Raw genomic sequence first — 112,613 nt, 5'->3', positions numbered from 1 at the left:
CGGGTGCCCGCGGCCCGCCCGCAGTCGAGGTCGAAGCGGTAGTCACCGACCATCACCATTTCACCGGGGCTCACACCCCAAGCCTGGGCGATCTGCAACAACCCGTCCGGGCTGGGCTTGGGGGCCGCTTCGTCGCGACCGAGGATATGTGCAACCGGGAAGCAGTCAGCCAGGCCGATGGCCTCGAGGGTCACGTGGGCAAGCTCGCGGGCATTGCGCGTGAGAATGGCCAGCCGGCAGTCGCGTCGGGCCAGTTCGCGCACCAGCTCCACGGCGCCGTCGGCGGCCTGGGAGGCGATCGCCAGGTCGCGCTCATGCTCCAGCAGCCAGGCATGCTTGGCTGCCGCCTCCGCTGCCGGCAAGGCTGCCAGGTGGGTGAGTATGTCGTGCTCGGACGGGATATCGAGCGCTTCGCGGATGGCCGCGAAGTCATGCACGGCAACCGTCAGGGTGCCGTCCATGTCGAACACCCAGTGGCGAATGTCGCCCAGGCTCATGCCCAGTCCTTGCGATGGCGGATCAGGCCTTCCTGGGTCGAAGAGGCCACCAGTTGCCCGGCGCGGTTGAAGATGCTGCCCCGGCAGAAGCCACGGGCATTGCCGGCCCAGGGGCTGTCGGTGGCGTACAGCAGCCAGTCATCGGCACGCAGGTCACGGTGGAACCACAGCGAATGGTCGAGGCTGGCGATCTGCATGTCCTTCTGCCACACCGACTTGCCATGGGGCAGCAAGGATGTGGTGAGCAGGCCGAAGTCCGAGGCGTACGCCAGCAGGTACTTGTGCAGCGCCGGAATATCCGGGAGGTTGCCATCGGCACGGAACCAGGCGTACTTGACCGGGTCGCCGGGCTTGGGATTGAACGGGTCGCGCTCGGTGACCGGACGGATCTCGATGGGCTTGGCGCACAGCACCTTCTCGCGGATGCGCTCGGGCAGCTTGTCAGCCATGGCGCTGGCCAGCTCGACCTCGCTAGGCAGGTTCTCCGGGCCGACCACGTCGGGCATCGACGCCTGGTGCTCGAAGCCTTCTTCGTCGTACTGGAACGAGGCGCTGCAGGTGAAGATCGGCTGGCCCTTCTGGATCGCCGTGACCCGCCGGGTGCTGAAACTGCCGCCGTCACGCACGCGGTCCACCGAGTACACCACCGGCATGCTGGCATCACCCGGGCGCAGGAAGTAGCCATGCAGCGAATGCACATGGCGGGCGTCCTCGACCGTCTGGCTGGCCGCCGACAACGACTGGCCAAGCACCTGGCCACCGTACAGCTGGCGGAAGCCCAGGTCCTGGCTGCGTCCGCGGAACAGGTTCTCCTCGATGGACTCGAGGCTCAGCAAGTCGACCAGATCGTCGAGTACGTGGCTCATGGGGTTCTCCTGGCAAGGCAATACGGCGCGTTTATGCCGGCGAATGATACAGGGTTTTGCCGTTCGTCCCGTCGTACGAATGGCGAGCTATTCAGCCGCGCAGATTCTGTTGCCAGCGGGCGCGGTCGATGCGGTACAGCACATGAGGGCGCAGCGGATCGTTCGGCGGCAGGCGCGGGTGCTCGAAGCTGCCCTCGAGGTCCTGAACCATGCCGATGGCCTGCATCACCTTCTGCGACGGCAAATTGCCTTCGGTGGTGAACGACACCACCTCGTCCAGATGCAACTGGGCGAAGGCACAGCGCAGGCAAGCCCAGGCCGCCTCGCTGGCGAAACCCAGCCCCCAGTGCCGGCGGGCCAGGCGCCAGCCGATCTCTACCGCCGGGGCGAAGGGCGCGTCGAAGTTGACGTTGAGCAGCCCGGTCATGCCGATGAAGGCACCGCTGTCCTTGCGCTCCAATGCCCACAGGCCGAAGCCGTACTCGTTGAAATGACCGCGCACCCGGCCGATCAGCGCGGCCGCCTCGACCCGGGTCATCGGTGCGGGGAAGTAACGCATCACCTGTGGGTCGGCGCACAAGGCGGCGAACTCGCGCAGGTCGTCGTCCTGCCATTGGCGCAGCACCAGGCGCGGGCTTTCCAGTTCGAGGATGGGGGTCATCGGCGCGGCTCCAGAATCTTGGTCTGGCAGTTTACAGCGTAGGCCGCGTCCATCGTCCAGCCGATGCATTTTTCACATCGGCTTCACCGCTCCCCGACAGGCGCCTTCGCACAATGCCGGCACCCACCGCGGCCTTGGTCGACGCCGCACTGCCATCGGAGTGACGCATGCCCCCCAGCAACACCCTGCACAACCCGGCCATGCTGGCCCGCCCCGAACGCCGCCGCTCACGTACCGCGCTCGGCGCCGCCATCGGCCTGCTCCTGGTACTGGCTGGGACCAGCACCTGGCTAGCGACGAGGACGCACATCGTGAACCTTGGCAACGAGCAACAACTGAGTGACAGCGGCCTGCTGCAGGACTGGAAGGAAGGCGCGGTGATCGTGATGATCCGCCATGCCGAGCGCTGTGACAGCGCCCCAGGCCCCTGCCTGGACGATGCGACCGGCATAACCGTGGCCGGCAGCCAGGCGGCGCAGCGGGTCGGCCACGGCTTGCGGCAGCTGGGGCTGACCGGAGCCGATGTGCTCAGCAGCCCGAAGCTGCGTACCCGCCAGACCGCGCATTTCATCCTTGGCCAGGCCGTATCCAGCGAAGACTGGGTGGAGCGCTGCGACCGTCCGTTCCCCGCCGAGGCCATGGCCCACAAGCGGCCCGGGCACAACCTGGTACTGGTGACCCACAATGGCTGCATCGATCACTTCGCCCGCCAGCAGCATGTGCCGGGCGGCGAGCGTGAGAGCGGCTACGCCAGTGCGCTGTTCGTGTCGGTGGATGGCAATGGCAAGGCGCGGATTCTGGGGCGGATGAACGAGCCAGACTGGCAAAGGGTGCTGGCATCGGCAGGCCAATGAGCGCCACAAGATCACCGCAGCTCCGTGGGCTTGCCCCGCGATTGCGTTGGCGCCAGCGCCACCAATACTGGCAAGATCGGTGTTCGCCCCCAACGCGCCGACACCATGCCCCTGCCGCTGATCTACCACGACGACTACAGCCCCGAATTCCCGCCGGACCATCGCTTCCCGATGGACAAGTTCCGCCTGCTGCGCGATCACTTGGTAGACAGCGGCCTGACCACCGACGCCGCCCTGCTGCGCCCTGAAATCTGCCCCAACGACATCCTCGCCCTGGCCCATGACCGTGCCTATATCGAGCGCTACATGAACGGCGAACTGTCCCGCGAGGACCAGCGCCGCCTGGGCCTGCCCTGGAGCGAAGCCTTGGCCAGGCGCACCGTGCGCGCCGTGGGCGGTTCGCTGTTGGCCGCCGAGCAAGCGCTGCAACATGGCATCGCCTGCCACTTGGCCGGCGGCACCCATCACGCCCACTACGACCACCCGGCCGGCTTCTGCATCTTCAACGACCTGGCGGTGATCAGCCGCTACCTGCTGGAGGCCGGACGCGTACACCGGGTGCTGATATTCGACTGCGATGTGCACCAGGGCGACGGCACCGCGCGCATTCTCCACGACACGCCTGAGGCGATCACCGTGTCGCTGCACTGCGAGCAGAACTTCCCGGCGCGCAAGGCCCAGAGCGACTGGGACATCCCCCTGCCCCGCGGCATGCATGACAGCGCCTACCTCAAGGTGGTCGAGGATGCGCTGAACTACCTGCTGCCGTTGTACCAGCCAGACCTTGTGCTGTACGACGCTGGCGTCGATGTGCACAAGGACGACGCCCTGGGCTACCTGCAACTGACCGACGCAGGCCTCGCTGCCCGCGACGAGCATGTGCTGCGCCAGTGCCTGGGCCGCGACATCCCGGTGGTAGGGGTGATCGGTGGCGGCTACAGCAAGGACCGCCAAGCCCTGGCACGGCGCCATGGCATCCTCCACCACAGCGCGGCGCGGGTGCTCGGTTGTTCACAATGACTGTGGAACCGCCTGTGGATAACCTGCGAGAAAGGTGCTCCAGCCCTTTAACCGCCTGAGCTGCAAAGAGCTGATCATTTTTTGAGCAGTGTCGTGACAAGTCCGCTGAGGTAGAATATGCGGCCTTTTCCACAGCCCGTCGCCCGCCATGAACGATCCTCGCCCTGCCTCTCGCCCCCTTGTCGCCGTGATCGGTGGCGGCCCCGCCGGCCTGATGGCCGCCGAGACCCTGGCACGACGCGGGATGGCGGTGGAAGTCTTCGACGCGATGCCTTCGGTGGGGCGCAAGTTCCTGTTGGCCGGTGTCGGCGGCATGAACATCACCCATTCCGAGCCCTACCCGGCCTTCGTCGGCCGCTACGGTGAACGCCACGGCGAGATCGACACGCTACTGCGCGACTTCGACGCCGATGCCCTGCGTCAGTGGATTCACGGCCTGGGCATCGAAACCTTCGTCGGCACCTCGGGCCGCGTATTTCCCCGCGACATGAAGGCCGCGCCGCTGCTGCGGGCCTGGCTCAAGCGCCTGCGCGAGGCCGGGGTGGTTATCCACACCCGCCACCGTTGGCTGGGCTGGACCGACGCTGGTGCCTTGCGGATCAGTTATTCACAGGGCGAACGACAAGTGCAGGCAGACGCCGTGGTACTGGCGCTGGGTGGCGGTAGTTGGGCGCGCCTGGGTTCGGACGGCGCCTGGATGTCGCTGCTGGCTGAACGGGGTGTGGATATCTCAGCGCTGCAACCGAGCAACTGCGGCTTCGAAGTCGAAGGCTGGAGCACGCTGCTCAAGGACAAGTTCGCCGGTGCCCCGCTGAAGAACATTGCCTTGAGCGTCCCCGGCGCCGCGCCGCGCAAGGGCGAGTTCATCCTCACCGCTCAGGGAGTGGAAGGCAGCCTGGTGTATGCCTGGTCGGCGGCGCTGCGCGAGGCGATCAACCGCGACGGTCGGGCGACCCTGCTGCTGGACCTGCTGCCGGACCGGCCTGTGGACAAGATTGCCCAGGCCCTGGCCAGGCCGCGTGGATCGCGCTCGATGGCCAAGCATCTGCACGGTCAGCTGGGCATCGACGGGGTGAAAGCGGCGTTGCTGCGCGAACTGACCGACCAGGCGACCTTTGCCGACCCTGCGTGCCTGGCAGCGGCGATCAAGGCGCTGCCGATCGTGCTGGTGCGGACCCGGCCGCTGGACGAGGCGATCAGCAGTGCCGGCGGGGTGCAGTTCGAAGGGTTGGACGACGGACTGATGGTGCGCAACCTGCCCGGGGTGTTCTGCGCGGGGGAGATGCTGGATTGGGAAGCGCCGACGGGTGGGTACCTGCTAACGGCGTGCTTCGCTAGTGGGTTGCGGGCGGGAAATGCGGCAGCTGATTGGCTGACGCGCCTGACCTGAGGAATGCCGGGGCTGCTAGGCAGCCCCGAGGATCTCAAGGCTTGGGCTTGCGCGGCTTGCCACCGAACGCCGGTACCTTGCGCACCGCCTTGACCGCCGGCGCAGCAGCCCCCGCTCCCTCGCTGTCCATCCAGCGCCCCAGGCCTCGCTTGGCGCTGTTCTCCTTCGGCTTCTTGGGCTTCTTCGGTTTCTTCAGCACCTGGCCACTGGCATCGGTCACCGGCACCCGGTGATCGGGGATGAAATCCGGCTCCTCGTGCCGTGGCAACACCTGGCGGATCAGGGTCTCGATCGCGGCCAGCAATTGCACCTCGTCGGCACACACCAGCGAAATCGCCTCGCCCTTGTTCCCTGCGCGGCCGGTACGGCCGATGCGGTGCACGTAGTCTTCGGCGACGATTGGCAGGTCGAGGTTGACCACCAGCGGCAAGTCGTCGATGTCCAGGCCGCGAGCGGCCACATCGGTGGCCACCAATACCTGGATCTCACGGGCCTTGAAGCTGTCCAGGGCGCGCTGGCGAGTGGCCTGCGGACGGTCGCCGTGGATGCCGTCGGCATTCACCCCCTCGGCCAACAGGCGCTCGACCAGTTGATCGACACCGTTGCGAGTCTTGGCGAATACCAGCACCTGCTTCCAGCGCTGCTTGCGCATCAGGTGGATGAACAGGTCGGCCTTGCGCTTTTTATCCACAGGCACCAGCCACTGCTTGACCGTGCTCGCGGCGGCGTTGCGCGGGCTCACTTCGATGCTCAGCGGATCGTTCAGCGCCAGGCCCGCGAGCAGACGGATCTGCTCGGAGAAGGTGGCGGAGAACAGCAGCGTCTGGCGCTTGCGCGGCAACGCCGCGTACACCGACTGCAGTTCTTCGGCAAAACCCAGGTCGAGCATGCGGTCGGCTTCGTCGAGCACCAGGGTCTGCACCTGGTTGAACTTCACCGCGTTTTGGCGAAAGAGGTCGAGCAAGCGGCCTGGGGTCGCCACCAACAGGTCGACACCACGACGCAGGCGCATCATCTGCGGGTTGATGCTGACCCCGCCATACACCGCGTAGGTGCTCAGCGGCAGATTCTCGGCGTACTCGCGCACGTTGTTGTGCACCTGCTCGGCCAGCTCGCGGGTCGGCACCAGCACCAGCGCACGGATCGAGTTGCTGGCGACCTTCTCCCCTTCCAGGGCCAGGCGCTGCAGCACCGGCAGGGCGAAGCCGGCGGTCTTGCCGGTGCCGGTCTGGGCGGCGGCCATCAGGTCGCGACCGGCGAGCACGGCGGGGATGGCCTTGGCCTGGACCGGGGTGGGCGTGGTGTAGTCCAGCGTCTGCAAGGTGCGCAGCAGCGGTTCGATCAGGCCGAGTTGGGCGAAATTCATGGCAATACCGTCAGGGGGTTCAGCGAAGGCGGCAAGTTTACCGCAACGCCCTGCCCTACTTGCACATTTCGCCTTTCAGCGGCACCGGCTGCTGCGGCGCCTTGCGCCATTGCGGCAGGCCGATCAGCACCACCGCGCCAATGATCACCGCCATGGCCACGCACTCCTCGGCGCCGATCTGCTCGCCGGCGAAAACGATACCCAACAGCACCGCCACCGCCGGGTTGACGTAGGCGTAGCTGGTGGCCGCTGCCGGGCGCACGTGCTTGAGCAGGTACATGTAGGAACTGAACGCTAGGATCGAGCCGAAGAACACCAGATAGGCCAGCGCCCCCCAACCGGCGGCCGTGGGCATCTGGGTCAGCCGCTCGCCGCTCACGGCGCTGCCGATCAGCAAGGCGGCGCCGCCCACGAGCATTTCCGCGGCGCTGGCCATGGCGCCCTGGGGCAGCGGCAGGCTCTTGCTCCACACCGAACCGAAGGCCCAGGCCGCTGCGGCGAAAAGGATCAGCGCCGCGCCCATGGGGCTGGCCTGCAGGTTCGAGCCCAGGTTGAGCATGCCGATGCCGACGAGTCCAAGGGCGATCCCCGCCCATTCCAGGCGCGAGTTGCGATGGCCGAAGAACAGCCCGAACACCAGGGTGAACAGCGGCACCGTGGCTACCGCCAGCGCCGCCACGCCCGAGGCGACCCCGGCATGCTCGGCCAGGGTCACACCACCGTTGCCGCAACTGAGCAGGAGAAAGCCGATGGCGCCGGCCGCGCGCCACTGCGGCCAGGTCGGCGCTGGCGCGCCGCGCCAGCGCAGGAAGCCATACAGCAGGCTGCCGGCAATCACGAAACGCACGCCGGCCATCAGCATCGGCGGCCAGGACTCCACGCCGATTCGAATGAACAGGTAGGTCGAGCCCCACACCAGGTACAAGGCAAGGAAGGCTCCGATGAGCAACAGCGGGAAGCGGCGGGCGGTGGACATGGCAGGGCTCGAAATCCGTTTACGGGTGGATTAGTTTAGAAAGGCCCTCGCGCAAACTTAAGTTACAAAACACGTTTAAAATACCGAAACACTTTGCAATGCACGGTTATGCAGACGCTTCACCGTCGATTGCAAGGTCACCTGGAATCGCCATGGACAAGTACGATCGCATGCTTCTCGCCGCGCTGCTGGAAAACGGCCGGGCCACCTACGCGCAGCTGGCGCGCCAGGTCAATCTCTCCGCCCCGGCGGTGGCCGAGCGGGTGGCCAAGCTGGAGGCCAGCGGTGTTATCAGCGGCTACACGGCCAAGGTCGACCTGGAAAAGATCGGCCTGCCGATCCAGTGCGTGATGGAACTGCGCCTGGCCAGCCATGGCAACCAGCAGGCCTACGAGGCCTTGGAGAAGATCCCTGAGCTTACCGAGTGCCACCGGGTGACCGGTGACCCGTGCGTGATCATGCAAGCGGCCGTCACGTCCATGGGCGAGTTGGAGGCGCTGATCAACCGCGTGTCGCAGCTAGGCTTCACCAAGACCTCGATCATCCTGTCCAGCGCGGTGGCGCGAAGGGTGCCGCTGGGGCATCTGGGGGGCAATGGCAAAAAAACCTGAGCGCGGGTTCAGTGACGCAGCAACAGCCTGCCCTCGATCGGCACGTAGCGGCTTGCGGCGCGGATTACCGACAACGCCGTCAACCCCGGCACGCCGTACACGACGGTTTCCACGCCATGGCGTTGCATCGCCCGCTCCAGCAGCAGGTCGAAATCACCGTCGCCGGAGGCCAGCACTACCTGGTCAACTCGTGCCGCCGCCTCGATCACATCGAGGGTGATGCCCACGTCCCAGTCACCCTTGGCCGAACCGTCGGCACGTTGGATGAACGGCTTTAGGCGCACCTCGAAACCGAGGTTGCGCAGGATCTGCTGGAACTGTTGCTGCTTGCTGTCACCGCGGTCGATGGCATAGGCCACCGCCTCGACGATCTGCCCCTCGCGGCTGACCTCGGCCCACAGCGCGGCGTAGTTGAAATGGCAGCCATGGCCTTGGCGAACCGTGTAGTAGAGGTTCTGTACATCGGCGAACAGCGCGATTTTCTTCACCGGGAGCCTCTCTCTGGCAGTGGCAGGCAATCGCGGGGCATTCCCGCTCCCACGCTTCGACAGGAGCGGGATTGCCCCGCGATCAGACGCTGCAGTATGCCAGAGCCCTCAGACGTAGTCGTCGTCCGAGAAGAAGCCGCCATCATCGCCGCCGCTGTAGTCGGTATCGGCGAACCCGCCCTGGTCATTGCCCCAGCCACCGTTGTCGGCCACCTGGCGCTGACTGTCCTGATCGTTCCAGCCGCCAGCGTCGCTGGCCGGCGCCGGCTCTTCCTTGATCACCTCGACGATTTCTTCAGGCTGCGAGTTGTGGTTGAACAGGCTGCTGATACCTTGAGCCAGCAGCACACCACCAGCCACCCCCGCAGCAGTCTGCATTGCCCCGCCGAGGAAGCTGCTGGCACCGCTGCGCGCCGGAGTAGGCGCCGCACCGAAACCCTGTTGTGGTGGTGGCGGGGTATAAGCCTGCGGCGCCGGCTCACGCCAGCCCCCTGTGGAAGTCGAAGCCGGAGCAACCGGCCGCTGCGGCTCCGGGTTGCGCGCTCCCGCACCGAAGATGCTGGAAAGAAAACCGCCGCCGCTGCCACTGGGGCGGCTTGCCTCCAGTTGCGCCCGCGCTTGCTTGAGCTCGGCCTCGAGCTGCTTGTTCTGCTCGTCCAGGCGCTTGATCGCCGCTTCCTGCACCAGGATCGCCTGGGCCATGTAGTAAGGCGCCGCCGGCTGCTGGCGCAGGTGCTCCTCGATGCGCGCCTGGGCCTGGGCATCGCGCGGCTGGGCCGGGTCTTCGGCTTGCTTGAGACGGCCGAACAGGCCATCGATCAGGGTTTGTTCTTCAGTGTTCATCGGGGCAACCTCGTGCGCTGAACAGGGCATCGGACAGCGTCAAAGATGGGGGGCCGGGCGCGGCGATTCAATTGCGCTGGCCATGAAACTTTTTTCAGCAAGCGGGCGGTCTGGGCTAAAGTTACGCCCTGCTTTTTCCGCCATGCGATGTTGACCGATGAATCCGTTGAGCGTTCTGCGCGACTCCCTGTACTTCTTCCGCCGTCACCTGACGGGCATCCTCCAGCTGTGCCTGCCGTTGGTGGTACTCGAGGCCCTCGGCACCCAGCTGCTCTACAACCAGCTGGGCGAACAGGCCTCGCCGGCCTACGGCATGCTGGTCAGCCTGCTGTTCTATCCGCTGTACAGCGCCGCGCTGATCCTCTACCTCGACACCCGCAGCAATGGCCAGGCCATCGCCAAGCGCGACCTGTTCGCCCGCGCCCTGCAGCTGTGGCCGATGTTGGCCCTGCTGATCGTGATCAGCTCGCTGCTGATCATGGCGGGCCTGGCGCTGTTCATCTTCCCCGGCGTGTGGATCATGGTGAACCTGGTGTTCGCCGAGTACCTGCTGGTGCTGCGCGGCCTGCCGGTGATCGAGGCGATGCGCACCAGCGCGCGCATGACCACCGGGCACTTCCTGCGCATCATGGTGTGCATGCTCTCGGTACTGGCGCCGCTGTGGCTGATCGACGGCCTGCTGCTGCAGCTGTTCCCCGAGCCACAGGCCGGCGTGCAACTGGCATTGGACAGCCTCAGCGGCTTCCTGCAGCTGTTCAGCACCGTGGTGCTGTACAGGTTGTTCATGCTACTGGAGAGTGAGGCGGGCGCAGCCACCTGATCGCGCGCGCTCAGGCTTTCCTCGGCTTGGCCCGCGCCGTAGCCTCGGCCACCAGCGGGTCTTCCGGCCAGTAGTGCTTGGGATAGCGCCCTTTCAGGTCCTTCTTCACCTCGGCATAGGTGGTGCGCCAGAAGTTGGCCAGGTCCTGGGTCACTTGCACAGGCCGACGTGCTGGCGACAACAGGTGCAGCTTGACCTGCTGCCGCCCATTGGCGATGCGTGGAGTGTCGGCCAGGCCAAACAGCTCCTGCAGGCGCACGGCCAGGATCGGTGGTTGCTCGCTGTAGTCCAGGCGGATGCTTGAGCCCGAAGGCACGGCCAGGTGCGACGGTGCGAGCTCGTCCAGGCGCTGGGGCAGCGGCCAGGGCAGCAGGTTGCGCAGGATCGAGGCCAGATCCAGGTTGGAAAAATGGCTCAGCCGCGACACCTTGCCGAGGTAGGGTTGCAACCAGTCTTCCAGGCTGGCCAGCAAGGCATCGTCACCCAGGTCTGGCCATTCGCTCTGGTTGTCCTTTTCCAGGTCGAGCTGGCGCAGCAGCGCGACACGGGCCTGCCACTGGCGCAGTTCCGGGGTCCAGGTCAGCAGGTTCAAGCCTTTGCGCCGTACCAGGCCGAGCAACGCCTTGGCCCGCGCCTCGTCGTCCAGCCCAGGCAACGGTTCACGGCTGAGCACCAGCTCGCCGACCTTGCGCTGGCGCTCGGCGCGCAACACCTGCTCGCGTTCGTCCCAGTCGAGCAGGTCGAGCTGCTCCACCTGCTCGGCCAACACTCCGTCGAACAGCGACGGGTCGAACTCGGCAGCCAGGTAGATGCGCTCCTCGCGTTGCCCCTGACGGCTGCCCAGGTCGGCGATCACCAGCCACGGGCTTTTCATCAGCACATCGGCTTCGGCGAACAATGCCGCGCGGCCATTGGCCAGGCGATACTCGGCGCCGCTGTCGCGACGTTGTTGCGCCACCCGGTCGGGATAGGCCAGCGCCAGCACCGCGCCCAACCAGCGAGGATGATCGGGGTCGGCGACCGGGCTGCGTGGTTTGCCGCGCAGCTGGCCGCGGTACTGCCGGGCCAACTGACGGGCGCGCTGCACGCCGCCCTGCCCGCCTCGCGAGGCCCGGCTCTCACCGCTGAGCAAAGCCAACCGGCTATGCAGGTCGGCACCGCCGCCGCGCATGATGTCGCGCTCGCCCAACAACGCGGCGACATCGCACGCCAGGTCGGCCAACCCAAGATCCTGGCCGCGCAGCAGCAGGTGGGCGATACGCGGATGCGCAGGCAGCTCGGCCATGGCCTGACCATGGGCGCTCAGGTTGTCGCGACAACCCGGCTTGAAGGCGCCGAGCCGGGCCAGCAGGTCCTGAGCTTGCGCGAAGGCGGCCGCTGGCGGTTGGTCAAGCCAGCTAAGCTGCTCCGGCGGCACACCCCAGCGCGCCAACTGCAGGGCCAGCCCGGCCAGGTCGGCCTGGAGGATTTCGGCGCTGCCATGGGCCGCCAGTTGGTCATGTTGCGCCTCGGACCACAGCCGATAGCACACGCCAGGCTCGAGGCGCCCGGCACGCCCGGCGCGCTGGGTAGCGCTGGCGCGGGAGATGCGCTGGGTGTCCAGGCGGGTCATGCCGCTGCCGGGGTCGAAGCGCGGCACCCGCGCCAGCCCGGCGTCGATCACCACGCGCACACCGTCGATGGTCAGGCTGGTCTCCGCGATATTGGTGGCCAGCACCACCTTGCGCTGGCCCTTGGGCGCCGGCTCGATGGCGGCGCGCTGGGCACTCAGCTCAAGCTCACCGTGCAGCGGGCAGAGCAGGATCTCCGGACGCTCGCCCACAGCCTCCTGCAGAGCCTGGTGCACGCGGCGGATCTCGGCCTGTCCGGGGAGGAACACCAACAGGCTGCCGGATTCATCGGCCAGGGCCTGGAGCACGCAGTCGACCACGCGCGGCTCGACGAACTCGCCAGGCTGGAACGGCCGGCCCCAGCGGATATCCACCGGGTGCATGCGCCCCTGGCTGCTGATGATCGGTGCATCGTCGAGCAGGCGCGACAGGCGCTCGCCCTCCAAGGTTGCCGACATCAGCAGGACCTTCAGCGGCGGCTGGTCACGCAGCAACGCCCGGCCGTTGAGGCTCAGGGCCAGGGCCAGGTCGGCATCCAGGCTGCGCTCGTGGAACTCGTCGAAGATCACCAGGCCCACGCCTTCAAGCGCAGGATCGCTTTGCAGGCGGCGGGTGAGGATGCCTTCAGTGACCACTTCGATACGCGTATTCGGGCCGACCTTGCTGTCCAGGCGGATGCGATAGCCCACGGTCTCGCCGACCTTCTCGCCCAGTTCACTGGCCAGGCGTTCGGCGGCGGCGCGGGCGGCCAGGCGCCGCGGCTCGAGCATGAGGATGGTCTGCCCGGCCAGCCAGTGCTCGTCGAGCAGCGCCAGCGGTACGCGGGTGGTCTTGCCGGCGCCGGGGGGCGCCTCGAGCACCGCTTCGTCACGTTTGGCCAGGGCTTGGCGCAGGTCGGACAATACGGCATCGATCGGTAATGAAATCATGGTGGTCCTCGAACAATCGTCCGAGTATAACGGCGAACCGAGGCTGCCCTATCATGGTCTTAACCTCAGGCGCCGGCGATTGCCGCGCCCTTGATCGTCGTTACCTTCCGGAGATTCACATGCGCATCCCTTCCCGCGTCATCGGTGGCGCCCTCATCGCCACCCTGCTGACCCAGCTGACGGCCTGCGGCACCCTGTTCTACCCTGACCGTCGCGGCCAGATCGAAGGCAAGATCGACCCTGTGGTCGCGGCCATGGACGCCATTGGTATTCTCTTCTACGTGCTCCCCGGCCTGATCGCCTTCGGCATCGACTTCGCCACTGGCGCCATCTACTACCCCGGCGGCAAGAGCGCGCAGATCGACCCGGCCAAGCTCAAGCCGGCGGTCAATGCCGATGGCCAGGTCGACAGGACCAAGCTGCAGGCTATCCTGGAGAGCGAACTGGGCCAGCGCCTGCCATTGAACGACCCACGGCTGATCCAGCACCGTGGCAGTGTCGAGCAACTGGCCAGCTACGGCCTGGTGCCTGCCGCCTGATCTGACCACGGACGATCCTCTGCGCATGACCGCCACCGCCGAACACCAACGCTTGCTGCGCCTGGCCACCCGCGCCTCGCTGAGCGTCGCCTGCATCCTGGTGCTGAGCAAGGCCGTGGCCTGGTGGCTGAGCGGCTCGGTCAGCCTGCTGGCCGGGCTGACCGACTCGGCGCTGGATGCCGCCGCCTCCTTTCTCAACCTGCTGGCCGTTCACTACGCCTTGCGCCCCGCCGACGACGACCACCGTTTCGGCCATGGCAAGGCCGAAGCCCTGGCCGGCATGGCCCAAGCACTGTTCATCGGGGTCAGCGCGGTGCTGATCGGGGTGCAGGCGGTTGATCGGCTGAAGTCGCCGGAGCCTTTGGGCGACACTGCCGCCGGCATCGTGGTGATGCTGCTGTCGCTGGTACTGACCCTCGCATTGCTGGCATTCCAGCGCAAAGTCATCCGCGCGACCGGCTCCACGGCCGTGCGCGCCGACTCGCTGCACTACCGATCCGACCTGCTGCTCAACGCCAGCATCCTCCTGGCGCTGCTGCTGGCCCGCTTCGGCTGGCCACAGCTCGATGCCCTGTTTGGCTTGGGTATCGCCCTGTACATCCTGTGGAGTGCGCTGCAGATCGCCCGCGAGAGCACGGCGATCCTGATGGACAAGGAACTGCCGACCGATATCGGCGAGCGCATGCTCGAAGTGGTGCTGGCGATTCCCGGGGTGAAGGGGGTGCATGACCTGCGCACACGGGTGTCCGGCAGCCAGTGGTTCGTACAACTGCATCTGGAACTGCCCGGCGAAATGCCGCTGCATGCCGCCCATGAGCTGTGCGTGCAGGCTTCGCAGGTCATTCGCCAGCGCTATCCGCGGGCCGATGTGATGGTTCACGCCGACCCGGTGTAGCCCGCACTCGCAATTGCCTTGTCAATTGACGCTGTAGCCGCGCCCACTCAGGCACGCCCCCAATGCCCGCCTATAGTTGTCCGCCACATTGGCCGGAGGCGCATAGGTCGCCGTCGCCGGATCGAACCCCGACTGACTCACCGCCCAGCGGTGGCACTGGTAGCGGTCCTGCTCCTGCTGCTCCGGCCCCTGGCCGTACATCGGGTAGGCGATCACATCATAGCCACTGCCCTGCTGCTGCGGTGCAGGCGCAACGCTGGGCGGGTTGACCACCACGTACTCGCGGCTGTCGGCGAGGTACTGGTAGTAGGTGTCGGCCACCAGGAAGAACAACGCACCGCTCAACCACACCTCGCGGGCATAGGGCGGCAGATAGCCGACCCGCACACCGTAAGGCGGCGTGACCACCACGTAGCCGCCGCCATGCGGCCGATACCAATAACCGCCAGAGTAGAAGTAATCCTGGCCACGGTACGGCACTTTCCAGTAGCGGTCCGGGAAGCGATCGACAGTGTGCCCGGGGTGATACTGCGGCCCTGGCCCCCAGCCATTGCCATGACCATCAGGCCGTCCCGACCAATTGCCGCCCGGGCGCTGACCCGGACCGCCCGCCTCCCAGTGACGGTTGTCACCGTAACGACGGGGAATATCCTGGTAGTAGCCCTGACGTGGCGGTTGCGTCTGGCGCACTTCGTCACGTGAGTTGAGCGGCGATCCACGCCGTTCGCCACCGCCCTGCTCCTGCTGGCCGCCATGACCGTCATGCCCTTCTCCAGGCTCTTCGGCCAAGGCGCCCAGGCTGATGCCCAGGCCCAGCAAACCAACACCTGCCAACCGCCAGATGCGCGAACTCATGTTGTTCCTCTCGATGATAACGCCCGCCTTTACCGTTCGCAGTCTACTGCGCAGACCGCGACCGGCAGATGAAATAGCCGACAGCCTAGCGCGCCAGCAAGCCACGCAGCAGCAACTCCAGGGCGACCAAGGCCTGGCCGAGGCGGATATCGCCGTCCTCTGCCTGGGCGATCCAGACCGCCGCCTCCGACAAACTGCCATGTACCAGCGCCGCCAACGCCCAGGGATCGGCCTCGGCAACCACACCCTGCTGGACCAGCCCACTCAACATCCGCTGTAGCGATGCAATGCAATGCTGCTGCGCCTCGGGGGTCACCGCACCCAGCACGGCGCGCGCGTCACGCAGGACAATGCGCTGGATCTCCGGCTCGCGGGCCATGCGCAGGTAGGCCTCGCAACGTTGGCAGAAGCCTTGCCAGGGGTCATCGCAGGATGCGGAGATGGCCAGAAGACGTGCATCCATCTCACCATCGATCTGTGCCACCACGGCCGCCAGCAGGCCCTGCTTGTCGCCGAAATGGTGGTAGAGCGCGCCTCGGGTAAGCCCGGCGCGAGCGGTCAGGTCATCCATGGACGCCTGTGCGTAGCCTTGTTCGCTGAAGACCTGGCGGGCCATTGCCAGCAAGGCGGCGCGGGTTTCTTCCATCTCGGCGCGGGTGCGACGAACCATGGCCTCTCCTTTACGTACAATTCGTATGAATATTTACATTCAGCTCGTATGAATATTTAATCATACGCACTGTACGTATTATCCACGCCCCGCCTTGCCGCCAGCAAGCGGGCCGCCTCACGGAGCAAGCGACATGCCCAACCCTTATGCACACTTGTTCGTCCCGACCGGCACCCTCGGGTTCACCTTGGCCGGCCTGCTGGCCCGCCTGCCGTTGCCCATGACCGGTATCGGCATCATCACGCTGGTGGCGCAATGGCGCGGCAGCTATGCCTTGGCCGGAGCGGTGTCGGCCTGCTTCGTGCTCACCTATGCCCTGTTGTCGCCACAGGTATCACGCCTGGTGGATCGCCTGGGCCAGCGCCGCGTGCTGCCGCCGGCCAGCCTGCTGAGCGTGCTCGGGCTGCTGCTGATGGCTGCCTGCGCCTGGTGGCGCAGTGCCGACTGGCTGCTGTTCGTCGCCGCCCTGCTGGCCGGCTGCATGCCGAGCATGTCGGCTATGGTCCGGGCGCGCTGGACCCAGCTGTACCGCGGCCAGCCGCGACTGCAGACTGCCTACTCGCTGGAAACCGTACTCGATGAAGCCAGCTTCATTGCCGGCCCACCGCTGGCCGTCGGGCTCAGCGTGGCGCTGTGGCCCCAGACCGGGTTGCTGGCCGCTGCCGCGTTACTGCTGCTGGGTACCCTGGCGTTGACCCTGCAGACCGGCAGCGAACCATCGGTGGTCCGTGCCGAAACCTCGTCCAGACGTGACCTGCCGGCATGGCGATGCGCAGGGGTGCCGCAGCTGACGCTGCTGATGGTGGCAATGGGCATGATCGTCGGCACCGTGGACATCGTCAGCGTCGCCTTCGCCGGCGAGCAAGGGCAACCGGCTGCCGCCAGCCTGGTGTTGTCGGCCTATGCCGTGGGCTCCTGCGTTTCCGGGCTGCTGTTCGGCACCCTGCGCTGGCGGATGTCGCTGCCCCGCCAGTTGCTGGTCGGCGCACTGGCCACCACCCTCAGCACCCTGCCGCTGCTCCTGGTCGGCAATATCGCCCTGCTCGCGGCGGCAGTGTTACTGGCCGGAGTGTTCTTCGCCCCGACCATGATCGTGGCCATGGCCCTGGTCGAGCGCCGCGTGCCGGAGCGCCAGCTGACCGAGGGCCTGACCTGGCTGCTCGCCGGGCTGAATGTCGGCGTGGCTATCGGCGCGGCCGGCGCCGGTCAATGGGTGGACGCCACGACAGCACGTAGCGGCTTCATGATTGCCGTGATCGGCGGCTTGCTGGTGCTGCTGGCGGCGCTCGCCATGGCGGGTCGTCGCCAGGCCAGGCCTGTGCAATCTTCAGCACAATAAAAAAGGGAGGCCTTACGGCCTCCCTTCGGGAATTGTCGTCCGTGCTCGGCACTTGTGGCACCGGCTCACCTCGCGCCGTCTTCTGGACAGTGCGTAGCCCGGGGGCCTGGCGGATCCTGTTGGATGGCTGGCCGCGACCGCCCGCCTAGGGCGCGTCGCCGTGGACTGATGTCCGGGCAGTGATTCTGGTGATAAAGATAGGGCAGACGCTGGGGCAGAGGATTGCGAAGATTGCTCTGATAAATACCGCTTGCGCAATTTTTCACTCAGGATCGATAATTCGCCGCAATCTGAACAGAAAAGGTCCTTTCCATGAGCAAGCTCGACCGCTACGACCTGAGCATCCTCGCCGAATTGCAGCGCGATGCGCGCATCTCCAACCAGGAACTGGCCGAACGCATCGGCTTGTCGCCGTCCCCCTGCTCGCGCCGGGTCAAGCAGCTCGAGGACGACGGCTACATCTCGCGCCAGGTGGCCCTGCTGGATCGCAAGAAACTCGGCCTGAGCCTTACAGCCTATGTGCTGATCGGCATGGACCGGCACACCCCTGAACGCTTCGAAACCTTCGAGGCGGCGATCCGCAGCCTGCCCCAGGTCCTCGAATGCAGCCTGGTCACCGGGATGGACGCCGACTACCAGCTCAAGGTGGTGGTGCCGGACATGGACCATTACCAGAAACTGCTGCTGGGCAGCCTGACCCGTATCGAAGGAGTGACCAGCGTGCGCTCGAGCTTCGTGCTCAACCAGGTGCTGGCCAGCACCGAGCTGCCATTGACCCACCTGCGTTGAATCCCTGCGCGCCCGGCGTATGATCGGGCTTTGCGCTTGCCTGGAGTGAACCGATGGATCCCGCCGTATTCGAAGAGTGGATGATGATCATCCTCGTCACCGTGCTGATCGCCTTCATGGGCTTCATCGTCTGGGACCTGGCGAAGAAGTCCAAGGCGGGGCGCTTTGGCACGCTGATCCTGTTCTTTGTGCTGGGCCTTGGCGTGCTGGCGTTCATTATCAAGAGCGTGGTCGTGGGGTTTCTGGAAGGGGTCTGACGACCCCAACGCCGGGGCGGCGACTACAGCTTCGCCGCCACTTCCCGCCATCGCCCCTGCTCCAACCCTTCGATCGTCCAATCACCGATACGCACCCGCACCAGACGCAAGGTCGGCAGCCCCACCGCCGCCGTCATCCGCCGCACCTGGCGATTACGGCCTTCACGGATCACCAGCTCCAGCCAGGCAGTCGGCACGCTCTTGCGAAAACGTACCGGCGGATTGCGCGGCCACAACTTGGGCTCCTCGAGCAGACGTGCCTGCGCCGGCAGCGTGGGCCCGTCGTTGAGTTCGACGCCCTCGCGCAGGCGCTGTAGCTGCTCCTCGCTCGGCTCGCCCTCCACCTGCACCCAGTAGGTCTTGGCCAGCTTGTGCTTGGGGTCGGCGATCCGCGCCTGCAGGCGCCCGTCGTTGGTCAGCAGCAGCAGGCCTTCGCTGTCGCGGTCCAGACGCCCGGCCGGGTAGATGCCGGGGATGTTGATGAAATCCTTGAGCGTGGCGCGCCCCTCGCCGTCGCTGAACTGGGTGAGCACATCGAACGGTTTGTTGAACAGGATCAGGCGCGGCTCGGCCGGCGGCGCCTTGGGCTGGCGACGCGGGCCGGTGGTTCGCGCCGCAGGGCGGCGCGGGGTGCTACGGGGTGGCAGGGGCATGGATCCTCAGCGGAACGGCGGCTCATCGAAGCTGCGCAGTTTACGCGAGTGCAGCGAGTTGAGCTCGGTGCGCAGCAGGTCGAGGGCGGCGATGCCGATCTTCAGGTGCTGGCTGACCGCGCGGTTGTAGAAGGCGTTGGCCGACCCCGGCAGCTTGATCTCGCTGTGCAGCGGCTTGTCGGAAACGCACAGCAAGGTGCCGTAGGGGACACGCAGGCGGTAACCCTGGGCCGCGATGGTGCCACTTTCCATGTCCACCGCCACGGCACGGGACAGGTTGATCAACGGGCGCTCCTGTGCCCAGCGCAGCTCCCAGTTGCGGTCGTCGTAGGTGAGCACGGTGCCGGTGCGCAGGCGCTTCTTGAGCTGCTCGCCACGTTCGCCGGTGACCTGCGCGGCCGCTTCCTGCAACGCCAGCTGCACCTCGGCCAGGGCCGGGATCGGGATGTTCGGCGGCACGACCCGGTCGAGGATGCCGTCGCGGCGCATGTAGGCATGCGCCAGCACGTAGTCGCCGATAGTCTGCGACTGGCGCAGGCCGCCGCAGTGGCCGATCATCAGCCAACAGTGCGGACGCAGCACCGCCAGGTGGTCGGTGATGTTCTTGGCGTTGGACGGGCCGACGCCGATGTTGACCAGGGTCACGCCATCGCCGTCGGCGGCGATCAGGTGGTAGGCCGGCATCTGGTAGCGGTGCCAGACCACGCTGGCGACCAGGGCCTGGGCCTCGCCGTTGTCCATGCCCTTCTCGATGACCACGTTGCCCGGCAGGACCATGCGCACGAAGCGTGGGTCCTCGCGCAGTTGCTCAAGGCCATGGGCGATGAACTGGTCGACGTAGCGATGGTAGTTGGTCAGCAGGATCCATGGCTGCATGTGCCGCCAGTCGCTGCCGGTGTAGTGCACCAGGCGGCGCAGGGAGAAGTCCACGCGGGCGGCGTCGAACAGCGCCAGCGGCAGGGTTTCGGCGCTTTCCCAGTCGTACAGGCCATCGGCGGTGTTGTCGGTGGCCGCCGACAGGTCGGTGCTGGGGAACACCCGCGCCAGTTGCGCCGCGGTGATGCCGCTGCCCGCCAGCTCATCGCCCTGGTCAACCACGTAAGGGTAAGGAATGTTCTGTTCGCTGACACCGACTTCCACCGTCACGGTGTAGTCGTGCATCAACGGGCGCAGCTGTTCGAGCAGATAACCACGGAACGCCGCAGGTTGGGTGACAGTTACGCTGTAAGTGCCATCCACCTGGACCTTGGCGTAGGCACGCGTGGTCGCGGCGACTTCACCCTGGCTGGAATAGATGAGGCGCAGGGCCGGGTAGCGAAACAGCGCGCGTTCTTCGTCACCGGGCTCGGTGCGGTCTTTCAGGTAGCGCTTGAGGGCCTGGCTCAGGGCACCGGTGGCCTGTTCATGCAAGGCCGCCAGACGGTCGACGGCCTGTTCGGGGGTATCAACGACTACAAACGCTTGGCTCACGCTGGGCTTCCTGTCTTATGGAATGCATGACAACCATCTTGCCTGCGTTGCAGGGTAAAAACACCCCCGCGATGGCGTTACCCGGCCCACACCGGCGTGGCCCTGGCTACCAGTGCCGCAGCATCAACCCCGCGCGGCAATGCGCCGTACACGCGACCGCCGCCGCCCAGCCGACTGCCGATGAACGCGTCGCTCACCGTGGCGTTGCCCGCCTCCAGCAACAGCTTGGCCTGCAACGCCACGGCAATGTCCTCGGTCAGTTGCCGGGCGCGATACTGGATATCGCCGGTATCGGCGAACGCGCCCTTGAGGTTGCCGATGAACGCCGCCAGGCGTGGGTCGCCATGCCCGTCCCCCAGCTCGGTAAACAGCGCCTCCAGCACACCCGGTTCCTTCGACAAGGCGCGCAGCACGTCCAGGCACTGCACATTGCCCGAGCCCTCCCAGGTCGAGTTGACCGGCGCCTCGCGGTACAGCCGCGGCAGGATGCTGTCCTCGACGTAGCCGGCACCGCCCAGGCACTCGGCGGCCTCGTTGATCATCCCGGGGGCGCGCTTGCAGATCCAGTACTTGCCCACGGCCGTCACCAGGCGGGCGAAATGTGCCTGCTGCGGGTCGTCGAGCCGATCAAGCGCCTGGCCCATGCGCAGGCTCAGGGCCAATGCGGCCTCGCTTTCCAGGGCCAGGTCGGCAAGCACGTTCTGCATCAAGGGCTGCTCGGCCAGCACGCGCCCACCGACCTTGCGGTGGGCACAGTGATGCGCGGCCTGGGTCAGGGCCTGGCGCATCAATGCGCTGGAGCCGACCATGCAGTCGAAGCGGGTCATGGCCACCATTTCGATGATGGTCGGCACGCCGCGCCCCTCCTCGCCCACCATCCACGCCAGGGCGCCACGGAACTCCACTTCGCTGGAGGCGTTGGAACAGTTGCCCAGTTTGTTTTTCAGACGCTGGATATAGAACTGGTTGCGATTGTCGTCAGGGCGGTGGCGCGGCAACAGGAAGCAGCTCAGGCCCTTGTCGGTCTGCGCCAGGGTAAGGAAGGCATCGCACATGGGTGCCGAGCAGAACCATTTGTGCCCCACCAGTTCATAGGGCTGGCCCGGCCCGGGCGCGCCGACCGGGTAAGCGCGGGTGGTGTTGGCGCGCACGTCGGTACCGCCCTGCTTCTCGGTCATGGCCATGCCGATCGTGACGCCGGCCTTGTGCCGGTCGCCGACATTGCGCGGGTCGTATTCGCGGGCAAGGACCTTGGGCAGCCAGTAGCCAGCCAGCTCAGGTTGCAGACGCAGGGCCGGCACGGCGGCGAAGGTCATGGTCAGCGGGCAGCCGGTACCGGCTTCGGCCTGGCTGTGCAAGTAGGTCATCGCGGCCCGGGCCACGTGGGCACCGGAGCGAGGTTCGGCCCAGGGCAGCGAGGGCAAGCCGTGCTCGACGGCGGTGCGCATCAACTGGTGATACGCGGGGTGGAACTCCACCAAGTCGATGCGGTGGCCATAGCGGTCATGGTTGCTGAACTCGGGCTTGTGGGCATTGGCCAGGAAACCCGCCGTCATCAGCGGCCCACCGGCCAGGGCACCGTAGGCATCGATCCGCGACTCGGCCCAGCCGGCGCCGAAACGCCGCGACCACTCCTGCAAGGGCTGGTCTAGGCGGTAGAGGTTGGCACCGTCGAGGGACGGCGGCTGGTTGGTGACTTCGTGGGTTTCAGCGTACTGGTGCAGGTTCATCGGGAGCTCCTGAATCCGGGCATGCCTGAAAGGCCCAGTGAAGCACTCCCAGCGGGTCAGTCAAAGTGACAATAATGACTAAACATGTGGCCCAGGACCGCCAAGGGTTCACCACAACAGGTTCAGCGCCTGTGAGACCGAGCGTCGCCCGCGCGGCGCTCGGTCTCACAGACAGCACAACCATCAAGGCATGCACCTGTCTGCCCTGACACGACCTCAAGACGGGCACATCGCAGCCATTACACAGCCAAACGAAAAAGGCCGACCCCGCCATCGGGGTCGGCCTTTTGAACCAAAAATCTGCTGCTATTACTTACCTGCAGTCAACGCGTTATAGCTGGTCATCAGGTTGCGATAATCCGGAATATGGTTGGAGCACAGCGCTGCAAGGCCTTCGATGTCGTTGCGCCAGTCGCGGTGCAGCTCACAGGCCACGCCGAACCAGGTCATCAGCTGGGCACCGGCACGGCTCATGCGGTCATGGGCAGCATCACGGGTCATTTCGTTGAAGGTGCCGGAAGCATCGGTCACCACGAACACTTCAAACTCTTCTTCCAGGGCGGCCAGCGCCGGGAAGGCTACGCAAACTTCAGTCACCACGCCGGCAATGATCAGTTGCTTCTTGCCAGTGGCCTTCACCGCCTTGACGAAGTCTTCGTTGTCCCAGGCATTGATCTGGCCTGGGCGGGCGATGTACGGCGCATCCGGGAACAGTTCCTTCAGCTCAGGTACCAGCGGGCCGTTTGGGCCTTGCTCGAAGCTGGTGGTGAGGATGGTCGGCAGGTTGAAGAACTTGGCCAGGTCGGCCAGGGCCAGCACGTTGTTCTTGAAACGGTCCGGCTCGATGTCGCGGACCAGGGACAGCAGGCCAGCCTGGTGGTCGACCAGCAGGACAGCGGCGTCGTCTTTGTTCAGGCGGTTGTATTTGAAGTTGGTCATGGCGGTAGCTCCTAAGGGTTTTGATTTTCAGTAAGTTGGGTGTTTCGCGTTGATGGGAGAAGATTAAAACCACCACTTTTGGAGCGGTAGATAGTGGTTTTTGGCTTTAGCGTTCCGTTTTATGAACGATGCTTGAGCAGGCAATTCGATCGCCCGCACCCACGCCGTAGAGGTGAATGACATCCAAATCTTTATTGCTTGTAGGGCATTTCCCAAACCGCCCTCGCCCTGAAAATGCGCGCCTCAAGACTGCTAGGTTCCAGGCTTCCATGTTCAACATGAGGTGAGCCATGGGCTTGCGCATCAGCATCTTCGGCCGGGGTCAGGGCCTGGACGGAGACGAAACCACCACAGGTGCCATCTGCATCGCCAACCAGTCCATGGGCTTTTCGAGCGGCGTCGCCTGGCTATTTGAAGGGGACAAGACCACTGCTTGCCCGCGCTGTGGTGAGGCCGGAACCATCATCGAAGGAGAGCCTTGCTGGACGCAGAACGGCGTATCCACAGCGGTGGATGGCACGCTGGTCAAATGTGGCTGCCCCTTGGGCGACAATCGCGTGGTTGCACCGTTGGATCGACTCCCAGCCCCGCGCCTTGCACCTGCAGCGGCGGCTGCTAGAGAGGCGCCAGTACAGGCTTACGCAAACACGCCGAAAAGGACTGGCTACCAGCCTCAGACAGTCCAGCCATCGATGACACAGCAAAGCCAGGAACCTGGCTTCTACATCGTGCCGCGATGCATGACGTATCAGGAGGTGCTGATTGAACTTGGTGCACCGCAAGCCAACCTCCCCAGATCTATCCTGGAGCGCCTGAACCCGACCTATCAGCAGGGGTTCAAGGCGGGGGAGATCTTCGTCATCGGTGACGGCCTGAGCCGGCCGGTCTGCACCCGTGAAGAGCTGATCGCAATGAGCGCGGCGCAACAGGCTCGGGAAGCATTGGCAGATCTGACGGAGGAAGAAGCCGACTTCATGATGCGCCATCAAGCTGAGATCGCCGGGTTGCTCAGTGATGTGAGCCTGGCGATGGGTGTGAGCCAGGCGATGATGGCAAAATCACTGGATGAGCTGGGTTCAATACTGCGAAAGATCGAAGATTTGCATCAAACGCAATTTGCCAAGTATATGCATCTGCGCAGCCCTGAGTTTTTTGCTGAACGAAAAAAATTGTTCAAGCAACTGGATACACATTTGAAAGCGACTTTCCTCAACAAGCGGATGAACTTGGGCAATTATGAAAAGCTACGGCGTGACTTGGGCATATCCTCGAAAAGCCTAATGCACCACTGGAGTAAGGCGGGAGCGCCAGGTCAAATACCCGGTTACTCGACACATTTGAATAAGCTTGCACGACTCTCCAAATTCCTTAAGGCTGGCGGCAATGTCGGAATTGCCGTTGGTGGCACTGGTTCAGCGCTTAAAATCTACGAAGCCTGCCAAGCGGGCAGCAGTGGCACTTGCAGAAAAACGCAGTTTACTGAAATAGGAAATTTTTCGGTCGGGTTCGCCGGGGGGATAGCTGGAGCGAAAGCGGGTGGCGCAATCGCTGTTACAGCCTGCTGGGTAACCGGACCAGGTACCCCTGTATGCTCATTGGTTGTAACAGGTATCGGTGCGCTGGCTGGCAGCGTTGGGGGAATGAAGCTCGGGGAGATAATAGGGGAAGCGATTTACGAGGTATTCGACAATGAATGAAAAACTAGCGCCAATCGTTACACTGACCCTACTGACCCCACCCATAATTTTAACTGCAACTGGGCTTGCATTAGACCTCTACCTAACGAAATCGCGAAATTTTCACGAAATAACATCATCACTACAAAGAAGCCAGTGCCTTGACACTGTTAGAAATACATGGAGCGGGCACAGTAGAACAACCAAACTATTAATTATCTTTCAGCTATGCGGGGCCATGGCGATCTCAAAGAGATCTATAAGGAAAGGATTACTCAATGAGAAAGACGTAGCCGAACTCCCGAAAAACATAAGACAAATTATGGTCTTATCTGCATGGCTGGGCTGGATATCCTTCGCCTGGTTGATAATAGGTGCACTAGCGTTTTGAGGAGCACACAGAAACTACAGTACAGCCCCTCACAAGGACTGCACTAACCATCATTCAGTCGGCCCGCGAGCTTGTCAGCAGGCGAGTGCAAATCAGACTCGCGTCGCACCAGAAACCGCGCGCCCAGGCGGCATCTGCACCTGGGCAACCGCCACATCCAAGGTCAGCTCGAAGCGGCTCCCCAACCCAAGCGTCGACTCATGGGACAACGTGGCCCCGATCAACTCGCTCAACTGGCGGCAGATGGACAGGCCAATCCCCAATCCGCCATAGCGCCGGGTCATCGAACCGTCCACCTGGAAGAAGCGCTGGTACAGCACCGCCTGATCCAGGTCGTCGAAGCCGATGCCGCTGTCACTGACCGTGAGGCTCAGGGCCAGGCTGTCAGGTCCGGTTCGCCGGCCACGGGCCTGCACGGTGACACCGCCCTGGTGGGTGAATTTCAGCCCGTTGTCCACCAGGCACGCCAGGCAGCGGGCGAGCTTCTGTGCATCGCCGACCAGGCTGTCGGGCAGGTCGGCGGGGATGTCCAGGCTCAGGTACAGGCCCTTGGCCAGCGCCTGGCTGGCATAACCGGCCCGCAGTTCCTGAAGCAGCCGCCGCAGGCTGAACGCAATGCCATGGTTACGCAGGCGCCCAGCCTGCAGCTCGGTGAGGATGAGGATATCGTCGACCATCGCCATCATGTCCTGGGCTGACCCCCTGGCGGTGCGATGATACTGGGCCTGCTCGGCGCTCATGGGCAGGGTGTACAGCAGTTCCAGCGAACCAATCACGCCATTCATCGGCGTACGCAGCTCGTGGGTCACGGTGGCGAGGAACTCGTCCTTGAGCCGGTTGCTGCGGGCCAGTTGCAGGTTAAGTTGCTCCAGGGTGCGTCCGGTGTCACGCAGGGTCTGCGCCTGCTGCTCGCGCAAGCTGTTGATGCGGTCGGCCAGGGCCAGCGACAACAGCGCCACCTCCAGCGCCGCGCCAAGCTGGCTGGCGTACATGGTGATGAACAGGTTTGGCAGGTACCCAAGCACCATCAAGGTGTTGACCAGCCCGCCGACGAGGAAGGCCGTCCAGGCGATGATGAACCAGCGCGCAACGCGCAAGCCACGCCACCAGGCATACAACCCCGCACTGAAGATGCTCACGGTGAACAACAGTGCCAGCAGCGTGGCCATGCGCAGCGCCACGCCGTAACGCAGGGTCACCGCCAGCACCATCACCAGCGCACCACCTGCCATCAACCCCTTCAGCAGGCGGTCGAAGACACGGCTGAGGTTGCCCAGTTGCAGGAAATGGCGGGCGAACTGGCAGCCGAACAACCCGGCGGCGCCGATGAACAATGGCGTGGCGGCATTTGCCCACCAGGGGTTGTCCGGCCAGAAGTAGGCGATGCCGGCACCGTTGACCGAGACTTGGTACAGGCCGAACGAGGCGATGTAGAGGATGTAGTACAGGTAGCTGACATCACGCACGCTGAGGTACAGGAACAAGTTGTAAACCAGCATTACCAGCAGCACGCCGTAGATCATGCCCAGCACGTAAAGACGCGTGGGCTGGTCTTCCAGATAAGCCTGGGCCGACCACAATGTCAGCGGCGCCTGGATCGAACCCTGGCTGTGCAGGCGCAGGTAGACGGTCGTCGCCTGGCCGGGGTGCAGCGGCAGCTCGAACAGATAGTTGTTCTGGCGGATCTGCCGGCTGGCATAGGGCAAGGCATCACCCGTGCGCTGGGCCAGGCGATAGGTGCCCTGCGCGTCCGGCAGATAGAGTTCCAGATGATCCAGCGGCGGGTAGGCAAGCTCCAGCAACCACTGGCGTGGTGCTGGCGAAGATGTGGCTGAATAGGCGAGATCGACACGGAGCCAGAAAACGGAGGTCGAATAGCCGGCGTTGAGCACCTCGTCGTGATGGGCATGGAAGCGTCCGGCGAATGCGGCGGTACTGACCTGAGCGATGCTGGCGCTGCCATCGTGGTCTTCATAGACCTGCATGTAGCGGCCCAGCGGCAAGCGCCCGGTGGAGTCGTCGAATTCGACCGCTCCGGCAAGCAGGGGCAAGCAGCCCAGAAGCACAATCAGCAAATAGCGCATACAGCCCCAGCATGGCCTGTCCGGTCGCGTCGCGGTTGCCTCCCTTCCCTTTGAGACGACGTGATCCGGCAGAACCCGTTCATCGAGTTATCCGAGCACTCTAGCATAGCCTCCAGCACTGCTCAGCAGCTACTTTGAATTTCAATACAGAGGCTCTAGGACGCACGTTTCAGAACCACCAACAAACACAACCTGACCACTTGATCAGCAATTCTCTCGCCGCGACCGAACCGCACAAAAAGGTTTGGTGATAAGCTCGCCGACCATGAATACCTACAGCTCCCGCCCCGTTGTCCTCTGTCTCTCCGGCCACGACCCCAGTGGTGGCGCCGGGCTGCAGGCAGATATCGAAGCCCTGATCGCCCAGGGTTGTCACGCCGCACCCGCCGTGACCGCCCTGACCGTGCAGGATACCGTCAACGTTTCCGACTTCCGCGTGCTTGACCGCGAGTGGGTGCTGGCCCAGGCCAACGCCGTGCTGGCCGACTCCCCGGTAGCCGCGGTGAAGCTGGGCATGCTCGGCTCGATCGAGATGGTCGACACCGTCGCCGAACTGCTGTCCGCCCACCCGCACCTGCCTCTGGTCTGCGACCCCGTTCTGCGCGCCGGTGGCGGTGGCCGCCTGGGCAAGGACGAGGTCGGCTACGCGCTGCGCGAACGCCTGCTGCCGCTGGCCACCATCGCCACGCCGAATCTGCCGGAAGCACGCATTCTGGCGGAACTGCCCGAAGGCACCGCGGACGAGTGCGCCGAGAAATTGCTGCCGTTCTGTAGGCACCTTTTGATTACCGGCGGTCACGGCGACGAGGTGGAAATCCACAACCGCCTGTATAGCCGCGACGGTCAGCAGCACACCTGGACCTGCCAACGCCTGCCGGGGAGCTACCACGGCTCGGGCTGCACCCTGGCCAGCGCCCTTGCGGGCCGCCTGGCTCTGGGCGAAGCATTGACCAGCGCCGTGCGCAGCGCCTTGGACTACACCTGGCGCACCCTGCGCGACGCAGAACAGCTGGGCAAGGGCCAGTACGTGCCGCGCCGCCTGCCCCTGGATTTCTGTTCCTGACACGAGGCCATCCGATGAAGCTCCGCGGTCTGTACGCGATCACCGACAGCCAGCTGCTGGCCGGCCGTTTCCTCTCCCACGTTGAAGCGGCGCTGGAAGGTGGCGTTCGCCTGTTGCAATACCGCGACAAGAGCGACGATACCGCCCACAGACTGCGCGAGGCAGAAGCGCTGAAGACGCTGTGTGAGCGTTACGGCACCGAGCTGATCATCAACGACGACGCCGAACTGGCGGCCCGCCTGGGCGTTGGCGTGCACCTCGGCCAGACCGATGGCCCGCTCACACCGGCCCGCGCCTTGCTCGGCCGCAAGGCGATCATCGGTTCGACCTGCCACGCCAGCCTGGACCTCGCGCGGCAGGCCGCCAGCGAAGGCGCCAGCTATGTCGCCTTCGGCCGCTTCTTCAATTCCGTCACCAAACCGGGCGCGCCCGCCGCCAGCGTCGAACTGCTGGAGCAGGCCCGCGCCCAGGTCAAGCTGCCGATCGCGGTGATCGGCGGCATCACCCTCGACAACGCCGCCCCGCTGGTCGCCCATGGCGCCGACTTGCTGGCGGTTATCCACGGCCTGTTCGGTGCCGACAGCGCGCAGGAAGTCACCCGCCGCGCCCGCGCCTTCAACGCCCTGTTCGCTTGCTGATTTCGAGAGAAGATCCCATGTCCCGTTCCGAAGCCCTGTTCGCCCAAGCCCAGAAACACATCCCCGGTGGCGTCAACTCGCCGGTTCGCGCTTTCAAGAGCGTCGGTGGCACTCCGCTGTTCTTCAAGCACGCCGAAGGCGCCTACGTCATCGATGAAGACGACAAGCGCTACGTCGACTATGTCGGTTCCTGGGGCCCGATGATCCTCGGCCACGCCCACCCTGAGGTCCTGGATTCGGTGCGCAAGCAGTTGGAACACGGTTTGTCCTATGGCGCGCCGACTGCCATGGAAACCCAGATGGCCGACCTGGTGTGCTCGATCGTGCCGTCGATGGAAATGGTGCGCATGGTCAGCTCCGGCACCGAAGCAACCATGAGCGCCATCCGCCTGGCCCGTGGCTACACCGGCCGTGACGCCATCATCAAGTTCGAAGGCTGCTACCACGGTCACTCCGACAGCCTGCTGGTCAAGGCCGGCTCCGGCCTGCTGACCCAGGGCGTGCCAAGCTCGGCTGGGGTACCGGCGGACTTCGCCAAGCACACCCTGACCCTGCCGTTCAACGACATCGCCGCCGTCGAGAAGACCCTGGCCGACGTCGGCCAGAGCGTGGCCTGCATCATCGTCGAGCCGGTGGCCGGCAACATGAACTGCGTGCCGCCGGCGCCGGGCTTCCTCGAAGGCCTGCGCGCATTGTGCGACCAGCACGGCGTGGTACTGATCTTCGACGAGGTGATGACCGGCTTCCGCGTTTCTCTCGGCGGTGCCCAAGGCCACTACGGCATCACCCCCGACCTGTCGACCTTCGGCAAGATCGTCGGCGGTGGCATGCCGGTCGGCTGCTTCGGCGGCAAGCGCGAAATCATGGGCTGCATCGCCCCGCTGGGCCCGGTCTACCAGGCCGGCACCCTGTCGGGCAATCCGCTGGCCATGGCCGCCGGCCTGACCACCCTGAAGCTGATCAGCCGCCCGGGCTTCCATGACGAACTGAGTGCCTTCACCAGCCGCATGCTCGATGGCCTGCAACAGCGTGCCGATGCGGCGGGTATCCCGTTCGTCACCACTCAGGCGGGCGCCATGTTCGGCCTGTACTTCAGCGGCGCCGACGATATCGTCACTTTCGACGACGTGATGGCCAGCGATGCCGAACGCTTCAAGCGTTTCTTCCACCTGATGCTCGAAGGCGGCGTGTACCTGGCGCCAAGCGCCTTCGAAGCGGGTTTCACCTCCATCGCCCATGGCGACAAGGAACTGCAGATCACCCTGGATGCGGCCGAGCGGGCGTTTGCCAAACTGAAGTAAGGGTGTTCCTGTCTCGGCCTGATCGCGGGCTTGCCCCACGATCAGGCCGGACCAAGCAAGCCTGTGAACCCCATCACAGCCCGCCACGTCCAATCCGTCTGTAGAAATTCGCGTAAATCTTTGTAAGGTAGGCGCTGCTTATCCCATAATGTGCCACCAGAGACATTGGCCGTAGCTTTGCAGAGGTAAGTCGATCCCCATGAACCGCACCGGCCGCGCCCTTACCCTGGGCTGCCTGTTGCTTCTTCAGCCCCTGCTGGCCTTGGCGGAGGGCGGTAATTCGTTGCTGATTCCAGCGACGGGCCGCTGCGCCCTCGATACCGCGCCCGAAGACCTGCAGAATGCCCTGAAGGCCTGCGAGCAGACCGCGCAGTCAGGGGATGCCGAAGCGCAGTACGAGCTGGGCGAGTTCTACTACAGCGGCACGCCGCGCCAACTCGACAACGCGCTCAAGTGGTTCGAGAAAGCCTCGCTGCAAGGCCAGGCGCAGGCACAATATCGTCTCGGCTCGATGTTCTTCCACGGTGAAGGGGTCAAGGCCAACAACGTGCAAGCCTACATCCTGCTCAAGATCGCCGCGGTCAACGGTGCCGAAGACGCCCTGGACATGGCCGACGAAGTCACCGAGCAGATGCCCCGCGACGAGCTCGAGCACGCTACCCAGGTACTCGGCCAGATCTTCCGCAAATACCTGCTGGAACTGCAGAACGCCGAAGGGCGCACACCTTTCTCTCCTCTTCCCTGAACCGTTGCCCGGCCCGGCGCTGGCCCCGGCATCATCGATTCGTCAACTTGCCCTGCCATGCTTTGACGCACGGATCGGACGCTGCCGAGCGACCCTTGATCGTTTCAGTGCTTTCGCCACTGCCACTCAAGGGTTATTCTTGAGTTCACATTCATTGCCGTCGAGCGGCTAAAAACGACCTTGAACGCACCCATACAACCCCATCGCTTTATCCTCGAGCCCTTCGAGGCCCATCGCTTCGCCAACCTGTGCGGCCAGTTCGACGAGCACCTGCGCCTGATCGAACAACGCCTGGCCATCGAGATCCGCAACCGCGGCAATCAGTTCGAACTGATCGGCGAGCCCAAGACCACCTCCGCCGCCGAGCAACTGCTGCGCCGCCTCTATCGCGAAGCCAAGGCAAACGAGCTGTCACCGGAAACGGTGCACCTCTATCTCCAGGAGTCGACGATCGAGAACATCGAGAATCCGGCCGTCAACGAAGTCAGCGTCTCGCTGCGCACGCGCAAGGGCAATATCCGCCCGCGCGGCGTCAACCAGCAGCGCTACGTCAAGGAAATCCTGGCCAACGACATCAACTTCGGCATCGGCCCGGCCGGTACCGGCAAGACGTACCTGGCCGTGGCCTGCGCGGTCGATGCGCTGGAGCGTGAACAGGTGCGCCGCATCCTGCTGGTGCGCCCGGCGGTCGAGGCCGGCGAAAAGCTCGGCTTCCTGCCCGGCGACCTGGCCCAGAAGATCGACCCGTACCTGCGCCCGCTCTACGACGCGCTCTACGAGATGCTTGGCTTCGAGCACGTGGCCAAGCTGATCGAGCGCCAGGTGATCGAGATCGCGCCGCTGGCCTACATGCGCGGCCGCACCCTGAACAACAGCTTCATCATCCTCGACGAGAGTCAGAACACCACGCTCGAACAGATGAAGATGTTCCTCACCCGCATCGGCTTCGGCTCGACCGCGGTGATCACCGGTGACATCACCCAGGTCGACCTGCCCCGCGGCACCAAGTCGGGCCTGGCCCATGTGATCGAGGTGCTCAAGGACGTGCCAGGCATCAGCTTCACCCATTTCCAGCCCAAGGACGTGGTACGCCACCCGTTGGTGCAGCGTATCGTCGAAGCCTACGACCGCTTCGAAGCCCGTCAGTCCAAGCCCGAGGCACCCGGCAAAGATGCTTGAACTCGACCTGCAACGGGCCACGGACGCCGCTGCCCCCGATGACGCCGCCTTCCGCCGTTGGTGCGAACTTGCCCTGCGCCAGCGCAGCGCCGACTCGGAAATGACCATCCGCCTGGTCGACGCCGCCGAAGGTCGCGAGCTGAACCACACCTACCGGCACAAGGACTACGCCACCAACGTGCTGTCCTTCCCCGCCGACGTCCCCGACGAGCTGCTCGACATCCCGCTGCTGGGCGACCTGGTGATCTGCGTGCCGGTGGTCGAGCGCGAGGCCGCCGAACAGGGCAAGTCCCTGGAGGCGCACTGGGCGCACCTGGTCATCCACGGCTGCCTGCACCTGCTCGGCTACGACCACATCGAAGACGATGAAGCCGAGGAAATGGAAGCGCTGGAACGGCAATTGCTGGCGGAACTGGGTCACCCGGACCCTTACGCCGACGACGAAACCGAAACAATCACACACTGATACTGCAAGGATCACGAGTAACCGCCATGAGCGAAGACCGATCGAGCAACGGGCAGAAGTCCTGGTTGGGTAAGCTGACCCAGGCTTTTGCCCATGAGCCGAAAAACCGCCAGGAGCTCCTTGAGCTGCTGCGCGAAGCCCATCAGAACAAACTGCTCGACAGCGAAGCGCTGACCATCGTCGAAGGCGCCATCCAGGTCGCCGACCTGCAGGTACGCGACATCATGGTGCCGCGTTCGCAGATGATCAGCATCAAGGCCAACCAGTCGCCCCGCGAGTTCCTGCCGGCAGTGATCGATGCCGCGCACTCGCGCTACCCGGTGATCGGCGAGAGCCACGACGATGTGCTCGGCATTCTGCTCGCCAAGGACCTGCTGCCGCTGATCCTCAAGGAGAATGGCGACAGCTTCAACATCAAGGACCTGCTGCGTCCGGCCACCTTCGTGCCCGAGTCCAAGCGCCTGAACGTGCTGCTGCGCGAGTTCCGCGCCAACCACAACCACATGGCCATCGTCATCGACGAATACGGCGGCGTGGCGGGGCTGGTGACCATCGAGGACGTGCTCGAGCAGATCGTCGGCGATATCGAGGACGAGCATGACGTCGAGGAAGACAGCTACATCAAGCCGCTGCCCAGCGGCGACTTCCTGGTCAAGGCACTGACCCCGATCGAGAACTTCAACGAGTTCTTCGACAGCGAATTCTCCGATGACGAGTTCGACACGGTCGGCGGCCTGGTGATGAGTGCGTTCGGCCATTTGCCCAAACGTAACGAAACCACCGAGATCGGCGGCTACCGCTTCCGCATTCTCAATGCCGACAGCCGCCGGATACACTTGCTACGCCTGACACCGATCAACCGTTAAGGACGAACATGCGCTGGATCACCCGCCCCGGCTGGCCCGGTAACCTGCTGGCCATGGCGGCCGGCGCCTCCACCCTGCTGGCCCTGGCCCCCTTCGACATCTGGCCGCTGGCCCTGCTGTCCCTCGCGCTGTTCTATGCCGGGCTGCGCGAGCTGAGCCCGCGACAAGCCCTGGGCCGGGGCTGGTGCTTCGGCTTCGGCCTCTACGGCGCCGGCACCTGGTGGATCTACGTCAGCATGAACACCTACGGCGGCGCCTCGCCGCTGCTGGCGATCCTGCTGCTGCTGGCATTCTTCGCCTGCCTGGCTTTCTTCTTCGCCCTGCCCGCCTGGCTTTGGGCACGCTGGTTGCGCCGCGACGAGGCGCCGCTGGCAGACGCCTTGTGCTTTGCCGCTCTGTGGTTGCTGCAGGAGGCCTTCCGGGGCTGGTTCCTCACCGGTTTCCCTTGGCTCTATGCAGGTTACAGCCAGCTCGATGGCCCACTGGCGGGCCTGGCGCCGTTGGGCGGCGTGTGGCTGATCTCGTTCGCCCTGGCGTTGACTGCCGCCTTGCTGTGCAACCTCCATCGCCTGCGCGAGCGCCGTTCGTTCCTGGCTGTTGGTGCGGTGTTGCTGGCGGCGCCGTGGATCATCGGCCTGGCCTTGAAGGATCACGCCTGGACCAAGCCGGCAGGTGATCCGCTGAAGGTGGCAGCCCTGCAAGGCAACGTCGAGCAGGACCTGAAGTGGGACCCGGCGCACGTCAATGCGCAACTGGCGCTGTACCGCGACATGAGCTTCAGCTCGAAACCCGTCGACCTGCTGATCTGGCCGGAAACCGCCGTGCCGGTGCTCAAGGACCAGGCCCAGGGCTACATCGACATGATGGGTACCTTCGCCGCCGAACGGCATTCGGCGCTGATCACCGGGGTCCCAGTGCGGCAGATGGTCCACCACCAGCGCCGCTACTTCAACGGCATCACCGTGACCGGCGAGGGCGACGGCACCTACCTCAAGCAGAAGCTGGTGCCCTTCGGTGAATACGTTCCATTGCAGGACATGCTGCGCGGCCTGATCGAGTTCTTCAATTTGCCGATGTCGGATTTCGCCCGTGGTCCCGAGGACCAGCCATTGCTGCAGGCCAAGGGTTACCAGATCGCTCCGTACATTTGCTACGAAGTGGTCTATCCCGAATTCGCCGCAAGCCTGGCCGCACGCAGCGACCTGCTGCTGACCATCAGCAACGACACCTGGTTCGGCACCTCGATCGGCCCCTTGCAACACCTGCAGATGGCCCAGATGCGTGCGCTGGAGGCGGGCCGCTGGATGATCCGCGCCACCAACAACGGCGTGACCGCACTGATAGACCCGTTCGGCAGGATCACCGCGCAGGTCCCGCAGTTCCAGCGGGCCGTGCTGTACGGCGAGGTGGTGCCGATGCAGCAACTGACGCCGTACCTGCAATGGCGCTCGTGGCCGCTGGCGATCGTCTGCGTGCTGCTGCTGGGCTGGGCCTTGCTGGCCGGGCGCATTGCGCGAACCGTCTGAAGCATCCCTTGGGCCGCGTAGCGGCCCAAGACTTAGTAGAACAGGCGATACCCCACTAACCCCGCCGCCTCGTTCAGCAACTGTCCGCTCTGCCACATTGCCCGGTTTTCCGGCAGCAATCCCGCGAACGGCCGCGCATGATCCCGCCCCAGGAATCCCACCGGCGCCGGCACCACTTCGAACCCGGCCCGCTCGAAACTCCAGCGCGAGCGCTGCATGTGCCAGGCCTGCGTCACCACCACCACCCGCTTGATACCCAGAGGCTGCAATACCTTGGCACTGAACTCGGCGTTTTCCCAGGTGGTGCGGCTGGCTTCCTCCTTCCAGGAAACCTTTACGCCAAAGTCCGCCTCCAGGCGGTCAGCCATCAGTTGGGCCTCACTGGGCGGCGTGCCATAGTGCAAGCCACCGCTGGTCAGCACCGGCAGCCCTGAGGCCTTGGCCAGTTGCGCGGCGTAGCGCATGCGCTCGAGGGCAACGTAGGTTGGCTGATCAAGGCCACCCCAGGCCGGATCGCCGCGCTCCCGTCCGGCGCCCAGGACCACGATGGCGTCGGCCCTGGATGCCAGGCCTGCCCACCCCTCGAGGGCCAACGCAGGTTCTGTTTCAAGGGTTCGGGCAACTTGCTCGACCGTCAGTGGCAAGCTCATCAGCCACAAGCCACCCAGCCCCAGGGTGAAACAGGCCGCGGCCAGGCGCGGACGGCGCCGGCGCCACCACCAGGCGGCCAGCAGCAACAGGAACAGGACGCCAGGCGGCATCAACCATTGTTTGATGAAAAAGCGGATCGGCATCACACACCTCCATGGAAGGCGTGCAGCCTAAGAGGATCGGCACCGGGCCTCAAGGGCAACCGGCGCCGATCGATGCGTGCATTGCGAAAACCGGCGCGTCGCCGCGCCTGCAACCCTGAACGGCTATCGGGACGGAAATGTCCTGGAGCTGGCTGGGGCGCCGGGGCGCCTGCGGTCCTTGAGCCAGACAATCCTGGCCGAGGACGGCTCCGGTTGCGGGTAGGCACCGGCACTGGCAAATCGGCCTTCCGGGAGGGATTCCAGGTAGGCTTTGATCACCTCGAACTCGGCATGGCTCAGGCCACGCAACTCCAGTTCGGCAGGCATCTCGTCGCGCAATCGCACGGAGGTTCTGGCCACTTCCAGTGCCAGGCCCAAACGGTCGATCAGGCGCTCGTAAAGCTCCGGTTTGCTTGCGGTTAGTTGCGACTCTCCCATCCGTTCACCTCATTGAAGGTAAGAATATCTCCCCCCACAGATGAGCTTAGCGTCACTCGTAAAAGCGGCCGGGCGCCGCGACCAACGGCCCGCGCGGCGGGCGATGCAATCAGGGTTTCCCACGATGCGCGGCGCTCATGTATGCTACGGCGTTCACTCTTGCAGATCCCGGAGTGCCGGACGCAGCGAGGTCGAGCTGCCTGGAACATGTCTCTTATCTCTCAATACAAAGTAGCCATGCACGAACAATACACGCCCCGTGATGTAGAAGCCGCCGCCCAGAATGCCTGGGACGAGCAACAATCGTTTGCTGTCACCGAACAGCCAGGCAAAGACACCTACTATTGCCTATCGATGTTCCCGTACCCGAGCGGCAAGCTACACATGGGCCACGTGCGCAACTACACCATCGGTGACGTGATCGCCCGCTACCAGCGCATGCTGGGCAAGAACGTCCTGCAACCGATGGGCTGGGACGCCTTCGGCATGCCGGCGGAAAACGCCGCGATGAAGAACAACGTCGCCCCGGCCAAGTGGACCTACGAGAACATCGACTACATGAAGACCCAGCTCAAGAGCCTGGGTCTGGCCATCGACTGGTCGCGTGAAGTCACCACCTGCAAGCCGGACTACTACCGCTGGGAACAGTGGCTGTTCACCCGCCTGTTCGAGAAAGGCATCATCTACCGCAAGAACGGCACCGTGAACTGGGACCCGGCGGACCAGACCGTCCTGGCCAACGAGCAGGTCATCGATGGCCGTGGCTGGCGCTCGGGCGCGCTTATCGAAAAGCGCGAAATCCCGATGTACTACTTCCGCATCACCGACTACGCCGACGAGCTGCTGGAAAGCCTCGACGAGCTGCCGGGCTGGCCCGAGCAGGTCAAGACCATGCAGCGCAACTGGATCGGCAAGTCCCGCGGCATGGAAGTGCAGTTCCCCTATGACCAGGCGAGCATCGGTCATGAGGGCACCCTGAAAGTCTTCACCACCCGTCCGGACACCCTGATGGGCGCCACCTACGTTGCCGTCGCCGCCGAACACCCGCTGGCCACCCAGGCCGCCCAGGGCAACCCGGCGCTGCAGGCGTTCATCGACGAGTGCAAGAGCGGCAGCGTCGCCGAGGCCGACATGGCCACGCAGGAGAAGAAGGGCATGGCCACTTCCCTGTTCGTCGAGCACCCGCTGACCGGCGAGAAGCTGCCGGTATGGGTCGCCAACTACGTGCTGATGCACTACGGCGATGGCGCTGTCATGGCCGTGCCGGCGCACGACGAGCGCGACTTCGAGTTCGCCCACAAGTACAACCTGCCGGTCAAGGCGGTGGTGCGCACCAGCGTCGGCGACGAGGTCGGCAGCGAGTGGCTGGCCGCCTACGGCGAACATGGCCAGCTGATCAACTCCGGCGAGTTCGACGGCCTGGACTTCCAGGGCGCCTTCGATGCCATCGAGGCCGCGCTGATCCGCAAGGACCTCGGCAAGTCGCGCACCCAGTTCCGCCTGCGCGACTGGGGCATCAGCCGCCAGCGCTACTGGGGTTGCCCGATCCCGATCATCCACTGCCCGTCCTGCGGCGACGTGCCGGTGCCGGAAGACCAGCTGCCCGTCACCCTGCCGGAAAACGTGGTACCGGACGGGGCCGGTTCGCCCCTGGCGCGCATGCCCGAGTTCTACGAGTGCACCTGCCCGAAATGCGGCACCGCGGCCAAGCGCGAAACCGACACCATGGACACCTTCGTCGAGTCGTCCTGGTACTTCGCCCGCTACGCCTCGCCGAACTACGATAAAGGCCTGGTCGACCCTAAAGCCGCCAACCACTGGCTGCCTGTCGACCAGTACATCGGCGGCATCGAGCACGCCATCCTGCACCTGCTGTATGCGCGCTTCTTCCACAAGCTGATGCGTGACGAAGGCCTGGTCACCTCCAACGAGCCGTTCAAGAACCTGCTGACCCAGGGCATGGTCGTCGCCGAAACCTACTACCGCGTCGCCAGCAACGGCGGCAAGGACTGGTTCAACCCGGCCGACGTCGAGATCGAGCGTGACGCCAAGGCCAAGATCATCGGCGCGCGCCTGAAGACCGATGGCCTGCCGGTGGAAATCGGCGGCACCGAGAAGATGTCGAAGTCGAAGAACAACGGCGTCGACCCGCAGTCGATGATCGAGCAGTACGGCGCCGACACCTGCCGCCTGTTCATGATGTTCGCCTCGCCACCCGACATGAGCCTGGAATGGTCCGACTCCGGCGTCGAAGGCGCCAGCCGCTTCCTGCGCCGCGTCTGGCGCCTGGCCCAGGCCCACGTGACCCAAGGCCTGCCGGGCACGCTGGACATCGCCTCCCTGAGCGACGAGCAGAAGGTCATCCGTCGCGCCATCCATGCCGCGATCAAGCAGGCCAGCACCGACGTGGGCCAGTACCACAAGTTCAACACCGCCATCGCCCAGGTGATGACCGTGATGAACGTACTGGAGAAGGCGCCACAGGCGACCGCCCAGGACCGCGCCCTGCTGCAGGAGGGCCTCGAGGCCGTGACCCTGCTGCTGGCACCGATCACCCCGCACATCTCCCATGAGCTGTGGAAGCAGCTGGGCCACGACCAGGCGGTGATCGATGCGAACTGGCCGATTGTCGATGAAGGCGCCCTGGTACAGGACACCGTGACCCTGGTGGTACAGGTCAACGGCAAGCTGCGTGGCCAGGTCGAGATGCCGGCCGCCGCCAGCCGCGAGGAAGTCGAGGCCGCCGCTCGCAACAACGAGAACGTCCTGCGCTTCACCGACGGCCTGACCATCCGCAAGGTCATCGTCGTTCCGGGCAAACTGGTCAACATCGTCGCCAACTGATGGCAACGCCCGCCTGCACACCCTGCAGGCGGGCGTAATCGGTCCACGAGGGAGCAACACACATGATCAAACGCAATCTGCTGGTAATGGGCCTGGCTGTGCTGCTCAGCGCCTGCGGTTTCCAGCTGCGCGGCACCGGCACTACCGAACTGACCATCAAGGAGCTGGACCTCAGCGCCCGCAACGCCTATGGCGAGACCGTCACCCAACTGCGCCGCACACTGCAGAACAGCGGCGTCAAAGTGTATAGCGGAGCTCCCTACAAGCTCGTGCTCACCAATGAGCAAGAGAGCCAGCGCGCCGCGACCTATACGGGCGGCAACCGCTCGGCTGAGTATGAGCTGACCACTGTGCTGAATTACGCTGTCGAGGGCCTGAACGACACAGTGTTGCTGGAAGACAAGCTGCAAGTGCAGAAGTACTACGTCTACAATGGCAATAACATCAACGGCTCGGGCCAGGAAGCGGTCCAGGTCCGTCAGGAAATGCGCCGTGACCTGGTTCAGGGCATGATGGTCCGCCTGCAGCAACTGACCCCGGCACGCCTGCAAGACCTGCAGCACAAGGCTGACGAGCGCGCCAAGGCTGAAGCCCGTGCCCTCCAGGAAGCCCAGCGCATCCAGGACGAGACGCCCCAGCAGTCGCCGCTGGAAGTCCCGGCTCCCTGAGCCTGAACGGGGCACCTGAGGTGCCCCGCCCTTCGCCATGAAGCTCTCCCCCGCCCAACTCAACAAGCACCTGCAAGGCCAGCTGGCGCCCGTCTACATCGTCAGCGGTGACGACCCGCTGCTGTGCCAGGAGGCCGCCGACGCCATCCGCGGCGCCGCGCGCCAGCAGGGCTACGACGAACGCCAGGTGTTCAGCGCCGATGCCAACTTCGACTGGGGCAACCTGCTGCTGGCCGGTGCCAGCCTGTCGTTGTTCGCCCAGCGCCGGCTGCTGGAGCTGCGCCTGCCCTCGGGCAAGCCCGGCGACAAAGGCGCTGCCGCGCTGATGGAATACTGCGCCAACCCGGCCGAGGACACGCTGCTACTGATCAGCCTGCCCAAGCTCGATGGCAGCGCGCAGAAAACCAAGTGGGGCAAGGCCTTGATCGAAGGCGCGCACTGCCAGTTCATCCAGATCTGGCCGGTGGACGCCCAGCAACTACCGCAATGGATCAACCAGCGCCTGTCCCAGGCCGGCCTGTCGGCCCAGCGTGACGCCATCGACTTGATCGCCGCCCGGGTCGAGGGCAACCTGCTGGCCGCCGCCCAGGAGATCGAGAAGCTGAAGCTGCTTGCCGAGGGCAACCAGATCACCGTCGAGACTGTCCAGGCAGCCGTTGCCGACAGCGCCCGCTTCGATGTGTTCGGGCTGGTCGATGCCATTCTCAATGGCGAAGCAGCCCATGCCCTGCGCATGCTCGAAGGACTGCGCGGTGAAGGTGTCGAGCCGCCGGTCATTCTCTGGGCCCTTGCCCGCGAACTGCGCTTGCTGGCCGGGCTCGCACAGCAGTTCAGCCAGGGCGTGCCGCTGGACAAGGCCTTCAGCCAGGCGCGCCCACCGGTGTGGGACAAGCGCCGACCGCTGGTGAGCAAGGCCCTGCAGCGCCTCTCTGCGCAGCGCTGGGCCATGCTTCTGCAGGATGCCCAGCGTATCGATGCGCAGATCAAGGGCCAGGCCGAGGGCTCGCCGTGGACCAGTCTGGCGCGCCTGTCGCTGCTCATGGCCGGACAACGCCTGCCGCTGCCCGCCGAATAAAGCGCCGCGCCGCCATAAACACAATCAATTGGCTCACATAGCGCTACAGGCCTACAGTGCGCCCGCAATCCAACTAGACCGGGAACCCGCCATGAGCAAGAAGCCGAAAAAGCACGGCCCCAACAAGGCCAAGTCGATCATCGCCCAACCGCTGTTCCGCTGCCGCCAGGAACAGGCAGGAAAAGGCAAAGGCAGCTACCGCCGCGAAGCCTTCCAATCGAGAGATTGGGAGGCTTCCTGCTTTATGGCCGCCTGAAAAGGCATGAAATGCGCAGGCATGGTATGGTCGGCACCTGACCTGCAATTCTGGATCTGTGCATGCCCTCTCGTCTCACTCTCCGCTGGCAACCCCGCCAGCTGATCGCGGCCACAAGCTTCATCCTGCTCGTCGCCTGCGCCGAGAAACCCACCGCCGCCGATGCCCTGCCGCTGGCACCCGCCCAGCCCGCCCCCGTCGTAACGCTACCTGGCGCCACGCTCGATAGCAGCAACGAAATCCAGCCCCTGCAGACCTTCGCCCAATGGCAGGCCGGTTTCCGCGAGCAAGCCCTGCAAGCCGGGATCAGCGCCAACCTGTTCGACCGCGCCTTCCTCGGCGTCACCCCGGACATGGACGTGATCAAGGCTGACCGCAGCCAACCGGAGTTCACCCGCCCGGTCTGGGAATACCTCGACGGCGCCCTGTCGCCGCTGCGCGTACGCAACGGCAAGAAACTGCTCGAACAGAATGCCGAGCTGCTGGCACGCATCGAGCAACGCTACGGCGTCGATCGCCAGGTGCTGGTCTCGGTGTGGGGCATGGAGAGCAACTTCGGGCAGTTCCAGGGCAGCAAGTCGGTGATCCGTTCGCTGGCCACCCTGGCCTATGAAGGCCGTCGCCCCCAGTTCGCCCAGGACCAACTGATCGCCGCCCTGCAGATCCTGCAAAACGGCGACATCCAGCCTGACGCGATGCGCGGCTCCTGGGCCGGCGCCATGGGCCAGACCCAGTTCATCCCGACTACCTACCTTACCCACGCGGTGGATTTCGACGGTGATGGTCGCCGCGACATCTGGAACAGCACCGCCGACGCGCTGGCCTCCACCGCGCACTACCTGCAGGCCTCCGGCTGGAAGCGTGGCCAGCCCTGGGGCTTCGAGGTACAGGTACCTGCCGGCTTCGACTGGTGGCTGGCCGATGGCAGCCAGCGCAAGAGCGTCAGCGAATGGTTGCAACTGGGCGTGAAGCTGCCCGCCGGCACCGCATTGCCCGCTGGCAGCAACCAGCTGTCCGCTGCCCTGCTTCTGCCCGCCGGTGCCCGTGGGCCGGCGTTCCTGGTGCTGGACAACTTCCGCGCGATCCTCAAGTACAACAACTCGTCTTCCTATGCGCTGGCAGTGAGCCTGCTGGGGGATCGCTTCTACGGTTGGGGGTTCATTGCCGGCAGCTGGCCAAAAGAAGACCTGCCGCTGAGCCGCAGCGAACGTATCGAGCTGCAGACCTTGCTCAACGCCAGTGGCCATGAGGCAGGCAATCCTGACGGGATCATCGGCGCCAATACCCGCAAGGCCATTCGCAATGCGCAGCAGGCGCAGGGCTGGCCGGCGGATGGATATCCGACGCACAAGCTGCTCGACAGCCTGCGTCGCTAGAAAGTACTGGGGCCGCAAAGCGGCCCCAACTGTTTCAGGCCTTGAACAAGGCCTGCTCGAGCACCAGCCGTTTCGCTCCCGCCTCGAGCCTGACCTGCGCGCCCAATGGCAGGCACACATTCGGATCACAATGCCCGCTGCGCCACCCCGCCAGCACCGGCACCCCGAGCGGGCCGAAGATATCCAGCAGCAAGGGCGTCATGGCCGCGACCGTGATCCCGGCAAAATCCCCCACCAGTACACCACGCACACCCTCCAGCTTGCCGGCCAGGCGCAATTGGGTCAGCAGGCGGTCGACACGATAGAGCGGCTCGTTGACGTCCTCGATGAACAGGATGCTGTCCCGGGTGTCGACTTCCGCCAGCGTCCCCAGCGTGGTGCCGAGCAGTGACAGGTTGCCACCGACCAGACGCCCGCTGGCAACACCGGACACCACGCTGGTGAGCGCAAAAGCCGCTGGATGGCCGATCGCATCACCCGCCCCCAGCCGCCCCCTCAACTGCCCGAACAGAGAGCTGACGGTGGGCTCGAGCTTGCCCCCCAGCAGGTCGGCATTGAGCATTGCGCCATGGAAGGCTAGCATCCCGGTATGTCGATTGAGCGCCGAATGCAGGGCGGTGATGTCGCTGTAACCCACCAGGGGCTTGGGATGGCGGCGGATCAGCTCGAAGTCGATGCGGTCCAGCAGGCGCATGCTGCCGTAACCGCCGCGCATGCACAGGATGGCGTCGATGTCCGGGGCGCTGAACGCATCGTGCAAGTCGCGCAGGCGCTGCTCGTCGCTACCGGCAAGGTAACCGTCCGCCTGCAGCACCCCAGGATAGATGCGGCACTGCTGGCCACGGTCTTCGAACCACCGGCGGGCCTTGTCGGTATCCAGCCGTGCCGGACCGGCCGGGGCGACGATGGCGAAACGGGCGTTGTCAGGCAGGGCCCTGGGCAACAGGTACTCGGCAGTTTCCAGGCAATTCATCGCGCCACTCCTTGCAGCTTGTCGCTTGAAACTTGTAGCTCAAAAAAAAGCCGATGCCGCCTTCCGGCGCGCATCGGCATGTCCCGCTCAAGCCCGTCTCAGAGCTTGATCTTGGCTTCGTGGGCCTGCTGGTCGGCGTGGTACGACGAGCGTACCAGAGGACCGGAGGCGACGTTCTTGAAGCCCATCTTGTAACCTTCCTCGGCGAACCAGGCGAAGGTGTCCGGGTGCACGAAGCGCTGTACCGGCAAGTGGTTGCGCGACGGCTGCAGGTACTGGCCGAGGGTGAGCATGTCGATATCGTGCTCGCGCATGCGGTGCATCACCTCGATGACCTCCTCGTCAGTCTCGCCCAGGCCCAGCATCAGGCCGGACTTGGTCGGTACGTGCGGGACCATCTGCTTGAACTTCTGCAGCAGGTCCAACGACCAGTCGTAGTCCGAACCTGGGCGTGCGGCCTTGTACAGGCGCGGCACTGTCTCGAGGTTGTGGTTGAACACGTCCGGCGGGGTTTGCGCGGTAATTTCCAGTGCCACGTCCATGCGGCCGCGATAGTCCGGCACCAGGGTCTCAAGCTGCACGCCCGGCGACAGCGCGCGGATCTCGCGGATGCAGTCGGCGAAGTGCTGGGCACCGCCATCACGCAGGTCGTCGCGGTCCACCGAGGTGATCACCACGTACTTGAGGCGCAGATCGGCGATGGCCACGGCCAGGTTCTTCGGCTCGTCCAGATCCAGCGGCTTCGGCCGGCCGTGACCGACGTCGCAGAACGGGCAGCGGCGGGTGCAGATGTCGCCCATGATCATGAAGGTGGCGGTACCGCCAGAGAAGCACTCACCCAGGTTCGGGCAGGAGGCTTCTTCGCATACGCTGTGCAGCTTGTGCTTGCGCAGCAGTTGCTTGATGCGGTCGACTTCCGGGGAAACCGGAATGCGCACGCGGATCCAGTCGGGCTTTTTCGGCAGCTCTTCGGTGGGGATGATCTTCACCGGGATACGTGCCACTTTGTCGGCGCCACGCAGCTTCACGCCGGCTTCCACTTTTTTAGGAGCAGGGCGTGGGGTGACGTCTTGCGTCGGGATCAGGTTCGGCACGGCTTCTTGCACAGTTGTCATAATCAGTCGATTCCGCCCGTCAGGGTCGTCTGCTCAGCATAGTCGAGGTGCTTGACCAGCTGTCCGCGCAGCCTTGTCCTGACCTCAATGAGTTCGATCGGACCTGCCAGGTCGCGCAGCTGGGTCATGGCCAGCCCCGCATACCCACAGGGGTTGATTCGGCGGAATGGCGCAAGGTCCATGTCCACGTTCAGGGCAAGGCCGTGGAACGAACGGCCATTGCGGATTCGAAGGCCTAGGGACGCGATCTTCGCGCCATCGACATAGACGCCCGGGGCGTCGGGTTTGGCCAGCGCCTGCACGCCATAGCTGGCGAGCAGGTCGATGAGGGTCTGCTCGATGCGGCTGACCAGCTCGCGCACGCCGATACTCAGGCGGCGCACGTCCAGCAGCAGGTAGGCCACCAGCTGGCCGGGGCCATGGTAGGTGACCTGGCCGCCGCGGTCGGTCTGCACCACTGGTATCTCGCCGGGGATCAGCAGGTGCTCGGCCTTGCCGGCCTGGCCCTGGGTGAACACCGGAGGATGCTCGACCAGCCAGACTTCGTCCAGGCTGTCCGGGCCACGCTGCTCGGTAAAGCGACGCATGGCCTCCAGCACCGGTTCATAGGGCTGCAGGCCAAGATCGCGAAAACCGAGGCAAGCGGGCATCACAGCACCATTTTCACGATGCCGGTAGCGCGCAAGGCGCTGTTGATGTCATGCAACTGGTCCTCACCGGTGGCAACGATATGCAGCTGCACCGTGGTGTACTTGCCTTCCTTGCTCTGGCGTTCGGCCAACGTCGAGAGGTCGACCTTGGCGTACTTGCTGAGAATTTCGATTACCGTGTCCTTGAAACCGACAACGGTGTCACCGATCACCTTGATCGGGTAATCCTCGCAGGGGAACTCGATCTTGTGCGACTTGACGTCTTCTTCGCTCATGGCGGAAACGGCCTCGTAAGCCGTGGCAGCAGCGCCCCCGCCTGGTTCACGGGGGCGTGCAAGTCACGTATCAGTTGAACAAACCGTAGAAGAACAGGCGGATGCTGTCCCACATACGGCCGAAGAAACCTGCTTCCTCGACACCGTCAAGGGCGATGAGGTCGGCACTGTGAACCACTTTCTCGTCCAGTTTGACTTCCACTTTGCCGATCACGTCACCTTTGGCGATAGGCGCGGTCAGTTGCGGGTTCATGGTCATCGAAGCCTGGAGGCGTTTCAATTGGCCTTTAGGCATGGTCATGGTCAGGTCGTTGGCCAGGCCGGCTTTCACCTGGTTGGTCGCGCCTTTCCATACCGGGGCTTGAGTCAGCTCGGTGCCTTTCTGGTAGAAGGTCTGGGTTTCGAAGAAGCGGAAACCGTAAGTCAGCAGCTTCTGGGTCTCGGCGGCCCGCGATTGCTCGCTGTTGGTACCGAACACCACGGCGATCAGACGCTGGCCGTCACGCACGGCCGAGGCGACCATGCAGTAGCCGGCTTCGTCGGTGTGGCCGGTCTTCAGGCCGTCGACGGTCTTGTCGCGCCACAGCAGCAGGTTGCGGTTCGGCTGCTTGATGTTGTTCCAGAAGAACTCTTTCTGCGAATAGATGGCGTAGTGTGCCGGATCCTCGTTGATGATCGCACGTGCCAGCAGGGCCATGTCATGGGCCGAAGAGTAGTGCTCCGGGTTCGGCAGGCCGGTGGGGTTCATGAAGTGGCTGTTGGCCATGCCCAGGTCGGTGGCGGTCTTGTTCATCATATCGGCGAAGGCATCTTCGCTGCCGGCGATGTGCTCGGACAGGGCGACCGATGCATCGTTGCCGGACTGGATGATGATGCCGTGCAGCAGGTCGCTGACGGTCACCTGGCTGCCGACCTTGATGAACATGCGCGAACCGCCGGTGCGCCAGGCGTTCTCGCTGACGGTCACCGGGTCGTTCTCGCCAATCTGGCCACGACGGATGTCCAGGGTGGCGATGTAGGCGGTCATCAGCTTGGTCAGGCTGGCTGGCGGCAGGCGCTCGTCACCGTTGTTCTCGACCAGCACGTTGCCGCTGGACGCGTCCATGAGTACATAGGACTTGGCGGCCAGTTGCGGTGGTGCCGGCATCATCTGCTCCGCTGCGAAGGCAGCAGGGGTGATCATCAGCAGAACAGGCAGGCAAAGTCGTTTGGCAAGGTTGGTGATGTTCATCCGTCTCTCGTAAATCGCTAATGGTCTGATGTTCCGTGGGCAACTTCATTTGCCCAGCGCCCCGTCAGTCTAGTTTTATGGCCTGTGGCCTGGCCCAAAAAGTGCGGCGTAATGCCGCTGCGGGCAAAAACGGGCATTGTACATATCATTGCCCGGCAATTCATGAACAAACCGACAGGTCGGCGTATCGGTTCATCGCGGGGCAAGCCCGCTCCCACGCCGTTCGGAGCACCTGACGTGGGAGCGGGCTTGCCCCGCGATGAAGCTGAAGCGACCGATCAGTCAGTGACCACCTTGGCCTGGCCGAGATTGGCCAGGCGAATGCTGTCCTGAGCTTGCTGGATCTCGCCCTGGCTGCTGATCGGTCCCAGGCGCACACGGTGCAGGGTCTGCTGGTTGCGCACGACGGAGCTGATGAATACCGGCGCGCTGACCATGGTGCTCAGCTTCGAGCGCAGCAATTCGGCGGCGTCCGGGTTGGCGAACGCGCCGACTTGCAGGATGCTGCCGCCGCTGGCGTTCGGCACATTGTTGCCGCCCACCTGCACCGGCACCACCGGCGCCGCGTGCTGCTGCGGCGGCGGGGTCCACTGCTCGACGCGCCCGGTGCTGGCGGCGATCGGCTGGGCCTGGGCCACCTGCGGCTCCTTGAGCACCATCGGCGGCTGCTGGCCACGCTGGGCCCACCATTGCTGCGGGTCGATGCCTTCGACGCGCACGTGCGCGGTGCCGCTTTCGGCATAGCCCAGCTTCTTCGCAGCAGCGTAGGACAGATCGATGATACGGTCGGAATAGAACGGGCCACGGTCGTTGACCCTCAGGATCACGCTGCGCCCGTTGGCCAGATTGGTCACCCGCACGTAAGCAGGCAGCGGCAGGGTCTTGTGCGCCGCGCTCATGCCGTAGAGGTCATAGAGCTCGCCGTTGGCAGTGTTCTGACCATGGAACTTGGTGCCATACCACGAAGCGGTACCCTCGGCGCGGTAGTTGCGCGAATCCTGCATCGGGTAGTAGGTCTTGCCCAGCACCGTGTACGGGTTGGCCTTGTAGTTGCCGGTGTGCACGGTCGGGGTGGCGTCGGGGATCTTGTTGACGTCCACGTCCCACCAAGGCGCGCCGTCCTTGTGGGCACGGTTGATGTCCAGGCCCGGTTGCGCACGCACGGTGTTGCCGCTCTGCGGGGTGGAGGGCCGACTGGACGAGCAACTGGCCAGCACCAGGCCGACGGCGACGCAGGTGAGCAGTTTTACGGTATTTGCAGTGAAGAGTTCGCGCATTTACTTGACGCCCCGTGCCAGAACCAGCTGTTGCGAAAGCTGATGCACCGCCATGGCATACATCACGCTGCGGTTGTAGCGAGTGATCGCGTAGAAATTCTTCAGGCCCATCCAGTACTCAGGGCCGTATTCACCTTCCAGGCGGAAGGCGGTGACCGGCAGATCATCGCGCAGCGCATCATGACTCGACCAGCCCAGCGCCCGCAACTGCGCGACCGTCTTCACCGGCTCGATACCGCTGGTCAGGCCTTCGTCGGCGCGCTCGCCACGCACGGTGGCACGGCTGACCACAGGCTCCCCGGCCACCCAGCCGTGGCGCTTGAAGTAGCTGGCGACGCTGCCGATGGCATCGTCCGGGTTGTTCCAGATGTTGATGTGCCCGTCGCCATCGAAGTCCACGGCATAGGCGCGGAAGCTGCTCGGCATGAACTGCGGCAGGCCCATGGCACCAGCGTAGGAGCCCTTGAGCGTGAGCGGGTCGAGTTGCTCTTCGCGGGCCAGCAGGAGGAATTCGCGCAGCTCCTTGCGGAAGAATTCGGCGCGCGGCGGGTAATCGAAGCCCAGCGTGGACAGCGCGTCGATCACACGGTAATTGCCGGTATTGCGGCCGAAGAAGGTTTCCACCCCGATGATCGAGACAATCACCTGCGCCGGCACGCCGTATTCCTGCTCGGCGCGAGCCAGCACGGCCTCGTGCTGGCGCCAGAAGTCCACGCCACGAGCGATGCGTGCATCGGTGATGAACATCGGGCGATATTCCTTCCACGGCTTGACCCGTTCGGCCGGTCGCGAAATCGCGTCGAGGATCGCCTGCTTGCGCTGCACCTCGCGGAACACACCCATCAGTTGCTCGCCGGCAAAGCCGTAGTCGCGAGTCATCTCGCCAACGAACTCGACCACTTGCGGCGAGCCGTCATAGTCACCGGCATTAGCCTGCTGGACTGCGCCAAGCAAACCCAACACGCCGAACCACGGCGCCAGGCGGGCAGCCCAGCCACGCACTGCTTGCATGAAATTCTTCACCTTTTTCAAACCTGTGCGATCCATTTGCGGTGCGTATGGATCGACATCAGAACGCCAAACGCTGACAGCAGCGTCACCAACGAAGTTCCGCCATAGCTGATAAAGGGCAGCGGCACGCCCACCACGGGCAAAAGGCCGCTGACCATACCGATATTGACGAACACATAAACAAAGAAGGTCATGGTCAGGCTGCCCGCGAGCAGCTTGCCGAACAGGGTCTGGGCCTGGGCGGTGATCATCAGCCCGCGACCGATCAACAGGATGTAGATCAGCAGCAGCAGGCAGATGCCGACCAGGCCGAACTCCTCGCCGAGCACGGCGATGATGAAGTCGGTGTGGCTCTCGGGCAGGAAGTCCAGGTGCGACTGGGTGCCCAGCAGCCAGCCCTTGCCGAACACACCGCCCGAACCGATCGCCGCCTTCGACTGGATGATGTTCCAGCCGGTACCCAGCGGGTCGCTTTCCGGGTCGAGGAAGGTCAGCACGCGCTGCTTCTGGTAGTCGTGCATGACGAAGAACCACATCGCCACCGCCACCGGCACCGCCGCCGCGATCACACTGACGATCCAGCGCCAGCGCAGCCCCCCCATGAACAGCACGAACGCTCCCGAGGCCAGGATCAGCAATGCCGTACCCAGGTCAGGTTGGCGCACGATGAGGATGAACGGCATGCCGATCAGGATCAGGCTGATCGCCACATGCTTGAGGTGTGGCGGCAAGGTGCGTTTGGACAGGTACCAGGCGATGGTCGCCGGCATGATGATCTTCATGAACTCCGAGGGCTGGAAGCGGATCACCCCTGGAATATTGATCCATCGCGTCGCGCCCATGGCGTTGTGGCCCATCACGTCCACCACGATCAACAGGAACACCCCTGCCAGGTAGGCCAGTGGCACCCAACGCGCCATGAAGCGTGGCTCGAGCTGGGCGATGATGAACATTGACACCAGCCCGATGCCGAACGAGCTGGCCTGTTTCATCAGCAGATCCCAGTTCTTGCCGCTGGCCGAATACAGTACGAACAGGCTGCCGGCGGCGAGCGTCAGCAGGATAAGCAGCAAGGGGCCGTCGATATGGATGCGCTGCAGGAAGCTGGCGCGCCTGCGCATCACGTCCTCGCTGGAGAGCATGCGGTCGAAGTTGTTCTTCACGGGGCCGATTCCTGGGCGACTGTAGCAGGGGCGAACTCGGGCTTGAGCCGGCCATTCTCGTCAAGCAGCCAGGCATCCATGACCTGGCGTACCACGGGGGCGGCGACGCCGGAGCCGGACTCGCCGTTCTCGACCATGACCGAGACCACGATCCTCGGGTCGTCGGCCGGGGCGAAGGCGACAAACAGGGCATGGTCGCGGTGTCGTTCCTGGAGTTTGTTGCGGTCGTACTTCTCGCCCTGCTTGATCGCCACTACCTGTGCGGTACCGCTCTTGCCGGCGATGCGGTACTGCGAGCCTATGGCGGCCTTGCGGGCGGTCCCGCGGGCGCCGTGCATCACCTGCTCCATGCCGTGGGTGACCCGAGCCCAGTCGGACTTGTCGCGCAGAACAATGTTTTCCATGGGGTTCTCGTCCACCGGTGGCTGGCCTTCTATGGTCTTGGCCAGGTGCGGGCGGTTCCACACGCCTTTGTTGGCGATCAGCGCGGTGGCCTGGGCCAGTTGCAGCGGCGTGGTCTGCATGTAGCCCTGACCAATGCCGAGAATCAGGGTTTCGCCGGGGAACCAGGCCTGGCGGCGGGTGGCGCGCTTCCATTCGCGGGACGGCATCAAGCCGGGCGACTCCTCGAACATGTCCAGGGCGACTTTCTGCCCGATACCGAACTTGTTCATGTAGCTGGACAGCCGGTCGATGCCCATCTTGTGCGCGAGATCGTAGAAGTACGTATCGTTTGACCGCATGATCGCCACATCCAGATCAACCCAGCCATCGCCGCTGCGGTTCCAGTTGCGATATTTGTGATCGTAGTTGGGCAGTTGGTAGTAACCCGGGTCGAACACCCGGCTGCCCGCCGTCACCACGCCACTGTCGAGCCCGGCGATCGCCACCGCAGGCTTGATGGTCGAGCCCGGCGGGTAGAGGCCGCGCAGCACGCGGTTGAACAGCGGTCGGTCGATCGAGTCGCGCAGTTCGGCGTAAGCCTTGAAGCCGATACCGGTGACGAATAGATTGGGGTCGAAACTCGGCTGGCTGACCATCGCCAGCACTTCGCCGGTGCGTGGATCGAGGGCGACGATGGCGCCACGGCGCCCTCCCAACGCCTGCTCGGCGGCTTCCTGCAGCTTGATGTCGAGGCTCAGGACAATATCCTTGCCCGGCTTCGGATCGGTACGCTTGAGCACCCGCAGTACGCGCCCCCGAGCGTTGGTCTCGACTTCCTCATAGCCCACTTGACCATGCAGTTCGTCTTCGTAGAAGCGCTCGATGCCGGTCTTGCCGATATGGTGGGTGCCGCTGTAGTTCACCGGGTCGAGTGTCTTGAGCTCCTTCTCGTTGATCCGCCCGACATAGCCCACCGAATGGGCGAAGTGCGCGCCCTGGGGATAGTGGCGGACCAGCTGCGCGGCCACTTCCACACCAGGCAGACGGAACTGGTTGACCGCGATGCGGGCAATCTGTTCTTCGTTGAGCTCGAACAGGATCGGCACCGGCTCGAATGGCCTGCGCCCCTGCTTCATGCGTTTCTCGAACAGGGCACGGTCGTCAGGGGTAAGCTCGAGCACCTCGACGATCACGTCCAGCACTTCCTGCCATTTGCCAGCATTGCCGGCGCGCTCGCGGGTCATCACCAGGCTGAAGCTGGGGCGGTTGTCGGCCACCACCACACCGTTGCGGTCGAAGATCAGCCCGCGGGTCGGCGGGATCGGCTGCACATGCACCCGGTTGTTCTCCGACAGCGTCGAGTGATAGTCGTACTGGATGACCTGCAGGTAATACAGCCGGGCGATCAATACGCAGACGAGCAGCACCACCGCCACGGCGCCCACGACGACGCGGTTGCGCACCAGGCGGGCGTCTTTCTCGTGGTCCTTAAGGCGGATCTGCTGCGGCATCGGACAGGCTTACAGGTTCATTTGTGGTAGGGATGCCCGGACAACACGGTCCAGGCGCGGTAGATCTGCTCGCCGATGAGTATCCTTACCAACGGGTGCGGCAACGTCAGCGGCGACAGCGACCAGCGCTGTTCGCTGCGCGCGCAGACTTCCGGCGCCAGCCCTTCCGGGCCGCCCACCATCAGGTTGACCGTGCGCGCATCCAGGCGCCAACGGTCCAGCTCGCCCGCCAGTTGCTCGGTACTCCAGGGCTTGCCATGGACCTCGAGGGTGACGATGCGTTCCCCAGGCTGCACCTTGCTCAGCATCGCCTCGCCCTCCTGACGGATCAGGCGGGCGACATCGGCGTTCTTGCCGCGGGTGTTCAGCGGGATTTCCACCAGCTCCAGCGCAAGCTCGGGGGGCAGGCGCTTGGCATATTCATGCCAGCCTTCCTCGACCCACTTGGGCATGCGCGAGCCGACCGCGATCAGACGCAGACGCACGGCGCTTCCTTATTCCCGGTCTTTGAGCTTGTCGGTGAAGTAGTCGCTGGCGTTTTCCGGGCTGTGGTGCTTGGCATCGGCGGCACGGCTCTGCTCGGCGCCCAACCACAGGCGCTCCAGGTCGTAGAACTGGCGGGCAGCGGCAGTCATCATGTGCACGATGACGTCGTTCAGGTCCAGCAGCACCCAGTCGCTGTCGCCCTTGCCTTCTTCACCCAGCGGCTGTGCGCCTTGTTTCTTGACCGCTTCACGGACCTTTTCCAGCATCGCGTTGATCTGGCGGTTGGAGGTACCGGTGGCAATGATCATGTAGTCGGTCAGGCTGTGCTTTTCACGCACGTCGATGACCTGGATGTCCTGGGCCTTGACGTCCTCCAGAGCCGTGATGGTCAGTTTGACCAGCTCTTCGCCACTGATGCCATTGATTTTCTGCTTGCTCATATAAAACTCGTTCAACTCGTTGGATGAGGCGCCCACTGGCGCCGTCAGTTGGACACACGATACAGGTCGTGTGCCTCGATATAGGCCAGTACTGCGTCCGGCACCAGGAACCGCACCGACTTGCCGCTGGCCAGCAGCTGTCGGATTTGCGTGGCGGACACCGCAAGCGGAGTCTGCCAGACGAACGAAATGTGCCCCGCCGGGCCGGACATGGCGGTGGGATCGCTCTCCGAGCGCGCCGCCAGCAGGTTGCGCAGCTCGTCAGGGGGTTCGACATCGGCATCCGGGCGTTGCAGCACCAGGATGTGACAGTGTTGCAGCAGCTCTTCCCAGCGATGCCAGCTGGGCAGGCCGCAGAATGCGTCCCAGCCCAGCACCAGGAACAACTGGTCGTGCGCGCTCAGTTCGCCGCGGATCGACTCCAGTGTGTCGATGGTGTACGACGGCTTGTCGCGGGCCAGCTCGCGGGCGTCCACGCTCAGGCGCTCGACACCCTGCACGGCGCCGCGCACCATGGCCAGGCGATCCTGCGCGGCCACCTGCGGGGTGTCGCGGTGAGGCGGCCGGGCGTTGGGCAGCAGGCGCAGTTCGTCCAGGCACATGAATTCGGCCACTTCCAGCGCACTGCGCAGGTGACCGATATGCACCGGGTCGAAGGTGCCGCCGAGAATGCCGACGCGCCGGACTGCGACAGGGTTGCTCAACTCAGCACGGCTCCTGGCCGCGCAGCTGGCCATCGCCGATCACCACGTACTTCTCGCAGGTCAGGCCTTCCAGGCCGACTGGGCCGCGGGCATGCAACTTGTCGGTGGAGATACCGATTTCCGCGCCCAGGCCGTATTCGAAGCCGTCGGCGAAGCAGGTCGGGGTGTTGAGCATGACCGATGCCGAGTCGACCTCGGCCATGAAGCGCCGGGCCTGGCCCTGGTGCTCGGTGATGATCGAATCGGTGTGGTGCGAGCCGTAATGGTTGATGTGCTCGATGGCCTGCTCCAGGCCGTCGACAACGCGGATCGACAGGATCGCGTCGAGGTATTCAGTGTGCCAGTCGTCTTCGCTGGCTGGCTTGACGGCGATGAACGCCCGGGTGCGCTCGCAACCGCGCAGCTCGACGCCCTTGTCCTGGAAACGGCGGGCCATTTCCGGCAGGAAGCGCTCGGCCACCGACTGATCCACCAGCAGCGTCTCCATGGCGCCGCAGATACCGTAACGGTAGGTCTTGGCGTTGAAGGCAACGCGCCAGGCCTTGTCCAGATCGGCGTGGGCATCGACGAAGATGTGGCAGATACCGTCCAGGTGCTTGATCACCGGTACCCGGGCATCGCGGCTGATGCGTTCGATCAGGCCGCGGCCGCCACGGGGCACGATGACATCGACGAATTCCGGCATGCTGATCAGCGCGCCCACGGCTTCGCGGTCGGTGGTCTCGACCACCTGCACCACTGCCGGCGGCAGGCCGGCCTCGGCCAGGCCCCGCTGGATGCAGGTGGCGATGGCACGGTTGGAATGGATGGCTTCGGAGCCGCCGCGCAGGATGGTGGCGTTGCCCGACTTCAGGCACAGGCTGGCGGCATCGATGGTCACGTTGGGGCGCGACTCGTAGATGATACCGATCACCCCCAGCGGCACGCGCATCTTGCCGACCTGGATCCCCGACGGGCGGTGGCTCATGTCGCGGATGGCGCCGACCGGGTCCGGCAGGCTGGCCACCTGGCGCAGGCCGGTGATCATGCCGTCGATGCGCGCCGGGGTCAGCGCCAGGCGCTCGAGCAGCGCGGGTTCCAGGCCGTTCTTGCGGCCATTGGCCAGGTCCTGTTCGTTGGCTGCGGTGAGCGCGTCGCGGGCCGCGTCGAGAGCGTCGGCGGCGGCCTGCAGGGCGCGGTTCTTCTGCGCGGTGCTGGCACGGCCGATCACCCGCGAGGCCTCACGGGCGGCGCGACCCAGGCGGGTCATGTAGTCAAGAACGGACTCGGTCATGGGTTCGGTGTCTTGGCAAAGGGGAAATCGGCTGATTATAACTGGAGCGCTCGGGTACGCCCAGCGGCGGGTGGCGGATGGTAGAAAATGGCTGCCGCCAATACGTAGGAAAGATGTAACCACCCGTATCGAAACACACCTCAGCGTCATCGCGGGGCAAGCCCGCTCCCACGCCCTACGGGGCATGCAGCCATTTGCGTGGGAGCGGGCTTGCCCCGCGATAGCGTCAACTTGATTCAGCCTCGATTAAGCCATTCATTGCTATCATCCCCGCCTTCACAGCCACGAACCGCCCGTATGTCCGCCCCAGCCCCCTGCCCGGCCCGCGCCCTGCCCGACAGTTTCTTCGATCGCGATGCGCAGACCCTCGCCCGCGACCTGCTGGGCAAGGTCATCCGTCACCGCCAGGGCGACCTCTGGCTGGCGGCGCGCATCATCGAAACCGAGGCCTACTACCTCACCGACAAGGGCAGCCATGCGTCCCTGGGCTTCACCGAGAAGCGCAAGGCGCTGTTCCTCGATGGCGGGCATATCTACATGTACTACGCCCGCGGCGGCGATTCGCTGAATTTCAGCGCCCAGGGCCCGGGCAACGCGGTGCTGATCAAGTCCGCCTACCCCTGGATCGACGCCATCTCCGACGCCAACAGCCTGGCCCGGATGCAACTGAACAACCCCGACACCAGCGGCAACCTGCGCCCACCCGAGCGCCTGTGCAACGGCCAGACCCTGCTGTGCCGCGCCATGGGCCTGAAGGTACCGCACTGGGATGCCCGGCGCTTCGACCCTGAGCGCCTGTACGTCGAGGACTGCGGCATCGAGGTACCCCGGGTGATCAAGACCACGCGCCTGGGCATTCCCCATGGCCGCGACGAACACCTGCCCTATCGCTTCGTAGACGCCGAATTCGCGCGTTTCTGCACCCGAAACCCGCTGCGGCGCGGCCAGGTCGAAGGGCAAGATTTCTTCATGCTTGAACAAGGAAACTGAACCATGGGCCAATGGCTGGACAGCCTGACCACCTGGCTTGGCGCCAACCCTCAGTGGCTGGGCCTGGCAATCTTCCTCGTGGCCTGCGTCGAATGCCTGGCCATCGCCGGCATCATCGTGCCTGGCACCGTGCTGCTGTTCGCCGTCGCCGTGCTGGCCGGCAGCGGCACCTTCAGCCTGGGCGAAACGCTATTGCTGGGTTTCCTCGGTGGCATGCTCGGCGACGCGATCTCTTATGCCATCGGCAAGTACTTCCACCAGAACATCCGCCGCCTGCCGTTGCTGCGCAGCCACCCGGAGTGGATTGGCAGCGCCGAGGCGTACTTCCAGCGCTATGGTATCGCCAGCCTGCTGGTCGGCCGCTTCATCGGCCCGCTGCGGCCGATGCTGCCGATGGTCGCCGGTATGTTCGATATGCCCCTGCCGCGCTTCATCGCGGTCAGCCTGGTGGCTGGCGCCGGTTGGTCGGTGGCCTACCTGCTGCCCGGCTGGGCCACCGGCGCGGCGATGCGCCTGCCACTGCCGGAAGGCTTCTGGCTGGACGCGGGGATTGTCATGGGCACCCTGGCGGTGCTGATCGGCCTGAGCCTGAGCACCAGCATCCGCGATCAACGCCACGGCACCCGCCTGATCGCCGCCCTCAGCGGCCTGGCGGTAGCAGCGCTGTTCATCGGCTGGCGCTATTTGAGCGAATTCGACCAGGGCGTGATGACCCTGGTGCAGGAGCACCGCAGCCAGGCCATCGACGGCGCCGTGGTGGTGATCACCCGCCTGGGCGACTTCCGTACCCAGTTCTTCCTCGGTGGCTTGCTCACGGGCCTGCTGCTGCTGGCCCGGCAATGGCGCCACGCGCTGTTCGCCGGCGCGACACTGATCGGTACAGCCCTGGCCAACGGCACGCTGAAATGGCTGTTCGCCCGCGCCCGCCCCGAGGTGTTGACCGACCCGCTGACCAGCTACAGCATGCCCAGCGGGCATAGCTCGGCATCGTTCGCCTTCTTCCTGGTGCTGGCAGTGCTGGCCGGGCGCGGCCAGCCGCCGCGCATGCGCCTGACCTGGGTGCTGCTGGGATGCATTCCGGCCCTGGCCATCGCACTGTCGCGGGTATACCTGGGCGCGCACTGGCCAACCGATATCCTCGCCGGCGCGCTGCTGGCATGCTGCGTGTGCGCGCTGAGCCTGACCCTGGTGCAATATCGCCAGCCGCTCACGGCGCTGCCGCAGCGGGTATGGTGGCTGGTATTGCCAGCGTGCATCGCGTTGCTGACGTTCTTTGCCCTGCACGCGCTGCCCAAGGCGTTGCTGCGCTACCAATACTGACGGCCATCCCCGGGCAGCCCGCTCCTACCGAACATCGGAGCGGGCCTGGATGGTTCAGGCGAACAACTCGCCCTGGATCCGTTCCAGCAATGCCTGGATCGCCTCCAGCCTCAACTGCGGCGAGTCGATGGCCAGCAGGTCGAGCTTGTCCTCTTCCACGAACGGCAACAGGTAGGCCAACTGGTTGGCCAACGCCTGTCGCCCGTCGACATCCCGCGGCATGTCCAGCGCCTCGACCATCGGGTGTTCGCCCAGGGCCAGCAGCAGCGCCAGCAGGTCATCGTCCTGCTCCTGCAGCGGCCCATCCGCCAGTTCCGACAGCCACTGCACCTGGCCGACCATCAACTGGTCCTTCTGCACCTCGGTGCGCTCGACACGAAAACGCCGCACGCCCTCTACGCGGATGCCCAGCAGGCCGTTGTCCTGCTGCACGAAGTCGCGGATCAGCGCCTCGCAGCCGACCGACGCCACCACCGGCGCCGCCTTGCCCACCTGCTCGCCTTCCAGGATGCATACCACGCCAAAGCCTTCACCCTGCTTCATGCAACGGCCGATCATGTCCAGGTAGCGCGCCTCGAAGATCTGCAGATCGAGCAGGCAACCGGGGAACAGCACGGTATTGAGGGGAAACAGCGGTAATGTCATGTCGATTCCTCAAGCCACCAGGCTGACCGCCAACGGCAGGAACACCGCCGTGGCCACCCCCATCAGGCTCATCGCCAGCGCGGCGAAGGCGCCGCATTCGTCACTTTCCTGCAAAGCCACCGATGTGCCCACCGCGTGAGCGGTGACGCCCAGCGCCATGCCCCGGGCCTCGGGGCTGAGCACGCCGAAGCGGCTTAGCAGCGCCGGGCCGAAGATCGCACCGATCACCCCGGTGATCAGCACGAACACCGCGGCGAGGGCCGCCACACCACCAATCTGCTCGGCCACCAGCATGGCAATCGGCGAGGTAACCGACTTCGGCGCCATGGTCATCAGGATCATGTGCTCGGCGCCAAACCACCAGCCCAGCGCCAGACACGCCACGGTGGCGAACAGGCCTCCGATTACCAGCGTAGTAAATGTCGGCCAGAACAGCTGGCGGATCCGCCGCAGGTTCAGGTAGAGCGGCACCGCCAAGGCCACGGTGGCCGGGCCCAGGAGAATGTTCATGATCTCGGTGCTCTTGCGGTACTCGGCGTAGTCGATGCCGCAGACAAGCAGGATGCCGATCACCCCCAGCATCGACACCAGCACCGGTTGCAGGAAGATCCAGCGGGTCTTTTCATAACCTGCCAGCACCAGCTGGTAGGCGGCCAAGGTGATGCCGATGCCGAACAGCGGATGGTGGATGACCGCGTCGAGCGCGCCTTGCCAATCGAGGGTCATGGCTGCTCCTCGTGCTTGCCCTGGCGCTGGATGAGTTTCTGCATCAGCACGCCGACGAACACCAAGGTGGCCAGGCAGGAAATCAACAGCGCCCCGACGATGGCCCAGAAGTCCGCCGCAATGTCCCTGGCATAGACCATCACCCCCACCGCCGGCGGCACCAGCAGCAGCGGCAGGTAGCGCAGCAGGCTGCCAGCGGCCTCGTTGAGCGGCTGGCCGACTTCGCCACGAACCATCAGGAACACCAGCAGCAGCAACAGGCCGATGATGGGTCCGGGCAGGATGTGCAGGAACAAATGGTTGATCGCCGTTCCCAGCAACTGGAACAGCACCAGCCAGGTCAGACCACGCAACAGCATAGGGACCTCCGTCAGAACATGGCGGCCATTATAAGCACGCTAAGCAATTGCCTATAAGGCGATATTCGGCGAAAAACGGGCAACTTGACTGAAACGGTGCAGCGTGCTGATCTTGAACATTCGTACCAAATGACAATCTGGAGATGTCGCGATGCCCTATGTACCCGTTACAGAGCTTTCGCAGTACGTTGGCAAGGAGCTGGGCCGTTCCCAATGGCTGAAGATCGACCAAGAACGCATCAATCTGTTCGCCGAAGCCACCGGCGATTTCCAGTTCATCCATGTCGATCCGGTGAAAGCGGCCAAGACCCCGTTCGGCAGCACCATCGCCCATGGCTTCCTTACCCTGTCGCTGATCCCCAAGCTGATGGAAGACATTCTCGTGCTGCCCGAAGGGCTGAAGATGGTGGTCAACTACGGCTTGGACAGTGTGCGTTTCATCCAGCCGGTGAAGGTCGACAGCCAGGTACGACTCAAAGTCGACCTGACCGACGCTACCGAGAAGAAGCCCGGGCAATGGCTGCTCAAGGCCACGGTCACCCTTGAAATCGAAGGCGAAGAGAAGCCGGCCTACATCGCCGAACCACTGTCACTCTGCTTCGTCTGATCACCACACCGCGCCTGGTGCAGACGCACGGGGCGCGCAGCGCCCCAATTCACGGCCTGGCGTATTCTGCGGCATACTCGGCGCATCGTTTTCCCCGGAAGCCGCCATGCGCCCCCTGCTCCCTCTCACCCTGATCCTGCTGCTCGCCGCCTGTGGCGAAGGCGAATCCCTGTCTCCGCCGGACGCGCGCCTGCCCGATGGCGGTCGCTACCGTGGCCAGGTGGTGAACGGCCTGCTGCAGGGCGAGGGGCGTATCGACTACCCCAACGGCAGCTGGTACGCCGGCAACTTCAAGGATGGCCAGTGGCACGGCCAAGGTGAATGGCATGGCAGCAACGGCGAGGTCTACCGTGGACAGTTCAGTGAAGGCCTGTTCCAGGGCCTGGGCGACCTGACCACGCCCGGCAGCCACTACGCCGGCACCTTCAAGCATGGCCGCCGGGATGGCGAAGGCACCCTCAAGCAACACGACCAGACCTACCGCGGCCAGTTCAAGGACGACCAGTACGAAGGCGCGGGGCAGTTGGAGCTGGCTGACGGCAGCCGCTACCAGGGCCTGTTCGCCAAGGGCAAGCCGAACGGTGCCGGGGTACGCAGCGATGCCAGCGGCAACCAGTTCAGCGGCCACTTCATCGAGGGCCAACTACAGGGTGCCGGCACCTACGACAGCGCCGACGGCGAACAGTACATCGGCGAGTTCAAGGACAATCGCCTCGAGGGCCGTGGCCGCTACGAGAGCGCCGAAGGCGACGTCTGGATCGGCGACTTCAAGGACGGATCGCTGACCGGCCAGGGCGAACTGCTGGGCAGCGATGGCAGCCGCTACAAGGGTGGCTTCCGTGACTGGCGCTTCGCTGGCACCGGCACCTTGCAACTGGCCGACGGTAGCCAGTATGTCGGCGGTTTCGCCGACGATGCCTACCACGGGCGTGGCAAGCTGACCCACCCGGATGGTCGCAGCGAAGCCGGCACCTGGGTCAACGGCGTGCGCGTGCGCGACGCCCAGGGCAAGCTTTTGCCCGACCCGCTCGACCTTGCCCTGCTCAACCAGGGCAAGCTGCTGGCCGACGCCCTGGCCAAGGTGCCGGCGTCGATCCCGCCGGTGCAGCTGTACAGCCTGGTGGTGGCCGGCGACGGCCAGCAGAGCGTGTTCCTGCGCGAAGCCGACTATGTCAGCAACATGCTCAAGGTGCGTTTCGGCGCCCATGGCCAGGTCACCCTGGTCAACCACCGCGACCACCTGGCCGATCGGCCCATGGCCACCCGCGAGAACCTCACCCGCGCCGCCCGCACCCTGGCCGAGCGCAGCGGCCCCGAGGACCTGGTGTTCATCTACCTGACCAGCCATGGCAGCCACGATCACCAACTGGTGCTCGACCAGCCACGCCTGCAACTGGCCGATTTGTCCGCCGACGAGCTGGCCAGCGCCCTTGCCCCGCTGAAGGACCGCGACAAGGTGATCGTCATCTCCGCCTGCTATTCCGGTGGCTACATCGCCCCGCTCAAGGACGACCGCACCCTGGTCATGACCGCCGCCCGGCCTGACCGGGTGTCATTCGGCTGTTCGGAAGAGGCCGACTTCACCTACTTCGGCGACGCCCTGTTCGCCCAGGCGTTGAACCAGACCGACGATCTGAAACAGGCGTTTGAACTGGCGCGGCAAAGCGTTGCCGAACGAGAACGAAGGGAAGGTTTCGAAGCCTCTGAGCCGCAGCTCTGGGCGCCGCCGGCGGTGATCAGCCACTGGCAGCGTCTGCGCCGCCAACAAGCCGAGCACGCCCTGCGCAATGAAGCCCAGCCAGCTTCGGGGGATCAGGCAAAAAACCCTGGTGCCCACTAAGCTGTGTAGTAACGAGGGAGAGACACCATGTACCTGACGCCTCAGCATGTCCTGCTTGCCGGTGCCACGGGTCTGACAGGTGAACACCTGCTCGACCGCCTGCTCAACGAGCCCACCATCAGCCGCGTGCTGGCGCCCACGCGCCGCCCGCTGGCCGAGCACCCGCACCTGGAAAACCCGGTGGGTGACCCGGCCATGTTTCTCCCGCAACTGGCCGGCCGTGTCGACATCGCCTTCTGCTGCCTGGGCACCACGCTAAAGCAGGCCGGTTCCGAGACGGCCTTCCGCGCTGTGGACCTGGACATGGTCGTGGCCTTCAGCAAACGCGCCCGGGAGTTGGGCGCCCGCCATCTGCTGGTGATCAGCGCCCTGGGCGCCGATCCGAAGTCGTCGATCTTCTACAACCGGGTCAAGGGCGAGATGGAGGAAGCCCTAAAGCAGCAGGATTGGCCGCAATTGACCATCGTGCGGCCTTCACTGTTGCTGGGCGAGCGGATCGAGCCACGGCTGGGTGAGCGCATGGCCGCACCGTTCGCCCGCCTGATACCGGGCAAGTACCGCGGCATCGAGGCTTGCACCCTGGCCCGGGCGCTGTGGCGCCTGGCGCTGGAGGAGGAGGACGGGATTCGCGTGGTCGAGTCGGACGAGTTGCGCAAGCTGGGGAAGAAATAGTCAATCCTGAGCCGCCCCAATCGCCGGCAAGCCGGCTCCCACAAGTGATTGCGTAACCCTGTGGGAGCCGGCTTGCCGGCGATTGGGCTGCGCAGCAGCCCTTGGTTATCAAAGACCGCCCGTGGCGTTGAACCCCACCCCCGCCGCTGTCAGCAACGACAACGGCAGCAGCAGCGTATCGAGCAACGCGCTCCCAGGCAGGTCCAGCCCCGGATAGGCCGGTGCCTCGGCCCCGAACCGGTCCTCTGGGCAGCACCCGCCATTGATCACGTACAGGTCAAGCCGTGTCCCGGCATACACCACCGGCGCCCCGGGCTTGTTGGCATCCAGGGTGCGCACCGTGGCGCAGCCACCGAGCTGGGCCAGCATCAGCAGCCCCAGCACCAGCCGCCTCAATCATCGACCCCATGATGATGCTCGCCCCAGCGCGGCAGCATGTCCTGCGGGATATTCAGCAGGTTCAGGATGCGTGCCACGACGAAGTCGACCAGGTCGTCGATGGTCTGCGGCTGGTGGTAGAAGCCCGGCGCCGCCGGCAGGATCACCGCACCCATCTGCGACAGCTTGAGCATGTTCTCCAGGTGGATGGTCGAGAATGGTGCCTCGCGCGGAACCAGGATCAACTGACGACGTTCCTTGAGAGTCACGTCGGCCGCCCGCTCGATCAGGTTGTTGCAGGCACCGGTGGCAATCGCCGACAGGGTGCCGGTGGAACACGGCACCACCACCATCGCCGCCGGCGCGCCGGAGCCCGAAGCCACCGGCGACATCCAGTCCTCCTTGCCATACACGCGGATCTGCCCGTCGGCCGCGCCGGTGTACTCGGTCAGGAACGCCTGCATGGCCTGGGGCTTGGCTGGCAACACCACGTCGGTCTCTGTAGCCATCACCAGTTGCGCGGCCTTGGAGATGAGGAAATGCACCTCGCGGTCCTCGCGCACCAGGCAATCGAGCAGGCGCAGGCCATACTGCGCCCCGGAGGCGCCGGTCATGGCCAGGGTGATGCGTTCCGGTCCGCTCACTTCAGCGCCTCGGCCAGCTTGCCGTGCAGGCCGCCGAAGCCGCCGTTGCTCATGATCACCACATGGGTGCCCGGGCGGGCCTGGCCCTTGATGCGCTCGATGATCGCCTCGAGGCTGTCGGCCACCACGCTCGGCACCTTGCACTGCGCGGCGGTGCCGGCCAGGTCCCAGCCCAGGTTGGGCGGTGCGTACCAGATCACCTGGTCGGCGTCGTTGACGCTTTCCGGCAGGCCGTCGCGGTGCGCGCCCAGCTTCATGGAGTTGGAGCGCGGCTCGATCACCGCAATCACCGGCGCCTCGCCTACGCGCTTGCGCAGGCCATCGAGGGTAGTGGCGATGGCGGTCGGGTGGTGGGCGAAGTCGTCGTAGATGGTCACGCCGTTAACCTCGGCAACCAGCTCCATACGGCGCTTGACGCTCTTGAATGCGCTCAGGCCTTCGATACCCATGGCCGGTGCGACGCCGACATGGCGGGCAGCGGCCAGGGTGGCCAGGGCGTTGGCGACGTTGTGCTGGCCGGTCAGCGCCCAATCGACCACGCCCTGCGTCTGGCCTTCGAACAGCACTTCGAAGCGCGAGCCATCGGCGCTGAGCAGGCGCGCCTGCCACTGGCCACCCTCGCCCGTGGTCTGCACCGGGGTCCAGCAGCCCATGCCGATGACGCGCTCCAGCGCCTGCTCGGTGGTCGGGTGAATGACCAGGCCCTCATTGGGAATGGTGCGAACCAAATGGTGAAACTGCCGCTCGATGGACGCCAAGTCGGGGAAGATGTCCGCGTGATCGAACTCGAGATTGTTGAGGATCGCGGTACGCGGATGGTAGTGCACGAACTTGGAGCGCTTGTCGAAGAAAGCGCTGTCGTATTCGTCGGCCTCGACCACGAAGAACGGCGTATCGCCCAGGCGCGCCGACACCGAGAAGTTCTGCGGCACGCCGCCGATCAGGAAGCCCGGGCTCATGCCGGCGTGTTCCAGCACCCAGGCCAGCATGCTGCTGGTGGTGGTCTTGCCATGGGTGCCGGCCACGGCCAGTACCCAGCGGCCCTGCAGCACATGGTCGGCCAGCCACTGCGGGCCCGATACGTACGGCAGGCCCTTGTTCAGCACGTACTCCACCGCCGGGTTGCCCCGCGACATGGCGTTGCCAACCACCACCAGGTCGGGTGCTGGCTCCAGCTGGGCCGGGTCGTAGCCTTGGGTCAGCTCGATGCCCTGGGCCTCGAGCTGGGTGCTCATCGGCGGATACACGTTGGCGTCGGAGCCGGTGACGCGGTGGCCAAGGTCCTTGGCCAGCACCGCCAGCGAACCCATGAAAGTGCCACAAATACCGAGAATATGAATATGCATTATCGACCTCGCAAAACGTCGAGGCAGGGTAGCCCAGGGCGAGGGAAATCGCACCCGCTGTTTCGCTCAGCAGGCCTTGGCTATGCCATGTTTGCGCAGTTTTCGATACAAGGTATTGCGGCTGATGCCCAGGTGCTCGGCGACGTGGGTCATGTGCCAGTGGTTTGCCTCCAGGGCGCTGAGCAAGGCCTGGCGCTCGGCACTTTCGAGGGCGTGGGAGCGGGCTTGCCCCGCGATGGCGTCGGCAGTGCCACCGGTGTTGTCTGGTCGTGCGCCGTCGCGGGGCAAGTCGCATCGGCGCACCGCCGCTCCCACGTTGCGCACCACCAGCGGGAGATCCCGATACTCGACTCGCCCCTCCTCGCACAACGCCACCACGGTTCGCAGCACATTCCTCATTTGCCGCACGTTCCCCGGCCAGGCAAAATCCAGCAGCGCCTGCCGTGCCTTCGGTTCGATTTCGATGACCTGCCCTTCGGCCTCCTGTGCCAGCAGGAAATCCAGCAGCTGTACCTTGTCGCTGCGTTCGCGCAACGCCGGCAAGGCCACCTCCAGGCCGTTGAGCCGGTAGTAAAGGTCTTCGCGGAACCCGCCTTGCGCCACTCGCTCCAGCAGGTCACGGTGGGTGGCGCTGATGATCCGCACATCCACCGCCTGCGGCTCACCACCGATCGGCACCACCTGGCGCTCTTCCAGTACCCGCAGCAAGCGAGTCTGCAGCGCCAACGGCATGTCGCCGATCTCGTCCAGCAGCAAGGTGCCGCCATCGGCCTGCAGCAGCTTGCCGCGCATGCCTTCCTTGCGCGCACCGGTGAAACTGCCGCCGCGATAGCCGAACAGCTCGCTCTCGATCAGGCTCTCCGGAATCGATGCGCAGTTGATCGCCACGAACGGCTTGTCATGGCGTGCGCTGGCCTGGTGCACCGCCTGGGCAAAAGCTTCCTTGCCGCAACCGGTTTCGCCGCGCAACAGCAGCGGCACGTCACGTTCGAACACCCGCACGGCGCGGCGAAAGTCCTCGCGCAAGGCCGGATCGAGCAGGCAGATGCCCGGCGCAGCGGTCTGGGGCAAGGCCACCGGCACCGACCACACCGGTGCCCGCGCCTGGCCGCGCAGGCTGGCGAATACCTGGCGACCGTCGCGGGTATACAGCGGCCACGCGCTGCTGCCCTGGGGCGTGGCGCGGCTGAACAATTCGTCGTGGCTGCAGGCGAAGAACCTGTCCAATGGCTTGCCCAGCACTCCACCACGGATGGTCCCCAGCAGGTTCAACGCGCTCTGGTTGGCGGCGCAGATCCGCCCGTCGCCATCGAAGGCCAGCAGGCCCTCGCTGAACAGCCCGACCGACTCGGCCTGCAGGTGGAAACGCAGCAGCCATTGCTGCTCGAAGTGGCGCAGGAAGTAGCAGCTCTCGATCATCTTCGCCGACAGGTTGACCAGCGCCATGGTGTGGAACTGGCTCTGGCGCGAGACATCGGGCCGCGCCGACGACACATCGAGTACCGCCAGCAACTCGCCGTGTGGGTCGAATACCGGGCTGGCCGAGCAGGTCAGCCCGGTATGGCGGCCACGGAAGTGCTCGTCCTGGTGAATGGTCAGGGCTTGGCGCTCGACCAGGCAGGTACCGATACCGTTGGTGCCCTCGCGGGCCTCGCTCCAGTCGGCGCCGAGCCACAGCCCGGCACGCTCGAAGATGCGCCGCTCGCTGGGCGCGGTGACGCAGTTGAGGATCACCCCGCGAGCATCGGTCAGCAACACCGCGTGCCCGGCACCGGACAACTGCTGGTGCAGGCTGTTCATCTCGTTGTCGGCGATCTGCAGCACCTGGCGCAGGCGCTCGCGGCTCTCCAGCAGGCGGCCGTGTTCGAGCACCACCGGTGCCTGGACCCGCGCGGGGTCGAGGTGGTAGTCCTCCAGGCAACGTAGCCAGGAGCGGGCGATGGACGGGTCGCTGCCCGGCCCGCTGGTCTGGCCTTGGGCGACCGTGAGCACTTGCTGGGCATGGCGGCTGAACGGATTGCTCTGCATTTCTTGTTGTTCTCCGCAGATAGAGCGTGCCGTCAGCATCCTCCAGGCGTGGACGCTTTGCAACGTTGCACCGACCCTGCGGTCACGACCTGTGTCGCAAAGGGTACAAAGTGTCACCCTGGCCGTGCCGAGGCTGGCACAGGTCATTTCGATAGCAGCGCCGCCCTTGACCCAAGTCATTGATACACAAGGGCCTCCAGGCGCTGGCCCGACCTTTGCTCTACGCTTGGTAACTCCGCAACAATCACAAAGACCAGGAGACACATCATGCGTTATGCACATCCCGGCACCGAAGGCGCGAAGGTCAACTTCAAGAGCCGCTACGGCAACTACATCGGTGGTGAGTTCGTGGCGCCGGTGAAGGGGCAGTATTTCGAGAACACCTCCCCGGTCAACGGCAAGCTGATCGCCGAGTTCCCCCGCTCCACCGCCGAAGACATCGAAAAGGCCCTCGACGCGGCCCACGCTGCCGCCGATGCCTGGGGCCGCACTTCGGTTCAGGACCGTTCCAACGTCCTGCTGCGCATCGCCGACCGCATCGAACAGAACCTTGAGTTGCTGGCCATCACCGAAACCTGGGACAACGGCAAGCCGATCCGCGAGACCCTCAACGCCGACATCCCACTGGCGGTCGATCACTTCCGCTACTTCGCCGGCTGCATCCGCGCCCAGGAAGGCGGCGCCGCCGAGATCAACGAAAACACCGTGGCCTATCACATCCACGAGCCGCTGGGCGTGGTCGGGCAGATCATCCCGTGGAACTTCCCGCTGCTGATGGCCGCCTGGAAGCTCGCCCCGGCCCTCGCTGCCGGCAACTGCGTGGTGCTCAAGCCCGCCGAGCAGACCCCATTGGGCATCAGCGTGCTGATGGAACTGATCGGCGACCTGCTGCCCAAGGGCGTGCTCAACGTGGTGCAAGGCTATGGCCGTGAAGCGGGCGAAGCCCTGGCCACCAGCAAGCGCATCGCCAAGATCGCCTTCACCGGCTCCACTCCGGTCGGCGCGCACATCATGAAATGCGCCGCCGAGAACATCATCCCCTCCACCGTCGAACTGGGCGGCAAGTCGCCGAACGTGTACTTCGAGGACATCATGCAGGCCGAGCCGAGCTTCATCGACAAGGCGGCCGAAGGCATGGTGCTGGCGTTCTTCAACCAGGGCGAGGTGTGCACCTGCCCTTCGCGTGCCCTGGTGCAGGAATCGATCTACCCGCAGTTCATGGAAGTGGTGATGAAGAAGGTGCTGCAGATCAAGCGCGGCGACCCGCTGGACACCGACACCATGGTCGGCGCCCAGGCCTCGCAGCAGCAGTTCGAGAAGATCCAGTCCTATCTCAAGATCGCCCAGGAAGAGGGCGCCGAGCTGCTGACCGGCGGCAAGGTGGAGCAACTCGAAGGCGCGCTGGCCAGCGGTTACTACATCCAGCCGACCCTGCTCAAAGGCAACAACAAGATGCGCGTGTTCCAGGAGGAGATCTTCGGCCCAGTGGTCAGCGTCACCACCTTCAAGGACGAGGCCGAGGCCCTGGCGATTGCCAACGACACCGAGTTCGGCCTGGGCGCCGGCGTGTGGACCCGCGACATCAACCGCGCCTATCGCATGGGTCGCGGCATCAAGGCCGGCCGCGTATGGACCAACTGCTACCACCTGTACCCGGCGCATGCCGCGTTCGGTGGCTACAAGAAGTCCGGTGTCGGCCGTGAAACCCACAAGATGATGCTCGACCACTACCAGCAGACCAAGAACCTGCTGGTGAGCTACGACATCAACCCGCTGGGCTTCTTCTAGATCGTGGATTAGGGCTGCTTTGCAGCCCTTTCGCCGCGGTTCGTCGCCACGACAAGCCGGCTCCCACAGGGACTGCGCATTGCTCTGTGGGAGCTGGCTTGCCAGCGATGAAGCAACCACCGTTATCAGGCCATTTGCGGTTGCCGTGCAGCACCTGCTCTGGCTCGCTTCCTGCAGTACCTATCACCATCGGCCCGGAACCCTTCCGGCCACCAAGAAGAAAAACAGGTGAATCCATGCCAAGCGATCATTCCGCCGGCGCGCCGGCAAGCTCCTCCGTCGACTTCGAAAAGGTCGGCTCGGACTATTTCCAGCAACGTGAACTGAAGAAAGGCGCCGCCGGCTGGGTCCTGCTGGTGGGCCTGGGCGTGGCCTATGTGATCTCCGGCGACTACGCCGGCTGGAACTTCGGCCTGGCACAAGGCGGCTGGGGCGGCATGTTCCTCGCCACCCTGCTGATGGCCACCATGTACCTGTGCATGTGCTTTTCTCTGGCGGAACTGTCGTCGATGATCCCCACCGCCGGCGGCGGCTACGGCTTCGCCCGCAGCGCCTTCGGCCCCTGGGGCGGCTTCCTCACCGGCACGGCGATCCTCATCGAGTACGCCATCGCGCCCGCAGCCATCGCCGTGTTCATCGGTGCCTACTGCCAGTCGCTGTTCGGTATCGGCGGCTGGATGATCTACCTGGCCTTCTACATCGTGTTCATCGGCATCCACATCTTCGGGGTCGGCGAGGCGCTGAAGCTGATGTTCATCATCACCGCAGTCGCCGCCATCGCCCTGGCCGTATTCCTGATCGGCATGGTGCCGCATTTCGATGCAGCGAACCTGTTCGACATCGCCAAGACCGACGCCGTCGGTGCCAGCAGCTTCCTGCCGTTCGGCTATGTCGGGGTCTGGGCGGCGATCCCCTATGCGATCTGGTTCTTCCTCGCGGTCGAAGGCGTGCCACTGGCCGCCGAAGAGACCAAGAACCCTAAGCGTGACCTGCCCCGTGGCCTGATCGGCGCGATGCTGGTGCTGCTGGCCTTCGCCTTGTTGATCCTGGTGGTCGGCCCCGGTGGCGCCGGTTCCGAAGCCCTCAAGGCCTCGGGCAACCCGCTGGTCGAGGCGCTGTCGAAGGCCTACGGCGGTTCGACCTGGATGGGCGGCTTCGTCAACCTGGTGGGCCTGGCCGGCCTGATCGCCAGTTTCTTCTCGATCATCTATGCCTATTCGCGGCAGATCTTCGCCCTTTCCCGCGCGGGCTACCTGCCACGCAAGCTGTCCGAAACCAACAAGAGCAAGGCCCCAGTGCTGGCCCTGGTGATCCCCGGGATCATCGGCTTCGCCCTGTCGCTGACCGGCCAGGGCGACCTGCTGATCCTGGTGGCGGTGTTCGGCGCCACGCTGTCCTACGTGCTGATGATGGCCGCGCACATTACCCTGCGTATCCGTCGCCCTAAAATGGAGCGTCCGTACCGCACCCCCGGCGGCATCTTCACTTCAAGCGTGGCCCTGGTGCTGGCCTGCATCGCCGTGGTCGCCGGTTTCCTGGTCGACCCCCGGGTGGTGATTGGCGCCGCGGTGATCTATGCAGTATTAATTGCCTACTTTGCGTTCTACAGCCGCCACCACCTGGTGGCCGGTACACCGGAAGAGGAATTCGCCGCGATCCAGAAGGCCGAAGAGGCCCTGCACTGATTGCCGACTTGCGCCGCAGGCCAGTCCTGCGGCGCCCTGGAGATTCTGTATGGCAAGTTTCACGCATACCGTGGGCCACCAGGTCTACCGCTTCGACAGCCTCAAGGACGTGATGGCCAAGGCCAGCCCGGCACGCTCGGGCGACTACCTGGCCGGCGTCGCCGCCAGTAACGACGGCGAGCGGGTGGCCGCGCAGATGGCCCTGGCCAACATCCCGCTCAAGCATTTTCTCAGCGAAGCGCTGATCCCCTACGAACAGGACGAAGTCACCCGCCTGATCATCGACACCCACGACACCGCAGCCTTCGCCACGGTCAGCCACCTGACCGTCGGCGGCTTGCGCGACTGGCTGCTCAGCGACCAGGCCGACGAACACAGCCTCAGGGCCCTGGCCCCTGGCTTGACGCCGGAAATGGCCGCCGCGGTGTCGAAGATCATGCGCGTGCAGGACCTGGTGCTGGTGGCGCAGAAGATCCGCGTGGTCACCGCGTTCCGCGGCACCATGGGGCTGCGCGGGCGGCTGTCGACCCGCCTGCAGCCCAACCACCCCACCGACGAGCCGGCCGGTATCGCCGCGAGCATTCTCGACGGCCTGCTGTACGGCAACGGCGATGCGATGATCGGCATCAACCCGGCCACCGACAGCATCGCCTCGATCTGCGCGCTGCTGGAAATGCTCGACGCCATCATCCAACGTTACGACATCCCCACCCAGTCGTGCGTGCTGACCCACGTCACCACCTCGATCGAGGCGATCAACCGCGGTGTGCCGCTGGACCTGGTGTTCCAGTCCATCGCCGGCACCGAGGCGGCCAACGCCGGCTTCGGCATCAATCTCAACGTGCTGCAGGAAGGCTACGAGGCCGGCCTGTCACTCAAGCGCGGCACGGTCGGGCAGAACCTGATGTACTTCGAGACCGGCCAAGGCAGCGCCCTGTCGGCCAACGCCCACCACGGTGTCGACCAGCAGACCTGCGAAACCCGCGCCTACGCCGTGGCCCGCCACTTCAAGCCGTTCCTGGTCAACACCGTGGTTGGCTTCATCGGCCCTGAGTACCTGTACAACGGCAAGCAGATCATCCGCGCCGGCCTCGAGGACCACTTCTGCGGCAAGCTGCTGGGCGTGCCGATGGGCTGCGACATCTGCTACACCAACCACGCCGAGGCCGACCAGGACGACATGGACACCCTGCTGACCCTGCTGGGCGTGGCCGGGATCAATTTCATCATGGGCATCCCCGGCTCCGACGACATCATGCTCAACTACCAGACCACCTCGTTCCACGACGCGCTCTATGCCCGCCAGACCCTGGGCCTCAAGCCCGGGCCGGAATTCGAGGCGTGGCTGGAACGTACCGGCATCTTCACCCAGGCCGATGGCCGCATCCGCTTCGGCGACAACCTGCCGCCGGCCTTCCGCCAGGCCCTGGCACAGCTGGCCTAGAGGTAAGCATGGAACGACACGCACCCACCCCCGACAACCCCTGGCTGGCCCTGCGCAACCTCACCCCCGCGCGTATCGCCCTCGGGCGCACCGGTATCAGCCTGCCGACCGGCGCCCAGCTGGACTTCCAGTTCGCCCACGCCCAAGCCCGCGACGCCGTGCACTTGCCGTTCGACCACGTCGGCCTGCGTCAGCAGCTCGGCGACCGTGGCCGCGACAGCCTGCTGCTGCACAGCGCCGCCAGCGACCGCCACCAGTATCTGCAACGCCCGGACCTGGGCCGGCGCCTGAACGAGGACTCGGCCCAGTGCCTGCGCGAGCACGCCCAGGCCAACCCCGGCGGCGTAGACCTGGCGATCGTCGTGGCCGATGGCCTGTCGGCGCTGGCCGTGCACCGCCACACCCTGCCCTTCCTGAGCCGCTTCGAGGAACAGGCCGCCGCCGATGGCTGGAGCAGCGCCCCGGTGATCCTGGTGGAGCAAGGCCGGGTCGCGGTGGCCGACGAAGTGGGCGAACTGCTCGGCGCGCGGATGACGGTGATGCTGATCGGCGAACGCCCGGGCCTGAGTTCACCCGACAGCCTGGGCCTGTACTTCACCTACGCGCCGAAGGTCGGCCTGACCGACGCCTACCGCAACTGCATCTCCAATGTGCGCCTGGAAGGCCTGAGCTACGGCATGGCCGCTCATCGCCTGCTGTACCTGATGCGCGAGGCCTGCAGGCGCCAGCTGTCGGGGGTGAATCTGAAGGACGAAGCCGAGGTCCATAGTATCGACAGCGAAGACTCTGCCGGGAAAAGCGGAAACTTCCTGCTCGGTGAAGGGTAAAAAACATGTCACCGAAGGCGGATTGCGCTTCTAGCCTGCTTTAGGCAGCATGCCAGTGGACGCTGCTGGCAATCCGCCGTATTCCCAATGGACTCAGAGGCCCGCCCATGCGCATCATCCAGGCAACCTTGGAACACCTCGACCTGCTCACCCCGCTGTTCGTGAAATACCGCGAGTTCTATGGGCAACTGCCTTACCCGGACAGTTCGCGGGCCTTCCTTGAGAAGCGCCTCAAGCGCAAGGAGTCGATCATCTACCTGGCCCTGCCGGATGATGGCGATGACCGCCTGATGGGCTTCTGCCAGCTCTACCCGAGCTTCTCGTCGCTGTCGCTCAAGCGCGTGTGGATCCTCAACGATATCTACGTCGCCGAAGACTCGCGGCGCATGCTGGTGGCAGACAACCTGATGCGCGAGGCCAAGAAGATGGCCAAGAAATCCAACGCCGTGCGCATGCGCGTGTCCACCAGCAGCGACAACGAAGTGGCTCAGAAGACCTACGAATCCATGGGCTTTCGCAAAGACACCGAGTTCGAGAACTACATCCTGCCGATCAGCCAGGATTGAGCAAGCCACGTACCGTGGGAGCGGGCTTGTAGCGCGATTGCCGCGATGGCCCCAGCGCGGGGCAAGCCCGCTCCCATGGACACGAACGCGATCCCACAGTCGTAACCCCTCGCTACAAACTCTCCGGGCACGATCTGGACTTCGCCGTATAATCCCCCTCCTGTCATGTGCGAAAAGTTACCGGCACAACCGGTAAACCCTCCCCAACCATGGCGCTGTCCGTCATCGCGTGCCCGTGGAAGCGGGTCAAGAACACAGGTGCTGTACATGGATTTCAACCCGCTGGACCTCATCCTGCATCTCGATGCCTACCTCGATCTGCTGGTCAACAACTACGGTCCCTGGATCTACGCCATCCTTTTCGCCGTGATCTTCTGCGAGACCGGCCTGGTGGTCATGCCGTTCCTGCCGGGTGACTCGCTGCTGTTCATCGCCGGCGCTGTGGCCGCCGGTGGGGGGATGGACCCGGCGCTGCTGGCCGGCCTGCTGATGGCCGCGGCGATTCTCGGCGACAGCACCAACTACGTGATCGGGCGCACGGCGGGCGAACGCCTGTTCCGCAACCCCAACTCGAAGATTTTCCGCAAGGACTACCTGCAGCGCACCCACGTCTTCTACGAGCGCCATGGCGGCAAGACCGTCACCCTGGCGCGCTTCCTGCCGATCCTGCGTACTTTCGCGCCGTTCGTCGCCGGTATCGCCCACATGCACTACCCGCGCTTCCTGGCCTTCAGCGTCGCTGGCTCGCTGCTGTGGGTGGGCGGCCTGGTGACCCTGGGCTACTTCTTCGGCAACGTGCCGTTCATCAAGCAGCACCTGTCGCTGATGGTGGTGGCGATCATCCTGCTGTCGCTGGTGCCGATGATCCTCGGCCTGCTGCGCGGCCGCTTCGGCCGCACGGCCAAGGCCCACTGACCTGGGCATGTGGTCGTTCAGCGCCTGGCGGCGCCGGCGCACCCTGGCCCGCTATCCGGTCGACCCACAGCTGTGGCAGGTGATCCGCGATCGCCTGCCTCTGCTCGACGGCATCAGCGACGAAGAAGACCGCTGGTTGCGTGACGCCTGCGTGCTGTTCCTGCACGACAAGCACCTGACCACCCTGCCCGGCGTCGAGCTGGACGACGAGCAGCGCCTGTTCCTCGCCGCCCAGGCCCAGTTACCGCTGCTGCACCTGGGCGAACTGAACTGGTACCAGGGCTTCCACGAGATCATCCTCTACCCGGACGACTTCAAGAGCCCCCAGCGCCACCGCGACAGCAGCGGGGTCGAGCATGTCTGGGACGCCGAGCACAGCGGCGAAGCCTGGCAGCAGGGGCCGGTGATCCTCGCCTGGCCCGGCGTCCTGAGCAGCGGCGGCTGGGAGGCCTACAACCTGGTCATCCACGAACTGGCGCACAAACTGGACATGCTCAATGGCGATGCCAACGGCCTGCCACCCTTGCACAACGGCATGCGCGTGGAGGACTGGGCCCAAGCCATGCAGCAGGCCTACGACGAGCTGAACCGCCAGCTCGACGCCAACCCCGACGCCGAAACGGCCATCGACCCCTACGCCGCGGAAAACCCGGCCGAGTTCTTCGCCGTCACCAGCGAATACTTCTTCAGCGCGCCCGACCTGCTGCATGAGGCCTACCCGAAGGTCTACCAGCAGCTGTCGCTGTTCTACCGCCAGGATCCGCTGAGCCGCCTGGCACGTCTGCAGGCCGAGCACCCGGACTATCGCGCCAGCCACGGCTGAAAGCCGCACATCAGGCCGGGCGTGGCACCCACTGTGGGAATGTGCCTATAATCGCCGCCACTTTTTTGATCAAACACGGGGGCATTGCCCAATGAGCTACAGCAAGATTCCAGCCGGCAAAGACCTGCCGAACGACATCTACGTCGCCATCGAGATCCCGGCCAACCACGCGCCGATCAAGTACGAGATCGACAAGGACAGCGACACCCTGTTCGTCGACCGTTTCATGGCCACCCCGATGTTCTACCCGGCCAACTACGGCTTCATCCCCAACACCCTGGCCGACGACGGTGATCCGCTGGACGTGCTGGTCGTGACCCCGTACCCGGTCGCCCCAGGCTCGGTGATCCGCGCCCGTCCGGTTGGCGTGCTGAACATGACCGACGACGGAGGCGGCGACGCCAAGGTCATCGCCGTTCCTCACGACAAGCTGTCGCAGCTGTATGTCGACGTGAAGGAATACACCGACCTGCCTGCCCTGCTGATCCAGCAGATCGAGCACTTCTTCGCGAACTACAAGGATCTCGAGAAGGGCAAGTGGGTCAAGATCGAAGGCTGGGACGGCGCCGACGCCGCCCGCGCCGCGATCACCAAGTCGGTCGCAGCCTACAAGGGCTGAACCTGACACGAAGAAAGCCCTGCTCCGGCAGGGTTTTTTTATGGGCGCCGTCAGCCACCCGGCAGCGGGCCTGAGGCAGCGTGTTGGCCCTGCAATTGGGCACCATATCGAATCTTCCTACCCGATCCTCAGCCCCTGCCTACAAACCGCCACATTTCCTACAAATGCCCTCGACATCGGGTTGATTTCCACACCGTTCGACCGGAGATAGACTCGCCGTCATGAAAACATCCGGTGACCGTCTCAAAGCCCTCCTGCTGGAGTGCAACCTGACCCCTTCCGACTTTGCCGCGCAACGCAAGGTCACGCCGCAGCACGTCAACAACTGGTTCAAACGCGGCGTGCCCCAGGCCAGGCTCGACGAACTCGCCGACCTGTTCTGCGTGCGCAGGCGCTGGCTGCGCAGTGGCGAGGGCCCGAAGCATCCGACACCGCTCGCACCTGCCCGCTGCGTGCCCCGGGGCATTGCACTGCCACCGCCGCTGCAGGGCCTGGACACAGGCATGGCGCACCTGCCCCTGCATCACCTGCAGCAGGGCAGCCTGCAGGCGCTGCCGGGGCATTACCAGCCGGTTCCCCGCCGAGCCCTGGACGCCTTGCAGGTGTCGACGGAAAAAGCCATCTGCCTCGGTATGCCCGGCAACAACATGCTGCCCCTGCTGCCGGAGGGCACCCTGCTAGCCGTCGACCGCAGCTTCACCCGGGTGGTCGAAGGCGAATGCTACGCACTGCTGCACAATGGCCGCCTGCGGGTGCACCATCTCACCCTGGGCCAGAACGGCACGCTGTGCCTGCACAGCCATGACCGCCTCAACCACCCCTGCGAACGCTACACGGCCTATCAACGCCGCGTGCAGAAGGTGGAAATCCTCGGCTGGGTGTTCTGGTGGTCGTGCCTGCGCCCTGCGCGCCCAGGCTGAAACACCTCGCACCACTTTTTGCTGGGCAGGGGCCACACACACGGGTATGCTACGCGGCACATCATGCCCCCTGATGGTGCAAGCCGCATTCCAGAGGGCCTGGCGACGCCTCACACAGACGTCCGCCATCTTTTTCAGGCCATGTTGCCAACCGTTTAAGGCGGTTGCGGCTTATCAAAAATGAGCCAAGACCGTCCCCGAGAAGCCGGCCACAAGCCGGCTTTTTAATTCCTGTCGATTTCTCCAAGGTGGCTCGCCCCGACGTCGCTCCTTCCGACGCCGGCTATCTGCTGCGGCAGGCTGCTCAACACCGGCCGGAACAGCATGTGCGACCGGTACCCGCCCCCCAGACTGCGCTCGGCCATGCCTTCGGCACTCGGTACCGCGCCGCCATGCAAAGCCATGAACATCGACACGACCTCACGCACATGCGCTTCGGCGTGCTCTCCCTGCAGCGGTGCACACAGGCCAATCAATACACGAAAATAGTCATCACCCTTGAGCAGGCAGAAGAAGCGTTTCGCCGACGTCTGCGCATCCTCGACGCGCAGACGGCCTGCAAGCGAAGCACGCATCAGCAACTTGGTCATCTCCTTGAGCATGTGCTGTGCACCCGCCTCGTAGAACATGCAGGCCAGCTTCGGCTCCTGGCGGGCCATCGCCACGATGATGCGTTGCAGCGCGACCGCCTCGCTGCTGCAGATCAGGTCCAGGTACTTGCCACCGATCTTGAGCAGAACCGACTCGATGCTGGCATGCGGCGAAAACTCGAACAGCCGCTCTGGCAGCTGTTCGTCGCACTTGGCCGTGATGGCTGCCGAGAACAACGTCGCCTTGTCACTGTAATGGTTGTACACAGTCAGCTTCGAGACCCCCGCCTCGGCGGCGATCGCATCCATGCTGCTCCCCTCGTAGCCTTTGCTCAGAAAGAGGCTCTTCGCCGCCTCAAGGACAGCCTTGCGCTTCGCTTGATCCTTGGGACGACCCGATCTACTCACCATCACCGTTTGTTTAGACATCTGATTTCCATACCATTCTTGTTTGATTTTTAGATGACTGGCCCCTCCAGCCCGCATTGCTGCGAGCCGGCCAGTCAAGTGTTGCAGAGGCTATGACGGCCCGGTCGGCGACCCAGGCAGCCGGCAAGGCTCAGGCTCTGTACGAAATCTATCTGCACTCGCCCATACCGCGTTCGCACAGCCCCTAGGGTACGAACAATCGCTGCCCTTGCTGTGCATAGGTTTCGCCAGCCACGGCCGTGCGGCCGGCACCGAAGACATCACTGATATCGAACGGCACCTTCACGCCACGTTGCGCTGCGGGACGCTGCTCGATCGCCGCCAGCCAGCGCCGCAGGTTCGGCAGGTCCTGCACATCGACACCCGACCACTCGTGGCCGCGGGCCCAGCACCAGTTGGCGATGTCGGCGATGCTGTAGTCCCCGGCCAGGAACTCGTGCTCGGCCAGACGCCTGTCGAGCACAGCCAACAGGCGCTTGCTCTCGGCCTGATAGCGAGCGATCACACTTGGAATGCGTTCTGGAAAGTAACGGTTGAAGACGTTGGCCTGGCCCATCATCGGGCCGACTCCGCCCATCTGGAACATCAGCCACTGCATCACTGTTGAACGCGCCTTGGTCTCCTCGGGCAGCAGGGTGCCGTGCTTCTGGGCCAGATAGACCAGGATGGCGCCGGACTCGAAGACGCAAAAGTCCTCTGCTTCACGATCGACGATCACTGGAATGCGGCCGTTGGGGTTCAACGCCCTGAACGCTTCGCTCTCCTGCTCCCGCGCGGGAAGGTCCACCAGAATGGCCCGGTAGGGCGTGGCGAGCTCTTCCAGCATCACCGAGACCTTCCAACCGTTTGGCGTAGCGTAGGTATACAAGTCAATCATCGGTTAATTCCTCGAACAGATCGTCTGGCCGAATCAGCGTTCGGAAAGCGCAATGCCGGGCACATCGGCGCTGGGTTCGGTGCGCCTGGCGAAATGGTGGATGAGGTAGGGTATGCCCACGGCGTTGCAGAACAGCGAGACGAAGATCGCCAAGGCGCAGAACAACCCGAACAGGCGGGTGAAATAGGACTCGCCCAGTCCGAGCACGAGGAACCCCGCACACAGCACCAGCGCGCCGGTCCATAGCGCTTCGCCGATGTCCTCGAAGATCACCACCACCAGTTGCTGGGCCGACAGATGCGCCGGGGCGTGCCGCGCGTGGTAGAAGCAATGCAGGGTTGCATCCACCACCAGGCCGAACATGATGCAGCCGATCATCGAGGTACCCACATTGATCGACAGGCCCAGGGCCCCCATCACACCAAACACTGCCACCAGCGGCATGATGTTGACGAGCACTGCGACGGCGGCGATCTTCCACGAACGAATGAGCAGGTAAAACGCGACCAGCATGCAGGCGACCGCGAACAGGATGCTCCACAGCATGCCGTCGAGCAGCAGACTGACCATCGCCGACTGCATCACCGAGTACGATGTCAGGCTGTGCTCGAACACGCTCGGCTGCCGGTCGAGGTAATCGTTCACCTGGTCAAGCACCTGCTGCAGCTGGGCGTGAGGCATCTGCTGCAGGCGCACGCGCACCCGTGTGGACTGGTTGTCGTAGTCGATGAAACGCGTCAGTTCGTGGTCCGGCCCCGCCAGCGAGTAGGTGAAGACGTATTGCTCGGCTGCCTCCCGACTGTCGGGCAATACCTGGAAGCGCGGGTCGCCTCCATTCATCTCGCGATGGATATCGCGCAGGAAGTCGACCACCGACAAGGTCTTGTCCACCCCAGGGATTCGCCCGAGGTAATCCTGCAGCGCGGCGATCTCGCGCAACGCACCGGGTTCGAGTACCCCGCCCTTGTCCTGGGTCCGCAGGCTGACCTCGAGATTGGACACGCCACCGAGCTCACGCTCGACGAAGTCAGTGGACACCTTCACCGGTGCTGACCGATCGATGAAGTTGAGGAACGAGGCTTCCACATGCAGGCGACCGATCGGCAGCAGTGCCAAGGCCACCACCGCGACCGTCAGCAACGGCAGCGTGCGCGGCGAACGATACAACGGCGCGAGGCGCTCCACCCACCTGGCATGGTGCTTGTGCTCGGACCGTCGCACGCGCCTGGCCGGCGCGCACTCGAGCAGGAACGGCATGACCAGGTAGGACAGCACATAGGCAAGGATTGCCGCCAGCGCGGCGATCACGCCGAACGAGCGTATGGGCGCCACCTCGCTGACGGCCAGGGTGAGAAAGCCGATGGCCGTGGTGAAGGAGGTAAGGAAACACGGCACGAAGTTCTGCCGCAGCGAGCGACGTGCGGCCTCGAGCACCGGCAGGCCGTCGTTGAGGCCCTGCCGGTGGGTATCCAGCAGGTGCAGGCAATCCAGCACGGCGACGCACATCATGATCGACGGCAGGCCGACCGTGACCGCGTTCATCGGCAACCCCAGGCGTCCCATGCTGCCCAGCAGCAGCACCGTGCACAGGGTCACGACGGCCATCACCACCCAGACATCGCCCAGGTTGCGCAGGAACGCCAGCAGCAACACCAGCAGCACCAGCGAAGTCAGAGGGATGAAGATCTTGAGATCCTTCCACATGTCGCTGGTCACCTGTTGCTCGACCACCGGCTCGCCGGCGACGTGGTACAGCGTGAAGCCGCTGCCTTGCATGATTGGCGCCACGCTCTCCAGGACACGCTCGAACTTGCCTTCGCCAGCCGCCGAGCGGACCTCGATGAGGATCGCCGCCACCTGCCCGTCCGGCGAGATCAGGTCGCGCTGGTACAAGGGGCTGGCGCGCAGCTTGTCGAGCACCCGTTGGCGATCGTACTGGGTCGGCTGGGCCAGCGCCTCGGCCACCGGCAGGATATCCAGCACCTGCTCCTGGCCATGAATGATGTTGACCGAGGCGATGCTGGTCGCCTTGGCCACGTCGGGTAACTGCTTGAAGCGCTCGGTGACCGCCTCGAGCCTGGCCATCGCCTGGTCGCTGAACAACGCCTGGGGTGGCAGGGCAATCACCACCATGCGGTCTTCACCGAAGCGCTGCTTGAACGCATCGTACTGCTGGCGCTCGGTGTTGCCTTCAGGCAGGAAGGAGTCAATTGACGCATCGAACCGCAGTCCCAGCGCACCGGGTGCGATTGCCAGCACGGCAATCAACACCCACAGCGCATTCAACCTGCGCCAGTTGATCAGAAATCGAATGATTGCATCCATGCCCATGGGTGTACCTCGCGCGATGGCGATCCTTTCATTGTCGTCGGTGCATCAGCCGGCCCTGGCGGCCAGCTGAGCGATGATTAACCCGGCAATACCAAACAGGCAGACGACACCCACGGCATAGGCCAGGGTCCGCCATGGCTGCCAGCGCGCCAGGTAGGTCACGGTGTGCACGATGCGTGCAGCGGTGAACAGCGAGAACAGCCATACCGCAGGCCCTGCCGGTCCTTCGAGCAGCACGTAGATGCCACCGAGCACGAAGAACAATGGAATGTTTTCCAGGTCGTTCATCCACGCCTGGGAGGCGCGGGAGACCTGCGGCAACTCCTCGGCACTGGCGGGGCGGCCGACGAACCCGGCATCTTCGGCGTTCTTGAAGGTCAGACGGCCAATCCTGTATGCGCCCTGGTAGAGCGAGATCGCGAACATCTTGGCGAACAGCACCAGGACACACAGGGTGTAGCTGTACAGAACAACGCTCATATCTACTCCTTTAGATAACTTCCGGTGTTTTGGTCGATGCCCCGGCGGTTCAGGCCTCCGGGGCAACTCCAGTGTAACAGCCGGGCTCTTTTCAACTGGAGCTTAAAGCGATACGCGCCGCACGAACTCCTCGGTGTCGAACTCGAACGCAAGCTTTGCGCCGGTCGCCTTGTCCGAGCCCCAGCCTTCCTTGAGCACGGTCATCACGGTCTGGCGGAAGCGTGGCGAGGTGACCCACATCAGCGAGAACATCTTGTTGCCCATGATCATCTTGTTGATCGCCCGCGAGGCAATGGCCAGCGAAGGCACCGGGGTCTCGACGCAGTGCCACCACCAGTGCGGCGAGAACAGCACGTCACCCGCCTCCAGGGTGGTGGTGTACTTGGGAATGTAGCGATACAGCGGATAGCCGTCGGCCTCGATCTCGTCGTGACTCTTGCGCCAGTCGAGCATGGTTGCGGCGTAGAACATGTCCTTGCGGGTAATCGGGTGCATCCACATCGAGTGCTTGGGATGCACGAAGGTCCACTTCTTGACGCCGCTGATCATGGTGAAAAGGTTTGGTCCCCCGGTGCAGTGCCAGCCCGAAATCACCCCTCCGGCAGACAGGAACATCTGCGTCGACATGATCCGCTTGTCGCGGGTGCTCAGGTAGCGCCCCAGGGTCGGCAGGTCGAGCTCCTGACGCAGCTCGGGGTGCTTGTTGAACAGGTCCTCGGTGTGGCCCGGGTAGTAGGTACCTCCGCCAAGGATGTTCTCCACCACTTCGGAGATCGGCAGGTCGATGTACTGAAGCGCTTTCTCGTTCAGCTCGTTACCCCGCACGCGGGTTGCCACCTTGACATCGCCGTAGTGCTCGGCAAGGTATTGCGGGGTCCATTTGCGCACCGACTCCCAGTCCTTGGCGGCGCCGCGGAACACCACTGGGGTATTAGGTTCCAGGTAGATCTTGTGGAAGTTCTCCGGCGACAGGTCCTTGAGCTCGACCTCCGGCACCGGCAGCGTCGGAGCGTCGCCGTAGGCCCTGGACTGCTCCTGGATGCGCGCCTCGATGCGCCGGGTGCGCTCGATGCACGCCTGCGAGCCATAGGGGCCGTGTTCCTTGCGCCCGACGAAATAGTAGCGGCGAAGGAAATCCGCCCAGTACTGGCTACGGGTCAGCCAGTCGATCTTCGGGTCGTGGGTCAGGTCGATGGTCGGGAAATCCACGTGGGCGAAACTGCCGGAATTCATCACTTTGTCCATTGCTATCACTCTCCCTGTTGTCTTATTGGGTTTCACTGTTGAAATGCGCTGCGACGTCCTGCGGCGCACCTTGCACCGCACCGCTGCCGAACAGCCGTGCCAGGGCCTGGACGGACCACTCGGTCAACCCGATATCCTTGAGCTGCGCCATGGGGTTGCCGAACAGGAACTGCCGCACATGCGGGCGCAGTTCGAGCGACAGCAGGTCGATCCGAATCGCCACGGCCGGGGTGTTGTAGTTGCTGTAGTAGCGCACCTCGGAGATCGCGCTCACCCCCATGAAGCGGTACAAGGCCTGGTGCTTGGGCGGTACGGCGAATACCACGTCGGTACAGCCGCGAGTGAACTTGGCGTGTTGCAGGGCGATGCGGAACAGCGAGTACACGCACAGCATGCGCTCGGGGTCATGGATGCTGTAGTTCATCGCCCCGAAGTGCTCGGTGCTCACCGCCAGCATGCCGAACTCGACCAGACGGCGCCCTTGCTTGCGCAAGGGCGCCAGGCAATCCTCGAACACCGCGTCCATCGGCAGGGCTGCCACCGAGTCGGGGATCGAGGTCAGGGTCATTGCCACCTCCCCCTCCACCTTGCCGACGAAGGTCACGGTCTGCGGGTTGAGCAGGAAGCTGTTGGTGTACAGCCCATTCTGCGCGGGCGCTGCCAGGCCCTTGCGGAAGTAGGCGCCATAGACCAGGCGATAGGCAGCCTCGCGGTCGTCGATCGATTTGGCCTGCCCCAGCAACACCGGTGCGCTGGGGTGCAGCTCGCTGGCCGGACAATGTGGTTGGTGACCGGCCTGTTCGCCAGCCTCGGCGATTGCCTGGTCGACCCGCAGGCGCTGGCACAGGTGCTTCACCTCGCGCGGCCATTGCCCGCCATTGCAGGTATCGCAAGGCTGGCAATGCAAACGTGCGACCGCGCCGGTGGCCTCCTCCTGCACGACCCGTGCCTCGAAGGCCAGGTCGCGCCGGGCGATGTCGTCGCGACCCTGCAGTGTCAGCACCTGGCCCACGCGTACTGCCAGGGTCGTCTCCAGCACAAGTGCCGACTCGCTCAGCGAACATAACCGCGCCGTGCCCCGGACATCGTCGACGCTCAGGATCCAGGTCCCCCCGGCCTCGTCAACACATCGTTTTTCTACGTCTGTACTCAACAAAGGTCTCATCAGCTTCACTTCCTATCGATTGAACGAGAACATCCCTATCGCTACCTTTCGAAGCCCAGATCCGTGCGTGTCGCGCTCCTCCCTGCCTGTTGCGTCATTGCTCAAGGGTTTTCCAGCACTGGCCGCTCTCGGCCTTCGCGCGTTGCGACGACCCGTGCGCTCGAGGCCCCGGGCGCTGGCACGCGCGGCGGCACCAGCCGGACGATCGGCAGGGTGATGACCGTCGCCGCGAGCGCGACAACCATCAGGATCGCGTAGAGGTCGGCCGTGATGACGCCGATCTCCAGCCCGACCGTCAGCAGGATGATTTCCATCACCCCCTTGGTGTGCATCAGGGTCGCAACGACGAATGCGTCGGGACGGCAAAGCCCCGTGCAGCGCGCCACCAGGTACGAGACCCCGGCCTTGCCCAGCGCGCCGACCAGCAGGAACAAACCGCCCCATGCCAGCAGGCCCGACCAGCTACCTGCCTCGATGTTCACGTTCATCGCCGCCGTGCCGAAGAACAGGGGTGCGAAGAACAGGTTGACCAAGGCCTGCGGTCCCTTTTCCCAGAACTCGCGAAGGCCCTGGTGACGGCGGAAGGCGATCCCGGCGATGAAGGCGCCGATGGTCACGTGGGCGTTGGCCAGGTCGGTGATGACACAGAAGGTGAACAGCACGATCAGCGCCGCGACCAGTGGCCGTGACGGATCACTGCCGGCGGTCGAGGACGAAGGCGCGACCAGGCGGCGGCTGACCACGAACTCGGCCACCGCCACCAGCACGATCAGGGTGATGCCGGAATACAGAATGCTCGCCGAGCCCGTGCTCGATAGCAGCACCAGTACCAGGGACAGGGCGAACCAGGCGAGGATGTCGGTGATCACCGCTGCGTTCATCACCAGCGGCGCCAGCCGGTGATGGAGAAAACGCGGATCGTCGAGGATGCCGGCCAGCACTGGGACAGCAGTGGCCGCCATCGCGACACCGAAGAACAGCATGTAGGGCAGCCGCTCGACATGGCCGGAGAACACGCCATGGCTGGCATAGCCAAGCAGCACCCCCGCCAGCCCCGCGCCGATGAAGCCGAACACCGCGATCGGCAACGCCCCGCCAGTCTTGGCCTGCGATCCGCCATGGCGCCCCGAGCCGGTTTCCAGCCCCAGGCCGAACATGATGAAGATCAGGCCGATCTTGCCCAGAGCCATCAGGCCGGTGACGTTGGCGAACAACACGCCGGTGAGGCCGGGATCGATCGCGCCCAGGACCATCGGCCCGACGATCACTCCGGTCAGCAGATACCCGATGACTACGGGCTGACCCAGCCAGAAACTGACGCGGCCCAGACAGTGGGAGACCCCGAGGATCACCAGCAATTGCATGAAGATGTTTGCCGAGTTCATGGTCGATCAATCCTTGCGCGCCGCGGCGCCTGAGTGCTGTCCAATGAGCCGTCCATCGCCGAAGGGTTCGACCGGCCGCTGCCCGGGGTTGGTCGGGTGCTCGCGCCAGCGAGCAGCAACGGCGTGCAACGTGACCACCAGCAACGCGGCCAGACAGACAAGGACGCTGTAGAGAATCGCCGGGATCGCCATGTCGACACTGCCCAGCAGGCTGGCGATGACCAGCGCCAGGGCACTGTTCTGGATGCCGATCTCGACGGTGATCGAACGGGTCTGGGCACTGCCGAGCCCCGCCATCCTCGCTGCCAGCCAGGCAAGGCCCATGGTGCTGCCGAACAGCGCCACCAGGCTGAAGCCCAGGCGCGCGGCATAGGCCTGCAGCAGCGGGAACTCCTTCACCACCACCACCAGGATCATCAGCATGAGGAACGCGAAGCCGAGTATGCGCAGCAGCGGTTCCAGACGTTTGCAAGCGGTCGGCCAGAGCCGCGCCAGCCCCATGCCCAAGGCCAAGGGCAGCAAGGTGAGCAGGAACAGGCGCACGACAGTGTCGGCCATCGGCAGTTGCACGGTCTGGCCGAGAACGCCGTAGTGGGCCAGCGCCAGCGCTACCAGCAGCGGCACGCTGATGAAGGCGATGCAGCTGGAAATCACGGTCAGCGAGATCGACAGCGCCACGTCGCCCTTGAGCAGGTAGGTGATGGTGTTTGAGGCCACCCCGCCCGGACACAGGCACAGCACGATCACCCCCAGGGCCAGGGTGCCGTCGAGGGCAAACACCCAGCTCACCCAAAGCCCCATCAATGGCAGCAGCAGCACCTGCCCCAAGGTGCCGATGGCGATCCCGGTCGGCGCCTGCAGCAGGTTGACGAAGTCCTTGCGACGCAGGCCGAGCCCCATGCCGATCATCATCACGAACAACAGCACCGGGGCGATCAGCCTGGCCAGTTCTATGGTTTGCATGTGTGCTCTCCTGGCTGGCCCAGGCCCAACTGGGCCTGAAGAAATGCCACCACCGCCTCTTGGGCCAGGTAAGTGGGGTGGTCCCGTTCGTCGACATAACTCACGCCCAGCACCGAATGGGCCCAACGCCCGATGCCATGGGGGTTGTCCGCCGACGAGTCGATTTCGCAAGCGACGAAACGCTCGCCGAAAGCCCGCTTCAGGCTTTCGAAACGGGCGTCAGGGACCGCCGGATCACCGGTGAAGCGCAGGCCGAACACGGGAATGGCCTGTTCGGTCGAGCGCCGTACGACAGCGTCCAGCGTGTCCTGCTCGATACCCAATGCACCGGCCTTGGCAGCAGACAGGGCGAAGGGCAGCGAGGGGTTTGCCAACACAGGGGCGATGACTGCAGGGTCCGCCATCATGGCCAAGCCGAAGCCACCGGTCAGGCACATGCCGATCACCCCCACTCCTGGGCCTGGGCTGGCCGCGTGCGCCGCCCGGGCCAAGGCTCGCAGCCAGTCGGTAATCGGGCTGCTGCGCCGACTGGCCAGGACCCGGAACTCCCGCGAGATGCAGACCTGCCCCATACAACCGGCCACCGATAACGCCGAGACCCTCACCCCTGGCTTGCCGAACAACACCGGCATCCACACGCCAAGGCCCGCATCGGCAAGCCGCCGGGCCAGGCGCACCACGCCATCGTGCAGACCGGGGACTTCGTGCATCAGCACCACCGCGGGCCCCTCGCCCAGGCGAAAGACCTGGCGAGCCACGCCCTCGTGGGAAAACTGGAAATCCGAGCAACCTGCGAAAAGGTCGCCCGCGAGCGCTAGATCGTTCATTCATCCATCCGTGGTAAGCCATCCGCGGCAGGTGCTCGGCCAACAGCCGGCCACCCGCTCGTGCATGCCACCCGCGCCTTGGTGACCAAGGCGCGTGGCGGCGTCGGTCAAGCCGTCAGGCGCAGTCTCGTGCCTGGTCAGCAACGCGCCTCACCGCCCTGGGCGGGGGCGGCGCTTCGAGCGGCGACATCTTCAGATCTTCCAGACGCAGGTCGAGGTCCCGCAACGAGCGGTCGATGTGCCGCCCCATGAAGATCCGCCGACGGACCATGAAATCCATGAGCGCGAAGATCAGCAGCCACTTGCGACGCCCCGCCTTGCCTTCGCGAACCAGCTTGGCGAACTCGGGCTTGTACGGGTTGTAGCCAAGCAGCCTGAGATCCGAATACATCAGCAGCCAGTTCAGGGTGAAGTTGCTCAGCACCGGGTTGGCATGCACTTTGTTCTGCACCAGGCCCAGTTCGATGACTGTGTTGGTGACGCGCGCCTGGTCGTAGTCCCAGGCATGGAACGGCGCCAGGATGCGCGGCAGCTTGATGCCCTCGCCATGACGTTGCGGATTCCAGAACAGCGCCCGCTCGTGCTCCTTGAACACGCCGTTGGCAAACAGTTCATGGGGCGTCCAATCTTGGGCGATACGCTCCGCCGGCATCTCGTAGAGCATGCGCTCGGGCTCCGGCTGGCCGGGTGAGTAGCCGGTGAAGATCAACGGAATGTCCTTCTCCACGGCAAAGCGCAGCAGGTCCCCTTCACGAATGTCCAGCCAGAAGTAGCAAACCGTGTGCACTGCCCCTTTCGGGCCTTGATTCATCAGCAGGTGGCGGATGAAACGCCGGTAGACACTCTGGACCGGACGGTGCACGTGATGGTCCACCCCGAGTGCCTTGACCGTCCGCCGGATGTTGTCCCAGGTTCTGGCCGGTATGTCGAAATCGCTGGTATACGCCAGCACCTTCAGGCCGTAGTCCACCACCAGCCGGTGCAGCAGGTAGCAACTGTCCTTGCCACCACTGAACGAGACAATGCAGTCGTACTTCCTGCCACTACCCTTGGCGGCGCGCAAAGTCGCCTCCAGGTCCTGCTGGAAGCGCATGCGCTGCGCGTCCTGGCGCAACCGCCCCCCCGCCTGCGAGATGCGGCACAGGTTGCAGGTGCCATCCGAATCCAGCGCCACGCCTTCGACGTCGTCGGTCAGCAGGCAGCTGACACATACTTTCTTGAACATACCGACCAGCTCCTTTCTATCCTTGTCGTGCTCCGATAACGGTCCTTGTCAAGTCACGCGTCCACGGCGACCTGGGCGTGCGGCAGGCGGGCGTATGCTTGCCGGGCCAGTTGCAGGGCCTCCCCAAGGAAATCGCCATAAGCGGTCAGGGCCTGCTCGCCGATCGTGACCAGGTGCTGGGCGTATTCAGGCTTGGTTTCGAGTAACTCGGCGACCACGCGGAAGTTGGTATCGGTATGGCCAAAGTCGAATCTCACATGCTCGGCCAGGAAGGAGATACTTTGCTGGCCTTCTTCACACAACGCCGCGGCACAGGCCTTCAACAGGGCAGGGCCGTATTGGGTGGTAATAAGTTCAATCTCCACATCAATGGCAAGTTCGGCCCACGGTGCATCTCCGGCCACCACGTCCTTATGCAACTGGTGATAACGGCGCACCGAAGGCGTCAGATTGGAAACCAGCAAGTCGTCGGTATTGATCGGCATAACCGGATACTTTGCATTCCACAGGTTCACCAACTTGCGGACATCCGCCGCCGCCCATTCGTGGTGACCGTCTTCTTCTTCGGTGTGTTCCTTGAAGAACTCGGCCAGTCTGTTCAGGCCCAGGGCCTCGCAGCGCATGCCGGCCGTGGCCAGGTACTCCGGAATAGGCGTCGTCAGTGCCGCGCTCATGGCGCTCCAGTAGATCATGAAGAGGTTCACCAACGGTGCGTCCATCGGCGCGTTGAACAACGCCTGGACATCCTCACGGGCGGCAAACTTCTCACGTGCCGCCGTGATACGAATCTGGTACTCGTTCATCATGATCGGATCATTGCCAACATTCATTTTTCACGCTCCTTTGTAGGATGAATAAAACCTTTAAAGTCCATGAAACAGGCAATCGCGGCCAAGGGACGGACGGTTATTTCCTCCCGTTTCAAACGATCGCATTTACTGCAAATGGCCCGCATGATCATGCGCGCGCAACTACATTGCCCTGTCAATCAGAAGTAATAGTGAACCCCTGCGTACAATTGATCGTTATCCCTGAACTGGCCGAAGATACCTTCGTCATGCCCGGCAAAATGCATTCCGCCAGTTCGCAGTTCCCAGTCGTCGGTGACCCGCCAGCGCAATTGCAGGCGCCAGAAGCGGTCGGTCATGTTCATGAACTCGCGCCCCTGGAACTCCAGCCAAAGGTCCTCGCCCTTGAGCGGCACATTCACTCGCCATGTCACGCTTGGCCGGTACTTGTCCGGCTGCATGTTGCCGTTGTGGTTACGGATGTAGTCGAGGGTGTACTGCAGGTTGATGTAAGTCCGCGAGGCAAAGGTGTAGTCCATGCCGGCCACCCCCCTGAGCGTGTCACGGCGCTCGACCAGTCCCGGCACAGCCATGTCGTAGCTGACATAGCCAGCATCGGTGACGTAAGCCAGTTCTCCACGCACACCAATCCCGTCACGCCCCGACTCGAACGCCATCGAGGTGGTGTGCTGGCGTGCGTGGTAGGGCTGCACGGTACCGACTGCCCTGCCGCTGGCGTCGAAGCCCTGGATGTCGGCTCGAAATGCCGCCATCTGCTCGAACTGGTAGGCATAGTTGAACGACAGGTCGTAGTTGTCGCGCCGCAGCACTCGCCGCGCGGCAAACACGCTGTCGCCCAGCGGGCCACCTTCAACCTTGGTCGAGCGCTCGCTCAAGCCCAGTCCGCGCACGTAGTTGTTCTCCACGAACAGGCTCCATTCCTCGCCAGGCTGGGCCAGCAGGTCCTGACGGAACTGCGGCTGCCAAAGCACCTCGAGAAAATCGCCGCCATCAAGAAAGTAGCGACCGCTCACCGCGGTCACCGGCCACTTGCGTTCGAAGCGGGTGTGTATCAGGAAGCTGCGAAAATCCTGGGGTGTGAAGCTGTCGATCACACTGACCTCGTCCGCCACCCCCCACTGGATCACCTGCCGCCCGATGCGCCAGCTGGTCGTCTCGCCTTCCCATTCGACGTACCCTTCCCACACCCTGGCAGTGCTTTCGTTTTCGTCGGCTGCCGAACGCATGCGCTTGTGCTCCAGCTCCAGGTCCGCCGAAACCAGCGTGCGCAGGCCGTCGGCCTGGTGATCCAGCTCGACCCGGCCACGACCTCGCAGGCCATTGTCCAGACTAGATTTCAAGGCGCTAGAGCCCACCTCGCCTCCGCTGCCCAGGCCAACCGCCGAGCGCAGGTCGAGAAACCCCGTCACCGTGTTCTGTCCACCCAGGGCCGCCAGCGCCTGAGCGCTCACGCAAGACGCGCCAGCCAGCGACAAGACGGCTGCAAGTGTTCGAACAATCCCGGCCATCACTCCACCATCCTGCTGGTTTCGTCACTGACCAGGCGTTGCACGTCCGCAGGTTCGGCAAAGTGCTCGATGCCTTTCTCCATCTGCCGCACCGTCACCAGCGACGCAGGCAGCCCGGTATCGACGCGAACCCAACGTCGCTCCATCAGCGTCTGATGGCCGTTGCGCAGATCATTCACCTGCACGAAACGCTCGTACAGGGCAGAGCCATATGCCTGAACCTCGGTGCGCCGAACCTGCTTGATCAACTGGCCGGCAGCATCAAAAAAGTCGATCCGACTGGGGAAGTAACTGCCGTCGGCACGGATGTAGTAGCGCCGTTTGGCATACGCCGAGTTCGACGACGGCTTGGCCTGGCAATCCACCACGTGCACTGCGAAACCTTCCTCGCTGGCCTGCTCCACATAGCTGAATGTCCAGTCCTCGAGGTTGATCTTCTGCAGGTCCTCGTAGATCAAGTCGGACCCGACCCAGGTCTGGTGCTTGGAAGATACCCGCCGAACCCGGCTGGCGGCCGGCAAGTAGAGGTATTGCAGGTCCTCCGCGCCACGCACCTCCTCGTTGAAAGTGGCGATGTTGCGAATGCTGCGGGGATAGAAGAACTTCTGCAGGTCGAGGTCCCCCTGTTCGCCTGCCAGGTGATACCAAAGCAACCCGCGCTGACGCTTGGTTCCAGCCTTGTCGGTCAGGGTGACCAACAACATCGAGACCGAGTCCTTGCCGGTTGGGCGCTCCTCGGAACGCTCGATGATATCCCTTGGCACCAGGTTGCCCGCCGGCATGCCGGCGAAAGCCAGCAGCGGACAGAGCACGCCGATGATGATCAGCAAACGCTTCATGGCTGCACGCTCCCGGCCTGGCGATAAGTGGCGAGCATGCCGCCGGCGAGACCTGCGGGGCGGTGGACCTCTTCCAGGGCGATGTGCTGGTCGGTTTCGCGCAGCGCCTCGCGGATACAGATCGCAGCCGTGTCCAGGACATGCTCGTCCTTGCCGGGAACGCCAAGGGCGAAGCGCACCAGGGCATCGCCAGGGCCTGCCGAGCCCCCTGGGTTGAGCGAGCCACGCACACCGTAGCCGACATACAGATGATTGAGGAAGGCGCGTGCATGCATGGCCGTGAACAGTGCGCCAGCCATGAGGAACACGCCATGGGCACCCACCTGCGCCTCGTCGCCCAACGGCAACAGACCGTGGAAACGGCGTACCTGGTCAATGCGCGAACGTACCCGCTTCACCAAACCGTGCGGCTCGTGCATTGCCGCCAGCAAACGACGCTTGCTCAGCAGGTCCAGGCCCGTGCCGAAGATCAGCGCCTGGTCGCGGCAACGCTCGAACAGGGTGCGGTCCCGTAGCGCGAGGAAGCCACCGATGGTCGTCGGCATCTCCTTCGTCGCGCTCAGCAGCACACCGTCGGTTAATGCGCACAGGGCCTGAACAATGCTCAATTCGTCATGGCCAAGCCATTCGCAGGAGTACTCGCGGATCAGGCAGGCATTACTGAGGATCCGCGTCGCGTCGAGTAGCAGCGGGATGCCGTAGCGGTCAGCCACCGCCTTGACCGCGCGCAGGTTGTCCAGCGAAACGGGCACGCCGCCAATGGCATTGGTGCAGGCTTCGACCAGCAGGAAAGGTATGCGCTGGCGGCCCACACGCTTGATCGCCTGCTCCAGGGCCACGCAGTCCAGGTCAGCGCGAAATTGGCCGCCGGCATCTGCCGTCGACACCGTGCAGTATGTGGCGCCCCTGAGCTGAAGGTGCGCCTGCAGCGTGGGAAATGGCGCGCTGCCAAGCACGCAGTCGCCCGCTGTGACAAGGGCGTTGACCAGCAACGCCTCCGCCAGCCGCCCCTGGGCCAACGCCAGCACCTGGGGCAGGCCGAACAAGGCCTGGAACGCCGCAGCCAGTCGCTCGTCCAGCTCACCGTCGCCGTCCTGCCGCAATAGAGGAACGCTCGGGTAGTCGCGGTGCATCAGGCTGTCGGTCTGGTAGTCATCCCGGACCAGGCGCGACGGTATCAGGTCAAGGTTGAACCCATGTTGAGCCAGGACCCGCGCGCGGGCCTCGACGGTGTCGGCCAGCAACGTCATGCCAAGGCTCCCTCGGACACGTCGATGATCCTGTGGTTCATGCGATTGAGGTCGAAGAACATCACCTTTGGCAGCACGATCGGTTCACGGAAACCCGGCACCAGGTCATGCAGCAAGTGGTTCACACACTCAGTGGCTAACAGCGATGTCGCGATCAGAGGCCCCACAGCTACCGTTGGCACCTTGCCAACCTCGAGGCTGCGGACAATCGCCTGCATGTGCTGGGGCACGAAGATTTCGTCGAAGATCCGCGGCAAGGTGCCCTGCTCCTTGGCCATCTTGAGCGTCTGCGTCCAGTACTCCATTCCCAACCCTTGCGGTGAGGAGCACAGGGCAAAGCAGCCGAAACCCATGATCGGCCCGACAACGCTGAACACCCCACGCTCGCGCGCCTTGCGGTGGATGGACTCACGCAGCGAGTGGGGCACGTTGGCATCCAGGCAGTCGACCAAGATGTCAGCGCCCGACAGAAACTCGTCCTGGTTGTGCTCGGTGATGCCTTCGACAAAGATCTCGACCTTGGCCCGGGGATTGAGGTCGAGAATCAGCTCGCGATACACCAAGGCCTTGTTTCGGCCCAGAGAAGCGCCCGTCGCGGCCCATTGGCGGTTCATGTCGGGCGGATCGAAAGCGCCCGGATCAGCCAGCTTGAATGACTGTACGCCCATCCGGCACAGGGTAAGTGCCATGGCGCCACCCACGCCGCCACAACCGGCGATCACCACGCGGCTGGACGCAAGCTTGTCGATGCCCGCCTCGGTCAACAGAGGTAGCGAGCGGTTCAGCATATCGTCGTTGCTCATCCTGAAACTCCTTTTCTCACGAGTGTGGATCCTTGCCTTGGCAATGCTGCCAGAGGCCGTCATGCCTCCCGCGAGGCGCAGGAGGGACACACTGCCAACACTTCCTTCGGCAAAATGTCACAAACAATTTCGAGCCTGCCCTATAGCACCGGCCAGCCAATTAAACCGACGAGTAAATAAATAACGGTAAATCGCAGGCACAACGGGACACCACACAGTATGTGTGCAACACCGCTAATTAATAAAACCCTCAGTACACTATTGGAACTTTTAAACTGCAAAGTTTAATTTGTCAGTCGCTGGCACGAACAAACTAAACTCGTAAGTTTAATTGCCACGCAACCGAGCGCAGCAAGCCAAAGCAACCTTGAAAGCAGCACCAAGAATCCCGCCTCAAGACAAGTAGAAAAAACACTTAAAATCAATGACTTGAAAATACCAGACCCAGCTGGATAGACACTGCAGCGCACAACTACACCCGAGAATTGCAGCCGCGATCACACCACTCGCCAACCGTTTGAGCGTGGCCAACCCGGACGAACGCCAACAGAAGAAATAGTTATTAACTTAGAATATTCGCGGATACTAAACGGAGCGCCAAGACAATACAAGCCACTCTTTAGCCATTATCGATAGCCCTGCGCAACGAAGCGACTTTCGCACGCAGCAGATGCGCGAGATAAAGCACAATCTATTATCCGGCACGCCTGTATTCAGCAGGCCCAGCGAAACACATGGCAAACGCTTGGGCAGCGCTGCTCGATATCAGGGGGGATCAACGCTCGCACCTTGGCCATTGCCCGAGCAACAGTCGAGACCTGCTCGGCATTGCAGTTGGCCACCGGCGATGCGGGGTATCAGGGGTTAGCGTTGCAGCGCACTTGAGATCGAACGCCGCGCGGGCGGCGCTTGATCTGATAGACGCTGCAAGGGTTGCGGCGGGCTCCAGTCACCCCGATGATCGGGTCAAGGCGCTGGACAAGGCAGGCGCTCTCAGAAGCGCGCCACCATCCCCACCCGCCAGGTACGTCCCGGCGCCGGCATGAAGCTCTGCGCCAGCGGATCCAGGTAGTAGCGGTCCGTCAGGTTCTGCACCGACACGTTCAGCTCGGTGTGCTCCAGCACCTTGTACTTGAGGAACAGGTCGAACAGCGCCACCGAGCGGTAGTCGATCTGCGGCGTGGTCGCGCCGGTCTGCCAGGGCTTGTCCATCTGCGCGGTGGGCCCCGAGGTATAGGTCATGCGCCCGCCCACGGTTAGCGCCTCGTCGAAGAAGCGCAGGCCGGTCAACAGGTTGGCCGAGAAGCGTGGCGGGTTCTGCGTGTTGGTGTAAGAGCCCATGTAGCTGCCTGGCGTGCAGTCCGGGGTGTCGTGAGTGCGCTGGTACTGATTGGCGCTGGCGCGCAGCTTGCCGGCAAAGGCTGCGTCGCAGGTCTCGGTCATCAGGTAGTAGGTGGCCGACAGGTCGGCAAACACCCGCCCCGCATCGTAGTGCGACTGCAACTCCAGGCCGCGGGTGTGGAAGCTGTCGGTATTGCTGAAGGTCATCTGCCCCCACAGCCCCGGGCTTGGGTCGTAGTAGCGGGTGATGTAGTGCTTGATGTCGTTGTCGAAGTACGCCAGCTTGGCCGATGCCTCATCCCCGGCGGTCAGCAGGCTGCTGCGCAAGGCACTGACCCCCACCTCCCAGCTGCGCGAGCGCTCAGGCTTGAGGTGCTTGCCCGGGGTGACCTGCTGGGTGCCCTGGCTGGTCTCGAACAGCGAAGGCAGGCGCAGGCCTTGGGTATAGGAGGCATACACGAAGGTGTCGGGGAGGAACTCGACGTTGATGCCGAAAGCCGGCGAGAAGCCTCCGCCGCTGCTCTTGCCCTGCGGGGTGTAGTTGTAGCCGGTGGTCACATTGCTGACGCTTTCCGGGTGGACGACCACATTGGTCGCGCCGGACTCGTTGAACGGCACGCCATTGAACGGCTCGTTGCTGTTCTCGAAGACGATGCCATTGTTCAGGCGCGGGTCGGTGGCGTCGGTGTACTGGCCGTTCTGGTCAGGGAACCACATCATGCTGCCCCAGTGCCCCGGGCTGCTGGCGGTAATCCAGCGCATTTCGCGCTCCTCGCGCCGTGCCTCGGCGAGCACGGTGTTGTCCTTGGTGCGGTAGTGGGCATAGCGGCCGCCGCCCCATAGCGTCACCGCCTCGATGGGCTTGTACTCCAGGTTGCCGTTGAAGCTGAACTCCTGGCGAGACGCATCGCGCAACATGCGGTTGGCGTTGATGTCGTGCTGGGTGGCCACCACGTTCTTCTGCGGCTGCAGGTCCTCGAGCTGGAACGCACCGCCCAGGTCGAGCTTGAAATCGCCATGGTCGGTGCTGAACCGCGACACGTTGCTCAGGTCGCCACCGATGCGACGGTTGTCCTGTCGCGACCAGGCACGGTCGGTGCGGAACAGCTGCGACTTGGGCGCCATCCAGGCCGCGCTCAAGGTGCTGGTCTTCGAGTCGGTCATCCACAGGTTGGTGGTGAGGTCCACCCACGGATTGCCTTCGGGCAGGTAGTGATAGCGTGCGGTGTAGGTGTCGATCTCGATTTCGCTGGTGGGGTACTGGTAGATGCCGGCGGTGCCATAGCGGAAGATATCCGACGGCATGATCTCGCCCATGTGCCCGTCGAAGCGCCGGTAGCCGAAGTCCAGGGTGTGGTCGTCGGCCAGCCGCCAGGTGGTCTTGAGCAGGTAGGAGTCGGTCTCGGCCGACGAGTTGAGCACTTCCTCGCCGGCATTGTAGGTGTTGGCGACACTGGCCTGCTCCTCGCCCCAGCGATCGTAGAGGCGGTAACGGTCCTGGCCCTTCTTGCCAGAGAAGTAGTTGCCTTGGTTGCGGTGCGCATAGGCCGCCACCAGGTCGAATCGCTCGTGGGAATAGGCAAAGGCGGCGCTGCCGGATTCGGCCTGGGAGCCGAACAGGCTGCCGCGCTCATCACGCGGCGCTGCACTCAGGTCCTCGTCCCTGGAGTTGCGGTTGCGGTGTTCAGGCTCCACGCCGTTGTTCCACAGGTTGCCGGTCAGGCGCACGCCGACATCCTTGCCATCGACCAGGATGTCATCGACGCCAATGGTCTTCATCTCCACCGAACCGCCAATCGCCCCCGAGCGGGTGCTCGGCCCTTTGTTCACGGTAACGCTGCTGATCAGGTCCGGGTCGATATAGCTGCGCTGCTGGGTACCGCCGTAGCCGCGGTACACATCCAGCGCCTGCTCCGCGCCATCGACCCTGACCGCGACCCGGCTCTGCCCCTGAATGCCGCGAATATTGACGTCCAGCGCGCCGCCGTTGCGGCTGTCGCCCACCTGCACGCCGGCCACGCCCTTGAGCATGTCGCCCACCGACACGGTGCTGAAGCGGTCGAGGTCTTCACGGGACAGGTGCACCGTCGAACGCGGTGCGCGGTAGGTGTCACGCTGCGGGTCGACCATTTCGCTGGAGGCGACCACGGTAGGTGTCAGCTCCGTTGCCGCCGCCGATGCCTGGGCCTGCGGGATGAGGATGTATGCCCCCCGTGAGTTCGGCAGCAGTTGCAGGCCGGTATGGGCCAGCAGGCGCCGGGCGCCCTCCTGCACCGTAAAGCGCCCCTTGAGCGCCGGCGCGGTGCGGCCGCGGGTCAGGTCGGGGTCGTAAGACAGCAACAGCCCCGCTTGCTTGGCGAACACGCCCAGCGAGGTGCCCAGCGGCCCCTGGGCGATATCGTAGTCGCGGCGCGTGGCGTCGTCGGGCCGGCTGTTCTCGGTTGCCGCCGGGGCGGCCTGGGCCAGGCTTGCGCCAGAGCCCAGCAAACAGCCGAGCACCGCGCACCGTACGGCGAAGCTGATCGGGGACAAGCGTTGCAATGGGCGCGAAACAGGGGGAAGCCGATAACTGGCGGGCATGCTTTTCTCGCTCGTGAGGTCAGTGCCCGGCACTCGATGCGGGCTTGCACCCCTTCTGTCGCACGACAGCGAAAAAGGTATATGCGTGCGATTCGCATTTTCACTTGATCTTGTGATTTAGCCAAATCTAGTGATAATTGTTTGCATTTACGCCCTGATCCCGCTGCCCATGACCCTCTTCAAGAACCCGCCACGGCACATCGAGCACTGCGCCGTGACCACGCTGTATGTCGAACACCACGCCTGGTTGCGCGGCTGGCTGGCGTACCGCTTGCGTTCCTGGGGGCATGGCGTGGCCGATGACCTGGCCCAGGACATTTTCGTGCGCGTGCTGGCCAGCCGGGACACCACCCAGCCTGATACCTTGCGTCAGCCACGTGCCTACCTGGCCCGTATCGCCAATTGCGTGCTGGTCAGCTGGCGTCGACGGCATTCCCTTGAGCAGGCCTGGCTCGAGGCCCTGGCGTTGGTGCCCGAAGCCGAACATCCGTCGCCCGAGCAGCAGAGCGTGATTCTCGAGACCCTGCACGAGATCGACGCAGTGCTCGACAGCCTGCGGCCACGGGTCAGGCAAGCCTTCCTGATGGCAACGCTGGACGGCATGAAGCAGAAAGACATCGCCCAGGCACTGAACATCGCCTTGCCGACAGTGAAGAAGTACATCCACGAAGGCTACGTCGCCTGCCTGAGCCAGATGCGCGATGAATGACCAGCCCCCCATCGCCCAAGCCATTCTCGCCCAAGCCGCCGCCTGGCTGCTGCTGATGCAGGAAGGGCCACTGACGCCGGCACAACAGCTCGAACTGGAGCACTGGCGATACCGCGACGCCGAGCACGAACGCGCCTGGAACCGGGCGCAGCGCCTGCTCTCCCGCCTCGGCACCTTGCCTCCCACCCTGGCCCGACAAACGCTGGTGCGCCCGGACAGCAGCCGGCGCACCGTGCTGCGCAGCTTGCTGGTGTTGCTGGGCGCGGCCCCCCTGGGTTGGTGGGCATGGCGGCGCAGCGAGGGTGGCCTCGACTATCTCACCGCCCTGGGCGAACGCCGGGACGTGCTGCTGGCCGATGGCACCCAGGTTTCCCTCAACAGCCACAGCGAGCTGAGCGTGCGCTTCACGGCCGAGCAGCGCCTGCTGCACTTGCGCCGGGGCGAGATATACATCGTCACCGCGGCGGACCCGTCGCGGCCTTTGCGGGTGCGCACCGGGCAAGGCGTCATGCAGGCGTTGGGCACCCGTTTCAGCGTGCGCCAGTTCCCCCAGGAGACCCTGCTCGCGGTCTACGAAGGCGCCGTCCAGGTCCAGCCCGAAGCCGTCGGCGGTGTCATCGTCCAAGCAGGCTCGCAGCTGCGCTTCAGCCGTGATCGATTCGATCCACTGGAGGATGCACGCGACGCCCAGCTGGCCTGGCGCAATGGCCTGCTGGTAATCGACGAGATGCCGTTGTTGCAATGGACCCAGGAGCTGATGCGCTACAGCGAGCAGCGCCTGGTCTGCGACCCGGCGTTGGCCGAGTTGCAGATTTCGGGCAGTTTCCCGATCGATGACCTGCCCCTGGCTCTGGCCATGTTGGCGCAGAGCCATAAGCTGCGTATCCGCAGCGAGGCCGGGGGGACATTCATCAGCCGCTGACATCACACAGCCGCTCCCGCATGTGCCGTGTAACGCGACGAAATGCCAGCACCTGGCCATTGCCCCGGCACCGCCGTCAATGGGATGATTCGTATTTGCAATGTATTCTCATCAAGGCAATCCCGTGTCCCCCAAGCTCCTCCTCGCCGAAGACGATCCCCGCCTGCGCCAGGACCTGGAACACCACTTCCTGCGCCGTGGCTTCAGTGTTCAAGCCTGCGAGAACGGCACCCAGGCCTTGAATGCGATACACCAGACACACTTCGACCTGCTGCTGCTGGACATCATGCTCCCGGGTGTCGACGGCCTCAGCCTGCTCGACGAACTGCGCCGGCACCAGGCCGTGCCGGTGATGCTGATGTCGGCCCTGGGTGCCGAGCAGGACCGCATCAGCGGTTTCACCCGTGGCGCCGACGACTACCTGCCCAAACCCTTCAGCCTGGCCGAGCTCGATGCCCGGGTCGACGCCCTGCTGCGCCGGGTGGCGCTGGACCGGCGCCCGCCCGCTCCGCGCAATGCCTGCGCACTGGACTTCGACACGGCCAACCATGATGTCGCGCACCATGGCCAGAACGCCGGCCTGACCGGTTCCGAGTACCGCCTGCTGATGACCTTGCAGGCCCACCCCGGCGAGGCGCTGAGCAAGGCTTTCCTATATCAAAGCGTCCTGCACCGGGCCTACACCCGCCTCGACCGCGGCCTGGATGTGCATGTCTGCAACCTACGCCGCAAGCTCGCCGCCATCGGTGCGGGGCACCTGGAGATCCAGGCCGTGCGTGGCCAGGGCTATATCCTGGTCGACCCGGGTAGCGCCTGATGCGCCGACATCCGCTGCTGTGGAAACTGGCGCTGCTGCAGGTGTGCTTCTGCCTGCTGCTGACCTGGCTGATCTGGACCTGGGGCCTGTCGGTGGAGCGCAGTACCTACTTCCTCGCCCCCGCCGACCGGATGTTCCTGGCCGGCTTCGCCGAACAGGCCGAGCAGGCCTGGCGCACGGACGGCGCCGTCGGCGTTGAGCGCCTGCGCCGCGAACTGGAAGTCCGGGAAGACACCTGGGTCGCCATCATCGGCCCGCACCTGCAGAGCCTCGGTACCACGTCGCTGAGCGCCGAAGAGGCCAGCCGCCTGACCTTCATGCGCAAGCTCGACTGGCCCATGAGCCGGCGCCTGCAGGACGAGTTGCCCTATGTGAGCATCGAGTTCCCCAGCCGCCCCCAGGAGGGTCGCCTGGTCATTCAGCTCCCCGAGCACCTGCTGCCGACCGGGTTGACCCCCTGGACCCACGTGATCACCCACGGCGTGGCCCCTGCCCTGCTCGCCTTGTTGCTGGGCCTGGCGTTGTACCGCCACCTGGTCGTGCCCCTCAACCGCCTGCGCGACCGCGCCGACGCATTGCGTGCAGACGACCTGGACGGCCCCGGCCTGCCCCTGCAGGAGCGTCGCGACGAACTGGGCGAGCTGGCCCAGGCCTTCGAGCACATGGCTGTGCGCCTGCGCAGGAGCCTCGACCAGCAACGCCTGCTGCTGCGCACCCTGTCCCACGAACTGCGCACGCCACTGGCGCGCCTGCGCATCGCCCATGACAGCGGCCTGCCCCCGGAGCAGTTGCGCCAGCGCCTGGACCGGGAAGTGGACGACATGCAGAAACTGCTGGAGGACACCCTCGACCTGGCGTGGCTGGACACCGAGCAGCCGCAACTGGCGACCGAGCCGGTGCTGGTGCTCTCGGTGTGGGAAGCGCTGGTGCAGGACAGCTGCTTCGAGAGCGGCTGGGCGATGGCGCGACTGCCCTGCTCGCTCGGCCTCGACTGCGTGGTGCAGGCCCACCTGGACAGCCTGGCCCAGGCCTTGGAAAACCTGCTGCGCAACGCCATCCGTCATTCGCCCGCCGGTGGCCAGGTCAGCCTGGAGGGCTGGCGCGAGGGCACGCACTGGCACCTGTGCCTGCGCGACCACGGGCCTGGGGTGCCGGAGGCGGAGCTCGAACCGATCTTCCAGGCCTATCGCCGCCTACCCGGCAGCGGCGCCGGTTTCGGCCTGGGCCTGGCCATCGCCCGGCGCGCCATCGAGCTGCAGGGCGGACGGCTCTGGGCGAGCAATGGCTACCCTGGGTTGTGCCTGCACCTGCTGCTGCCCGCGGCCGAAAGTGTTTAGAAAGTTAATGCGCTTTACTCTCAAATAAGAGCCATTACCATCTGTGATCTCTTGAAATCAGCCCGCCGCGCCGGAGATCACACATGTCGCCCCGCCCGCTTTGCCTATCACCCTTCCTGCTGCTGTCCAGCTGCCTGCTGAGCAGCGCCGTACACGCCGCCAACCAGCCCGCACCGATCGAGCTGGAAAGCCAGAACGTGGTGGCCACCGCGCTGGAAGAGACCAAGCAGGCGCCCGGTGTGTCGATCATCACCGCCGAAGACATCAAGAAGCGCCCGCCGGCCAACGACCTGTCGCAGATCATCCGCACCATGCCGGGAGTCAACCTGACCGGCAACTCCACCAGCGGTCAACGCGGCAACAACCGTCAGATCGACATTCGTGGCATGGGGCCGGAGAACACCCTGATCCTGGTCGACGGCAAGCCGGTCAGCAGCCGTAGCTCGGTACGCTACGGCTGGCGTGGCGAGCGGGATTCGCGCGGCGACACCAACTGGGTGCCGGCCGACCAGGTCGAGCGCATCGAAGTGATCCGCGGCCCGGCGGCGGCACGCTATGGTTCCGGGGCCATGGGTGGGGTGATCAATATCATCACCAAGCAACCGGCGGGCGAGACCCACGGCAACATGACCGTGTACCAGAACTTCCCGCAGCACGGTGACGAAGGCGCCACCAAGCGCGTGAGCTTCGGCCTCAACGGCCCACTCACCGACACCCTCAGCTATCGGGTGTACGGCAACGTGGCCAAGACCGACGCGGACGACTGGGACATCAACGCCGGCCACGAGTCCGCACGCTCCGGGACCCAGGCCGGCACCCTGCCCGCCGGCCGCGAAGGCGTGCGCAACAAGGACCTCAACGGCCTGCTGAGCTGGCGCCTGACCCCGGAGCAGACCCTGGAACTCGAAGCCGGCTTCAGCCGCCAAGGCAACCTGTACGCGGGCGATACGCAGAACACCAACTCCAATGCCAACGTCAAAAGCATGCTGGGCAAGGAGACCAACATTCTCTACCGCGAGAATTTCGCCATCACTCACCGTGGCGATTGGGACTTCGGCAGCAGCATGGCCTTCCTGCAATACGAGAAGACCCGCAACCAGCGCATCAACGAAGGCCTGGCCGGTGGCACCGAAGGTATCTTCAGCAACACCGACTTCTACACCTCGACCCTGCGCGACCTGACCGCCCACGGCGAGCTCAACCTGCCACTGCACGCCTGGCGCGACCAGACTCTGACCATGGGCAGCGAGTGGAGCCAGCAGAAGCTCGACGACCCCAGCGCCAATACCCAGACCACCAGCGAAGGCGGCAGCGTGCCCGGCCTGACCAGCAGCGGCCGCAGCACCAGCAGCCAGGCGCAGATCTTCTCGCTGTTTGCCGAGGACAACATCGAACTGCTGCCCGGCACCATGCTCACTCCGGCGCTGCGCTTCGATCACCACAGCATCGTCGGCGACAACTGGAGCCCGTCGCTCAACCTGTCCCACGCGCTGAGCGACACCCTGACGCTGAAGGCCGGCATCGCCCGCGCCTACAAGGCGCCGAACCTGTACCAGCTCAACCCCGACTACCTGCTCTACAGCCGTGGCCAGGGCTGCTACGGGCAGAGCACCAGCTGCTACCTGCAGGGCAACGCGCACCTGGAGGCCGAGACCAGCGTCAACAAGGAACTGGGCATCGAGTTCCAGGACAACGGCTGGGTCGCCGGCCTGACGTACTTTCGCAACGACTACAAGAACAAGATCGACTCGGGCCTGAGCGGCATCGGCCAGGCAGCCGGTGGCACCGGCGCCAACGCCAACGCCACCCTCTACCAGTGGGAGAACATCCCCAAAGCGCTGGTCGAGGGCCTCGAGGGCACCCTGACCATCCCGCTGAGCGAACAGCTGAAGTGGAGCAACAACTTCACCTACATGCTGCAATCGAAGAACAAGACCACTGGCGAGACCCTGTCGGTGACCCCGGCCTACACCCTCAATTCGATGCTCGACTGGCAAGCCTCCGACGACCTGTCGCTGCAGCTGAGCGTGGCCTGGTATGGCAAGCAGACGCCGAAGAAGTACGACTACCAGGGCAAGCGCGTGACCGGCAGCGCCAATGACCAGGTGGCGCCTTACGCCTTGGTCGGCGCCAGCGGCACCTACGCCCTGACAAAGAACCTGAGCCTGACTGCCGGCATCGACAACCTGTTCGACAAACGCCTGTACCGCGCCGGCAACGCCCAGGCGGTCAACGGCATCGAAGGCGCAGGCGCGGCGACCTACAACGAACCGGGCCGCACCCTCTACACCAGCCTGACCGCCTCCTTCTGAACCCAACCCGCCCCGCCGTTGCCTCGCACGATGCGACGGCGGTGTGTCATGGACGACACCACGAGAACGCCTGATGAAGATCCCGACCCTTGTCCTGGCATTGCTGCTGGCCGGTACGGCTTTGGCGCAGCCGCACCCCGAAAAGAAGATGGACACTACCCTGCTGCAGCGCCAGGACATGGCCTATCGCTTCAGCCACCTCGACCTGGACTCACGGGATGGCCAGCGCCATTACCGCCTGTGGATCGGCAAGCCCCAGCGCCCGGCACCCGCCAGCGGCTACCCGGTGCTGTGGATGCTCGATGGCAACGCCGCGATCAGCGCATTGGCATCGCAGCAGTTGCAGGCGCTCGCCAACGGCCAGGCACCGCTGCTGGTCGCCATCGGCTACCAGACCGACCAACGCATCGAGCGCTCCGCCCGTACCTATGACTACACACCAGTCGTACCTGGGCTGGCCGAGCAGCGCGATCCGCTGACAGGCCAGGCCATTGGCGGCGTCGATGCGTTCCTCGACCTGCTGGAGCAGCGCATGCGCCCGATGGTCGCCGCTGTGGCGCCCATCGACCCGCGACGACAGATGCTCTGGGGCCACTCCTATGGCGGGCTGGCGGTGCTGCACACACTGTTCGCCCGCCCATGGCTGTTCAGCGACTATGCGGCGGCCAGCCCATCGTTGTGGTGGAACGACGGCGCCATCGTGGCCGAGATGCAAGGGTTGCAGGGGAGGCTGGGCAGCCACCGGCCAGGCCTGCTGCTGATGCGCGGCACGCGGGAGCCGGCCAATCCCCGGGGGCCGCTGCAGGGCGATGTGCAACGACCTGCCCGGGCGCTGGTGGCCAGTCTGGCCGGAGTGAAGGGATTGTCAGTGACTTTCCAGCCATTCGACGGCCTGGACCACGGAGCAATGCTGCCGGCCTCACTGCGCTTCGTACTGGACAGGATGTCCAAGTCGGCTCAGTGAGGCGTAATTCGTTGTAGAAGCAGTTTTAGCCGCGATGCAAGCCAGGTGTTGTCTGGCACCCGCTTCGCGGGTAATCGCGGCTGAAGCCGCTCCTACAGATGCCGCGCGCCCTCATCCAGCTTGGCGCACGATGTCCCGCAGGAAATCATCCAGCAACCCGGTGTCACCACGCGTCACCGGCACCTCCCGCGCCTCATCCGCCCGCGCCAGCTCGGCCTCGATGAACCCATGCAGTACCTCGTCTCGCGGCCCGTGCTCGGCTTCGCCGCTGCGTCGTTTCACGGCCAGCAACGCATCGATCGGCGCCTGCAGGCGCGGGTCATCGACGGTGCGTGCCATCAACGCGGCGAACGCTGTCGGCGGCATGCCCAGGCCCTGGTCGATCCAGCGCACCGCCAGCAACGGTCGCAGCACATACAGGTACTTCTTGAAGCGCACCGTCTCGCCCATCAGGTAGCCACGCAGGTTCTTGCGTGCCATCGACAGGTAGTGATGGCGCACCGCGCGTGGCGAGTAGAACGCCTCGCCCAGCTCGCGCAAGCGCCTAGTAGCTTCGGCGTCGGTGCGATACACCAGCGGCGAGCCCAGCCACTCGAGCAGGCTCGGGTTGGCGCCGCGCATCAGACGCAGGGTCTTGCGCAGCTCCCAGCCGCTGATGTCCAGTTCGTCGCTCAGCGGCCGCTCGATCACGTCGCGAGGCTCGTCCACCCGCAGGTACCAGTCGTTGCGCGGCACGTAGACGAAGCGCACGTCGTAGTCGCTGTCGGGCGAGGCGAAGCCCCAGGCCCGGCTGCCGGACTCGCAGGCATAGAGCACGGTCACCTGGTGCTCGCGCTCGATACGTTGCAGTTCATCGAGCACCCGGGCGCGCATCGCCTCGGGCAGTGGGTGGGGGTCGTCCTGACACATGTCTTCGTTCCTTGTACTGGGCGCCACACGGCGCCCGTCTCAACCTTTCACACACACCACCTGACGCAGGGTGTGCACCACTTCGACCAACTCACGCTGGGCCTGCATCACCGCATCGATATCCTTGTAGGCCATCGGGATCTCGTCGATCACATCCTTGTCCTTGCGGCACTCCACATGGGCAGTGGCGCGCTGCTGGTCTTCGACCGTAAAGCGGCTCTTGGCCTTGGTGCGGCTCATCACCCGGCCCGCACCATGGCTGCACGAGCAGAACGATTCCTCGTTGCCCAGGCCGCGCACGATGAAACTCTTCGCGCCCATGGAGCCGGGGATGATGCCCAGCTGGCCCTTCTGCGCCGACACCGCGCCCTTGCGCGTCACCAGCACCTCGCGGCCGAAGTGCTGCTCCTTCTGCACATAGTTGTGGTGGCAGTTGACCGCCTCGAGGCTGGCCTCGAACGGCTTGCCCAGCACCTTGCGGGTGGCGGCGACCACCGCCTGCATCATCAGTTCGCGGTTGTGCCGGGCGAAGTCCTGCGCCCACTCCACCGCCTCGACATAGTCGGCGAAGTGCCGGCTGCCTTCCTCGAAATACGCCAGGTCGCGGTCCGGCAGGTTGACCATGTGCTGGCGCATGTCGGCCTGGGCCAGTTCGATGAACAGGTTGCCGATGGCGTTGCCGACGCCACGCGAGCCGCTGTGCAGCATGAACCAGACGCGGTCGGCCTCGTCCAGGCAGACCTCGATGAAGTGGTTGCCGCCGCCCAGTGTCCCCAGGTGTTGGCGGTTGTTGGTCTTCTCCAGGCGCGGATGCTTGTCGGTGATTGCCTTGAAGCGCCCGGCCAGGCCGCTCCAGACCTGGTCGGCGTAGTTCGGCACGTTGTCCCAGGCACCCTGGTCGCGACGGCCGAAGGTCTTGCCATGGGGCACGGCCTTCTCGATGGCTGTACGCAGGCCATGCAAGTTGTCCGGCAGGTCACGGGCATGCAGCGAGGTGCGCGCGGCGATCATGCCGCAGCCGATGTCCACGCCCACCGCCGCCGGGATGATCGCGCCCACGGTGGGGATCACGCTGCCGATGGTCGAGCCCTTGCCCAGGTGCACATCCGGCATCACCGCCAGGTGCTTGAAGATGAACGGCATCTTCGCCGTGTTCATCAGTTGCTTGCGGGCGTCGTCCTCGACCGGCACACCGTCGGTCCACAGCTTGATCGGCTTGCCGCCCGCCACTTCGAGTATGTTCATTACCTTGTTCCTTGTTGCGTACGTCGTGTCGCAAAGGGTCAACCCGCCTTGAGACTGACCATGCCATTCAATACCTGATCCAGGCCACCGAACACCGAAATCCGGTCGATGCGCTCGGCCACCCGCTCCAGGGTTTCCAGCTCTTTGAGGCGCAGGGCCGTCGGGTTGCCTTCCATCACCTTGGCGGTGTTGAGCAGCGAGCGGGTCGCCTGGGTTTCCTCACGCCGGCGGATCACGTTGGCCTGGGCAGCCTTCTCTGCCTCCACTACCTGCGCCAGCAGGGTTTTCATCTCGCCCGGCAGGATGATGTCGCGCACCCCCAGGCTGCTCACCTCCAGGCCACTGTCTTGCAGGTGCGCCAGCAGGTGCTCGGTGACGCTACCGTCGATGGACTGCTTGTCTTCCAGCAGTTCGTCGAGGGTGCGGGTGCCCACCGCAGCACGCAAACCGAACTGCAGTTCGCGGTACAGGTGCTCCACCGGTTTGCTCATCTGCCCGTGGGCGCCGAGTACATCGGTGTAGCGCCAGTTGGCCACCAGGCTCAGGCGCAGGCTGACCTTGTCGCGGGTGAGGATCTCCTGGCCGTTGACCTCCAGCGCCTGCAAGCGAGTGTCGACCATCTCCACCGCTACCTGGCTGCCGCAGCGCCAGTAGCCATGGCGGCCCGGCTCGAGCAACCCGGCTACCACGCCGTCGATCTTCAGCACACCGACATGGAACGCCGGCACCAGCGCCAGCAGCACCAGGTCCGTGCCGGCCACACCGGGGCGGTTCAGGCGGACCACCAGTTCATCGTCCAGGCGCCGGCCCTGATTCAGGTCGATGCGCTGCAAGCCATGCTCGACCTGGCCTTTCCAGTACAGGCGGCGACTGTCCGGTGCCAGCAACTCGACCATGCGGCCGTCCTCGAAACGCAGGCCGGCCTCGTGCTGCGCCAGGTCCATGGCTTCGAAATGCTGCTCGACCAGAGCTGGCTCCTGCCCGCGCAGGTACTGTGCCAGCGGGTGGTCGAACAGCGGGGATTGGAGGCTGAAGGTGGTCACCGTCAGCCGGTCTTGCCAGTCGAAACGCGAGTACTGGCCAGGCTCGAGAATCGACACGAAGTCGCCTTCGCTCATCAGCAGGCCACGTTCGTTTTTCTTCACCACAAAGCGTTTCAACAGTTTCATCTTGCTCATCCTTTTATCAATGTCCTTGGTTGCAGGGGTCGCTGACTCACCGAGCGCCGTGGGCGAAGCCTGGCGGAGTCCGGGGCCGGGAGCGCTTGCTCCGGCGGCCTTCATCGTTGCGCCAGGCCCGGCCGGCGGGCCGGGTGGGCCAGCGGTAGCCCAGGCGTCCTTCGCAAAAGCGGACCATCCTGGCCCTGGTTGCGTTGCCTGTGCCCCACCTGCGGGTGTTGCGTTTGTAGCTACCGTGGAGGGTAGTGCCGGGACTTGGCCCGGCGAGCGCCTCGCAAGCCTGTTCACAGGCTTGCGCCGCAATGACCGTTCGTTGCAGCGGCGGCATGCACGACACCGACACCTGAAGGTGGGTACGTGCACCGGCGGGGGTTAATATCCCCTGACCCGAGGGCCTGCCTGGCGATGCGGTCGAGAGGGATATAGCGAGCGGCGTGCCAGGTTTTCATTCGTTCTTGAAAAAACCGCATAACCAACTGATTTATAAGCATTTATTTCTTATTGCGCGTTAGCCGATACATTACAAGGTGTCTAACCGATTTAATTTTTCGTATATCCTGCGATATATATTTATCTTTTTGGATAATCACGGATGACCAAGCCTCTCGTCGCCATCGGTTTTCTCGGCACCACCCTCGACCGCAACGGCAAGGGTGCGGCGCGCTGGAACAGGTGGCGGCCAACCATCGGCCTGTGCCAGCAACCCGACCTGCCCCTGGACCGCCTGGAACTTATCCACGGCCCCGGCGCACGCGACCTCGGCCTGGCCGAGCGAATCCGCGCCGACATCCAGCAGGTCTCGCCCGGCACAGAGGTGCGCCTGCACCCGCTGGCGCTGCGCAACCCGTGGGATTTCGAGGAGGTCTACGGCGCCCTGCACGACTTCGCCAGCGGCTACAGCTTCGACACCGAGCACGAGGACTACCTGGTGCATATCACCACCGGCACCCACGTCGCGCAGATCTGCTGGTTCCTGCTCACCGAGGCGCGCTACCTGCCGGCGCGCCTGGTGCAGACCTCACCCTCGCGCAAGCACGACGAAAACAGCGACCCTGCCGGCATCGCCACCCTGATCGACCTCGACCTGTCGCGCTACGACCCGATCGCCTCGCGCTTTCGCCGCGAACAGGTCGAGGGGCAGTCGCTGCTCAAGTCAGGCATCGCCACGCGCAACCCGGACTTCAACCGCACCATAGAGCAGATCGAACGGGTCGCCCTGCGCTCGAAGGCGCCGATGCTGCTGGTCGGCCCGACCGGCGCCGGCAAGTCGTTCCTGGCCCGCCGCGTCCATGAGCTCAAGCGCGGTCGTCACCAGTTGGGCGGTCGCTTCATCGAGGTGAACTGCGCCACCCTGCGCGGCGACGGCGCCATGTCGACCCTGTTCGGCCATGCCAAAGGCGCCTTCACCGGCGCGCAGAACGCCCGCGACGGCCTGCTGCGCGCCGCCGACGGCGGCATGCTATTCCTCGACGAAATCGGTGAGCTGGGCGCCGACGAACAGGCCATGCTGCTCAAGGCCATCGAAGAAAAGCGCTTCTTCCCGCTGGGCGCCGACCGTGAGGTGGAAAGCGACTTCCAACTGATCGCCGGCACCCACCGGGACCTGCGCGCCAAGGTCGCCGACGGCTCGTTCCGCGAAGACCTGTTCGCCCGCATCAACCTGTGGACCTTCGCCCTGCCGGGCCTGGCCCAGCGGCGCGAGGACATCGAGCCGAACCTGGATTTCGAGTTGCAGCGCCACGCCCGTGAGCAAGGCCGCCAGGTGCGCTTCAACCTCGAAGCCAAGCGCCGCTACCTGGCCTTCGCCCACGCCAGCGAAGCACGCTGGGCCGGTAACTTCCGCGAGCTGTCGGCATCGATCACGCGCATGGCGACCCTGGCCGACAGCGGGCGCATCGACGAGGCACTGGTCGAGGAAGAGATCGCTCGGCTGCGCTATGCCTGGGGCCTGGAATCGGCAACCGAGCCGCTGCTGGCCGGCCGCGAACTGGACCTGTTCGACCAGGTACAACTGCAGGCGGTGATCGATGTGTGCCGCCGCGCCCAGAGCCTGTCCGAGGCCGGGCGCCAGCTGTTCGCGGTATCACGCCAGGAGAAGGCCAACCCCAACGACGCCGACCGCCTGCGCAAGTACCTGGCGCGGTTCGGATTGGATTGGCAGCAGGTGAAGGGTCAGGGGTGACCGTTGAATTGATCCAGTACGTGATTCAAGCGTGTACGGAACTCATCGAAGCTAGGCATTGTGATACGCAGGGGGTCGATATCGCCGTTTTCAATGGCTTCGACCAACTCCTGCGCGCTACTCCTACCATTACGTGCCGCATCCAGCATCGGCTTGAGCGGGGCAGGCGCGTCATCGTTTCCAGGGGCGCTCTCCAACTGTGCGCAATGCTCGTACTGAGGATCCCTGCACGCGCAGAGCAGCCACGCTTCGGACTTTGGCTGCGGAATCATCGGCACGCCCAACGATGAACCACCAGATTCGAAGCCATCCAGCATTGACCGCCATTTGGCGCGCCACTCCCTGATGGATACGGTGTCGCTGTCTCGGAACAGGACCGGAATCACCATCCTATCCGCCTGCATCTGACGCTCGACAGATAGAATGGCTAGACGCTGCGCATTCTCGTAGAAGAAGTTCGTTTCCTGCTCTTTGCGCTTTCCAGGCGCCCGAAACTTGCGGCCTGAATTCTTTTCCTTCACCTCTACGAGCGCTCGCTCGGAGATGAACTCGATCATTTCACACAGCAGTGCTGAGTAGTCACATCGATGTTCGAACAAGCGGTCTATGACATGAGTCATCGGCCCTGGCCTAAATACCCAGCCTTGCTCACCTGGCACATCCACACCAATATCCGAAGGCCCTTCTCCACTAACGAGCAGCAGCATCAGTGCTCTCCCTGAGCCAGCTTTTTGGTCAATGCAACAAGGTTGGTATCTACAAAGACCTCACCCGGCCCCATGACCCTCAACTTCTCGGCCATCGCCGGTATTCCGAAGAACGCAATAGCCCGGGTCCGCCCATCCTGCATTTTGTAGATCAGTTGCACCCCTTCGCGTGCAACTTCATCCTCGAGGTAGTTCAACACCATTGGGCTGTGCGTGGTCACCATGACTTGCTGGGGGGTGTTCACAAGGTGATCGAGCAAAAACTCGATCACTTCGGGGTTGATGCCATTTTCAACTTCATCAAACAGCATGAACTGGTGATCGGACAAGGTTTCGGCAAGGATCGCCATCAGGCGCAACATGCCATCGTTCATGTGCCGGGCTTCGGTACTGAAGCGATGATCGGCATAGCGCTCTTGGATGCTTAGCGACTTCCAGCCTGCACGCAAGGCCGACAGGTCGATGGCCTGGACCTGTGGATAAGGCCCCCCCAACAATTCGAGCAACCGAAGTTTGCTGGCTTCGGGCAAGGCGTGGAGAAATGAAGAAAACTTTTCGCCTGCAAAACCCAGCCCGCCATCAGCCTCACGTGACTTGCGGCGTAAATGCTGAGGTGACAGGGCATCCAGCGACGTGATCGTCGCGATAAAACGTTTGAACAGGCGCAACTGCGGGCTCACACTTTCTTCCTTGAGTTGCGAGAGCAAAGACCCTTGGTACTCGAATGCGATGTCCCCCGTCAGCCAAGCCCCCAACCCGTTCTGGTCCACTACAAACCGGCCGTCGTCGACCTTCATGACCACGGTGTCGTCAAGCTCGATACTTTCCTGGGTACAGCGCAGCAACGAGCGATTGAAACTTCCTCGCCATACCAACGCTGAGTTATCCAACGTGCAGCGCAGCTCGAAAGTTATATTGCTGGTCTTGCCTAGCTTGGACTTGAGGTCAGTCGCCTTCCACTCCCGACTCTTCAACCAGCCCGTAAGATCGCCACGCATCTGTTGCGACAGGAAGTCCATCGCCTGAAGAATTGTCGACTTACCGGCACCGTTCAACCCGATCAGACAGGTGAACTTGGTCAGTGATATCGAAAAACCAACCAGCGACTTGAAGTTGTCGATGGTCATGCGCTTGAGCTGAATCACTCCTGCACGCGATGTTTTCAACGGGTCACGCTCGGTCATGTCTAGTGTCTTCCCAGGCCCTGCAAATTCGCATGCCAAACGATAAACCTTTTTGGCTCAGGCGTCCCGCCTTCACCGGCCTTGGCCGCTTAACAGCGCGCATAAGCCGTAGGACGTTTCCCAATCGGAAACCAAATGCTTCGAGCCAAACAGGCTTGGGAAGTATCCTACGCGACTTGCCGAAGCTCCTCTGTTGTCGGGAAATCACCTCAGGAATAACGTCCCTGAGTCGCGATGTTTGCGGCCGGGTGTGAGAACGTTGATGAGTAATCGAGCATGTCCCTATGGCAGCCGTGCACGGGCAGACTTCGGTCTAGCCGAGTTTTCTTCACTCCCTCGGTTTCTCTCTTGCCCGCTGCATGGACTTGAGACATCGCTGCCTGGCACGGGCTACACCCGTGTTCGCAGGACAAATCGGGGCGCCGAACCGCCGCTCCCACAGGGATTGAGGAAAGACCGGCATCGACTTAAGCAGGGCTTGCCAGCGAATGGTCGGTTTGCGGTATGCTCCCCGGGTCTTCAGGGCGGGGTGAAAGTCCCCACCGGCGGTAAATCGAAAGATGAGCCCGCGAGCGCCCCGGCCATGCCGGGGGTCAGCAGATCTGGTGAGATTCCAGGGCCGACGGTCATAGTCCGGATGAAAGAAGGCGTTTGGCAGGGGCCGTCCAGGCGCCCTTGCGCGCGCATTTTGTTCGCCCCGAGACGTTCATCGATCATTCACGAGGAGCGTTTCATGTCCACCCCGCTTAACAAGCAATTCCCCAACGTCAGCGCCGCCATCGCCGCCTTCCAGGCCGGGCGCCCCGTGCTGCTGCTCGACGACGACGACCGCGAGGACGAAGCCGACATCGTCGCTGCCGCCGAGAACCTTTCGCTGCAGACCATGGCCATGATGATCCGCGATTGCAGCGGTATCGTCTGCCTGTGCCTGGACGAAGCCACCGTCGACGCCCTGCAGCTGGCGCCAATGGTGCAGAACAACCAGGCCCGCCACAGCACCGGCTTCACCGTCACCATCGAAGCCGCCGAGGGCGTCAGCACCGGCGTGTCGGCGCAGGACCGCATCACCACCATCGAAGCCGCGCTGCGCTCCACCGCGCAACAGCGCCACATCGTCAGCCCCGGCCATGTATTCCCCCTGCGCGCCCGTGACGGCGGCGTGCTGACCCGTCGCGGCCACACCGAAGGCTCGGTGGACCTGGCCCGCCTGGCCGGCCTGCGCCCGGCGGCGGTGCTGTGCGAACTGATGAACCCCGATGGCAGCATGGCCCGGGGCGAACAGGTGGCGGTGTATGCGCGGCAGTACAATCTGCCAGTGCTGACCATCGAGGAGCTGGCGCGCTATCGTGAGGCGATGGTGGAACTCGAGGCCGAGCCGGCCTGATACCTGGGCAAGCCCGCTCCCGATCAGC

Annotated in this window: 103 protein-coding genes, 1 pseudogene and 1 riboswitch (1 of these 105 running past the window's edge); of the genes and pseudogenes, 46 read left to right on the top strand and 58 right to left on the bottom strand. The window is 64.4% G+C overall.

All coding sequences use genetic code 11. From position 1 onward, the window contains the following. The 3 genes from ACQ4OD_RS04555 to ACQ4OD_RS04545 all read right to left on the bottom strand — a co-directional run. Nucleotides 1-497 carry the 5' portion of an HAD family hydrolase gene (locus tag ACQ4OD_RS04555; protein ID WP_198754785.1) on the bottom strand. Its footprint begins 94 nt before the window's first position, so the window shows 497 of its 591 coding nt (coding positions 1-497); its start codon is at nt 495-497; its stop codon lies beyond the left edge, outside the window. After that, complete coding sequence (tesB, locus tag ACQ4OD_RS04550; RefSeq protein ID WP_110703148.1) at nt 494-1,363, bottom strand: acyl-CoA thioesterase II; 870 nt, start codon at nt 1,361-1,363, stop codon at nt 494-496. The genes ACQ4OD_RS04555 and tesB overlap by 4 nt, the downstream gene beginning before the upstream one ends. A 91-nt stretch (nt 1,364-1,454) precedes the next feature. Then, a complete protein-coding gene (locus ACQ4OD_RS04545; RefSeq protein WP_139668342.1) occupies nt 1,455-2,024 on the bottom strand; it encodes a GNAT family N-acetyltransferase in 570 nt (189 codons plus the stop codon). A gap of 167 nt (nt 2,025-2,191) precedes the next feature. Between ACQ4OD_RS04545 and ACQ4OD_RS04540 the strand changes: the two genes are divergently transcribed. The 3 genes from ACQ4OD_RS04540 (at nt 2,192) to ACQ4OD_RS04530 (ending at nt 5,288) form a co-directional block, all read left to right on the top strand. Further along, nucleotides 2,192-2,878, top strand: a complete 687-nt coding sequence (locus ACQ4OD_RS04540; RefSeq protein WP_198754783.1) for a histidine phosphatase family protein — start codon at nt 2,192-2,194, stop codon at nt 2,876-2,878. A 105-nt stretch (nt 2,879-2,983) separates the two neighbouring features. Then, entirely contained in the window at nt 2,984-3,898 is a 915-nt protein-coding gene (locus ACQ4OD_RS04535) for a histone deacetylase family protein (RefSeq protein ID WP_139668338.1), read from the top strand. Between the two features lie 148 nt (nt 3,899-4,046). Next, nucleotides 4,047-5,288, top strand: a complete 1,242-nt coding sequence (locus ACQ4OD_RS04530; RefSeq protein WP_430943940.1) for a TIGR03862 family flavoprotein — start codon at nt 4,047-4,049, stop codon at nt 5,286-5,288. Nucleotides 5,289-5,322: 34 nt separating this feature from the next. Here the strand turns inward: ACQ4OD_RS04530 and ACQ4OD_RS04525 are convergent, their stop codons facing one another. Beyond that, on the bottom strand, nt 5,323-6,654 hold the full coding sequence (locus ACQ4OD_RS04525; RefSeq protein WP_102684159.1) for a DEAD/DEAH box helicase: 1,332 nt from the start codon (nt 6,652-6,654) through the stop codon (nt 5,323-5,325). Nucleotides 6,655-6,709: 55 nt separating this feature from the next. After that, complete coding sequence (gene yedA / locus ACQ4OD_RS04520) at nt 6,710-7,630, bottom strand: drug/metabolite exporter YedA (RefSeq protein ID WP_102684160.1); 921 nt, start codon at nt 7,628-7,630, stop codon at nt 6,710-6,712. Nucleotides 7,631-7,782: 152 nt separating this feature from the next. On the opposite strand from yedA, the gene ACQ4OD_RS04515 reads away from it, so the two are divergent. Further along, the gene (locus tag ACQ4OD_RS04515; protein ID WP_023631363.1) at nt 7,783-8,241 is read left to right on the top strand and encodes an Lrp/AsnC family transcriptional regulator; all 459 of its coding nucleotides are present in this window, start codon (nt 7,783-7,785) and stop codon (nt 8,239-8,241) included. Between the two features lie 8 nt (nt 8,242-8,249). Here the strand turns inward: ACQ4OD_RS04515 and ACQ4OD_RS04510 are convergent, their stop codons facing one another. Next, on the bottom strand, nt 8,250-8,729 hold the full coding sequence (locus ACQ4OD_RS04510; RefSeq protein WP_139668332.1) for an NYN domain-containing protein: 480 nt from the start codon (nt 8,727-8,729) through the stop codon (nt 8,250-8,252). A 108-nt stretch (nt 8,730-8,837) separates the two neighbouring features. Continuing rightward, nucleotides 8,838-9,572: a DUF2076 domain-containing protein gene (locus ACQ4OD_RS04505; protein ID WP_430943939.1), complete on the bottom strand. Its 735-nt coding sequence runs from the start codon at nt 9,570-9,572 to the stop codon at nt 8,838-8,840. A 157-nt stretch (nt 9,573-9,729) separates the two neighbouring features. Here ACQ4OD_RS04505 and ACQ4OD_RS04500 point away from each other — a divergent pair, with 157 nt between their 5' ends. Beyond that, a complete protein-coding gene (locus ACQ4OD_RS04500) occupies nt 9,730-10,392 on the top strand; it encodes a YciC family protein (RefSeq protein ID WP_110703165.1) in 663 nt (220 codons plus the stop codon). Nucleotides 10,393-10,402: 10 nt separating this feature from the next. On the opposite strand, the gene hrpB is transcribed toward ACQ4OD_RS04500, so the two are convergent. Further along, entirely contained in the window at nt 10,403-12,931 is a 2,529-nt protein-coding gene (gene hrpB, locus ACQ4OD_RS04495; protein ID WP_430943938.1) for an ATP-dependent helicase HrpB, read from the bottom strand. A 119-nt stretch (nt 12,932-13,050) separates the two neighbouring features. Between hrpB and ACQ4OD_RS04490 the strand changes: the two genes are divergently transcribed. Continuing rightward, nucleotides 13,051-13,470 (top strand): polyribonucleotide nucleotidyltransferase, encoded by a 420-nt coding sequence (locus ACQ4OD_RS04490; protein WP_102684164.1) that lies wholly within the window; start codon nt 13,051-13,053, stop codon nt 13,468-13,470. Nucleotides 13,471-13,495: 25 nt separating this feature from the next. Then, nucleotides 13,496-14,365, top strand: coding sequence for a cation diffusion facilitator family transporter (locus ACQ4OD_RS04485; RefSeq protein ID WP_139668326.1), 870 nt, complete (start codon nt 13,496-13,498; stop codon nt 14,363-14,365). 21 nt (nt 14,366-14,386) lie between these two features. On the opposite strand, the gene ACQ4OD_RS04480 is transcribed toward ACQ4OD_RS04485, so the two are convergent. Both ACQ4OD_RS04480 and ACQ4OD_RS04475 read right to left on the bottom strand, forming a co-directional pair. Beyond that, nucleotides 14,387-15,220 (bottom strand): DUF6515 family protein, encoded by an 834-nt coding sequence (locus ACQ4OD_RS04480; RefSeq protein WP_139668324.1) that lies wholly within the window; start codon nt 15,218-15,220, stop codon nt 14,387-14,389. An 85-nt stretch (nt 15,221-15,305) separates the two neighbouring features. Next, on the bottom strand, nt 15,306-15,890 hold the full coding sequence (locus ACQ4OD_RS04475; RefSeq protein ID WP_198754777.1) for a TetR/AcrR family transcriptional regulator: 585 nt from the start codon (nt 15,888-15,890) through the stop codon (nt 15,306-15,308). A gap of 133 nt (nt 15,891-16,023) precedes the next feature. Here ACQ4OD_RS04475 and ACQ4OD_RS04470 point away from each other — a divergent pair, with 133 nt between their 5' ends. The 3 genes from ACQ4OD_RS04470 to ACQ4OD_RS04460 all read left to right on the top strand — a co-directional run bounded on the left by ACQ4OD_RS04470 (nt 16,024) and on the right by ACQ4OD_RS04460 (nt 18,275). Next, the gene (locus ACQ4OD_RS04470; RefSeq protein ID WP_430943937.1) at nt 16,024-17,229 is read left to right on the top strand and encodes an MFS transporter; all 1,206 of its coding nucleotides are present in this window, start codon (nt 16,024-16,026) and stop codon (nt 17,227-17,229) included. Between the two features lie 312 nt (nt 17,230-17,541). Then, nucleotides 17,542-18,018 carry an Lrp/AsnC family transcriptional regulator gene (locus tag ACQ4OD_RS04465; protein ID WP_011535815.1) on the top strand — a complete coding sequence of 159 codons (477 nt, stop codon included), beginning with the start codon at nt 17,542-17,544 and terminating at the stop codon, nt 18,016-18,018. A gap of 53 nt (nt 18,019-18,071) precedes the next feature. Next, the gene (locus ACQ4OD_RS04460; protein ID WP_023631482.1) at nt 18,072-18,275 is read left to right on the top strand and encodes a DUF2788 domain-containing protein; all 204 of its coding nucleotides are present in this window, start codon (nt 18,072-18,074) and stop codon (nt 18,273-18,275) included. Between the two features lie 23 nt (nt 18,276-18,298). Here ACQ4OD_RS04460 and ACQ4OD_RS04455 read toward each other — a convergent pair whose 3' ends face one another. The 4 genes from ACQ4OD_RS04455 to ycaC all read right to left on the bottom strand — a co-directional run bounded on the left by ACQ4OD_RS04455 (nt 18,299) and on the right by ycaC (nt 23,067). Then, entirely contained in the window at nt 18,299-18,928 is a 630-nt protein-coding gene (locus ACQ4OD_RS04455; RefSeq protein WP_430943936.1) for a pseudouridine synthase, read from the bottom strand. Nucleotides 18,929-18,934: 6 nt separating this feature from the next. Next, nucleotides 18,935-20,398 (bottom strand): AMP nucleosidase, encoded by a 1,464-nt coding sequence (gene amn / locus ACQ4OD_RS04450; RefSeq protein WP_023632409.1) that lies wholly within the window; start codon nt 20,396-20,398, stop codon nt 18,935-18,937. Nucleotides 20,399-20,475: 77 nt separating this feature from the next. Further along, complete coding sequence (locus ACQ4OD_RS04445) at nt 20,476-22,128, bottom strand: acyl-CoA dehydrogenase family protein (RefSeq protein WP_430943935.1); 1,653 nt, start codon at nt 22,126-22,128, stop codon at nt 20,476-20,478. A 309-nt stretch (nt 22,129-22,437) separates the two neighbouring features. Next, nucleotides 22,438-23,067, bottom strand: coding sequence for an isochorismate family cysteine hydrolase YcaC (ycaC, locus tag ACQ4OD_RS04440; RefSeq protein WP_111533157.1), 630 nt, complete (start codon nt 23,065-23,067; stop codon nt 22,438-22,440). A 290-nt stretch (nt 23,068-23,357) separates the two neighbouring features. Between ycaC and ACQ4OD_RS04435 the strand changes: the two genes are divergently transcribed. Next, complete coding sequence (locus tag ACQ4OD_RS04435; RefSeq protein WP_430943934.1) at nt 23,358-24,764, top strand: PAAR domain-containing protein; 1,407 nt, start codon at nt 23,358-23,360, stop codon at nt 24,762-24,764. Between the two features lie 462 nt (nt 24,765-25,226). Here the strand turns inward: ACQ4OD_RS04435 and ACQ4OD_RS04430 are convergent, their stop codons facing one another. Next, nucleotides 25,227-27,218, bottom strand: coding sequence for a sensor histidine kinase (locus tag ACQ4OD_RS04430; protein WP_430943933.1), 1,992 nt, complete (start codon nt 27,216-27,218; stop codon nt 25,227-25,229). A 265-nt stretch (nt 27,219-27,483) separates the two neighbouring features. Here ACQ4OD_RS04430 and ACQ4OD_RS04425 point away from each other — a divergent pair, with 265 nt between their 5' ends. The 8 genes from ACQ4OD_RS04425 to lnt all read left to right on the top strand — a co-directional run bounded on the left by ACQ4OD_RS04425 (nt 27,484) and on the right by lnt (nt 35,002). Then, nucleotides 27,484-28,281 (top strand): hydroxymethylpyrimidine/phosphomethylpyrimidine kinase, encoded by a 798-nt coding sequence (locus ACQ4OD_RS04425; protein ID WP_102684169.1) that lies wholly within the window; start codon nt 27,484-27,486, stop codon nt 28,279-28,281. A 14-nt stretch (nt 28,282-28,295) separates the two neighbouring features. Beyond that, nucleotides 28,296-28,919 carry a thiamine phosphate synthase gene (gene thiE, locus ACQ4OD_RS04420; RefSeq protein ID WP_139668310.1) on the top strand — a complete coding sequence of 208 codons (624 nt, stop codon included), beginning with the start codon at nt 28,296-28,298 and terminating at the stop codon, nt 28,917-28,919. A gap of 17 nt (nt 28,920-28,936) precedes the next feature. Further along, complete coding sequence (hemL, locus tag ACQ4OD_RS04415) at nt 28,937-30,220, top strand: glutamate-1-semialdehyde 2,1-aminomutase (RefSeq protein WP_139668308.1); 1,284 nt, start codon at nt 28,937-28,939, stop codon at nt 30,218-30,220. A gap of 199 nt (nt 30,221-30,419) precedes the next feature. Continuing rightward, entirely contained in the window at nt 30,420-30,965 is a 546-nt protein-coding gene (locus tag ACQ4OD_RS04410; protein ID WP_139668306.1) for a tetratricopeptide repeat protein, read from the top strand. Nucleotides 30,966-31,145: 180 nt separating this feature from the next. Then, nucleotides 31,146-32,144, top strand: coding sequence for a PhoH family protein (locus ACQ4OD_RS04405; RefSeq protein ID WP_139668302.1), 999 nt, complete (start codon nt 31,146-31,148; stop codon nt 32,142-32,144). Further along, nucleotides 32,137-32,610, top strand: coding sequence for an rRNA maturation RNase YbeY (gene ybeY / locus ACQ4OD_RS04400; protein WP_023630353.1), 474 nt, complete (start codon nt 32,137-32,139; stop codon nt 32,608-32,610). The genes ACQ4OD_RS04405 and ybeY overlap by 8 nt, the downstream gene beginning before the upstream one ends. Before the next feature lie 26 nt (nt 32,611-32,636). Next, a complete protein-coding gene (locus ACQ4OD_RS04395; RefSeq protein ID WP_023630352.1) occupies nt 32,637-33,476 on the top strand; it encodes an HlyC/CorC family transporter in 840 nt (279 codons plus the stop codon). 8 nt (nt 33,477-33,484) lie between these two features. Then, entirely contained in the window at nt 33,485-35,002 is a 1,518-nt protein-coding gene (gene lnt / locus ACQ4OD_RS04390) for an apolipoprotein N-acyltransferase (protein ID WP_139668300.1), read from the top strand. A 32-nt stretch (nt 35,003-35,034) separates the two neighbouring features. Here the strand turns inward: lnt and ACQ4OD_RS04385 are convergent, their stop codons facing one another. Continuing rightward, nucleotides 35,035-35,796: a YdcF family protein gene (locus ACQ4OD_RS04385; RefSeq protein WP_198754769.1), complete on the bottom strand. Its 762-nt coding sequence runs from the start codon at nt 35,794-35,796 to the stop codon at nt 35,035-35,037. A 123-nt stretch (nt 35,797-35,919) separates the two neighbouring features. After that, on the bottom strand, nt 35,920-36,234 hold the full coding sequence (locus tag ACQ4OD_RS04380; protein ID WP_139668296.1) for a hypothetical protein: 315 nt from the start codon (nt 36,232-36,234) through the stop codon (nt 35,920-35,922). A gap of 237 nt (nt 36,235-36,471) precedes the next feature. Between ACQ4OD_RS04380 and leuS the strand changes: the two genes are divergently transcribed. The 5 genes from leuS to ACQ4OD_RS04355 all read left to right on the top strand — a co-directional run bounded on the left by leuS (nt 36,472) and on the right by ACQ4OD_RS04355 (nt 42,453). Next, nucleotides 36,472-39,078, top strand: coding sequence for a leucine--tRNA ligase (gene leuS / locus ACQ4OD_RS04375; protein WP_139668294.1), 2,607 nt, complete (start codon nt 36,472-36,474; stop codon nt 39,076-39,078). Nucleotides 39,079-39,140: 62 nt separating this feature from the next. Beyond that, a complete protein-coding gene (lptE, locus tag ACQ4OD_RS04370; RefSeq protein WP_198754767.1) occupies nt 39,141-39,746 on the top strand; it encodes an LPS assembly lipoprotein LptE in 606 nt (201 codons plus the stop codon). Between the two features lie 37 nt (nt 39,747-39,783). After that, nucleotides 39,784-40,821, top strand: coding sequence for a DNA polymerase III subunit delta (holA, locus tag ACQ4OD_RS04365; protein WP_139668291.1), 1,038 nt, complete (start codon nt 39,784-39,786; stop codon nt 40,819-40,821). Between the two features lie 91 nt (nt 40,822-40,912). Then, nucleotides 40,913-41,077 carry an alternative ribosome rescue factor ArfA gene (gene arfA / locus ACQ4OD_RS04360; protein WP_023630277.1) on the top strand — a complete coding sequence of 55 codons (165 nt, stop codon included), beginning with the start codon at nt 40,913-40,915 and terminating at the stop codon, nt 41,075-41,077. A gap of 62 nt (nt 41,078-41,139) precedes the next feature. Further along, the gene (locus ACQ4OD_RS04355) at nt 41,140-42,453 is read left to right on the top strand and encodes a lytic murein transglycosylase (protein ID WP_139668289.1); all 1,314 of its coding nucleotides are present in this window, start codon (nt 41,140-41,142) and stop codon (nt 42,451-42,453) included. A 34-nt stretch (nt 42,454-42,487) separates the two neighbouring features. On the opposite strand, the gene ACQ4OD_RS04350 is transcribed toward ACQ4OD_RS04355, so the two are convergent. The 13 genes from ACQ4OD_RS04350 to ACQ4OD_RS04290 form a co-directional block, all read right to left on the bottom strand. After that, nucleotides 42,488-43,426, bottom strand: a complete 939-nt coding sequence (locus ACQ4OD_RS04350; protein WP_430943932.1) for a S66 peptidase family protein — start codon at nt 43,424-43,426, stop codon at nt 42,488-42,490. Between the two features lie 98 nt (nt 43,427-43,524). Further along, complete coding sequence (lipA, locus tag ACQ4OD_RS04345) at nt 43,525-44,541, bottom strand: lipoyl synthase (RefSeq protein WP_102683780.1); 1,017 nt, start codon at nt 44,539-44,541, stop codon at nt 43,525-43,527. 2 nt (nt 44,542-44,543) lie between these two features. Continuing rightward, nucleotides 44,544-45,191: a lipoyl(octanoyl) transferase LipB gene (lipB, locus tag ACQ4OD_RS04340; protein WP_102683781.1), complete on the bottom strand. Its 648-nt coding sequence runs from the start codon at nt 45,189-45,191 to the stop codon at nt 44,544-44,546. After that, nucleotides 45,191-45,466, bottom strand: a complete 276-nt coding sequence (locus tag ACQ4OD_RS04335) for a DUF493 domain-containing protein (protein WP_023630272.1) — start codon at nt 45,464-45,466, stop codon at nt 45,191-45,193. Before ACQ4OD_RS04335 ends, lipB begins: the two co-directional genes overlap by 1 nt. 70 nt (nt 45,467-45,536) lie before the next feature. Further along, nucleotides 45,537-46,697, bottom strand: a complete 1,161-nt coding sequence (locus ACQ4OD_RS04330) for a D-alanyl-D-alanine carboxypeptidase family protein (RefSeq protein ID WP_139668285.1) — start codon at nt 46,695-46,697, stop codon at nt 45,537-45,539. Nucleotides 46,698-46,975: 278 nt separating this feature from the next. Beyond that, nucleotides 46,976-47,974, bottom strand: coding sequence for a septal ring lytic transglycosylase RlpA family protein (locus ACQ4OD_RS04325; RefSeq protein WP_258599495.1), 999 nt, complete (start codon nt 47,972-47,974; stop codon nt 46,976-46,978). Continuing rightward, a complete protein-coding gene (gene mltB / locus ACQ4OD_RS04320; protein WP_139668281.1) occupies nt 47,975-48,985 on the bottom strand; it encodes a lytic murein transglycosylase B in 1,011 nt (336 codons plus the stop codon). It abuts the gene before it with no gap. A gap of 17 nt (nt 48,986-49,002) precedes the next feature. After that, nucleotides 49,003-50,106 carry a rod shape-determining protein RodA gene (rodA, locus tag ACQ4OD_RS04315; RefSeq protein WP_177485983.1) on the bottom strand — a complete coding sequence of 368 codons (1,104 nt, stop codon included), beginning with the start codon at nt 50,104-50,106 and terminating at the stop codon, nt 49,003-49,005. Between the two features lie 38 nt (nt 50,107-50,144). Continuing rightward, nucleotides 50,145-52,043 (bottom strand): penicillin-binding protein 2, encoded by a 1,899-nt coding sequence (gene mrdA / locus ACQ4OD_RS04310; RefSeq protein ID WP_110703229.1) that lies wholly within the window; start codon nt 52,041-52,043, stop codon nt 50,145-50,147. A 17-nt stretch (nt 52,044-52,060) separates the two neighbouring features. Beyond that, complete coding sequence (gene rlmH / locus ACQ4OD_RS04305; protein WP_023631106.1) at nt 52,061-52,528, bottom strand: 23S rRNA (pseudouridine(1915)-N(3))-methyltransferase RlmH; 468 nt, start codon at nt 52,526-52,528, stop codon at nt 52,061-52,063. A 9-nt stretch (nt 52,529-52,537) separates the two neighbouring features. Then, entirely contained in the window at nt 52,538-52,969 is a 432-nt protein-coding gene (gene rsfS / locus ACQ4OD_RS04300; protein ID WP_102683784.1) for a ribosome silencing factor, read from the bottom strand. 44 nt (nt 52,970-53,013) lie between these two features. Further along, nucleotides 53,014-53,706 carry a nicotinate-nucleotide adenylyltransferase gene (gene nadD / locus ACQ4OD_RS04295; protein WP_102683785.1) on the bottom strand — a complete coding sequence of 231 codons (693 nt, stop codon included), beginning with the start codon at nt 53,704-53,706 and terminating at the stop codon, nt 53,014-53,016. Further along, a complete protein-coding gene (locus ACQ4OD_RS04290; RefSeq protein WP_139668277.1) occupies nt 53,675-54,946 on the bottom strand; it encodes a glutamate-5-semialdehyde dehydrogenase in 1,272 nt (423 codons plus the stop codon). Before ACQ4OD_RS04290 ends, nadD begins: the two co-directional genes overlap by 32 nt. Nucleotides 54,947-55,243: 297 nt before the next feature. Here ACQ4OD_RS04290 and ACQ4OD_RS04285 point away from each other — a divergent pair, with 297 nt between their 5' ends. Beyond that, nucleotides 55,244-55,936, top strand: coding sequence for a DNA-3-methyladenine glycosylase (locus ACQ4OD_RS04285; RefSeq protein WP_139668275.1), 693 nt, complete (start codon nt 55,244-55,246; stop codon nt 55,934-55,936). A gap of 3 nt (nt 55,937-55,939) precedes the next feature. After that, on the top strand, nt 55,940-57,256 hold the full coding sequence (locus ACQ4OD_RS04280) for a bifunctional DedA family/phosphatase PAP2 family protein (protein ID WP_094012291.1): 1,317 nt from the start codon (nt 55,940-55,942) through the stop codon (nt 57,254-57,256). Between the two features lie 54 nt (nt 57,257-57,310). On the opposite strand, the gene ACQ4OD_RS04275 is transcribed toward ACQ4OD_RS04280, so the two are convergent. Genes ACQ4OD_RS04275 through ACQ4OD_RS04265 form a run of 3 tightly spaced genes read right to left on the bottom strand, consistent with a single transcriptional unit; the run spans nt 57,311 to nt 58,986 of the window. Continuing rightward, nucleotides 57,311-57,901, bottom strand: coding sequence for an LON peptidase substrate-binding domain-containing protein (locus ACQ4OD_RS04275; RefSeq protein WP_134692708.1), 591 nt, complete (start codon nt 57,899-57,901; stop codon nt 57,311-57,313). 9 nt (nt 57,902-57,910) lie between these two features. Then, on the bottom strand, nt 57,911-58,627 hold the full coding sequence (locus ACQ4OD_RS04270; protein WP_102683790.1) for an LrgB family protein: 717 nt from the start codon (nt 58,625-58,627) through the stop codon (nt 57,911-57,913). Continuing rightward, nucleotides 58,624-58,986 (bottom strand): CidA/LrgA family protein, encoded by a 363-nt coding sequence (locus ACQ4OD_RS04265; protein WP_102683791.1) that lies wholly within the window; start codon nt 58,984-58,986, stop codon nt 58,624-58,626. Before ACQ4OD_RS04265 ends, ACQ4OD_RS04270 begins: the two co-directional genes overlap by 4 nt. 151 nt (nt 58,987-59,137) lie before the next feature. Between ACQ4OD_RS04265 and ACQ4OD_RS04260 the strand changes: the two genes are divergently transcribed. The 3 genes from ACQ4OD_RS04260 to ACQ4OD_RS04250 all read left to right on the top strand — a co-directional run bounded on the left by ACQ4OD_RS04260 (nt 59,138) and on the right by ACQ4OD_RS04250 (nt 62,105). Then, a complete protein-coding gene (locus ACQ4OD_RS04260) occupies nt 59,138-59,593 on the top strand; it encodes a MaoC family dehydratase (protein ID WP_023631661.1) in 456 nt (151 codons plus the stop codon). A gap of 106 nt (nt 59,594-59,699) precedes the next feature. Continuing rightward, on the top strand, nt 59,700-61,433 hold the full coding sequence (locus tag ACQ4OD_RS04255) for a C13 family peptidase (RefSeq protein ID WP_258599504.1): 1,734 nt from the start codon (nt 59,700-59,702) through the stop codon (nt 61,431-61,433). Between the two features lie 27 nt (nt 61,434-61,460). Then, nucleotides 61,461-62,105 carry an oxidoreductase gene (locus ACQ4OD_RS04250; RefSeq protein WP_102683793.1) on the top strand — a complete coding sequence of 215 codons (645 nt, stop codon included), beginning with the start codon at nt 61,461-61,463 and terminating at the stop codon, nt 62,103-62,105. A 108-nt stretch (nt 62,106-62,213) separates the two neighbouring features. Here ACQ4OD_RS04250 and ACQ4OD_RS04245 read toward each other — a convergent pair whose 3' ends face one another. The 4 genes from ACQ4OD_RS04245 to ACQ4OD_RS04230 all read right to left on the bottom strand — a co-directional run bounded on the left by ACQ4OD_RS04245 (nt 62,214) and on the right by ACQ4OD_RS04230 (nt 66,501). Beyond that, nucleotides 62,214-62,474, bottom strand: coding sequence for a YceK/YidQ family lipoprotein (locus ACQ4OD_RS04245; protein ID WP_372241201.1), 261 nt, complete (start codon nt 62,472-62,474; stop codon nt 62,214-62,216). 23 nt (nt 62,475-62,497) lie between these two features. Next, a complete protein-coding gene (ubiX, locus tag ACQ4OD_RS04240; protein WP_011532009.1) occupies nt 62,498-63,127 on the bottom strand; it encodes a flavin prenyltransferase UbiX in 630 nt (209 codons plus the stop codon). After that, a complete protein-coding gene (gene mpl / locus ACQ4OD_RS04235) occupies nt 63,124-64,473 on the bottom strand; it encodes a UDP-N-acetylmuramate:L-alanyl-gamma-D-glutamyl-meso-diaminopimelate ligase (RefSeq protein ID WP_430943931.1) in 1,350 nt (449 codons plus the stop codon). The genes ubiX and mpl overlap by 4 nt, the downstream gene beginning before the upstream one ends. 66 nt (nt 64,474-64,539) lie before the next feature. Continuing rightward, complete coding sequence (locus ACQ4OD_RS04230) at nt 64,540-66,501, bottom strand: sigma-54-dependent Fis family transcriptional regulator (RefSeq protein ID WP_139668265.1); 1,962 nt, start codon at nt 66,499-66,501, stop codon at nt 64,540-64,542. A gap of 267 nt (nt 66,502-66,768) precedes the next feature. Here ACQ4OD_RS04230 and exaC point away from each other — a divergent pair, with 267 nt between their 5' ends. From exaC to ACQ4OD_RS04185, 9 genes are all read left to right on the top strand, one after another. Beyond that, nucleotides 66,769-68,289 (top strand): acetaldehyde dehydrogenase ExaC, encoded by a 1,521-nt coding sequence (exaC, locus tag ACQ4OD_RS04225; protein WP_110703259.1) that lies wholly within the window; start codon nt 66,769-66,771, stop codon nt 68,287-68,289. A 236-nt stretch (nt 68,290-68,525) separates the two neighbouring features. Further along, nucleotides 68,526-69,974 carry an ethanolamine permease gene (gene eat, locus ACQ4OD_RS04220; protein ID WP_110703262.1) on the top strand — a complete coding sequence of 483 codons (1,449 nt, stop codon included), beginning with the start codon at nt 68,526-68,528 and terminating at the stop codon, nt 69,972-69,974. 49 nt (nt 69,975-70,023) lie between these two features. Beyond that, complete coding sequence (locus ACQ4OD_RS04215) at nt 70,024-71,418, top strand: ethanolamine ammonia-lyase subunit EutB (RefSeq protein WP_430943930.1); 1,395 nt, start codon at nt 70,024-70,026, stop codon at nt 71,416-71,418. 8 nt (nt 71,419-71,426) lie between these two features. After that, nucleotides 71,427-72,245, top strand: a complete 819-nt coding sequence (eutC, locus tag ACQ4OD_RS04210) for an ethanolamine ammonia-lyase subunit EutC (protein ID WP_139668259.1) — start codon at nt 71,427-71,429, stop codon at nt 72,243-72,245. Nucleotides 72,246-72,352: 107 nt separating this feature from the next. Next, nucleotides 72,353-72,811 carry a GNAT family N-acetyltransferase gene (locus tag ACQ4OD_RS04205; protein WP_139668258.1) on the top strand — a complete coding sequence of 153 codons (459 nt, stop codon included), beginning with the start codon at nt 72,353-72,355 and terminating at the stop codon, nt 72,809-72,811. Between the two features lie 267 nt (nt 72,812-73,078). Then, nucleotides 73,079-73,726, top strand: a complete 648-nt coding sequence (locus ACQ4OD_RS04200) for a DedA family protein (RefSeq protein ID WP_139668256.1) — start codon at nt 73,079-73,081, stop codon at nt 73,724-73,726. A 7-nt stretch (nt 73,727-73,733) separates the two neighbouring features. Next, nucleotides 73,734-74,549, top strand: coding sequence for a zinc-dependent peptidase (locus ACQ4OD_RS04195; protein WP_139668254.1), 816 nt, complete (start codon nt 73,734-73,736; stop codon nt 74,547-74,549). Between the two features lie 91 nt (nt 74,550-74,640). Continuing rightward, nucleotides 74,641-75,168: an inorganic diphosphatase gene (gene ppa / locus ACQ4OD_RS04190; RefSeq protein ID WP_016484715.1), complete on the top strand. Its 528-nt coding sequence runs from the start codon at nt 74,641-74,643 to the stop codon at nt 75,166-75,168. A 221-nt stretch (nt 75,169-75,389) separates the two neighbouring features. Then, entirely contained in the window at nt 75,390-76,088 is a 699-nt protein-coding gene (locus ACQ4OD_RS04185; protein ID WP_430943929.1) for a LexA family transcriptional regulator, read from the top strand. A 401-nt stretch (nt 76,089-76,489) separates the two neighbouring features. On the opposite strand, the pseudogene ACQ4OD_RS04180 reads toward ACQ4OD_RS04185, so the two are convergent. From ACQ4OD_RS04180 to ACQ4OD_RS04105, 16 genes and pseudogenes are all read right to left on the bottom strand, one after another. Then, nucleotides 76,490-77,107: pseudogene (locus ACQ4OD_RS04180) on the bottom strand (TetR/AcrR family transcriptional regulator); the annotation flags it as partial. Nucleotides 77,108-77,291: 184 nt separating this feature from the next. Continuing rightward, the gene (locus ACQ4OD_RS04175) at nt 77,292-77,984 is read right to left on the bottom strand and encodes a glutathione S-transferase family protein (protein WP_139668248.1); all 693 of its coding nucleotides are present in this window, start codon (nt 77,982-77,984) and stop codon (nt 77,292-77,294) included. Nucleotides 77,985-78,017: 33 nt separating this feature from the next. Beyond that, nucleotides 78,018-80,309: an efflux RND transporter permease subunit gene (locus tag ACQ4OD_RS04170; RefSeq protein ID WP_430943928.1), complete on the bottom strand. Its 2,292-nt coding sequence runs from the start codon at nt 80,307-80,309 to the stop codon at nt 78,018-78,020. 51 nt (nt 80,310-80,360) lie between these two features. Further along, nucleotides 80,361-80,795, bottom strand: coding sequence for an MAPEG family protein (locus ACQ4OD_RS04165; RefSeq protein ID WP_028690310.1), 435 nt, complete (start codon nt 80,793-80,795; stop codon nt 80,361-80,363). Between the two features lie 102 nt (nt 80,796-80,897). Continuing rightward, nucleotides 80,898-82,040, bottom strand: a complete 1,143-nt coding sequence (locus ACQ4OD_RS04160; protein ID WP_139668245.1) for a cupin-like domain-containing protein — start codon at nt 82,038-82,040, stop codon at nt 80,898-80,900. 22 nt (nt 82,041-82,062) lie between these two features. Further along, nucleotides 82,063-83,079, bottom strand: a complete 1,017-nt coding sequence (locus ACQ4OD_RS04155) for an N-acyl amino acid synthase FeeM domain-containing protein (protein ID WP_139668243.1) — start codon at nt 83,077-83,079, stop codon at nt 82,063-82,065. A gap of 227 nt (nt 83,080-83,306) precedes the next feature. After that, the gene (locus ACQ4OD_RS04150; RefSeq protein WP_198754415.1) at nt 83,307-84,590 is read right to left on the bottom strand and encodes a cation:proton antiporter; all 1,284 of its coding nucleotides are present in this window, start codon (nt 84,588-84,590) and stop codon (nt 83,307-83,309) included. A gap of 6 nt (nt 84,591-84,596) precedes the next feature. Beyond that, the gene (locus tag ACQ4OD_RS04145; RefSeq protein ID WP_139668238.1) at nt 84,597-85,553 is read right to left on the bottom strand and encodes a bile acid:sodium symporter family protein; all 957 of its coding nucleotides are present in this window, start codon (nt 85,551-85,553) and stop codon (nt 84,597-84,599) included. Further along, a complete protein-coding gene (locus ACQ4OD_RS04140) occupies nt 85,541-86,380 on the bottom strand; it encodes a dienelactone hydrolase family protein (RefSeq protein ID WP_139668236.1) in 840 nt (279 codons plus the stop codon). Before ACQ4OD_RS04140 ends, ACQ4OD_RS04145 begins: the two co-directional genes overlap by 13 nt. Nucleotides 86,381-86,495: 115 nt before the next feature. Continuing rightward, nucleotides 86,496-87,605 (bottom strand): hypothetical protein, encoded by a 1,110-nt coding sequence (locus ACQ4OD_RS04135; protein ID WP_177485979.1) that lies wholly within the window; start codon nt 87,603-87,605, stop codon nt 86,496-86,498. Nucleotides 87,606-87,658: 53 nt separating this feature from the next. After that, nucleotides 87,659-88,435 (bottom strand): hypothetical protein, encoded by a 777-nt coding sequence (locus ACQ4OD_RS04130; RefSeq protein ID WP_430943927.1) that lies wholly within the window; start codon nt 88,433-88,435, stop codon nt 87,659-87,661. Nucleotides 88,436-88,593: 158 nt separating this feature from the next. Beyond that, complete coding sequence (locus ACQ4OD_RS04125; RefSeq protein WP_198754414.1) at nt 88,594-89,865, bottom strand: DUF1302 family protein; 1,272 nt, start codon at nt 89,863-89,865, stop codon at nt 88,594-88,596. A gap of 56 nt (nt 89,866-89,921) precedes the next feature. Beyond that, complete coding sequence (locus ACQ4OD_RS04120) at nt 89,922-90,761, bottom strand: outer membrane lipoprotein-sorting protein (protein ID WP_430943926.1); 840 nt, start codon at nt 90,759-90,761, stop codon at nt 89,922-89,924. Continuing rightward, nucleotides 90,758-92,011, bottom strand: coding sequence for a beta-eliminating lyase-related protein (locus ACQ4OD_RS04115; protein WP_139668192.1), 1,254 nt, complete (start codon nt 92,009-92,011; stop codon nt 90,758-90,760). Before ACQ4OD_RS04115 ends, ACQ4OD_RS04120 begins: the two co-directional genes overlap by 4 nt. Beyond that, the gene (locus tag ACQ4OD_RS04110; RefSeq protein ID WP_198754413.1) at nt 92,008-92,814 is read right to left on the bottom strand and encodes a ThiF family adenylyltransferase; all 807 of its coding nucleotides are present in this window, start codon (nt 92,812-92,814) and stop codon (nt 92,008-92,010) included. The genes ACQ4OD_RS04115 and ACQ4OD_RS04110 overlap by 4 nt, the downstream gene beginning before the upstream one ends. Nucleotides 92,815-93,807: 993 nt before the next feature. Then, complete coding sequence (locus tag ACQ4OD_RS04105; protein WP_430943925.1) at nt 93,808-96,735, bottom strand: TonB-dependent receptor domain-containing protein; 2,928 nt, start codon at nt 96,733-96,735, stop codon at nt 93,808-93,810. A 169-nt stretch (nt 96,736-96,904) separates the two neighbouring features. On the opposite strand from ACQ4OD_RS04105, the gene ACQ4OD_RS04100 reads away from it, so the two are divergent. The 6 genes from ACQ4OD_RS04100 to ACQ4OD_RS04075 all read left to right on the top strand — a co-directional run bounded on the left by ACQ4OD_RS04100 (nt 96,905) and on the right by ACQ4OD_RS04075 (nt 103,796). Beyond that, nucleotides 96,905-97,444: a sigma-70 family RNA polymerase sigma factor gene (locus tag ACQ4OD_RS04100; RefSeq protein WP_139668187.1), complete on the top strand. Its 540-nt coding sequence runs from the start codon at nt 96,905-96,907 to the stop codon at nt 97,442-97,444. After that, complete coding sequence (locus ACQ4OD_RS04095) at nt 97,437-98,366, top strand: FecR domain-containing protein (protein WP_139668185.1); 930 nt, start codon at nt 97,437-97,439, stop codon at nt 98,364-98,366. Before ACQ4OD_RS04100 ends, ACQ4OD_RS04095 begins: the two co-directional genes overlap by 8 nt. A 124-nt stretch (nt 98,367-98,490) precedes the next feature. Continuing rightward, on the top strand, nt 98,491-99,183 hold the full coding sequence (locus ACQ4OD_RS04090) for a response regulator transcription factor (RefSeq protein ID WP_139668183.1): 693 nt from the start codon (nt 98,491-98,493) through the stop codon (nt 99,181-99,183). After that, complete coding sequence (locus ACQ4OD_RS04085; RefSeq protein ID WP_139668181.1) at nt 99,183-100,520, top strand: HAMP domain-containing sensor histidine kinase; 1,338 nt, start codon at nt 99,183-99,185, stop codon at nt 100,518-100,520. Before ACQ4OD_RS04090 ends, ACQ4OD_RS04085 begins: the two co-directional genes overlap by 1 nt. Nucleotides 100,521-100,603: 83 nt before the next feature. Beyond that, entirely contained in the window at nt 100,604-102,832 is a 2,229-nt protein-coding gene (locus tag ACQ4OD_RS04080; protein WP_139668179.1) for a TonB-dependent siderophore receptor, read from the top strand. Nucleotides 102,833-102,905: 73 nt separating this feature from the next. After that, nucleotides 102,906-103,796: an alpha/beta hydrolase gene (locus ACQ4OD_RS04075; protein WP_430943924.1), complete on the top strand. Its 891-nt coding sequence runs from the start codon at nt 102,906-102,908 to the stop codon at nt 103,794-103,796. 111 nt (nt 103,797-103,907) lie between these two features. On the opposite strand, the gene ACQ4OD_RS04070 is transcribed toward ACQ4OD_RS04075, so the two are convergent. From ACQ4OD_RS04070 to ACQ4OD_RS04060, 3 genes are read right to left on the bottom strand one after another with little or no spacing between them, the layout of a single operon-like run. Then, nucleotides 103,908-104,705, bottom strand: coding sequence for a nucleotidyltransferase domain-containing protein (locus ACQ4OD_RS04070; RefSeq protein ID WP_430943923.1), 798 nt, complete (start codon nt 104,703-104,705; stop codon nt 103,908-103,910). Nucleotides 104,706-104,744: 39 nt separating this feature from the next. Further along, nucleotides 104,745-105,950: an RtcB family protein gene (locus ACQ4OD_RS04065; RefSeq protein WP_198754406.1), complete on the bottom strand. Its 1,206-nt coding sequence runs from the start codon at nt 105,948-105,950 to the stop codon at nt 104,745-104,747. Between the two features lie 38 nt (nt 105,951-105,988). Next, nucleotides 105,989-107,119: a slipin family protein gene (locus ACQ4OD_RS04060; RefSeq protein ID WP_139668172.1), complete on the bottom strand. Its 1,131-nt coding sequence runs from the start codon at nt 107,117-107,119 to the stop codon at nt 105,989-105,991. Between the two features lie 601 nt (nt 107,120-107,720). Here ACQ4OD_RS04060 and rtcR point away from each other — a divergent pair. Beyond that, a complete protein-coding gene (gene rtcR, locus ACQ4OD_RS04055) occupies nt 107,721-109,310 on the top strand; it encodes an RNA repair transcriptional activator RtcR (RefSeq protein ID WP_430943922.1) in 1,590 nt (529 codons plus the stop codon). On the opposite strand, the gene ACQ4OD_RS04050 is transcribed toward rtcR, so the two are convergent. Both ACQ4OD_RS04050 and ACQ4OD_RS04045 read right to left on the bottom strand, forming a co-directional pair. After that, a complete protein-coding gene (locus ACQ4OD_RS04050; protein ID WP_430943921.1) occupies nt 109,301-110,017 on the bottom strand; it encodes a hypothetical protein in 717 nt (238 codons plus the stop codon). The two genes, rtcR and ACQ4OD_RS04050, sit on opposite strands and share 10 nt — an antisense overlap. Next, nucleotides 110,017-111,201: an AAA family ATPase gene (locus tag ACQ4OD_RS04045; RefSeq protein ID WP_430943920.1), complete on the bottom strand. Its 1,185-nt coding sequence runs from the start codon at nt 111,199-111,201 to the stop codon at nt 110,017-110,019. The genes ACQ4OD_RS04050 and ACQ4OD_RS04045 overlap by 1 nt, the downstream gene beginning before the upstream one ends. 511 nt (nt 111,202-111,712) lie before the next feature. Next, nucleotides 111,713-111,854, top strand: a riboswitch (FMN riboswitch). An 80-nt stretch (nt 111,855-111,934) separates the two neighbouring features. Between ACQ4OD_RS04045 and ribB the strand changes: the two genes are divergently transcribed. Further along, complete coding sequence (ribB, locus tag ACQ4OD_RS04040; RefSeq protein WP_430943919.1) at nt 111,935-112,585, top strand: 3,4-dihydroxy-2-butanone-4-phosphate synthase; 651 nt, start codon at nt 111,935-111,937, stop codon at nt 112,583-112,585. Nucleotides 112,586-112,613: the final 28 nt, after the last annotated feature.

Origin of the sequence: Pseudomonas sp. WC1 (assembly GCF_050586565.1) — a bacterium.
Taxonomy (GTDB): Bacteria; Pseudomonadota; Gammaproteobacteria; order Pseudomonadales; family Pseudomonadaceae; genus Aquipseudomonas.
The sequence above is the reverse complement of the archived record's forward strand: the minus strand, read 5'-3'. Positions and strand labels throughout refer to the sequence as shown.

Excerpts from the sequence above, each read along its gene's own strand:
- tesB (WP_110703148.1), bottom strand. The coding sequence starts at position 1,363 with ATGAGCCACGTACTCGACGATCTGGTCGACTTGCTGAGCCTCGAGTCC.
- ACQ4OD_RS04545 (WP_139668342.1), bottom strand. The coding sequence starts at position 2,024 with ATGACCCCCATCCTCGAACTGGAAAGCCCGCGCCTGGTGCTGCGCCAA.
- ACQ4OD_RS04540 (WP_198754783.1), top strand. The coding sequence starts at position 2,192 with ATGCCCCCCAGCAACACCCTGCACAACCCGGCCATGCTGGCCCGCCCC.
- ACQ4OD_RS04535 (WP_139668338.1), top strand. The coding sequence starts at position 2,984 with ATGCCCCTGCCGCTGATCTACCACGACGACTACAGCCCCGAATTCCCG.
- ACQ4OD_RS04530 (WP_430943940.1), top strand. The coding sequence starts at position 4,047 with ATGAACGATCCTCGCCCTGCCTCTCGCCCCCTTGTCGCCGTGATCGGT.
- ACQ4OD_RS04525 (WP_102684159.1), bottom strand. The coding sequence starts at position 6,654 with ATGAATTTCGCCCAACTCGGCCTGATCGAACCGCTGCTGCGCACCTTG.
- yedA (WP_102684160.1), bottom strand. The coding sequence starts at position 7,630 with ATGTCCACCGCCCGCCGCTTCCCGCTGTTGCTCATCGGAGCCTTCCTT.
- ACQ4OD_RS04515 (WP_023631363.1), top strand. The coding sequence starts at position 7,783 with ATGGACAAGTACGATCGCATGCTTCTCGCCGCGCTGCTGGAAAACGGC.
- ACQ4OD_RS04505 (WP_430943939.1), bottom strand. The coding sequence starts at position 9,572 with ATGAACACTGAAGAACAAACCCTGATCGATGGCCTGTTCGGCCGTCTC.
- ACQ4OD_RS04500 (WP_110703165.1), top strand. The coding sequence starts at position 9,730 with ATGAATCCGTTGAGCGTTCTGCGCGACTCCCTGTACTTCTTCCGCCGT.
- hrpB (WP_430943938.1), bottom strand. The coding sequence starts at position 12,931 with ATGATTTCATTACCGATCGATGCCGTATTGTCCGACCTGCGCCAAGCC.
- ACQ4OD_RS04490 (WP_102684164.1), top strand. The coding sequence starts at position 13,051 with ATGCGCATCCCTTCCCGCGTCATCGGTGGCGCCCTCATCGCCACCCTG.
- ACQ4OD_RS04485 (WP_139668326.1), top strand. The coding sequence starts at position 13,496 with ATGACCGCCACCGCCGAACACCAACGCTTGCTGCGCCTGGCCACCCGC.
- ACQ4OD_RS04480 (WP_139668324.1), bottom strand. The coding sequence starts at position 15,220 with ATGAGTTCGCGCATCTGGCGGTTGGCAGGTGTTGGTTTGCTGGGCCTG.
- ACQ4OD_RS04475 (WP_198754777.1), bottom strand. The coding sequence starts at position 15,890 with ATGGTTCGTCGCACCCGCGCCGAGATGGAAGAAACCCGCGCCGCCTTG.
- ACQ4OD_RS04470 (WP_430943937.1), top strand. The coding sequence starts at position 16,024 with ATGCCCAACCCTTATGCACACTTGTTCGTCCCGACCGGCACCCTCGGG.
- ACQ4OD_RS04465 (WP_011535815.1), top strand. The coding sequence starts at position 17,542 with ATGAGCAAGCTCGACCGCTACGACCTGAGCATCCTCGCCGAATTGCAG.
- ACQ4OD_RS04460 (WP_023631482.1), top strand. The coding sequence starts at position 18,072 with ATGGATCCCGCCGTATTCGAAGAGTGGATGATGATCATCCTCGTCACC.
- ACQ4OD_RS04455 (WP_430943936.1), bottom strand. The coding sequence starts at position 18,928 with ATGCCCCTGCCACCCCGTAGCACCCCGCGCCGCCCTGCGGCGCGAACC.
- ACQ4OD_RS04445 (WP_430943935.1), bottom strand. The coding sequence starts at position 22,128 with ATGAACCTGCACCAGTACGCTGAAACCCACGAAGTCACCAACCAGCCG.
- ycaC (WP_111533157.1), bottom strand. The coding sequence starts at position 23,067 with ATGACCAACTTCAAATACAACCGCCTGAACAAAGACGACGCCGCTGTC.
- ACQ4OD_RS04435 (WP_430943934.1), top strand. The coding sequence starts at position 23,358 with ATGGGCTTGCGCATCAGCATCTTCGGCCGGGGTCAGGGCCTGGACGGA.
- ACQ4OD_RS04430 (WP_430943933.1), bottom strand. The coding sequence starts at position 27,218 with ATGCGCTATTTGCTGATTGTGCTTCTGGGCTGCTTGCCCCTGCTTGCC.
- ACQ4OD_RS04425 (WP_102684169.1), top strand. The coding sequence starts at position 27,484 with ATGAATACCTACAGCTCCCGCCCCGTTGTCCTCTGTCTCTCCGGCCAC.
- thiE (WP_139668310.1), top strand. The coding sequence starts at position 28,296 with ATGAAGCTCCGCGGTCTGTACGCGATCACCGACAGCCAGCTGCTGGCC.
- hemL (WP_139668308.1), top strand. The coding sequence starts at position 28,937 with ATGTCCCGTTCCGAAGCCCTGTTCGCCCAAGCCCAGAAACACATCCCC.
- ACQ4OD_RS04410 (WP_139668306.1), top strand. The coding sequence starts at position 30,420 with ATGAACCGCACCGGCCGCGCCCTTACCCTGGGCTGCCTGTTGCTTCTT.
- ybeY (WP_023630353.1), top strand. The coding sequence starts at position 32,137 with ATGCTTGAACTCGACCTGCAACGGGCCACGGACGCCGCTGCCCCCGAT.
- ACQ4OD_RS04395 (WP_023630352.1), top strand. The coding sequence starts at position 32,637 with ATGAGCGAAGACCGATCGAGCAACGGGCAGAAGTCCTGGTTGGGTAAG.
- lnt (WP_139668300.1), top strand. The coding sequence starts at position 33,485 with ATGCGCTGGATCACCCGCCCCGGCTGGCCCGGTAACCTGCTGGCCATG.
- ACQ4OD_RS04385 (WP_198754769.1), bottom strand. The coding sequence starts at position 35,796 with ATGCCGATCCGCTTTTTCATCAAACAATGGTTGATGCCGCCTGGCGTC.
- ACQ4OD_RS04380 (WP_139668296.1), bottom strand. The coding sequence starts at position 36,234 with ATGGGAGAGTCGCAACTAACCGCAAGCAAACCGGAGCTTTACGAGCGC.
- leuS (WP_139668294.1), top strand. The coding sequence starts at position 36,472 with ATGCACGAACAATACACGCCCCGTGATGTAGAAGCCGCCGCCCAGAAT.
- lptE (WP_198754767.1), top strand. The coding sequence starts at position 39,141 with ATGATCAAACGCAATCTGCTGGTAATGGGCCTGGCTGTGCTGCTCAGC.
- holA (WP_139668291.1), top strand. The coding sequence starts at position 39,784 with ATGAAGCTCTCCCCCGCCCAACTCAACAAGCACCTGCAAGGCCAGCTG.
- arfA (WP_023630277.1), top strand. The coding sequence starts at position 40,913 with ATGAGCAAGAAGCCGAAAAAGCACGGCCCCAACAAGGCCAAGTCGATC.
- ACQ4OD_RS04355 (WP_139668289.1), top strand. The coding sequence starts at position 41,140 with ATGCCCTCTCGTCTCACTCTCCGCTGGCAACCCCGCCAGCTGATCGCG.
- ACQ4OD_RS04350 (WP_430943932.1), bottom strand. The coding sequence starts at position 43,426 with ATGAATTGCCTGGAAACTGCCGAGTACCTGTTGCCCAGGGCCCTGCCT.
- lipA (WP_102683780.1), bottom strand. The coding sequence starts at position 44,541 with ATGACAACTGTGCAAGAAGCCGTGCCGAACCTGATCCCGACGCAAGAC.
- lipB (WP_102683781.1), bottom strand. The coding sequence starts at position 45,191 with ATGCCCGCTTGCCTCGGTTTTCGCGATCTTGGCCTGCAGCCCTATGAA.
- ACQ4OD_RS04335 (WP_023630272.1), bottom strand. The coding sequence starts at position 45,466 with ATGAGCGAAGAAGACGTCAAGTCGCACAAGATCGAGTTCCCCTGCGAG.
- ACQ4OD_RS04330 (WP_139668285.1), bottom strand. The coding sequence starts at position 46,697 with ATGAACATCACCAACCTTGCCAAACGACTTTGCCTGCCTGTTCTGCTG.
- ACQ4OD_RS04325 (WP_258599495.1), bottom strand. The coding sequence starts at position 47,974 with ATGCGCGAACTCTTCACTGCAAATACCGTAAAACTGCTCACCTGCGTC.
- mltB (WP_139668281.1), bottom strand. The coding sequence starts at position 48,985 with ATGCAAGCAGTGCGTGGCTGGGCTGCCCGCCTGGCGCCGTGGTTCGGC.
- rodA (WP_177485983.1), bottom strand. The coding sequence starts at position 50,106 with ATGCGCAGGCGCGCCAGCTTCCTGCAGCGCATCCATATCGACGGCCCC.
- mrdA (WP_110703229.1), bottom strand. The coding sequence starts at position 52,043 with ATGCCGCAGCAGATCCGCCTTAAGGACCACGAGAAAGACGCCCGCCTG.
- rsfS (WP_102683784.1), bottom strand. The coding sequence starts at position 52,969 with ATGAGCAAGCAGAAAATCAATGGCATCAGTGGCGAAGAGCTGGTCAAA.
- nadD (WP_102683785.1), bottom strand. The coding sequence starts at position 53,706 with ATGGCCAGCTGCGCGGCCAGGAGCCGTGCTGAGTTGAGCAACCCTGTC.
- ACQ4OD_RS04290 (WP_139668277.1), bottom strand. The coding sequence starts at position 54,946 with ATGACCGAGTCCGTTCTTGACTACATGACCCGCCTGGGTCGCGCCGCC.
- ACQ4OD_RS04285 (WP_139668275.1), top strand. The coding sequence starts at position 55,244 with ATGTCCGCCCCAGCCCCCTGCCCGGCCCGCGCCCTGCCCGACAGTTTC.
- ACQ4OD_RS04280 (WP_094012291.1), top strand. The coding sequence starts at position 55,940 with ATGGGCCAATGGCTGGACAGCCTGACCACCTGGCTTGGCGCCAACCCT.
- ACQ4OD_RS04275 (WP_134692708.1), bottom strand. The coding sequence starts at position 57,901 with ATGACATTACCGCTGTTTCCCCTCAATACCGTGCTGTTCCCCGGTTGC.
- ACQ4OD_RS04270 (WP_102683790.1), bottom strand. The coding sequence starts at position 58,627 with ATGACCCTCGATTGGCAAGGCGCGCTCGACGCGGTCATCCACCATCCG.
- ACQ4OD_RS04265 (WP_102683791.1), bottom strand. The coding sequence starts at position 58,986 with ATGCTGTTGCGTGGTCTGACCTGGCTGGTGCTGTTCCAGTTGCTGGGA.
- ACQ4OD_RS04260 (WP_023631661.1), top strand. The coding sequence starts at position 59,138 with ATGCCCTATGTACCCGTTACAGAGCTTTCGCAGTACGTTGGCAAGGAG.
- ACQ4OD_RS04255 (WP_258599504.1), top strand. The coding sequence starts at position 59,700 with ATGCGCCCCCTGCTCCCTCTCACCCTGATCCTGCTGCTCGCCGCCTGT.
- ACQ4OD_RS04250 (WP_102683793.1), top strand. The coding sequence starts at position 61,461 with ATGTACCTGACGCCTCAGCATGTCCTGCTTGCCGGTGCCACGGGTCTG.
- ACQ4OD_RS04245 (WP_372241201.1), bottom strand. The coding sequence starts at position 62,474 with ATGCTGGCCCAGCTCGGTGGCTGCGCCACGGTGCGCACCCTGGATGCC.
- mpl (WP_430943931.1), bottom strand. The coding sequence starts at position 64,473 with ATGCATATTCATATTCTCGGTATTTGTGGCACTTTCATGGGTTCGCTG.
- ACQ4OD_RS04230 (WP_139668265.1), bottom strand. The coding sequence starts at position 66,501 with ATGCAGAGCAATCCGTTCAGCCGCCATGCCCAGCAAGTGCTCACGGTC.
- exaC (WP_110703259.1), top strand. The coding sequence starts at position 66,769 with ATGCGTTATGCACATCCCGGCACCGAAGGCGCGAAGGTCAACTTCAAG.
- eat (WP_110703262.1), top strand. The coding sequence starts at position 68,526 with ATGCCAAGCGATCATTCCGCCGGCGCGCCGGCAAGCTCCTCCGTCGAC.
- ACQ4OD_RS04215 (WP_430943930.1), top strand. The coding sequence starts at position 70,024 with ATGGCAAGTTTCACGCATACCGTGGGCCACCAGGTCTACCGCTTCGAC.
- eutC (WP_139668259.1), top strand. The coding sequence starts at position 71,427 with ATGGAACGACACGCACCCACCCCCGACAACCCCTGGCTGGCCCTGCGC.
- ACQ4OD_RS04205 (WP_139668258.1), top strand. The coding sequence starts at position 72,353 with ATGCGCATCATCCAGGCAACCTTGGAACACCTCGACCTGCTCACCCCG.
- ACQ4OD_RS04200 (WP_139668256.1), top strand. The coding sequence starts at position 73,079 with ATGGATTTCAACCCGCTGGACCTCATCCTGCATCTCGATGCCTACCTC.
- ACQ4OD_RS04195 (WP_139668254.1), top strand. The coding sequence starts at position 73,734 with ATGTGGTCGTTCAGCGCCTGGCGGCGCCGGCGCACCCTGGCCCGCTAT.
- ppa (WP_016484715.1), top strand. The coding sequence starts at position 74,641 with ATGAGCTACAGCAAGATTCCAGCCGGCAAAGACCTGCCGAACGACATC.
- ACQ4OD_RS04185 (WP_430943929.1), top strand. The coding sequence starts at position 75,390 with ATGAAAACATCCGGTGACCGTCTCAAAGCCCTCCTGCTGGAGTGCAAC.
- ACQ4OD_RS04175 (WP_139668248.1), bottom strand. The coding sequence starts at position 77,984 with ATGATTGACTTGTATACCTACGCTACGCCAAACGGTTGGAAGGTCTCG.
- ACQ4OD_RS04170 (WP_430943928.1), bottom strand. The coding sequence starts at position 80,309 with ATGGATGCAATCATTCGATTTCTGATCAACTGGCGCAGGTTGAATGCG.
- ACQ4OD_RS04165 (WP_028690310.1), bottom strand. The coding sequence starts at position 80,795 with ATGAGCGTTGTTCTGTACAGCTACACCCTGTGTGTCCTGGTGCTGTTC.
- ACQ4OD_RS04160 (WP_139668245.1), bottom strand. The coding sequence starts at position 82,040 with ATGGACAAAGTGATGAATTCCGGCAGTTTCGCCCACGTGGATTTCCCG.
- ACQ4OD_RS04150 (WP_198754415.1), bottom strand. The coding sequence starts at position 84,590 with ATGAACTCGGCAAACATCTTCATGCAATTGCTGGTGATCCTCGGGGTC.
- ACQ4OD_RS04145 (WP_139668238.1), bottom strand. The coding sequence starts at position 85,553 with ATGCAAACCATAGAACTGGCCAGGCTGATCGCCCCGGTGCTGTTGTTC.
- ACQ4OD_RS04140 (WP_139668236.1), bottom strand. The coding sequence starts at position 86,380 with ATGAACGATCTAGCGCTCGCGGGCGACCTTTTCGCAGGTTGCTCGGAT.
- ACQ4OD_RS04135 (WP_177485979.1), bottom strand. The coding sequence starts at position 87,605 with ATGTTCAAGAAAGTATGTGTCAGCTGCCTGCTGACCGACGACGTCGAA.
- ACQ4OD_RS04130 (WP_430943927.1), bottom strand. The coding sequence starts at position 88,435 with ATGAATGTTGGCAATGATCCGATCATGATGAACGAGTACCAGATTCGT.
- ACQ4OD_RS04120 (WP_430943926.1), bottom strand. The coding sequence starts at position 90,761 with ATGAAGCGTTTGCTGATCATCATCGGCGTGCTCTGTCCGCTGCTGGCT.
- ACQ4OD_RS04115 (WP_139668192.1), bottom strand. The coding sequence starts at position 92,011 with ATGACGTTGCTGGCCGACACCGTCGAGGCCCGCGCGCGGGTCCTGGCT.
- ACQ4OD_RS04110 (WP_198754413.1), bottom strand. The coding sequence starts at position 92,814 with ATGAGCAACGACGATATGCTGAACCGCTCGCTACCTCTGTTGACCGAG.
- ACQ4OD_RS04105 (WP_430943925.1), bottom strand. The coding sequence starts at position 96,735 with ATGCCCGCCAGTTATCGGCTTCCCCCTGTTTCGCGCCCATTGCAACGC.
- ACQ4OD_RS04100 (WP_139668187.1), top strand. The coding sequence starts at position 96,905 with ATGACCCTCTTCAAGAACCCGCCACGGCACATCGAGCACTGCGCCGTG.
- ACQ4OD_RS04095 (WP_139668185.1), top strand. The coding sequence starts at position 97,437 with ATGAATGACCAGCCCCCCATCGCCCAAGCCATTCTCGCCCAAGCCGCC.
- ACQ4OD_RS04085 (WP_139668181.1), top strand. The coding sequence starts at position 99,183 with ATGCGCCGACATCCGCTGCTGTGGAAACTGGCGCTGCTGCAGGTGTGC.
- ACQ4OD_RS04080 (WP_139668179.1), top strand. The coding sequence starts at position 100,604 with ATGTCGCCCCGCCCGCTTTGCCTATCACCCTTCCTGCTGCTGTCCAGC.
- ACQ4OD_RS04075 (WP_430943924.1), top strand. The coding sequence starts at position 102,906 with ATGAAGATCCCGACCCTTGTCCTGGCATTGCTGCTGGCCGGTACGGCT.
- ACQ4OD_RS04070 (WP_430943923.1), bottom strand. The coding sequence starts at position 104,705 with ATGTGTCAGGACGACCCCCACCCACTGCCCGAGGCGATGCGCGCCCGG.
- ACQ4OD_RS04065 (WP_198754406.1), bottom strand. The coding sequence starts at position 105,950 with ATGAACATACTCGAAGTGGCGGGCGGCAAGCCGATCAAGCTGTGGACC.
- ACQ4OD_RS04060 (WP_139668172.1), bottom strand. The coding sequence starts at position 107,119 with ATGAAACTGTTGAAACGCTTTGTGGTGAAGAAAAACGAACGTGGCCTG.
- rtcR (WP_430943922.1), top strand. The coding sequence starts at position 107,721 with ATGACCAAGCCTCTCGTCGCCATCGGTTTTCTCGGCACCACCCTCGAC.
- ACQ4OD_RS04050 (WP_430943921.1), bottom strand. The coding sequence starts at position 110,017 with ATGCTGCTGCTCGTTAGTGGAGAAGGGCCTTCGGATATTGGTGTGGAT.
- ACQ4OD_RS04045 (WP_430943920.1), bottom strand. The coding sequence starts at position 111,201 with ATGACCGAGCGTGACCCGTTGAAAACATCGCGTGCAGGAGTGATTCAG.
- ribB (WP_430943919.1), top strand. The coding sequence starts at position 111,935 with ATGTCCACCCCGCTTAACAAGCAATTCCCCAACGTCAGCGCCGCCATC.